Annotated in this window: 71 protein-coding genes (2 of these 71 only partly in view); 31 read left to right on the top strand and 40 right to left on the bottom strand. The window is 58.1% G+C overall.

Annotated elements, in window-relative coordinates:
- The 3 genes from BM400_RS11950 to BM400_RS11940 all read right to left on the bottom strand — a co-directional run.
- Positions 1–894: the 5' portion of a ParB/RepB/Spo0J family partition protein gene (locus BM400_RS11950; protein WP_245781839.1), read on the bottom strand. The gene continues 156 nt to the left of window position 1, outside the view; only the first 894 of its 1050 coding nucleotides appear in the window; the start codon lies at positions 892–894; its stop codon lies off the left edge, out of view.
- Between the two features lie 474 nt (positions 895–1368).
- Positions 1369–2202, bottom strand: a complete 834-nt coding sequence (locus BM400_RS11945) for an isocitrate lyase/PEP mutase family protein (protein ID WP_089839371.1) — start codon at positions 2200–2202, stop codon at positions 1369–1371.
- A gap of 63 nt (positions 2203–2265) precedes the next feature.
- A complete protein-coding gene (locus BM400_RS11940; RefSeq protein ID WP_089839370.1) occupies positions 2266–2751 on the bottom strand; it encodes a PaaI family thioesterase in 486 nt (161 codons plus the stop codon).
- Between the two features lie 113 nt (positions 2752–2864).
- Between BM400_RS11940 and BM400_RS11935 the strand changes: the two genes are divergently transcribed.
- Together BM400_RS11935 and BM400_RS22065 are read left to right on the top strand one after the other, a co-directional pair.
- Positions 2865–4202 carry an aminotransferase-like domain-containing protein gene (locus tag BM400_RS11935; protein ID WP_089839369.1) on the top strand — a complete coding sequence of 446 codons (1338 nt, stop codon included), beginning with the start codon at positions 2865–2867 and terminating at the stop codon, positions 4200–4202.
- A 117-nt stretch (positions 4203–4319) separates the two neighbouring features.
- A complete protein-coding gene (locus BM400_RS22065; protein WP_175529003.1) occupies positions 4320–4499 on the top strand; it encodes a hypothetical protein in 180 nt (59 codons plus the stop codon).
- Between the two features lie 239 nt (positions 4500–4738).
- Here BM400_RS22065 and aceE read toward each other — a convergent pair whose 3' ends face one another.
- Complete coding sequence (gene aceE / locus BM400_RS11925) at positions 4739–7444, bottom strand: pyruvate dehydrogenase (acetyl-transferring), homodimeric type (RefSeq protein WP_089839367.1); 2706 nt, start codon at positions 7442–7444, stop codon at positions 4739–4741.
- 107 nt (positions 7445–7551) lie between these two features.
- Here aceE and BM400_RS11920 point away from each other — a divergent pair, with 107 nt between their 5' ends.
- Positions 7552–8106 (top strand): helix-turn-helix domain-containing protein, encoded by a 555-nt coding sequence (locus tag BM400_RS11920; protein WP_089839366.1) that lies wholly within the window; start codon positions 7552–7554, stop codon positions 8104–8106.
- 591 nt (positions 8107–8697) lie between these two features.
- Positions 8698–9809, top strand: a protein-coding gene (locus BM400_RS11915) for an IS3 family transposase (RefSeq protein WP_425432391.1) whose coding sequence is annotated in 2 segments (ribosomal slippage) — positions 8698–8944 and positions 8944–9809 — 1113 coding nt in all. Because the reading frame shifts where the segments join, the coding sequence is not laid out codon by codon here.
- 68 nt (positions 9810–9877) lie between these two features.
- Here BM400_RS11915 and BM400_RS11910 read toward each other — a convergent pair.
- Both BM400_RS11910 and BM400_RS11905 read right to left on the bottom strand, forming a co-directional pair.
- A complete protein-coding gene (locus tag BM400_RS11910; RefSeq protein ID WP_175529001.1) occupies positions 9878–10498 on the bottom strand; it encodes a PIG-L family deacetylase in 621 nt (206 codons plus the stop codon).
- 166 nt (positions 10499–10664) lie between these two features.
- The gene (locus tag BM400_RS11905) at positions 10665–11618 is read right to left on the bottom strand and encodes a rhodanese-like domain-containing protein (RefSeq protein WP_089839363.1); all 954 of its coding nucleotides are present in this window, start codon (positions 11616–11618) and stop codon (positions 10665–10667) included.
- A 479-nt stretch (positions 11619–12097) separates the two neighbouring features.
- Between BM400_RS11905 and BM400_RS11900 the strand changes: the two genes are divergently transcribed.
- The 4 genes from BM400_RS11900 (at position 12098) to BM400_RS11885 (ending at position 17356) form a co-directional block, all read left to right on the top strand.
- On the top strand, positions 12098–13411 hold the full coding sequence (locus BM400_RS11900; RefSeq protein WP_089839362.1) for a TlpA disulfide reductase family protein: 1314 nt from the start codon (positions 12098–12100) through the stop codon (positions 13409–13411).
- Positions 13412–13893: 482 nt separating this feature from the next.
- Positions 13894–15222 carry a lanthionine synthetase LanC family protein gene (locus tag BM400_RS11895; protein ID WP_175529000.1) on the top strand — a complete coding sequence of 443 codons (1329 nt, stop codon included), beginning with the start codon at positions 13894–13896 and terminating at the stop codon, positions 15220–15222.
- A 19-nt stretch (positions 15223–15241) separates the two neighbouring features.
- Positions 15242–16132 carry a PhzF family phenazine biosynthesis protein gene (locus tag BM400_RS11890; protein ID WP_089839360.1) on the top strand — a complete coding sequence of 297 codons (891 nt, stop codon included), beginning with the start codon at positions 15242–15244 and terminating at the stop codon, positions 16130–16132.
- Between the two features lie 114 nt (positions 16133–16246).
- Positions 16247–17356 (top strand): pyridoxal phosphate-dependent aminotransferase, encoded by a 1110-nt coding sequence (locus tag BM400_RS11885; RefSeq protein ID WP_217644110.1) that lies wholly within the window; start codon positions 16247–16249, stop codon positions 17354–17356.
- Positions 17357–17371: 15 nt separating this feature from the next.
- Here BM400_RS11885 and BM400_RS11880 read toward each other — a convergent pair whose 3' ends face one another.
- The 19 genes from BM400_RS11880 to BM400_RS11790 all read right to left on the bottom strand — a co-directional run bounded on the left by BM400_RS11880 (position 17372) and on the right by BM400_RS11790 (position 47821).
- Complete coding sequence (locus tag BM400_RS11880) at positions 17372–18853, bottom strand: sulfatase (RefSeq protein WP_089839359.1); 1482 nt, start codon at positions 18851–18853, stop codon at positions 17372–17374.
- A gap of 59 nt (positions 18854–18912) precedes the next feature.
- Positions 18913–22206 carry a TonB-dependent receptor gene (locus BM400_RS11875; RefSeq protein ID WP_175528999.1) on the bottom strand — a complete coding sequence of 1098 codons (3294 nt, stop codon included), beginning with the start codon at positions 22204–22206 and terminating at the stop codon, positions 18913–18915.
- A 188-nt stretch (positions 22207–22394) separates the two neighbouring features.
- Positions 22395–23792 (bottom strand): arylsulfatase, encoded by a 1398-nt coding sequence (locus BM400_RS11870; RefSeq protein WP_245781838.1) that lies wholly within the window; start codon positions 23790–23792, stop codon positions 22395–22397.
- A 242-nt stretch (positions 23793–24034) separates the two neighbouring features.
- A complete protein-coding gene (locus BM400_RS11865) occupies positions 24035–25225 on the bottom strand; it encodes a threonine synthase (RefSeq protein ID WP_089841827.1) in 1191 nt (396 codons plus the stop codon).
- Between the two features lie 32 nt (positions 25226–25257).
- Positions 25258–26481: a YncE family protein gene (locus BM400_RS11860; RefSeq protein WP_175528998.1), complete on the bottom strand. Its 1224-nt coding sequence runs from the start codon at positions 26479–26481 to the stop codon at positions 25258–25260.
- A gap of 41 nt (positions 26482–26522) precedes the next feature.
- Positions 26523–28193: a M28 family peptidase gene (locus BM400_RS11855; RefSeq protein WP_089839355.1), complete on the bottom strand. Its 1671-nt coding sequence runs from the start codon at positions 28191–28193 to the stop codon at positions 26523–26525.
- Positions 28194–28246: 53 nt separating this feature from the next.
- The gene (locus BM400_RS11850) at positions 28247–30106 is read right to left on the bottom strand and encodes a S9 family peptidase (protein WP_175528997.1); all 1860 of its coding nucleotides are present in this window, start codon (positions 30104–30106) and stop codon (positions 28247–28249) included.
- 68 nt (positions 30107–30174) lie between these two features.
- Complete coding sequence (locus BM400_RS11845; protein ID WP_089839353.1) at positions 30175–33582, bottom strand: TonB-dependent receptor; 3408 nt, start codon at positions 33580–33582, stop codon at positions 30175–30177.
- A 489-nt stretch (positions 33583–34071) separates the two neighbouring features.
- The gene (locus BM400_RS11840) at positions 34072–35472 is read right to left on the bottom strand and encodes a TlpA family protein disulfide reductase (protein WP_175528996.1); all 1401 of its coding nucleotides are present in this window, start codon (positions 35470–35472) and stop codon (positions 34072–34074) included.
- A gap of 38 nt (positions 35473–35510) precedes the next feature.
- Positions 35511–36968 (bottom strand): hypothetical protein, encoded by a 1458-nt coding sequence (locus tag BM400_RS21695; RefSeq protein WP_141223905.1) that lies wholly within the window; start codon positions 36966–36968, stop codon positions 35511–35513.
- Positions 36969–37391: 423 nt separating this feature from the next.
- A complete protein-coding gene (locus BM400_RS11830) occupies positions 37392–37925 on the bottom strand; it encodes a protein-disulfide reductase DsbD domain-containing protein (RefSeq protein WP_175528995.1) in 534 nt (177 codons plus the stop codon).
- On the bottom strand, positions 37922–38368 hold the full coding sequence (locus BM400_RS11825; RefSeq protein WP_089839349.1) for a c-type cytochrome: 447 nt from the start codon (positions 38366–38368) through the stop codon (positions 37922–37924). The genes BM400_RS11830 and BM400_RS11825 overlap by 4 nt, the downstream gene beginning before the upstream one ends.
- An 85-nt stretch (positions 38369–38453) precedes the next feature.
- Positions 38454–38897, bottom strand: coding sequence for a CHRD domain-containing protein (locus BM400_RS11820; protein WP_245781837.1), 444 nt, complete (start codon positions 38895–38897; stop codon positions 38454–38456).
- Positions 38898–38964: 67 nt separating this feature from the next.
- Complete coding sequence (locus tag BM400_RS11815; RefSeq protein ID WP_175528994.1) at positions 38965–40443, bottom strand: lanthionine synthetase LanC family protein; 1479 nt, start codon at positions 40441–40443, stop codon at positions 38965–38967.
- Between the two features lie 495 nt (positions 40444–40938).
- Positions 40939–42318 (bottom strand): peroxiredoxin family protein, encoded by a 1380-nt coding sequence (locus BM400_RS11810; protein ID WP_175528993.1) that lies wholly within the window; start codon positions 42316–42318, stop codon positions 40939–40941.
- 534 nt (positions 42319–42852) lie between these two features.
- Positions 42853–44367 carry a MetQ/NlpA family ABC transporter substrate-binding protein gene (locus tag BM400_RS11805; RefSeq protein WP_089839345.1) on the bottom strand — a complete coding sequence of 505 codons (1515 nt, stop codon included), beginning with the start codon at positions 44365–44367 and terminating at the stop codon, positions 42853–42855.
- Complete coding sequence (locus BM400_RS11800) at positions 44364–45452, bottom strand: methionine ABC transporter ATP-binding protein (protein WP_089839344.1); 1089 nt, start codon at positions 45450–45452, stop codon at positions 44364–44366. The genes BM400_RS11805 and BM400_RS11800 overlap by 4 nt, the downstream gene beginning before the upstream one ends.
- Positions 45453–45777: 325 nt before the next feature.
- On the bottom strand, positions 45778–46827 hold the full coding sequence (locus tag BM400_RS11795) for an LLM class flavin-dependent oxidoreductase (protein WP_245781836.1): 1050 nt from the start codon (positions 46825–46827) through the stop codon (positions 45778–45780).
- Entirely contained in the window at positions 46817–47821 is a 1005-nt protein-coding gene (locus BM400_RS11790; protein WP_245781835.1) for an ATP-grasp domain-containing protein, read from the bottom strand. The genes BM400_RS11795 and BM400_RS11790 overlap by 11 nt, the downstream gene beginning before the upstream one ends.
- 465 nt (positions 47822–48286) lie before the next feature.
- On the opposite strand from BM400_RS11790, the gene BM400_RS11785 reads away from it, so the two are divergent.
- The gene (locus BM400_RS11785; protein ID WP_245781834.1) at positions 48287–49213 is read left to right on the top strand and encodes a dimethylarginine dimethylaminohydrolase family protein; all 927 of its coding nucleotides are present in this window, start codon (positions 48287–48289) and stop codon (positions 49211–49213) included.
- A gap of 93 nt (positions 49214–49306) precedes the next feature.
- Here BM400_RS11785 and BM400_RS11780 read toward each other — a convergent pair whose 3' ends face one another.
- Both BM400_RS11780 and BM400_RS11775 read right to left on the bottom strand, forming a co-directional pair.
- The gene (locus BM400_RS11780) at positions 49307–51193 is read right to left on the bottom strand and encodes a family 2A encapsulin nanocompartment cargo protein cysteine desulfurase (protein WP_089839342.1); all 1887 of its coding nucleotides are present in this window, start codon (positions 51191–51193) and stop codon (positions 49307–49309) included.
- Positions 51180–52097 (bottom strand): family 2A encapsulin nanocompartment shell protein, encoded by a 918-nt coding sequence (locus tag BM400_RS11775; RefSeq protein ID WP_089839341.1) that lies wholly within the window; start codon positions 52095–52097, stop codon positions 51180–51182. The genes BM400_RS11780 and BM400_RS11775 overlap by 14 nt, the downstream gene beginning before the upstream one ends.
- A 234-nt stretch (positions 52098–52331) precedes the next feature.
- Here BM400_RS11775 and BM400_RS11770 point away from each other — a divergent pair, with 234 nt between their 5' ends.
- Positions 52332–52838 carry an Lrp/AsnC family transcriptional regulator gene (locus tag BM400_RS11770; protein ID WP_089839340.1) on the top strand — a complete coding sequence of 169 codons (507 nt, stop codon included), beginning with the start codon at positions 52332–52334 and terminating at the stop codon, positions 52836–52838.
- A 68-nt stretch (positions 52839–52906) separates the two neighbouring features.
- Here BM400_RS11770 and BM400_RS11765 read toward each other — a convergent pair whose 3' ends face one another.
- The 3 genes from BM400_RS11765 to BM400_RS11755 are packed head-to-tail and all read right to left on the bottom strand — an operon-like array spanning position 52907 to position 57902.
- Positions 52907–56488 carry a TonB-dependent receptor gene (locus tag BM400_RS11765; protein WP_245781833.1) on the bottom strand — a complete coding sequence of 1194 codons (3582 nt, stop codon included), beginning with the start codon at positions 56486–56488 and terminating at the stop codon, positions 52907–52909.
- Complete coding sequence (locus tag BM400_RS11760) at positions 56485–56961, bottom strand: hypothetical protein (protein ID WP_089839339.1); 477 nt, start codon at positions 56959–56961, stop codon at positions 56485–56487. The genes BM400_RS11765 and BM400_RS11760 overlap by 4 nt, the downstream gene beginning before the upstream one ends.
- A 38-nt stretch (positions 56962–56999) precedes the next feature.
- Entirely contained in the window at positions 57000–57902 is a 903-nt protein-coding gene (locus BM400_RS11755) for a hypothetical protein (protein ID WP_141223904.1), read from the bottom strand.
- A gap of 551 nt (positions 57903–58453) precedes the next feature.
- Here BM400_RS11755 and BM400_RS11750 point away from each other — a divergent pair.
- The 4 genes from BM400_RS11750 (at position 58454) to BM400_RS11735 (ending at position 63884) form a co-directional block, all read left to right on the top strand.
- Positions 58454–58885, top strand: a complete 432-nt coding sequence (locus tag BM400_RS11750; protein ID WP_141223903.1) for a DUF6152 family protein — start codon at positions 58454–58456, stop codon at positions 58883–58885.
- A gap of 123 nt (positions 58886–59008) precedes the next feature.
- On the top strand, positions 59009–59446 hold the full coding sequence (locus BM400_RS11745; RefSeq protein ID WP_141223902.1) for a DUF6644 family protein: 438 nt from the start codon (positions 59009–59011) through the stop codon (positions 59444–59446).
- Between the two features lie 25 nt (positions 59447–59471).
- Positions 59472–59948: a DUF6644 family protein gene (locus tag BM400_RS11740; RefSeq protein WP_089839335.1), complete on the top strand. Its 477-nt coding sequence runs from the start codon at positions 59472–59474 to the stop codon at positions 59946–59948.
- Between the two features lie 738 nt (positions 59949–60686).
- A complete protein-coding gene (locus tag BM400_RS11735) occupies positions 60687–63884 on the top strand; it encodes a TonB-dependent receptor (RefSeq protein WP_245781832.1) in 3198 nt (1065 codons plus the stop codon).
- Between the two features lie 139 nt (positions 63885–64023).
- Here BM400_RS11735 and BM400_RS11730 read toward each other — a convergent pair whose 3' ends face one another.
- Positions 64024–64830 (bottom strand): sulfite exporter TauE/SafE family protein, encoded by an 807-nt coding sequence (locus BM400_RS11730; protein WP_089839333.1) that lies wholly within the window; start codon positions 64828–64830, stop codon positions 64024–64026.
- Between the two features lie 1033 nt (positions 64831–65863).
- On the opposite strand from BM400_RS11730, the gene BM400_RS11725 reads away from it, so the two are divergent.
- From BM400_RS11725 to BM400_RS11715, 3 genes are all read left to right on the top strand, one after another.
- Entirely contained in the window at positions 65864–67423 is a 1560-nt protein-coding gene (locus tag BM400_RS11725; RefSeq protein WP_089839332.1) for a hypothetical protein, read from the top strand.
- A gap of 206 nt (positions 67424–67629) precedes the next feature.
- The gene (locus BM400_RS11720) at positions 67630–67920 is read left to right on the top strand and encodes a PqqD family protein (RefSeq protein ID WP_089839331.1); all 291 of its coding nucleotides are present in this window, start codon (positions 67630–67632) and stop codon (positions 67918–67920) included.
- Entirely contained in the window at positions 67917–69980 is a 2064-nt protein-coding gene (locus BM400_RS11715) for an outer membrane beta-barrel protein (protein ID WP_089839330.1), read from the top strand. The genes BM400_RS11720 and BM400_RS11715 overlap by 4 nt, the downstream gene beginning before the upstream one ends.
- A 102-nt stretch (positions 69981–70082) precedes the next feature.
- Here BM400_RS11715 and BM400_RS11710 read toward each other — a convergent pair whose 3' ends face one another.
- Positions 70083–71315, bottom strand: coding sequence for a hypothetical protein (locus BM400_RS11710; protein WP_141223900.1), 1233 nt, complete (start codon positions 71313–71315; stop codon positions 70083–70085).
- Between the two features lie 422 nt (positions 71316–71737).
- Here BM400_RS11710 and BM400_RS11705 point away from each other — a divergent pair, with 422 nt between their 5' ends.
- Together BM400_RS11705 and BM400_RS11700 are read left to right on the top strand one after the other, a co-directional pair.
- Complete coding sequence (locus BM400_RS11705) at positions 71738–74026, top strand: glycoside hydrolase family 31 protein (RefSeq protein ID WP_089841815.1); 2289 nt, start codon at positions 71738–71740, stop codon at positions 74024–74026.
- 103 nt (positions 74027–74129) lie between these two features.
- Positions 74130–77723, top strand: coding sequence for a carboxypeptidase-like regulatory domain-containing protein (locus BM400_RS11700; protein WP_089839328.1), 3594 nt, complete (start codon positions 74130–74132; stop codon positions 77721–77723).
- Positions 77724–78024: 301 nt separating this feature from the next.
- Here the strand turns inward: BM400_RS11700 and BM400_RS11695 are convergent, their stop codons facing one another.
- Complete coding sequence (locus tag BM400_RS11695) at positions 78025–79212, bottom strand: phosphoserine transaminase (RefSeq protein ID WP_089839327.1); 1188 nt, start codon at positions 79210–79212, stop codon at positions 78025–78027.
- A 379-nt stretch (positions 79213–79591) separates the two neighbouring features.
- Between BM400_RS11695 and BM400_RS11690 the strand changes: the two genes are divergently transcribed.
- The 6 genes from BM400_RS11690 (at position 79592) to BM400_RS11665 (ending at position 90260) form a co-directional block, all read left to right on the top strand.
- Entirely contained in the window at positions 79592–81937 is a 2346-nt protein-coding gene (locus BM400_RS11690; protein ID WP_089839326.1) for a glycoside hydrolase family 2 protein, read from the top strand.
- Between the two features lie 247 nt (positions 81938–82184).
- A complete protein-coding gene (locus BM400_RS11685; protein ID WP_175528991.1) occupies positions 82185–83078 on the top strand; it encodes a sugar phosphate isomerase/epimerase family protein in 894 nt (297 codons plus the stop codon).
- The gene (locus tag BM400_RS11680; protein WP_175528990.1) at positions 83075–84259 is read left to right on the top strand and encodes a Gfo/Idh/MocA family protein; all 1185 of its coding nucleotides are present in this window, start codon (positions 83075–83077) and stop codon (positions 84257–84259) included. Before BM400_RS11685 ends, BM400_RS11680 begins: the two co-directional genes overlap by 4 nt.
- Before the next feature lie 18 nt (positions 84260–84277).
- Positions 84278–85420 (top strand): FMNH2-dependent alkanesulfonate monooxygenase, encoded by a 1143-nt coding sequence (ssuD, locus tag BM400_RS11675; protein ID WP_089839323.1) that lies wholly within the window; start codon positions 84278–84280, stop codon positions 85418–85420.
- 35 nt (positions 85421–85455) lie between these two features.
- On the top strand, positions 85456–86721 hold the full coding sequence (locus BM400_RS11670; protein WP_175528989.1) for an MFS transporter: 1266 nt from the start codon (positions 85456–85458) through the stop codon (positions 86719–86721).
- A gap of 332 nt (positions 86722–87053) precedes the next feature.
- Entirely contained in the window at positions 87054–90260 is a 3207-nt protein-coding gene (locus BM400_RS11665) for a TonB-dependent receptor (protein ID WP_089839321.1), read from the top strand.
- A gap of 83 nt (positions 90261–90343) precedes the next feature.
- Here the strand turns inward: BM400_RS11665 and pabB are convergent, their stop codons facing one another.
- The 5 genes from pabB to BM400_RS11640 form a co-directional block, all read right to left on the bottom strand.
- Positions 90344–92152, bottom strand: a complete 1809-nt coding sequence (pabB, locus tag BM400_RS11660; protein WP_175528988.1) for an aminodeoxychorismate synthase component I — start codon at positions 92150–92152, stop codon at positions 90344–90346.
- A gap of 299 nt (positions 92153–92451) precedes the next feature.
- Positions 92452–94644, bottom strand: a complete 2193-nt coding sequence (locus tag BM400_RS11655) for a tetratricopeptide repeat protein (protein ID WP_245781831.1) — start codon at positions 94642–94644, stop codon at positions 92452–92454.
- Positions 94645–94703: 59 nt separating this feature from the next.
- On the bottom strand, positions 94704–96569 hold the full coding sequence (locus BM400_RS11650) for a CRTAC1 family protein (protein ID WP_089839319.1): 1866 nt from the start codon (positions 96567–96569) through the stop codon (positions 94704–94706).
- Between the two features lie 2 nt (positions 96570–96571).
- Positions 96572–98305, bottom strand: coding sequence for a CRTAC1 family protein (locus BM400_RS11645; RefSeq protein ID WP_245781830.1), 1734 nt, complete (start codon positions 98303–98305; stop codon positions 96572–96574).
- Between the two features lie 138 nt (positions 98306–98443).
- Entirely contained in the window at positions 98444–99448 is a 1005-nt protein-coding gene (locus BM400_RS11640; RefSeq protein WP_089839318.1) for a LacI family DNA-binding transcriptional regulator, read from the bottom strand.
- Positions 99449–99973: 525 nt separating this feature from the next.
- On the opposite strand from BM400_RS11640, the gene BM400_RS11635 reads away from it, so the two are divergent.
- From BM400_RS11635 to BM400_RS11610, 6 genes are all read left to right on the top strand, one after another.
- Positions 99974–103486, top strand: coding sequence for a TonB-dependent receptor (locus tag BM400_RS11635; protein WP_245781829.1), 3513 nt, complete (start codon positions 99974–99976; stop codon positions 103484–103486).
- 58 nt (positions 103487–103544) lie between these two features.
- Positions 103545–104966 carry a tetratricopeptide repeat protein gene (locus BM400_RS11630; RefSeq protein WP_089839316.1) on the top strand — a complete coding sequence of 474 codons (1422 nt, stop codon included), beginning with the start codon at positions 103545–103547 and terminating at the stop codon, positions 104964–104966.
- A 125-nt stretch (positions 104967–105091) separates the two neighbouring features.
- Positions 105092–106099, top strand: coding sequence for an alkaline phosphatase family protein (locus BM400_RS11625; protein ID WP_245781828.1), 1008 nt, complete (start codon positions 105092–105094; stop codon positions 106097–106099).
- Between the two features lies 1 nt (position 106100).
- Complete coding sequence (locus tag BM400_RS11620; RefSeq protein WP_089839315.1) at positions 106101–107261, top strand: hypothetical protein; 1161 nt, start codon at positions 106101–106103, stop codon at positions 107259–107261.
- Positions 107262–107275: 14 nt separating this feature from the next.
- On the top strand, positions 107276–109399 hold the full coding sequence (locus BM400_RS11615) for a beta-galactosidase (protein ID WP_245781827.1): 2124 nt from the start codon (positions 107276–107278) through the stop codon (positions 109397–109399).
- 2 nt (positions 109400–109401) lie between these two features.
- On the top strand, positions 109402–110544 hold the full coding sequence (locus BM400_RS11610) for an acyltransferase family protein (protein ID WP_089839314.1): 1143 nt from the start codon (positions 109402–109404) through the stop codon (positions 110542–110544).
- A gap of 506 nt (positions 110545–111050) precedes the next feature.
- On the opposite strand, the gene BM400_RS11600 is transcribed toward BM400_RS11610, so the two are convergent.
- Together BM400_RS11600 and BM400_RS11595 are read right to left on the bottom strand one after the other, a co-directional pair.
- A complete protein-coding gene (locus tag BM400_RS11600; RefSeq protein ID WP_217644109.1) occupies positions 111051–112814 on the bottom strand; it encodes a glycoside hydrolase family 35 protein in 1764 nt (587 codons plus the stop codon).
- A 227-nt stretch (positions 112815–113041) separates the two neighbouring features.
- A protein-coding gene (locus tag BM400_RS11595) for an efflux RND transporter permease subunit (protein ID WP_089839311.1) crosses the window boundary here: on the bottom strand, positions 113042–115343 show its 3' portion. Its footprint extends 857 nt past the window's final position; 2302 of the gene's 3159 nt are visible here — the last part of the coding sequence; its start codon lies off the right edge, out of view — the gene reads right to left on this strand; the stop codon is at positions 113042–113044.

Here is a 115343-nt window from a genome sequence, read left to right as displayed (position 1 = left end):
TCCAACGTCGCTGCCTTCCGTGATGATGGCCTCAGTGGTGAACTTGCACACCTTGAACTCGGGCCGCTTTGCATCGTCTTTCAATTTCGGCTTATCGTCCCGAATGGCCGTGTACTTGTTGCGTGGCAATACAGCGCTCCTATCTTTCGGTGCGCCATAGGCGGTGCTGATCTGTACCAACTCCGGCTTCGCGGCGACGGTCTGCGCGACGCGCGCTGAAACTTTGGCACCGTAGCAATTGGGGTCGGTGCATCTGTCACCCTGTCTTCCGAGGTCATCGTCAAACAGCAGCTTGTTATGTCCTGTCCTCTTCGGGTAGTCGGCACAACTGCCAGCAGCGGGGACAAGCTGCGCATCCCGCTTTTTGAACGGCGCATCTTTCAGGATCAATAGGATATTGCTATCAATCCAGAATTGCAGGTTGCGGACGGGCAGTAGGATACGGGTGGGCTTGTCTCCACCGTTGTAGACCTCCTTGAAACATGCCTGGAGCGCGAGTCCCTGTTGGTCGGCGGGCAGCTTCGCCAGCAAGAGCGCGTGCCCCACGCCAATCTCATCGCGATAGAAGGCCTCGACCACGATTGGAACGAGGTCAATCAACTTGAGACGCGACGCGACGTAAGCGGGATTCTTTCCGGTACGCGCGGCCAACTGTTCGATGGAGTACTTCGGCTCGTCCAGCGCCAGCAGCCGGGCGAAGCCGGTTGCTTCTTCCATCGGATGCACGTCGGCTCGAATCAGGTTCTCGACGAGAGCAGCTTCCACCGCTTCGGCATCGGTTAGATGGACAATGCGGACGGGCACGGTCGGGACTTCGGCCATCTGCGCGGCGCGGTAACGCCGTGCTCCGGCGATGATCTCGAAGCCGTTCTCGGTCAGTGGCCGAACCAGCAAGGGCGAGAGTAAGCTGTCTAGCGGCGGAGACGCTCGTCTGTCTCTTCAATCACCCCTTCGTTTAGGGGACCTTCATGTCCACATTGCGAACAATGAAAAACACCGGCAGCATCCGGTGTCCCATCCGGTTCTTCGCGCCGCGATGCGCGGCCACAAGCAGGGCAGATGTGAGCGTGAACTAATCGAAATGATCCCCGGTTGTCATTCTTGTCCCTCACAATGTGACCCTCTCGAGACAGTCAGGGAATGCGCGACCGATCGATAGCCTCATCCGCCATCGAGCGGTTTTACTTACCTCCGAGTAACAGTGCACTCTTCAGTGAACTAGCATTGCGCTCGAATCTTCGAATGCCCTACTGTTGTGCCTCGACTTGAACCAAGTGGTTGTGGAGCGCACCAGATTGGCACTCCCCTTCGGGTGTCGGATCAAAAAACAACTGGTCTTCCCGGAATCGTTTCTCGCAAGAGTTCTTCTCACCCAAAGAACTCCCTAATCTGTTCGCTAGTTGCCGCCCGCAATTGATACGTTGTGGTGCCTTGGTCGCGAAGTTCGGTAGCAGCCCGGAGAAACTCACCTATGGCTGCCTTCGCCAGAGAACCTCCCACGCTGATTCTCTTTACGCCGAGTAAGTCCAGATCCTTCACGGAGAGAGAAACCCCCTCAGATCCGAGCAGCACATTGACCGGTCGATCCAAGGAGCGTACAACCTCCGCGACTTCCTTAGCGTCGCGGAGCCCAGGCGCGTAAAGCACATCCGCACCCGCCTCCTGATACGCCTGAAGCCGTGCGATGGTGTCAGCGAGATTCGTTCGGCCAACCACGTAGTTCTCAGCACGGGCCGTGAGCGTAAATGGGAATGATAAGCTTCCCGCCGCCGCTGCCGCTGCTCGGATGCGTTCAGACGCGAGATCGATGGGATAGACAGGCTCGTCGCCCCGCCCCGTGCTGTCTTCAATCGATCCGCCCACAACTCCGGTCTCTGCTGCAAGCAGAATGGCCCGGCCTACCGCGTGCGGCGAGTCCCCAAATCCGTTTCCTAGATCTGCGGTTATGGGTAAGTTCGTGCCCTCCGCCATCTCCGTCAGGTGTTCGAACACAATATCAATCGGAACGGAGTTATCCCGCAAGCCGTGGCTACAGGCCAGGCCGAGACTCGTGCTGGCAAGAGCCTTGAATCCAAGATGCTCAAGGAGCCGTGCCGTCCCTAAGTCCCAGGGATTTGGGATCACGAACGCGCCCTTTCCGTCGTGGAGAGAACGAAAGGCTTCAGCCTTTGCTAACTGGGTTAAGCTGTTGGACCGTCTCATTGAGAACCCCTTTTGCTAGGTTGTTCGGGCAGAGTCGTGCAGGTTCCACAGGAGTGACCACATTCATCGTCCCTCCGCTCGTTCGCCGCGCAAGGTCATTACCGCGCTCGAAATGCTGGCCACTACCTTGCCGTCTTCTCGCTCAATTTCGCATAGGTAGTGGCTGATGGTTCGTCCTTTGTGCGTAGCTCGCGCGTGAGCGCGCAAGCGAGATTGCCACACGGGCCGGAGGAATGCTGCTTTCAAATCGATGGTAGTGAATGTCTCGCCAGTATCCATCAGGGTGGAATGCGCTGTGCCGATGGCCGCGTCCGCCAACTCACACAGAAGCCCCCCATGCACAGTTCCTTGCTGGTTTCCATGAATCGTTGCATCGGCGTCTAGCTCGACAACCGCCATAGCCTCCGCCACTTCGACTATCCGAAACGCTAACAAGCGGGAGATGGCAGTGGGGTAAAGCATGTGGGTGGCATCTTCAGGGGACAATCGTCCGTCCACTTGGCGTGTCAGGTATTCGAGTACAGGTAAAGGGTGGTTCGTACCGGTCATAGTGGCGACTGTCCTGCTTTCATCTTGCAAACCCGCAGCGAAACGGTACCGTTTCAAGCCAAATCATATTAGGCTATGCTAGGACAATCCAACTATTGTCCTAGGTACATTCAATGACGGCTTCGCGGACTTCCTCTCTGGCTGATGCGCTTGCTGAAAGAATTCGCAGCGGACAGCTTGCTCCCGGCACATTACTGCCGACGCATCGCAAATTTGCGGCCACTCATAAGATTGCACTGGCTACCGCAAGCCGAGTCTACGCAGAGCTCAAGGTCACGGGATTAATCGTGGGGGAGACAGGTCGCGGCTCATTTGTGCGGGAGCGTCCGCTTCAGAGGGAGTGGGATTCGGGCGATGAGGCCCGGCTCAACCGTCAGGCAGCGGATCTTTCCTTCAACCATCCCAATGTTGATGGCCAAGCCCAATTGATGAGGTCGACGCTGCGCTCGATGGCGTCGTCAGGAGACGTTGCCGCTCTCATGCATCAACAGCCCTCGGGCGGTCGCAGACATGAACGGGATATCGTCTGTCGTTACCTCGCTGCGCGCGGTATCGTTGTCGAGAATGAGCAAGTCTTCCTTGTCAATGGAGCCCAGCATGGGCTCGACGTCGCGGTTAGAGCGAAATTGCACACCGGAGATCGTGTGGCAGTAGACGCGTTGACCTATCCAGGCTTCAAGATGATCGCTGCGTCTGACGGGATAGAGTTGATTCCAGTGGCTGCATGTGGCTCTGGCCCGGACCTCGATGTTCTGGAACGGGCTTGTCGCAACCGCAATCTACGTGCCATATACAGCATGCCGACGGTGCAGAATCCGTTGGGTTGGGTGCTCGATAATGAGCAACGCGACCGTTTGGTCAACATCGCTCGACGGCACGACTGTCTGCTCATTGAAGATGCGACATATTCCTTTTTGGCACATAAGGCGCCACCCGCACTCGTCTCCATGGCGCCTGAGCGCACCATCTATGTATCGAGTCTCTCCAAGAGTGTCGCAACCGGGCTGCGTTTTGGGTTTATGGTGGTGCCCAAGCCATTCATCAGTGCCATAAAGGCCCAAGTGCGAGCCAATTTCTGGAGCATGCCCAGCCTGATAACGTCCATGGCGACACGCTGGATTGCCGATGGAACCGTGGACAGATTGGAACGACGTGGACGCCAAGAGGCTAAGATTCGTCAGGCTCTAGCGCGTCAAGCGTTCTCCGGGTTAGATTTGGTCGCCAATCCGATCTCGCTTTTTGCCTGGCTGAAACTTCCGCCCGAACTTCGCATGGATCGCGTCACCGCTGCCTTGGCTGAGCGGAATATAGCTGTCTCTACGGCACAGGCGTATGCCACTACGAAGCATGTCCCGCATGCATTGCGTGTTGGATTGAGCTCGCTTCCCATCGATGGTTTGAAGGAGGCATTACAGAAAGTACGAAAGGTGATCGACGAGTATCCCATCTGACAAGCGAAATTCCAGAAGCCTTGGGACCGCGATCTCAGCCCGCTACAAGAGTGACCTTTGACAGCCCCGCACACACTTCACCTAGCGGTCTCCTGCATATACTTTCGAACATCCCGGATGGACGACTTCACCACTCCCATCTCAAACTGGCAAGCCGGCACCACGGCTAAGCATCGCCAGCACGTCGCATCCTTCAACACGCCGGACGCGCAAGGTCATTTTGCAGGTCTATGGTTAGGCATGTCTGAAGTATTACGGCTGCTTCGTTCTCGCTTTCAGAAGCGTAGCTTCCCCTAACTGAGCCATGTACGCCTCAACATCCTGCTTCGTGAGGCGGCCGGCGGTCTCCTGCTTCATCACGTCTGACGCATTGAGTCCATACTTGCGCAGCCACTTGCGAACAAGCGGTGATCGCCGCCTATAGTTGCTTTCGCGGTGTATTGAAGTCTCCGCATTGAACCAAACGCGGGATCGGAATATTTTCATGTACTCTCCTTCTTTGCGATAAACCCACGTCTAGCTATACAAAATCATCCTTACGCGCGAGCAGCATCAGGTTTATTCGGATCAACACCAAGATCGGCCATAGCGTCCGCGACCATCTCAAGAGGCACTTTTTGTATTCTGGCGAGAGAACTAATGGCCGCGACGGTAATACTCTCAGCATCCACCTCGAAGTGACGGCGAAGGTACTCCCGGTTTTCGCTCCGCCCGAATCCATCCGTGCCGAGAGCGGTAATGCGACCAGGAAGCCAGGGTGCGAGCCCATCAACCATAATCTTCATGTAGTCGCTGGCCGCCACAATCGGGCCATCATGCCCCTCGAGAACTTGAAGCAGGTACGGCGTTCTCGATGGACCCGCCGGATGCAGGCGATTCCAACGCTCACAAGCAAGCGCATCGCGGCGAAGTTCACTGTAACTGGTGGCACTCCATACATCCGCATCGATGCTGTATTTCGCTTTCAGTATGTGCTGCGCTCTCACGGCTTCATTAAGGATGGGTCCAGAGCCGAACAGGTGAACGATAGCCTCCGCTGTTTCAGCGGATTTGAATCGGTACAAGCCCTTGAGTATGCCCGGCTCGACGTCGTTTGGCATCGGAGGTTGCACATAATTTTCGTTGTAAACCGTGAGGTAATAAAATAAATCTTCCTTCGCCTCATACATACGGCGAAGGCCATCCTGGATGATGACGGCGATCTCATACGCGTAGGCAGGATCGTAGGCAGCGCAAGTCGGAATGGTGCTGGCAAGGACATGGCTGTGACCGTCCTCATGCTGAAGGCCCTCGCCGAGTAGCGTCGTACGCCCAGCGGTCCCGCCGACCATAAAGCCTTTCCCCCTGGCATCTGCAAATGCCCATGCAAGATCACCCACTCTCTGGAAGCCGAACATCGAGTAATAAACAAAGAATGGAATCATAGGCATGCCGAAGTTGGCGTATGCGGTGCCAGCCGCCGTAAAGGTCGCCATCGAGCCCGCCTCCGTGATGCCTTCTTCGATGAGCTGCCCATCCTGGGATTCCCGATAGTAGAGAAATTGATTGCTGTCCACAGGCGTATAAAGCTGACCGTGGGAAGCGTAAATCCCGATCTGCCGAAACAATGCCTCCATGCCGAAGGTCCGGCCTTCATCGGGAATAATCGGAACGATGTATTTCGCAAGTTCCTTTTGCTTCAGCAATGCATTCAGTACGGCGTTGAAACCGGACGTGGTCGAGGCAGCACGCCCCTTCGTCCCCTCAAGCACGTCTTTGAAGATGTCTAAGGCTGGCGCGGCAAAAGCGAGTTCCTTGTGTGAATTGCGGGACGGCAGATAACCGCCAAGCTCCTCCCGCCGCTGCTTGAGGTACTTGATTTCATCGCTCTCAGGACCAGGATGATGTAGCTCAAGATGGTCGATCTTTTCTTCAGGTACGTCCATTTCAAAGCGTTTGACGATATAAGCGAGTTGCTCATCTTTGAGCTTCTTGGTGTTGTGTGCGAAGTTTCTACCTTCGGCGGCATCGCCCAGGCCATAGCCTTTGATCGTCTTCGCCAGAATGACGGTTGGAGCGCCTTGGTGTTCCGTTGCTCGTTTGTAGGCGTTATAGATTTTCACCGGATCATGCCCGCCCCGGCTGAGGGTCGCTAGATCGTCGTCCGACATGCCCTCGACCGATTTCAGCAGCTCAGGATATTTGCCGAAAAAGTGTTCCCGAAGGTAAGCACCTCCGAGTGCCTTGAACGCCTGATATTCTCCATCGACGCATTCGGACATGCGGCGGAGCAGTAGACCGCTAGTATCGCGTGCCAACAGGTCATCCCAATTGCTTCCCCAGAGGCACTTGATGACATTCCAACCTGCGCCGAGGAAGTTGGCTTCGAGTTCCTGAATGATCCTGCCGTTCCCACGAACTGGACCGTCAAGGCGCTGGAGATTGCAGTTGATGACAAAGATCAGATTGTCCAGTCCTTCGCGGGTCGCAACGGTGAGGGCACCACGCGACTCCGGTTCATCCTGTTCTCCATCGCCGAGAAACGCCCATACCTTACGGTCTGAGACGGGCACCATCCCGCGATTTTCCAGGTATTTGATGAATCGAGCCTGATAGATAGCATTGATGGGGCCGAGTCCCATCGAAACAGTAGGAAATTGCCAAAACTCCGGCATAAGCCACGGATGAGGATATGACGAAAGGCCGGGTTGCTCGCGGAGTTCGTGCCGAAAGTTGAATAGATGCTGTTGGGTGAGGCGGCCTTCGAGGTAAGCGCGGGCATAGATTCCTGGGGAGGAATGGCCCTGAAAATAAATCAGGTCGCCCGCCAGATCTCCAATGGACCCGCGAAAGAAATGGTTGAATCCAACCTCAAGGAGCGTGGCGAGCGAGGCGAACGAAGACATATGTCCGCCAATGTTTTCGTCGTATTTATTTGCGCGAGCGACCATCGCTAGAGCGTTAGATCGAATGAGGCTTTCGATACGCTGTTCAAGTACCCTGTCCCCAGGAAAGGCCACCTGCTGATCAGGAGGGATGGTATTGATATACGGCGTATTGTGTTGGAGCGGTGTGGCTACACCAGCCTGCGCGGCTCGATTCAAGAGCGCCAGCAAGAGCTGCGAGGCTTCCTGGGGGCCGTCTGCATCGATGACTTGATCCAGAGCCTCAAGCCACTCGGCGGTTTGACCGTCATTTGCGGCGGGATACGTAACTTCGTTTTTGACGCTTTTCAGATCGGCGGGATAGGCATGGCTGGACATTAGACCTCCTGCAGCATCGCCCTCCGTTTGGGAGGCTGCGAAGTTCCAACAATAGCGCTTGAGACAACAAGTTGTCCAGTTAGCGTTTCGTTGTCCTGAGAGGCAAGATGAGCCATACTGGAATGATGTCGGTGCCAGCTCGTATTCGTGCTCTTAGGAAGAAAAAAGGTTTGACGGTCGAAGCGCTTGCCGCTTCGGTTGGCGTCCATAAGGGACATCTATCCCGTATCGAACGAGGAGAGAAAGCGCCGTCTCTCGCCACGTTGGAGGCCATTGCGCGTTCCCTAAAGGTCGGGATGGCCCAACTCTTTGGAGAGAAAACCAATGAGGATGATGTAATCGTGGTTCGGAAGACCGAACGAGCCGTCAGTGGAGACAGTGAGACCTATCTCATAGAAGCTCTGCTCGCCGGGTCAGCGATGAGACCTCTCGCAGCATATATCGTGTCTCCCGGTCGGGAGTTCTTGGAGCACGATGTGCCAGATCATGTCGGCCAGGAATTTTTGTTCGTGCTCCAGGGAAAGATAGAGGTTGCCGTCGCCGATCAACTATTGGCTTTGGGTGCCGGAGACTGCGCAACCTACGATGCTGGACTTCATCACAAAGTCCGTCGGAGAAGTTCGACGGTCGCGAGGGTTCTCGTTCTTCTAGGAAGGAACTAAATACAGCGTCCCATCAGTTGTGGAGGAAGAATGATATGGCATGGCATTACTCGTTATTGCAGGATCATTGGAGCTTGTCCGTGCAATATTGAAAACTCCTCTTGGATACGGTCATGGCGCAGCACATTGTCGCTGTATCGAGCACTGTTATGAATCTTTCTTCGATCTCAGGCGCCGAAGACGTTGTCGGTTGGAATCACCTACCGATTTTGGTGGGCATCGACCCGATTGGCGTAGCGTTAGAGGGCATGGTGTCGTACGAAAGATCGTTTCGCCAATGCGTGTGCTCTTTACCGCGTTGATCTGTATCGGCACCATTGGATTGAAGTCAACTTCCATGTAGGCAAGAGACCTGGGTGACCGATTGTTGACGACACTAACCCGCAGAGCATCTGATCCTCTTCGGAAGAGTCCCGGATGCTCTTCCATTCCGACTGTAGAGCGCTCCACGGTGTCCGGGCACCCGGGACCCTCGTATCCTATTTCTTCGACAGCCCTTGAGTTCGTGGCAGATTGATCGGCCTCGGTATTTCTGTACCAGTTGAGATGTTAGTCTTCGACCAAATCTGACCTGGATAAGGGAGGTATTGGATGAAGAAGAAGCGTTTTTCTGTGGAGCAGATCGTTGGCGTGTTGAAGCAGGCGCAGGTGGGTGTTCCTGTGGCGGAGGTGATCCGGAAGGCTGGGATCAGCGAACAGACGTTCTACCGGTGGAAGGCGAAGTACGCGGGCCTGGAGGTGGACGAGGTTCGGAAGATGGCGCAGTTGCAAGAAGAGAACATGCGCCTGAAGCAGTTGGTGGCGGAGCTGACGCTGGACAAGACGATCTTGCAGGATGTGCTCTCAAAAAAATGGTGAAGCCTTCGCGTCGTGGACCGATGGTCGATCGGCTGATGAGCAGCTATGGCGCGAGTGAGCGGCATGCCTGCCGTGTTCTGTGTGTGACACGCGGAACGTATCGCTACCGGAGCTGCCTCGATCCACGAACTGAACTGCGGATGCGTATCCGTGAGATCGCTCAAGCACGAGTGCGCTACGGATACCGCAAGATCCGCGTTCTGTTGAATCGCGAAGGCTGGGATGTAGGCAAGTATCTGGTGTACCGGTTGTGCAAGGAAGAAGGCCTGATGCTGAAGCGTATGAAGCCGGCAGGCAAGCGCAAGGCCGCTCGTCTGCGCGAAGAAAAGGTCAAACCCACCGCACCGGATGAGGCATGGAGCATGGACTTCGTCTCGGACCAGCTGCAGGACGGAACGCGCTTCCGGTCGCTGACCATCGTCGATGTCTACACGAGAGAGTCGGTGGTGATCGAGGTGGGCCAGAGCTTGAAGGGAGACGGTGTGGTGCGCACGCTGAATAAGCTAAAGCTCGAACGCGGTGTTCCGAAGGTGTTGTTTTGCGACAACGGCAGCGAGTTCACCAGTCATGCGATGGACCTGTGGGCTTACCAGAATGGAACGAAGATCGACTTCTCCCGTCCGGGCAAGCCGACCGACAACGCCTTCGTGGAAAGCTTCAACGGAACCTTCCGCGCCGAGTGCCTGAACACGCACTGGTTCATGAACCTGAAGGAGGCAAAGCACCTGATCGAAGCCTGGAGGCGAGAATATAATGAGAGTCGTCCTCACGCATCTCTCGCGGACAGGACGCCAAGCGAGTTCGCCAGCCAGTACGCGGCCAGCCGCGTACTGGCTGGAACCTAAACCGGTCGAAGACTAACTCTGACCTTGGTATAGAAATGCTAGGCCCTTCACAGCTGCGCTACACTAACTCATCCAACGGCACAAAAGATCGGGCACTCCACTGCGAACGCGGTTGCCGCCTGGTGATGTCCGTGGGTCGTAGGGCGAGGCAGAATTGCAAAGACATACTGATAATGTTGACCTCTGATGAGGTCAGAGATCGTTTGTTGAATGTATCCAGAGTCCCAAAGGTGCTTGAGCCCTGAGTCACGGTCGGTTGTAAAGACCTGGTCTTTCTGTTCAAGGAAGAAATGATCCCGGATGCCGAGTATCTTTCCTGCTCGCAACGTTTCTCCTCGACGGATCGCCGGGAGTTCCCTCCGCCCTGTCTCTTCTGTTGTCAATGTCTTTCCGTACAATGGCTCCGCCAACGTGGAATAGTGAAACCCCGCTTCTCCGTTCGTGATGACCAGCTCATCCACGGTGCCTCCCAGTTGCACCGCCATTCTGTACACCGTTGCAGCGAAGTAATATTCGTCGTCCGGATGTGCGACAACAAGGAGCGTCTTGCCTGGCGGTTGTGCATAGAGCAAAACCGGCAAGACAAGAGCAATGAGTACGGCGAGCGGGACGATTCCCCGCCCTCTTGCACGAATCCCGCAACCTGGGCACCTCTTTCTGTTGACACCAAGCATCGTTGCCTTCGTCATGAATGCGTTCCCTTCCTGCTGAACTTGCGTGGGGACAGCACCGCGAGTAGTCGCGACGACAGGACCCATGTGGCAATCAGCGCTGTAAACAGAAAGCGCATGCAAAGGCTCCGTGGGGTATAGCTCGGTGGAATCCCGAACGGGACAGTTGTTGAGGGATTGATCTTCATCCAAACGGTGCGTTTGCGAGACCTGCCGCGCACCAAGCATGAAATCCGCCAACTACGTCCGTCGCGCGCCATAGACCAAGATCTTGCAGAGCCGCAGCCGCGAGGCTTGATGTATAGCCCTCAGAGCAGAACAAGATCACCTCCAGATCGTGATCGACAGCGATTGCCAGCCGCGCTTCGGATGTGGGATCGAATCTCCACTCGAGCACATTCCGCTCGACAACGAATGCGCCAGGAATGATTCCTTCGGCTGTGCGCTGGGCCTCTGGACGGATATCGACGAGTACCGCATTCCTTTTGGCCAAGGCTTCATAGGCGGCCTCAGGAGTCAACCGTCTGAGGCGAGCACGTGCCGACGCCAGCATCTGATCGATGCTTGAAGAACCTGACCAATTAGCCGACTTGAAATTCTGCGCACTCCCTTCGTGATCGCGTCTCGAGGTCTGCTCAGACTCATGGTCGCGCCGAACCAGATCGGTGCCATCCAACTCATACTCGTTCATCTCGCTCAGCGGAGGCGAATAGGCATGAATGCTAACCGCCGGCGCAAGGGACGAATTCCGAACATCATGTGTGTACTCGAAGCCAAAGCCGCGAGGCTGGCCGGGATAGATTGCATGACTCCGCTTTCCGGGAAGGTGCTCCTCGAGAACACCCGTGGTCACAACGAACGCCCCTGCGGATTCTCCGTGATCATGAAAGCCCGTGGCTTGCCCAGGCATCCAGCTGATCACCCAAATGTCATAGTCCGCTCCGAGATGCAACCGCTCATACCAGCGATGTTCCGTACGTAAGCGCACACGATCTAACCATCCCTCCGATGCGGCAAACCGCGAGACGATATCAACGAGCTGTTCCGGAGTCCTCGAGTGCGGCGCCAATTGGTTCTTCGCAACGGTAGTCGCGCTACCGTCGCCAAGGGTAAAAACTTCTTCTATTACAAGGGGCATAGGATCTCTCCAGAGCCGATCCGCAAAGAACACGTGCAAATGCACGCGAGACGATCTCGGCAGCAGCTTCGAATAAGCGATGGAGGATATGGATGAGTGTTATAGCGGCGCTTCGGGGATCTCTGAAGATGTCGCAGCTCACCCAACGAAGGGCTGGAGGCGGCGACAACAATGGAACAGAGAAAGCGTCATGCCTCGAAGCTAGCATGGGCCGGAGAATTCGGTCAATGAAACCGGAGCGCGAGTGCGACGACCTGGGCACCAAAGATTGAGCCTGGATTTTACCGTGCAACTTGACCTGCCGGTGCGGTTCAGGCTACGCTCTGACTTATGCAGACCATTTCAAGACTGGGTTGTTGTTGCCGCGCTTCGCTGGCCACCTCCGTCTTTTGTGCTGCTCGATAACCAGCACGATCCGGCCTTCCAGGTCTGATTCCCTTTCTCACCCATACCCATCGTCCTAAGAACGGAGCTTTCTCATGAAGCTTTCTGCCAGCGTCCTTGCGCTGTCTTTCGGTGCGTGCTTCGGTGCGCTTGTTGTTCCTTCCAGCGTGGCCCAGACGGCCGCGCAGGCCGCGGGTGTTTGGCAGGGCTTCGCCACAGCGCGCGGCAATCAGCAAGTCCCGATCACCATTCGTATCTCGGGCAGCGGAACGAAGCTGAAGGCGGCATTCCTTAACGGACCCGCGGCACATCCCGATGAAACGATCGCGACCACCGCGACGCTGGATGGTAGCCATCTTGTCGCCTCATTCGATTACTTCGCTCGCACACTCGACGCGACCGTTAGCGGCAATACGTTGTCTGGCACCTACGGACCGGCACACCCAAGCGCGAAGTCTGCACCGCCGACTCCGTTTACTTTGACCCGCATTGCCAAAGAAACTGATCCGGAGGCAGCGCCGCATGCTCCGGATATCTCCGGATCGTGGGAGATTGCCACCAAGAGCAACAAGGGTGAAGGAGCATGGGAGTTTCGCGTTGATCCACCTTTGGGGAAATCGCCCGTGATCAAGGCCGTGATTCAACGCATCGATGGCGACACTGGAGGACTGTGGGGAACGTGGAACGGGACCAGTTTCAATGTCAGTCACTTCACGGCAGCGGGCCCGGCTATCTACTCCGTCACTCCTCAACCCGATGGCACACTGGTGATCAAGAGCCTACTTGGGCCGGTTCACGATTCCTCGCCGAATCTCGTCGCACGCAGGACAGTCGATGCTCGCAAGCTGAACCTCCCGACGCCCACCGATCCAACACAGCAAACGACCCTGAAAGATCCCACGGTGCCGTTGGCTTTCAGCTTCCCCGATCTGAACGGAAAGATTGTGTCGAATACGGATCCTCAGTTTCAGGGCAAGGTCGTCATCGTGGCGATCGGCGGCTCCTGGTGCCCCAACTGCCATGATGAGGCTCCTTTTCTTGTGAGCTTGTACAAGAAGTTCCATTCCAAGGGTCTCGAGATCGTGAACCTCGACTTTGAGCAAGGTGACCCCGACACCGACACAGCTCGACTCAAGGCCTTCATCGCGCATTACGGCATCACGTATCCGGTGCTCGTCAGCGGAACCACGGATCAGCTTGCGGAGAAGATTCCCCAGGGAGTCAATCTAAATTGCTGGCCGACTTCGTTCTTCGTAGGCCGTGACGGGTTAGTCAAGGAGACTCACGCAGGCTTCGCGGGTCCGGGCAATACGGCGGGACATATTGCGCTCGAACACGATGTGACTGCTTTGATCGAGAAGCTCCTTTCCGAGCGCCCAACGCATCAGGCTGTACATCAAGGCAACTGATCCAAGCGCCGGAGGTGCCGTGGCCAGCACGCTCCTCCGGCGCATGGCCCTGCTATGAAGGAAAGAGTTTAGACCCTATGCTGATGAGTCTCACACGTTGTTGTTGCGGCCACTTCCACACGGCCCAAACCCGGGTGCGCTTCGCATAGCCGCGCACCTTCCAGAGCGGACCTCTCTTACGAGTGGCGCCTGTCTGCTGACACTGCATGTGACAACTCTAACTGCATGACCTCTTCATCCATTTCGATGTGAGCTTTTCCCTTCGCTCTATGGGAACGATCGCACGACGTATGGCCTGGATCTTCCAATCTGGGACGTCCACCTGCCGGAAGCGGATGAGAAGTCCAAATCGCCTTCACTCGAAGGGGTCCACGATGCCGTCTCATTCGACTACAACACGACGACTTTCGCGACGCCGGTTTCTCCAGGCAGGAGCGTTGGGCGCGGTCGCTGCTCTGCCGCTCGCCGGATACGCAAAGCGTTTGAATCCTCGGCGAGATTGGCTCACCTCCGGCCCGAATTTTCTCGAAGGCGCACTGAAAGCAGTCCAATGGATACGTTCAGCCCAGATGGATACGGCCCAGGGACGTTACTGGCTTTCGGAACCAGATCATCCGGGTAAGAAAACTTCTGCCTGTGAGCTGACCGGCATCTGTGGCGGGGGTGCGGGGATTGTCCTGTTTTTCCTGCAAATGGCGCACGCTACGGGCGAGGCCAGCTACCTCGATGATGCACGTCGCGGTGCAGATTATCTCACCGCCGTATGGCCGAATCTGCTCGGTAAGAGCGTTGAACCTTCACGCGCCAACCTCTCGTTTTATGAGGGCATCGCGGGAATCGCCTTTGCTCTTTCCGAGACAAGTAAAGCGATGAAGGAACCGCGCTATCAACAGGCTGCACTCGCTGCCACGGACGCTGTGGCGCAACCGATGGGAACCGAAACCGGATGGACGGATCCGGCACACACTGCGGATCTTGTGCTTTATCTGCTGTACGCAGCGCGAACATTTCATGTTGAGACATACCGTGCGCTCGCCATGGAAGCCGGCCTGCGCCTCGTCGCGATGGGAAAGCCTCATGAATGCGGAGGAATGAGTTGGCAGAACGCCGGAGTTACCTCCGCTGGCCAACCCTCTCTCGCCGCCGAAGACGAAACGGCGCATGTGTCTTTCACGCTCGCACGTCTCTTTGAAGAGGTGCAAGATTCAACTTTTCTCAATACATCGCTCGAAGGCGCTGCACACGTCCAGAGCGTCGTAACAGGCTCGGGGGCTCTCATCTCGTACACCTCCGCCAGCTTTCTCAGTGCATCTCATCCTGAGTTTGGCCCTGCGATCACCGGCAGAGCGCGGTTGTTCTACCAGCTCTACAAGGTAACCGGAACAGACTGCTACCGCGAACAAGCTGAGGCGCTTGCCAATGCGGCAATCCGGGCCGAGGAGTCCGTCCGCCACACACCCAACTCTTGGGAAACGGTACGCCAATCCAGCGGCGCGGCGAGTCTACTCGACCTGCTCCTCGATCTCTCCGCGGCCCTTGGGAATCTGGAATATGTCGAAATCGCCGCTTCCCTGGCGTCTCGCATTGTGGAACAGAATACCGATTTTGATGGCAAGAGCTATGTCTGGGATCAGAGATTCCCTTGGATTGTCCCCAGCGCCCTCTCTGCCCAGACGGGGTATCTCACCGGTGCTGCTGGAATTGGCGCAGCGCTTGTTCATGTCGCGCTTGCACAACGGGGAGACCTGCGACCGATTGTGTTTCCCGATAGTCCATTCTCAGACTCATGCAAACAGTTCACGATTTCCTGACGATCCTAGAAGAGGCTTCATGCGCGTACCGTTTTATTTTGTCGACGTCTTTGCTGATCAACCGCTGACTGGAAATCCGCTTGCAATCGTACCCAATGCCGAAGGCTTTGACGACGTCGTGATGCGACGGATTGCCGCCGAACTCAACCAGGCCGAGACAACTTTCATCTTGCCCTCCAGCAATGGTTCAGCACACTGGCGTCTGCGTTCCTTCACCGCTCCTGGTCACGAAGTTTTTGGCGCGGGGCACAACTCACTGGGTGCATGGTGGTGGCTGGCTGAATCAGGAGCACTGAAACTGAGTGATGGAGCAAACCAATTCACTCAAGAGATTGGAGCCGATCTCTTGCCCGTCGAGATACGATGCCGTGGATCGCAGCTCGTCTCCGTGGTCTTAACACAATCACCACCGGAGTTTGGCAACACCTGCGAGGATCTTCAGGGGTTGGCTGAAGCACTGGGGCTGAAGAGAGAGGACTTTTCCAAGCTGTTGCCCGCGCAAGTTGTCTCTACTGGCGCCGGGCATCTTCTGGTAGCAGTTCGAAACCGGGCTGCCGTTGCACAGGCTCAGCCCAACTCTCAACAGCTTGCAAAAATCTTGAAGGAGGTGGGGGGCGAGGGATGCTACCTGTATTGCCTGGATCCGGTCTCACCTTCGTCCGTGGCCCACACCAGGTTCTTCAATCCGACCATGGGCATCGTGGAAGACTCTGCGACCGGAACTGCTGCCGGCCCTCTCGCCTGCCAACTGGTGGAATACGGGATCGTCAGCGACGGTGCGACGATCATCATCGAACAGGGATATGAAATGAAGCGTCCAAGCCTTCTGAGCGTCGAGGTCAACGACAAGCTCGTAAAGCTTGCCGGACGCGGAGTGCAGGTCATCGAAGGAACCATACGCATTCAATAGACATCACACGTACCTTGATAGACGGCGCTTTCTGGGGTTCTTCCTTGGATGGCGTACCTTTGCAAGAAAGGGCTCGCCGGCACCATGGGAACCCTTCGAAACAAGGAGGAAACCTTGAGCTCGATATCTCGTCGCTCTCTTCTGAAGCAATGCGGCATTGCCGCCGCAGCCAATCTTCCTGTCATGAGCTTTGCCGCACCGGCTTCACATATTCCGGCGACGATACACGTCAATCTCAATGAGAACGCCTTCGGCCCTTCTCCCACAGTTGTTCCCGCAATCACGAGGGAGCTTCCTCGTCTCGCGCGATATGCCACGGCAGATCTTGCAAACGAGTTCACGGCGCAGATCGCGGCCTATGAGCGTGTGCCACCGGAGCAAGTTGTGCTTGGGGAGATCCTTGGTGGGCTTGGGTTGTACCTTGGAAGCCAAGGCGCACCCGGAGGAGAGTTTCTCTACTCGGTGCCTGGTTATCTTGCCTTGATTAATGCGGCCTCCCACGTAGGAGGGGTAGGGGTTCCGGTGCCCTTGAACTCGCATTTCGAAAATGATCTGCCGGCGTTGCGAGAGAAGGTGAGCCCACGCACCCGCGCTATCTACCTTATCAATCCGCACAATCCGACCGGCACCGCAAGTGATCCTGTGGCCTTCCGCGCTTTTCTCGAAGAGGCTTCACGGCAGGCGCCCGTGATCGTGGATGAAGCGTATCTGGAATACACCAGGGACTTTGAAGCACGCTCTGCCGTATCGCTCGTCCGTGACGGGGCAAACATTCTGGTTTTCCGTACCTTCGACAAGATTCATGGTTTGGCCGGGATGCCGATCGGATATACGCTAGCGCCGGCGAAGCTCGCTGCAATACTCCGTCGCAATGGATTAGGCGATGCCGAGGGGCTCGGCCGCCTCAACCTCGTCGCAGCGGCCGCGGCCTTAAACGACCAGGAACATGTCGGTAGAGTTCGCGACACCGTTTCGAGAGAACGCGCGATCTGGCTCCAGGTGCTGGACGAATTGAAATTGCGGCATACGCGAAGCGAGACGAACTTCATCTTCTTCGATACCGGCGCGCCTCAAGCGAATCTCGCAGGGAGCTTGGGGGAGCGAGGCATCGAGATCGCGAGAGCTTTTCCTCCTTATGACACCTGGGCTCGCATCACAATTGGACTACCGTCAGAGAATCGCCGCGTTCGACAGGCGCTGAGAGAGATATTCAGTCACCGTTAGCTCCACTGAATTGCACTATGAGTTCTGTTTGATGTATTTCCTCGCCAGAGTGGAAAGTTCGGCGCACCTTGCGGCATGCTTTGGATCTTCGGCTAGATTGCTCATCTCCAGAGGGTCTGACTGCTCGTTGAAGAGCATGCGGCCGTTAACGCCATCGGGGCCGTACTCGGCGTAGCGCCAGTGGTCCTTGCGGACCGCGATGCCGTGGATGGTTTTTCCATCTTCGCTCCAAATGCTATAAGCGGCACGATCCCATGGTGCGTGCGGTCGCCTGAGGAGCGGGGTGAGGCTCTCGCCCTGGAGGCCTGAAGCAGGCGGCTTGAGATGGCATAGATCTACCAGAGTAGAGTAGATGTCGATGGATTGGACGAGGCGAACGGATGCCGTTCCATTCCCTTGCGCGCGAGGGTCGTGGATGATGAGCGGTACGCGTGTGCCCATCTCGAAGAGAGATCCGGCCTTGGACCACTTCCCTTTCTCACCCAACTGGTAGCCATGGTCGGCGACGAATACAACGATGGTGTTGTCGCGAAGTCCAAGGACATCGAGCTCTCTCAGGACACGGCCAATGTTCCAGTCGGCCCATGAGATCGATGCGAGATACGCGCGAATAACCTCCTGCGCTTCCGTGGGGCTGGCCCCGCGACCGATGAAGAGATCGGCGTTGCGCATACGGATAGCGGCCTTGGGGAAGCCGTCCGGCACGGTGGGCCAGGCGGCAAAGTCCGGTGTCAACTCGAGCTTTTTCGGATCGTATAAATCAAAGAAGCGCTGCGGTGCCGTAGGTGGGCTGTGCGGCTTGGAAAAACCGCATCCGATGAAAAATGGTTTGTCGCGATAGGTGCGTAGATATTCGATCGCGGTTTCAGCGACGAGGTTTTCCGGATGGCCTTCGCCGTTGCCCTCGAGGACAAGGATCTGGTCAGAGTGTGCAGCCTGCTGATTATCCTGCGGCAGCGGTGGGACGATGCCGGAGGGCGGTGGCGGGACGGGTGGCCGAGGAATGACTTTTTTATGTTCCAGGCCTGCTGCAGGCTGTTGGAGCTTGGTTCCACCACCGACCGTCCACGCGATCTCATCGTCGTAGATGTCGTGGAAGATCTTGCCGGTTCGCGCGGTGACGTAGCCGTGCTGCTTGAAGAGTTGCGGAAGGCTGGTGAGGTCGGGCCGCGTGTCGCGGAAGTTGGTGCGATTGCCAAGGACCTGGGTGCGCAGAGGCGTCTGTCCGGTGAGCAACGAGGACCGCGATGGGTTGCACAGGGGAAACTGGCAGAAGTTGCGATCGAAGCGCACGCCACGGCTTGCGAGTGCATCCAGGTTAGGGGTTTGCGCACGGAAGCGGCTGCCGTAGCAGCCCAGTTCAACGCGCATGTCGTCGGACATGAGAAAGAGAACATTGGGTGGACGGATGGCAGCACTCGCCGAACGCGGAAGAGCAGCGACAGCGGCAGCCGATGTGGCCTGTGCAAGGAATTGGCGGCGGTTCGCTTTGGTCATAGGTCTACTCTCTTTTCATCGGAGACGTGGGTACCTTCACCGGTACCCACGTCCCATGGTTAGAAGACGATTCGTGCACCGATCTGAAGCTGGCGTGCTGCATAGGATGAGGTAATGGTACCGAAGGTAGAGCTTCCGTAGGCCGCCGATGGCGTGGTGAGATTCGTGTGGTTGAGAGCGTTGAAGACTTCACCGCGAAGCTGGAGGTAGCGGCCTTCTCCAAAACTGACGGCACGAATCAGGGAGAAATCTGCCGTGGCGAAGCCAGGTCCACGCAGGCTGTTGCGGCGTTGGGTGCCGAAGGTGTAGATCGCCGGCTGCGCGAAGGATGCCGCGTTGAGCCAGAGCTGCGATGGTCCACGCTGAGCGGCCGGGATGTAGGGATCGCCAACGATGTTGGCACGCTGATTGCCGGATGAGAATGCGTTGGTGTTGTTGGTGTTCGTCGTGACCGTGAAGGGCGCGCCGGAGTAGGCGCGGGTGACATTGCCGATGGTCCAGCCACCGACAGCGTATGCGAGGATGCCGTGGTTCAGGAAGGCACGATGTGGTCCGAATGGGAGCTCGTAGACGCTGGAGAAGACGAGCTGATGACGGATGTCGTTCGAGGAAGGACCATAGTCGGAGGCGCGGTCGTAGTAGTTCGCGTAGGTGCCGCCGTCGCTGCCGAAGGAAGAGCCGCCGGCGAAGGAATTGTCCAGGAACTTGGCGAAGGTGTAGGTCGCGTTGAGGTTGAAGCCGTTGTGGAAGCGGCGGCTGATGCGCGTCATCGACGCGAAGTAGTTGGAGTCGCTGTTGGTGGGGACGACGACGCTGACGTTGCCGAACTGCGGAAAGGGACGATCCTTCTGTGCGCTATGCGCGGCACTGAGGATAGAGGGATTGATCTGGTTGATCTGTTGCGTAGACCCGGCAAGCTTATGCGCTACGCTCCCGATGCCCGAGAGCTCAAGAACAAACTGGCCGGGAAGACGCTGTTCGATATCCAGGTTGAACTGAGTGGTGTAGCCGGTGCGCTTCTTCGGGTCGAAGTAGCTGACGGCTGTGGTGGCGGCGGATCCAACCGTGACGGCACCGAAGGCGTCGGTCAATGGCGCTCCGGCATTTGAAACATTGGGGACACCATTGCGCAGGAGGAAGGGTGCGGTGATGCCGTTGTCAGGAGTGGAGAGAGATTCGGAGAGGCTGAAGCCAGAGGTTGCGGCGTTGGGCTGCCCGGAGTCGAATGGGTGGGCATAGAAGATGCCTGCACCGCCACGGACAACGGTCGTCCCCAAGCCGAAGGGCTGGTAGGAGAAACCAAAGCGTGGCGCAAAGTTGTTGTAGTCGCCATTGTAGGGCGTGGTGCGGTATCCGTTGACGCCGAGGAATTTGACGACACCCGGCGTCCCTGAGACGGGGTTGATCGCAGCCGCGTCGAAGCTGTTCATGCGATTGTTCTCATCCTTGATCGGCGTGTCGGTCTCCCAGCGAAGGCCAAGGTTAAGCGTGAGCCGCGAGGTGATGTTCCAGTCATCCTGGAGGAAGCCTGCGAGATACCAACTCACGCGGGTGACGGGCTCCGTGCTTGCGGCACTGAAGGCAGTCGGGAAACCGACGAGGAGCGATGCGAGGCCGTTGCCGGTAGTGGTGTTGCCGGGGAGGGCCGTGGCCTGCGTGGCGAAGGTAAACGCACCGGACGCGGTAGAGAGGCTGACCTCGTGGTCCATCGAGCGGCGTACTTCCGCGCCGTACTTGATGGTATGGCGGCCAAGGCTTTGCGAGAGGTTGTCGACCAGTTGATAGACCGTGACCGGGTACTGCTGACGCTCTTGCGAGTTGCTGCCGAGCGCGCTGAAACCGGCAGGCGCGAAGTAGGGGAACGCGTTGGTCGAGACACCGTTGAGACCGAGCGATGAGGGGAAGGCTCCGACGCCATCGGCGTATTGGTGATAGACGCGTACGTCGTAGAGGAAGCGGAGATCGTTGACGACGGTCGGGGAGAACGTGTGGGTAAACTGCGCGTATCCGATATCGTCGGTCGATGTGCTGTTGGTCGTGGGGTCCGCAGCGCGATTGGGGTAAACCGAGTTGTTCGTCGTGACGCCGCTGGTGTGAATGTAACGGAGGGCCACGCGATCCTTCGGGGTGAGCACATGATCCAGACGAGCAAGGTAGAACTGCGTGTTATTGCCGCCGACATCGTTTGCGCGGAAGTTGTTTGCGCCGGCTAGATTATCCGGGGTACGGTTGGGCAGAGGATAGAACTGCAGGAGCGCGGCGGCAACCGGATCGATGGTGGTGATCTTGTTGCCGGCGAACTGAGTTCGAGTCGTGACACCATTCACTGTTCTGGTGGTCGATGGGTCATAGATTGGGATGAGTTTGCCAGCAGCGGTAAAGGTCTGGGAGAAATCACCTGCACGCTGGAGGAGAGTGGGAACAGTGAGCGTGACGGTCGATCCGGTGCGCTGGCGAGCACCCTCATACCCGAAAAAGAAGAACGTACGATCGCGGCGGATGGGTCCACCGATCGTGCCGCCGTAGATGTTGTAACGGAGTTCCGGCTTGATCTTGGCACCGTTCGAGATGCCTGCAAAATAACCGGGCGCGTCGAACGCATCGTTGCGGAGAAACTCATAGAGAGAGCCGTGAAAGCCGTTGGTGCCCGACTTGGTGTTTTGAATGACGATGCCGCCTGCGGAACCGCCAAACTCCGCGCCGTAGTTGTTGCTGATGACACCGATCTCCTGCACGGTATCCACCGGAGGCGAGACCTCCGCGGTGCCAATGCCGATGCGGATGTTCTGGCCGGAACCACCATCGAGCCAGGTCATCGAGCTCTTGGTCCGGCCGCCGGAGAGGCTATAGTTCGCGGAATCGATGAAGACGGCTCCGCCTGTGAGGGCAACAATGTTCATCGAGGTGCGGTTGCCCAGGGGAAGTTCAGAGACGCTCTTCGCTTCGATGGTCTGTCCAATCGACGAGGTGCGCGTTTCAAGCTCGGGCGCGCTGCTGGTGATCGTGACATTCTGATCGACCGTGCCACTCTTGAGTTGTGCGTCGACACCGAGTACCTGGTCGGTCGAGAGCGTGAGTCCGGCGCGTGTGTAGCGGCCGAAGCCCTTCTCATCGACAGAGACCGTGTAGGTGCCGATGTTCAACGCTGGAACGTTGTATTTACCGGCTTCGTTGGTGGTTGTGTGCACGGTGACGCCCGTGGCTTCGTTGGTTACATCAACCGAAGCGTGCGCGATGACGGCCCCGGCTTGATCGGTAATGACACCGTTGATCGTTCCCTGGGTGGACTGGGCACGGGCAGCGGGAAATGCCAGGATCAGAATGAACAGAGCGAAGAAAACTCGGAGGCCCAAAGATGGGGAGAAGAATTTCACGGTAGTTCCTTTCAATGAGACATACGTCGATAGGCGCGTTCTTGGACGCGTTAGGGTTTGCAAGTTTGAGGAAGGCAGGCAGTTAGAAACGACAGCGATAACATGGACAGAGCAGATGGTCCGTTCTATGGCGCACCGGGTTGGGAAGTGAGCTTGTCATAGGTTGTTTACACGGGGTCCGGATACTCTGTGGACGCGGCATGATTGGCACGGATATGCTGCTCGATACGCGCCACCACGTCAGGGTGTTGTGCAGCGATGTCGGTCTTCTCCGCTGGATCAAGGGTGAGGTCGTAGAGTTCCAGAGGCCCTCTGCGACCGTGACGAACTGCCTTCCATTTGCCCCACCTAACCGCCTGCTCGAAGCTTGGCTCGTAGAACTCCCAATAAAGGAGACGGTCAGGGACTTTCAAGTCAGGGTGAAGAAGATAGGGCCTAAGGCTGATGCCGTCGGTGCGCTCGGCCGGTACGCCCGCGAGATCGAGCACAGTGGGGACAAAGTCGGGAAAGAAGGTCGGAACATCCGTGGTGCGGTCTGCGGGAATGTGACCGGGCCAACGGACGATGAGCGGATCGCGGATGCCACCTTCATACATATCGCGCTTGTATCCGTGGAGCGGGCCGTTGGAATCGAAGAAGTCGATCACCTTGGTCTGTTCGGGGGTGGGTTCTGAGCGAGGGCCGTTGTCGGAGGCGAAGAAGATGATCGTCTCCTGGTCGATACCGGCAGCCTTCACGGTCTCGACGATACGCCCGATCCCCTTGTCGAGATATTCGATCATGGCAGCATAGGTCTTCTCATCGTCCTCCCATGGCTCGTTCGCATAGGAGGCGAAGTCCGGCGCGAGATATGGGCTGTGCGGAGCGTCGTAGGCGACGTAGAGGAAGAAGGGTTGCGCCGCATGTTGCTTGATATAGGCGACTGAGTCTTCTGTAACGATATTTGTCCCATATCGCCCCTGCTTGCCGTTGGCATTCTCAGGAAGATCGATGAGACGTTCATTGTCGTAACGCTGTGCCGGGAAGTAACCTTGCGTGCTTCCGGTCTGGGTCAGCCACCCCTTGAAGGTGCCGAAACCGTGGCGTGTAGGAATGGCCGCGGGATCGTACCCGTCGAGATGCCACTTCCCCATCAGGCCGGTCGCGTAGCCGCTCTTCGAGAGGTAGTCCGCGATGGTGTGGTCTTCCGGAGTGAGACTGGCACGCCGAATCTCCTCCTTGCCCTTGTAACCCATGTGACCACCAGCGAGAGCGAAGTTGTCCCGAACCCGTGTGTGGCCGCCGTGGAGACCCGTCATCAGCGTGCTGCGGGATGGAGCGCACACTGGCGCTCCCGCATAGGCCTGGGTGAAGCGAAGCCCCTCGGCGGCAAGACGATCGATGTTCGGCGTGCGGAACTTTTTCTGGCCATAGACGCTGGGGTCCCCATAACCCATGTCATCGGCGAGGATGAAGATGATATTCGGACGGCGGCTCGAGGCCTTCAGCCTGGATGCACCAAGCGCGACTCCAGAGGTGGCGGCGAGCGATGTCCAAATAAAGTTCCTGCGAGTCTGATTCTGCAAGCGTAACTCCATGTTGTTGAGGGAGGATCGGACGCTTGCAAAAAGAAACGCCCACGGGGAGTGGGCGGGTAAGGAGAAACTCAGGACCGATTGATTTCGGTTAAGCCGAGAAGACGCCTGCCGCACCACGGGACTGCATCGCAGAGCGACAACAGAAACGAGCAGCGGGCTGATAGAAATAATTCATCGGTTGAATTCAACGATCTCACGGGTCCGGCCACTCGTCAAGCTGCGAGCGACTATCAAGGTCGCACCAATCCCATCGCGTTCGAGGTCACATCGGTGTACTTCAGCCCAGAACCTGTGTTGAATAGCACGACCTTATCCTCAGGACTGAGAACGCCGTTTGCAATGAGTTGGTCGTAGGCTGCTGTTACAGACGCTCCTTCCGGAGAGAGAAAGATCCCCTCGTACTTCGCCCAATCCAGGATTGAGTTCAAAATGTCTTCGTCACTCACAGACAGTGCGATTCCATCGGAAGCTCTAAGGATGTCGAGTATGATGTGGTCCCCATAGGGCTTGGGCACACGCAAACCGGAAGCGAACGTTGCAGCATTCTGCCACATCTGGCTGGCATTGTCGTTCTGCTCGTAGGCACGAGTCACTGGCGCGCAACCCGCGGCCTGCACCGCGATCATTCGCGGACGTTTCCCGGGTTTTACCCAACCTAATTGTTCCATCTCTTCGAAGGCCTTCCACATGCCGATAAGCCCTACGCCGCCACCGGTTGGATAGAAGACAGCTTCGGGATATTCCCAGCCGAGTTGCTCAACCAGTTCGTATCCCATGGTCTTCTTGCCTTCCACGCGAAACGGCTCCTTCAAAGTTGAGATATCGAACCAGCCTTCCTCCTCCCTTCGTTCGGCTACGATCCGGGCGCAGTCAGAGATCAGACCGTCCACGAGAGTGACTTTTGCGCCATAGGCTATCGCTTCAACGTAGTTGGCAAACGGCACATCTCGGGGCATAAAGATATGCGCTTCTATGTCCGCCGCGGCAGCATAAGCCGCGAGCGCACCGGCGGCATTGCCTGCGGACGGAACCGCAAGCTTACGTAGTCCGTACTGCTTTGCCATGCTCACTGCCAGCGATAGACCACGCGCTTTGAATGTGCCCGTAGGATTGGTGCCTTCTTCCTTGAGATAAGCGTTCGTTAAGCGCTTGCTATGCAGCATCGGGGTCCACCCCTCGCCCAGAGTAACGGGTTTAACGTCGGGCAAGACGGCGCTATACCGCCACATGCCACGCCAAGGTGCACCCGCGGTGCTTGCAATCACCTCGTCAGGGTTCGTGCCTTCGAGTGTGGTGAGATCGTAACGAACATACAAGGATCCAGGTGGCTGAACCGGGCAACCAGCATGAACGGTTTGTGGCTTTTCAGCAGAGATTTGGGCGTGGCAACGGACACATTCCAGGTATGCGATCTGAGGCATGTTTTCTTGAAACTCCAATCGGAGGGATGCTCCTACTGAGCGATCCCTTTGCTATCTATAACCTGCAAGGTCCGCGAGGTGTAGTTAGTCAGGTAAAGAATGCCTGCATCGTGGGCGAGGCCGATGTTTCTCGGGAAGGTTCCGGCGGACACAAGCAAAGGCTTGGCTGAGGGAGCACGCAGCTTGAGAAACGCAAGCGTACCGTCCACATCCGAGAATCGGTTGGAGTTTGCGACCGCCAGCCATTGATCGTGCTGAAAGAGACGAAGACCGACTGGAGCGTGCCCACCGGTTGCCATCGTTTGCCGAAATGCATTGACAGGATTCGATTCCAGCTTCTTCACGTCGAATTCCAGTACTGCGTTGTCGCCGCGAGCACTGACATAGAGAGAAGACATATCGTTTGATTCGGCGATCCGCACCGGGGAGCAGCCGGAAGCGACGCGAGACAGAATCGCTTCGACTGTTGGATGACTGATCGCACGACCCACGTCGATTACAGAGATAAAGCCATTACCGTGCGCAGCTGTTCCCTTCTTCTGCACGCAGTCTTGCTTCGCTAAAGCGGGGTTGTCCGCTCCAGCTACAGTGACCGTCCGATGTGCGGGCAGCAGTTCGGTTGCCACGTAAAGCCGGGACCCGTCAGGCGAAATGGTGATGCTGGGAACAACATCTCCCATCGCAATCCGGCCAACCGCTTTTGGCTCATGAACACGTCCCGAAACATCAATGTTAGTCGCGATCACACCGACACTTCCGCGTTGTTCATCCACAACGCCGTACTCATTCGCCGAAAAAACGTATCGTCCGTCCCTACTGGCGACAACATCAAAGACGCCTGCTTCCGCTCCTTGACTGACGAAGATTGGCACTCCCCTGCCACGAATTGCATCATGTACATCGAGAAACGCGACTCCCGCATCTCCTGCTCCGACGACCAGTGTCTTACTCCCGGGAAGCAGAACCAACCCGTTGGCCCCCTTGCCTCCTACACGCACGAAGGTCTCGGGCAAAAGCCGACCTTTCTTCACGCGAAAGACTTGGATCCCGGACACGACATCGCTCCGGCTCCCTGCGGCCGCATCCGGTCCCTTGAAATTCGCAGCGCCGACGTTCGTAACCGAGACAAAAACGAATCTACCATCGAATGTCGCCAGCGCTGTCGTAGGGTTTCCCAGGGTGGGGTATGCCTTGGTTACAACGCGTTGAGACTGGGCAAGATGAACCCACGAGGCAAGAGCAAAGAATAAGAACATACGCTGGGCGGAGACCGTAAGCAAATGAAAATATCGCAACACTAAGACCTCGGAATCGTGCTGAAGAAGCTCTCTGGGTACCATGCCGGCTTCGTCGGCGCATTGGCAACACGGAGTGCAAGAGCGAGCAGCACACGATCGAAATGGACTGCCGCCGCCTTATCAATCGGTTGCTTGAGATCGTCGTCCGCATGGTGATAGCGAGTCTTGATCCATTCGTTGAAAGCCTTCTGTTCAGGTGTATCAGGAAGCCATCCGAACTTGAACGCCAGCGCTGGGATGCCATACTTGACGAAGCTCGCCTGGTCCGAACGGATGAAGCGATTCTCATCCGGCTGCTTATCGAACTGGACCTCGATGTCGTTACGCTGGGCGGCAGCGCGCGCGTCGTTTCCTAGTGTCGACTCACCGAGGCCCTGCACTTCCAGGAACCGGAGAGGGAAGAGCGGCAGATACATATCCATGTTGAGATCAGCGATGATCTTGCTTCGCATCACCGTTGGATATCGCGCATAAAATTGCGATCCCAGCTCGCCTTCTTCTTCTCCAGTCAGGGCGAGAAAGATGACAGAACGCTTCGGACGCGGACCTTTCGCGAGAGACTTGGCCGTCTCAACCAAGGAGGCGATGCCTGCGGCATTGTCCATTGCGCCGTTGTAAATGGAGTCTCCGTTGACCGCGCGTCCCACGCCGAGATGATCGAGATGAGCACTGAGCACGAGGAACTCATGTTTGAGCTTCGGATCGCTGCCCTCAAGCAAGGCGACTACGTTTGGAGATTCTACGTTTGCGACTTCATGAACAATCGTCGCCGCATGTATCGAAACAGTGAGGGGAAATCTGGGAAGCGGCGTCCCTTCTTCAGCAAGCGAGAATAGCTCCTGAATCGAATGCCCAGAACCTTCGAAGAGTTCTTGAGCGTGCTCGGAGGTAAGAGTCGCGCTGAGATGCAACCCAAGCAGCGAATCCACGCCTGGATCCGAGAGCACGACTTGCGGTCCTGCTTCGAAGGCGGCCCTCGGGGCCGCTCCTGCATTGCCATTCAATCGGCGCGGCTCAGAGATGGTGATGATTCCAACCGCACCCGCGGCCTTTAGGCCCTTCCAACGCTCCGCCGCCGTGCGATAGTAGGCTTTCAGCGGACCATGTATGGACGGTGGAGAACCTGCAAGAACGACAGCGATCTTGCCGCGGAGGTCCAAGCCTTTCAAATCGTCGAAGCCAAGCGCTGGCACTGCGAAGCCATAACCGGCAAAGACTGCTGCGGCAGCAACAGGAGTTGCCCCTTCGACATGTGGACTTAGTGTCACGTCGCTTCCTGGCTTCAAGACCTTGCTCGGACCATTGGCTGGAAAGAGTTCAAACGTGGAGTGCTCGTTGTCGGCCGCAATCGTGCGGAAGCCAACGGATTGTCTGAATCCCTCCGTTCCAGCCGGCTTCAAACCAATAGCCTTAAACCGAGACTCAACGTATTCCACCGCGCGAAGAAACTCGGGCGTCCCTGTTCTGCGCCCCTGCAAATCATCGCTTGCAAGTACCTGCAGATGCGCGAGCCACGCGTCCTCGGCTGCTTGCTCCTGGAGTTTTGACTCCGCTGTCTCTGCGCGTATTCCGGGGTCATAGCTAGCTCCAACCGGATGCTGCGCCGATCCTGCCAAAGTTGTCGCGAAGACGCACGCTGAGGCGCACGCTAAAAATTGAATGCGTTGCATAAGAACTCCTGTTGCGGTCCGGGTCTCATCGTCCAAATCCTGGACCGCATCCGTTATTGTGCTGAATTTGGCATCAGGTACCTGTTCAAGAACGCAAGCTCACGTTCGTCGGCATCCCTGCGATGTTCCAGTTGCTGAAAGCCATGTCCTTCGTTTGGGTAGGTCGTATAGCTGAAGGTCTTCCCGGCTTGCTTCAGCGCAGCCGTAAACTCCTGCGACTCCTGCGGAGGCACTTGCGGATCTTCCTCACCATGCAGAATCAATAAGGGAGCCTTGATGTGTGCCACGTCCGGCAGTACGTTCGCCTTCCGATATACGGCAGGCTTCTTGTCCGGTGGTCCGCCCATCTTGGTCTCCCATCGGATGGCGGAATTGCGGTTGGTATAGCGCAGAAAGAGAGCGCGGTCGACCACTCCGAACTTCTCAATACCGACGGCGAAAGTATCGGGCAGTTTGGCTACAGCGTTCGCAACGACCGTGCCTCCGTGGCTTCCACCGGAGATGCCTACTCGCTTGGCATCAGCCAGGCCCGTGTCGACCAGATACTTCACAGACGCGGCAATGTCATCGATCTCTCCGCCGCCGGAGTCTTCCACATTTGCGTTGCGGAAGCGCTCGCCATATCCCGTGCTCCCCCGGAAGTTCGGCTCCAGCACAACATACCCCTGGTCGGCCAGATAAAGGGACCACGCCGCGACGCTTAACATAACCTGACCTTCGGGACCGCCATGCGCCAGAATCACCGCAGGATAACGAACGTCATTCTTATACCCCGCGGGTTTATAGAGAATGCCGGCGATCGCAAGTCCATCCTTGCTCTTGTAGTGAACTACCTCCGGGGTGATGCCGATGTTCTCGAACTTCGAGTGCCTCACCTCGCCGGCGAGTTGCGGAGCTTGCTTGCCTTCTACCGATGCAACATAGTGAGCGGTCGCTCCCAGCGTGGTGCGCTGTGTGAACGTGATGCTCTTGCTGTCGGTAGACCATTGCGGCTCCGCTTCGATACCGTCAAGGTTGGTAAGGCGATGAGGCTCGCCACCGCCCGCAGGCACGAGCCAGACATGGCGTTGCTCGGCGAGACCACGATTGGATTCAAAGGCGATCCAGCGCCCGTCGGGTGAGTAGATGGGCTGTTCGTCCTCTCCTGTCCCAAAGGTCAACTCCTTCGGTTTGCCGCCCTTGGATGGGATGAGCCAGATTTTGTCCCAGTGCGTCTCCTGCAGGACGACTGCCAGCGTGCTGCTGTCAGGCGACCATGCCGCAGTGTTGATGGCCCATGCGCCACCGGGGTCGTTTTTGGCGACATAGAGATCCAGGGCTTCACCCGCAGCGGCGCCCTTCTGCTGATCGAACGGGAGGACCTTGAGCTTGCCCGAAAAGTGCTCGCGCGAGCGCTCTGTATAGGAGATTCTTGTTCCGTCCGGCGACCACAGAGGATGTGGGTCGAAGCGATCCGAAGAGACTGCATCGCCTCTATCCTGCGCTACGTTGACCGCGATCGCATCGGCGCCGTGATAGATCTCCGTCGCAGCGATGAGGGTGCGGGCCGTACCGTCTTCGCTCACGGCATAGAGCTCGTTGTAGCCCTTTGAGCCGGACTCGTACAGGATCCATTTCCCATTCGGGTTCCACTGTGGGTGATGATCCGTTGCGCCACGTGGATCACCTGGGCCCTTGGCGTCATGCGTAATCTGGACGGCGTCACCTCCGGAGAGCGAGGATACCCATACGTTGCCTTGGTTAATGTATGCGATATGCTTTCCATCCGGTGAGCGGAGAGATTCCGCTCCGTTGCCCCGGCGTCCGCCACCTGCGGCGGCAGGGCTAAGAATATCGTCCAGTGTGAGCGTGGTTGTCTGACCGGCCAACAGGGCCGGCGATAGAAACAGGAAGGCGATAAAAAGTTTTTTCATGATGTGTCTCCCATCCATCGGGCTGGGTTCGCCGCCACGCATACACGCGTGACGGCGAACGGAGAAGGTCAGAAGATGAACTTGCCGAAGACCACAAGCACGCGTCCTGAAACGATTGCACCCTGTCCCGTGCCATAGATGCTGGTTGGTACGCTCACATCGGAAGCGATGGTGCCGAAGGTGCTTCCCTTGTTTACGTCGGAGACTGGCACCGCGAAGTTAACATGGTTGAAGAGGTTGTAGGCATCCGCACCCAGCTCGAAGTAGCTGTGCTCGGTCACGTTGATATCCTTGGCGAGTTGGGTGGCCACCGAGAAGAATCCAGGTCCACGGAAGCTGTTCGGCTTGGTATTTCCAAAGCCGCTCTGTGCAGCCGCGGTTGCGAAGCTCGCTGTCGTGAGGCAGGCCGTGCGAACCGCCGCGGAACCGCAGTGTGTGCCGATCGCCCCGGGATTGGTGGTATCGGCGAGGATCGTTCCACTGAAGGTGCTCGACAGTCCGTGCGTGCTCCCGTTGATGCCGGTGTCTGTCACGGTGAACGGACGTCCGCTATAGAGATAAAGCTTGCTGCCCGTCTTCCATCCGCCCACGGTGCGATTCAACAGATGGTTGCTGAACTTCGGTGTGGAGTACACAAGATCGGCAGAGAGGTTATGACGAGTGTCGAAGTTCGTCGGTCCATAGTTGTCCGTTACGCTGCCAGTTGGCGTCAGCGTTCCAACCGAGTATGCGGTTGGGTTGTAGATGGTGGTTAGCGCAAGCGCCTTGCTCCAGGTGTAGCTGATCTGTCCCTGGAAGTGATAGCGGAAGGCATGCCGCTCCAGCAGGGTCAGACCGTTGTACCAGGAGTATCCGGTGTCATAGATCTGCGAAACCGTCGAAAAGCGAGGATCGGGATTGGTCTTGGCCAGCCCACCGAAACCGCTTGTAGAAGAGCCGTTGGCGGCGGAGTTAGTCAGCGGCTCGTTGTAGCCGTGTGTGCCGCTGTACGTGGCTGAAACAACGTCGTGAGTTGTCAGCGGATGTTCGATCTCCAGGCTCCACTCAAGCACCTTGATCGTATGGAACTTGTTTGGATTGACGTAGAGCGTAGGCTGTGAAAAGTTGGGAACAGCCGCCGAGAGCTGAGCAAATGTGCTGCCATTGGCGAACCCGTTCTGAAACGCATTGGCCGATGCAATAGCATTTGCCTGGGAGCTACCTGCATTGGAGCTCAGGCCTACCGAGCCCGTCGTCACCTTCGGAGTGAACTTATAGGGGGCGTTGCCGAAGACACTCGCTGTAATGCTGGCAGCAATCGTATTGGCGAAGAGTCCGATGCCTCCGCGTACAACCGTCTTCCCTTTGCCGAATGGGGAGTAGGCGAAGCCGAACCGAGGTTCTGTGATCACACCCTCAAACTGCTGAAAATCTTTGTTGATGCCGGTCTGCAGAGTCGCATTATAAGGTGTCGCGGCACTATTGGAATATCCGCTACCGAGGAATACTGTGTTCGCACGCGAATAGCAGTTCTCCTTGCACGACGGATTGCCCTGGTACTCGAAACGTGCACCAAAGGTCACGCTCAGATTGTCGCGAAGCTTCCACTCATCTTGGCCATAGAAGCCAAGTGAATCCACCCGGATATGCACGGAAGGAAGCACAGGGAAACCCTGCGTGAAGCTGTTCAGGTTCTTCGAATCGACGATGCTGCCGCTGGCAAAATCGGCAAGGCTACCAAAGGCATACGTTCCGATCACGGACCCGCTCTTGTTCGCCGTGCTGCTGATGCGGTTATTACGGTTGTTCACCCCGAACTGAAGCGTATGGCGTCCACGCTCCCACGAGAAGTCATCGATAATGCCAAGCTGCTGGCCGAGACGACCGTTGGGTACTGATGTCGATGCCGTCTGCAAGCCGTTGTTCCCGGCGCCGCCGTCGGAGAAGGAGAACGCGAGCGGAAGCAAGGTCTGAGCTGCCGCGAAGTCTGTCGGCCCGGTCACAGCGGAGTAGTAATTGCCATTCAAGATGAAGTTGTTCACAATCTTCGGCGTAATCACGTAGGTGTAGTTCACCTGCGGAATCACCCAGGGTTGCGGACTCACCTGATTGAAGACGGGATTCAGAGGACTGGTGCTGCTCGCCTGTACACCGTAGTCACGGCTGATGTGGAAGTAGAGCTTGTGCTTCGTATTGATGTTCCAGTCCACACGTCCATCGACGTAATACTCGGTATTAAGGCTGGAGGCTGTAGTTCTAAACGCGACAGCGCAAGGCAGACCGGTAGTACCACCGAAGATCGCGCCACTTCCGCCCGGGACAACCGTTCCAGAGAAGCCTTTATTGCCGCATCCCTGGTTGCCGGTACCATCCTGCAGTTGGCCGCTACCATTCGTCACATTCACAGCACGGCTCAGGCCGGGCGCCCCGTTATAGACCTTGAAGAGCTGCTGATAGTAAGGCAGAGCAGAGGCAGGAACATTCGCGAGCACATACTGCTGAAAGGCTGTCGTAGGCAACGAGACGACGCCGGTGGTTGGCAGAGCGTAGCGCAGCCCTTCCGTGTTGACGAAGAACGTCAGCTTGTCGCGCAGGTCGACCCAGTGCGGAATATAGACAGGTCCACCCAATGACGCGGCATACTGGTTCGCGACCGCGCGTCCGCGCGGCGTTCCGGACTGATTGTTGAAATAGTCATTGGCATTGAAGATCTGGCTGTTGTAGTTCTCGACGAGATTGCCATGGAACTGGTTTGCGCCGGATTTGCTGATGTAGTTCACCTGCGCACCCGCCTCGCGGCCATACTGCGCACTGTAGGCGTTCGTGATCACCGATGCCTCGGATACATCGTTGGCGCCAAGCGTGTTGTTGCTTGAGCCCGACTTGTTGTTCAGGTTATAAGGCTCGACAATATCCGCGCCATTCACGGTGAACAGCACCGAGCTGAACGGCAGTCCGTTGACATTGAAGTTCGTATTGCCCCCGCCTACATTGAGACGAATGCCCGGTGTGCTGAACGCGATGTTGGTGATATCGCCGCCATTGACCGGCGTGTTTTCGACATACTCTTTGCTGTAGGAGGTGACATTGTTCGCGTTCTCCGTTTGCAGGAGAGTCGCCGTGTCGGTCACTTCAACCGACTGCTGCACGGAAGATATCCCCAGCCTCAGCGTCACCGAACGTTCTTGTCCCACAGCGAGTTGGAGTCGCACAGGCTTGGCGCTCAGCGAATCAGATTCCGCGGTGAGCAGATAGCTCCCGGGATTAAGAAACGGGAAGCGGTACTCGCCCGCGCCGTTAGAAGTTGTCGTATTCACGGCACCGGTTTCCGTCTGAGTTGCCTTGACCGAAGCCTTCGGCACGAGCGCTCCGCTCGTATCCGTAACGATGCCGGTGATCGTCGCGCTGGTGAGTGTTTGAGCGAGAGCGGGCCATGCGCCTACCCCCACAAGAAAGAGAAGCAGCAGCAGAACTCGGGATAAATTCAGTCGTTTCATTCCATCCTCAAAACCGCAAAGCGTGCGGCGGGCAGGGGCGTAGCGGTCCGTTCAACGCGCATAGAAAGCCGTTGGCGCAAGGCATGAAGCCTGCGAGCGGACTGCGAGCAAAAAGAAGGATGACTTGATTTCAGAATGAATTGCAGGCAGCGCGACGCGAGTTCGCGAACACCCGTGCACTATGCCACAAGCGGGCCAGCTGCAACTGCTTTCAGGATCAAATCAGATGGGGAAGAAAGTTAGGCGCAACAACAACAGCGAGTTCCTGCTGACACGAATCTGCCATGGATCTCAAGCGTCGTTCTATGAATATTGCCCATGAGTGAGATATATCACATATAAGAGAGCGCTCCAACGAAAATTTTGGACGTTCATCAAATGTTTGTGATCCTAACTTGGATCTCAATGGGCAGAATGCGACACAAAGAATTTGCCCGCCGCGAGATGCCTCGCGGCGGGTAGAAGCATTCCGATCATGTGCTCGCTTGATCACTCTCCAGGCTTGTTCGATCCATCTAAGCTAGACGCGACGTGCTGGCTGGCCTTCTCCGCGAGAAGCTGTTCAATCTTCGCGGTGAAGTCCTTCTGCAACTGCTGATTGAACTCGCCGCTTGCCGGAGAAGCAAACCCGGAGTGAATCCCCTTCACCAGTCCATCGCGACCGACGAAGATCGTAGCGGGCCATGTGTTGAGGTTGACTGCTTGAGGAACTTTTTCCCACATCTCGGCCGGTGCGCCCGCGATGAGGTAGGTGTACTCCACCCCGTACTGCTTCACAAATGCACGCTCCCGCTCCAGACTTCCCTGCTGCTCGGGCTCTTCAAAATCGAGAGCAACGATGGCGAGGCCCTTGTCGCGATACTTCTTGTCCAACTGGACAAGATATTGCGCCTCATCGTGGCAGTTCGGGCACCATGTGCCAGTCACAATGGCGAGCACAACCTTGTCCTTGAAGCGAGGATCATCGCTTGAGACCAGCTTCCCGTTTACATCGGGAAAGTTGAAAGCGAACTTCTCCTTCGGGTCGCGAACAGTGGTATGCGTGTCGTAGTTCTCCGGCTGGGGAAGACCCTTGGCCAGCGCCACGTCGGCCCGGAACGCGACAAGCTTCGACGTGTACCGGCTGTCCACCGTCTCTTCACCGTAGCTTTTGTTATTGCTGCTGGCGCTCACAGTCTGGTACGCGCCAGCGCCTGCAGTGGCCTGCTCTGCCGGCTTCTTCGCGCGTGCCGCATTCTGCAGCACCTCAAGCGTTCCGTCCTTCGTGAGCGAGACCTCAATCACTCCGGGCCGCGATCCATCAAAATGGCTCAGCACCCATCGGCCATCTTTATACGTGCCGCTGTATGCCCCCGTGTCTCCATCAACACGCAGAATGGAGGCCGCGACCTCAGCACCACGTTGTTCGACGATAAACCGGAATGCCTTCTCGCCCTTCGATGTCGGAGCATCCAGCGGGATAATCCAGGATCCAGCGATCGAAGGAACGTTGGCGGCTGACGAGACTGTATCCACATGCCGCGTCGCCTGGAAGTCATACTCGGCGGCTGGTCCTCGCGATTGCGTATTGATGTTCCCCGTAAACTGCCCGTCCTTCAGTGTTGCCGTGATTGTGGTGAGGTAGTGCTCGATATTCAGGACGAGCTTGCCATCCTGGAAAGTCGCGTTGGTGGTGCCGTCGAAAGGAACAAACCCGTTATAGAACGTCCCCTTCAAGGATGCACCAGATCCGGAGATGTCGAGCCGGAATGGAATGATCGTTCCGTGGTTGTTGAGGCTGGCATCCCAGCGGCCATCGATGGCAGGATTCGTTGCTTGAGCGAAGGCCGCCGATGCGCCAACGCTTGCAAACATCAGTAGAAGTCCCGAAGCTCTCGAGATGGATTTCATGGTCGTGTTCCCTTTCCGGTTGGCTTTCATTGAGTGGCTCATCCTTGTGTGTGAGCACGAGAATGCTTCCCCGCTATCTGAACGCGGATGTGGTTGGATCTTGCATAGGCCTGCCATTCCTCCGGCAGGCCCTTCTTGGTAGCAAGCAAAATCTCAAGAATGGCGCGGCGATTCTCTGCCGACAGCTTCGCGAAGTCGGGACTCTGGTCTTGACCGCTCAAGACCTCCAGGAGCCGGTGATAGACATATCCCCTGGCAGGCTCCGGCAGGCTGTCGAACGACTCGGAATAGATCAGGTAGCTGCATGGGTACCGGAAGATCCTCGTATGGAGATCGAAGTCTCGCAACGAACGCCCATGGCCATCTCGTACGCCTCGTGCCGCAAAGTCCTTTGCAAAGCTCGAGGAGCCAGCGATCGGTTCGCCTCCCGCTTCAGAGAGAGGCGCTTCGTTTGCGAATAACAGATAGCGCACCAACTGCTCTGCAGGCTTCTCAAACTGTCGCCGTATATTCTCCGGCAACGCCACATCGTCCGATATACCGTCACGCTTATTCTGATTCGCCTGCGTGTAGAGTGCGATTCTCGTCTTATAGTTCGTAAGCGTAATGAGGTTGTGCATCTGCGTCTGATGAGCCAGCACAAGATGCGCCACCACGTCACTATCAGGCGCCAGGTACGTGGAGGCATCGAATGGCCGGGAGAGCGCGATGAGTTGGGCAACCGAAGCGTGATCCTCCGGCGCAGAGACCTGCTTGCTCTCGGAAGCAACAATCGCATTGCCCATCTGCGGCTGACCGCCTAGCTTGCCGGTGACATACCATCCGCCCCAACGCTCCTTGAGAGGGCTCTCCTGGTCCGTAATGAACGACTTGCTGCTGGGTGCCTGAGTTCCGGCCTCTGTCGGATAGATCGATCGAAGGAGAACACCGGGAACTCCCCGTGTTCCCGCAGCGATGTGGCATTGTGTGCAATCCAACTCCGCTCTCTGAAAAACAGGCTTCTCTGCCTTGTTCTCATCGAGCAGATAAAAGATAGCTCCCTGCTTTGGATCGAACGAAACGATCTCAATCGCCTTGCCCTCGTGAACCGAACCGACGTAGACGTCGTCGTTGAAGTAGAGCGCACGCGGATGCTCGGGGGAGATCTTCTTGTACTGAAAGCTCGTCTTGGAAAAGACGAGGGTCTGCGAATCGATCGGCACATGGAGTAGATCGAGAACGGATCGGAGATAGCCGTGCTCCGGCTCGTACCGTAAAGTCGCCGCACCTTGATTCAACTGCTGTTGGAGCTTGGCAACGGGATCGCTGAGATCTTCGGATCGATAGTTGATGGGAGCATCGCTGAAAGGCACATATCCCTGGTTACGCACCGCGATCTGCCCGTGTGTGCCCACCGCAAACCAGCCAAGCGTTGTACCCGCCAACACGACCATCGAAAGACTGATCGTATTGACATGGAGATACTTGTCCTTCCAGAGTTTCCCCGCGGCCTTCAAGACGCGACCTCGCTGCCGCCGAAAGTAAGTGCGACTAAGTCGCGAGGTTTGATTGGCAGTTATATTTTGTATCTTGATTTTCAAGACAAACCATCCCGTATGTGAAAGGAGAACGATCCGGGATCGGGTTTTAACAAACAAGAATGCCCGTCCCGTTGAGGGGCTGGCTTCACTGAGCACATCGGTCGCAGACGATCGATAGCAACAGAAAACCCGCTCCAGTAGGGCTGGCAAGCGGGTCATCGATAATCAAAGGGATCGTTGTCGATCACGCAATGATTATGAAGAGTACATGATTCCCCAGTCGCCAGCGACGATCCGCGGCGAACAACAATTCAAACTGGTGAGGAATAGCATAGCTTCGAATTTATCCTTGCATTGAATATTTGTCAACGGGATATCTTATCTTCTCAATCCCCAACACTAGTTGCCAGCGACGACCTCCACTGGAACCGGAACATGGACAGTCTTCGGTGGCAGGCAAGTACGATCGCTGCAAGCTTGAAACCGCACCGCCACAGATACATCCTGCTTACCCGATGCCGAATGCTCCTTAACCTGCACAGGCACGCGAAGAGTGAACACTCCGGTGTAAGACTCGATATCGAGATCGAATGCTGCATCGTGTTTCTTAACCGGGGCCGTACCCGAAATTGCTCCTGCACCCAGGAGAACCGGATTGTCGTCGATCGCGATCTTCAAAGGAATTGGCCCCCCGGGCGATTCGGTGAAGCCATACACATGCCAGCCGGTTTGCACGCTAGCCGAAAGCTCGATCGACAGTTTACCGCCCCGTGCGACCGTGCCCGCGGGCTTCGTCGCAGCCGACCATTGGACCGGCTGAACCGGGCCCTGCGCCTGAGCTACCGTGACACATGCGGGTGCCCCTATGGCAGCCCCGATGAGTATCCGTAGTATGGTTGCCTTCCTGGGCTTCATGGTCGTCTTTGTGATCATCGTTGCTCCTTCGGCTGGAACGTCGGAGGGTCGACTTGACCCTGATGGCAGTTGCCGCATGTAAGCGGCTCCGCATAGCGCCGGTCGCCCAGTTGCCCGAGATATTTTGTATTGATGTCTTCGTTCATCTTGATCATGAAGCGAGCCGTCTCTTTGATGGGATTCTCGTCCGACGCGTAGTTGATCTGCTTCGTCTCGGGATTCTCTTCGTGGCAATAACCACAGGGAACGCCAAGATCCTCCTTGAACCGATGCATCAGCTTATCCAGATCCTCGCCTGAGATCGTCTTAGACAACACCTTAAGATTGGTTGGCCTCGGATAAGCGGCCTTTGCGTCCTCGTGTTTCGCACTTGTGCTCCCTGGCCCCTGCGTAGCTGCAAATGCGGCCACACCAAAGGTGACGCAACCTAGGAGCAGCGCTACACCATAGCGTCCATTCATGCGATTTCTTCCTCGTTTCCATGCCCGGTTTCGAACACGGCGTGCGGCAGAAATTCTTGCTTACCGCACACCGCATTGCGACCCACTACTCCGATTTCGTAACCTGCCCACGTATCTCACCACCCGGATTGGCGGTAGTGTGCAAGTTGAAGTACCACTTGCCATCCGCGAGGTCTTTGGCCTGCTCCGGAGTCAACGTAGCCTTACCCTCAAGCGGGCTGGCAAGCGGTGTGGTCTTGATCGGCAACTGGGGCTTCGCGTTCGCTCCCTCGGCGGCTGGTCCGTGAAAATGCGCGGCCACAGCGGGTCCGGTCAATCCGTTGAACTCAACGTGATACTTGAATTCGTTGGTGTCCGTGTCCAATGTCCCCGTCAAGGTGCCTGTGCCAGCGCTATCTTTCGCCGGAACCTCTGAAGATGCCTTTAGATCCGCCTTAAGGTGAAGCGTGGTAGCGTGTGCGGCAAGCGAGACAAGACCAAGTGCGGATGCGACGATGAAGTTACGGAACAAGCTGTTTGCGTTTTTCAATTGCCTTCTCCTAATGACTGCTGGTTGAAGTTTCGCCATGGTAGTAACCGGACCAGTGATGCCGGACTTACGGTCCAAAACGATCCGTATCGTGCAAGTCGGCCGTTACCGACTGAGCCTCAACGCCGCTCAAGCGACGATTGGGAAAAGGGCTATCCGGTAGAGCGATGGTGTCAAATCGCCCTGCCTGCGCAAGATACGAGTGAAGAAGCGCTGTGCCGACTCCTGCCGCGCCAATTGAGTATCCGGTTTCGGCCGTGACGTCCCATGGCTTCACGCGAGTCCATGCCTGATACCAGCGGTAGCCCTTGCCGTCGAAGTTCGAGTGACGACTCAAGGTTTGCCCGGCCAGATGATTGGCAAAGGCGTAGTACTCTGTGTTGCCCGTTGCCGCCCAGAGGCCGAGAAAGAACTCTGTAATCCCCGCGGACCCGCAGCATTGGCAAACGACATTCCAGTATCCAGGTGTCTGACTTGCGGGGATATCGCTATTGATAACGCCGCGTGCCAGCCTCTCCGTCCAGTCCAGGTACGACTTATCTCCCGTGACCTTGTAGAGCTGATAAAAGAGCCTCGCGGTGCCTGCCGGACCATGGCAGAAGCCCAGATAGTGGACATCCTGAAGATCGGGATAGCGATATGGGATCAGCGCTCCTGTACCGCTCGTGGTCGCGATCTGCTGAAGATGAGCCGCGCCTCGTTTTGCAGCTTCAAGGAATTGACCGTCACCCGTCTCCTCATGCAAACGAGCGAGAACGTAGGCGACACCTGCGGTGCCCAATTCAAAGTTAGGAAAGTAAGTCTCCTCGGGAAGACCGAGCAAGGTTGGCTGTACGCCCTTCCAGCGAACACCATCCGTTCCTTGACGTTCCGCAAGGACGAGTAAGTGTTTGCCGCCGGCTACCGCAATATCCCGATACTGTTTGCGATCGAATACGCGCGATGCATAGAGCAGATACAGGATCACTCCGCCATCCGCAACGATCCCAGGCGATGTGGACCACGTCACGCCATTCGTAGAGGGCTTGGCTGCATCGGCAATCGCTTGTGTTGCCGACAACGCGGCATGGTGGTACCGCTCGTCGCCTGTCTCCTTCCAGATCTCCGCCAGAACAAAGGCCACGCCGGAAAGCCCGTTGTAGAACGACAGATTCGATCCAGGAATACGCTCCTTGCCCTTCAGGACATCGGACCAGGTGAGAACGAGATAGTCCGCACCTCGTTTGGCCTCTTCAAGGAGATTCGTATCAGCGGTTTCCTTTGCCAGTTGCAACAGGAAAAGCACAATCCCGGCGCTCCCGCTATAGATACCCTGCACCGGGGACACGGTGGTGACTTTCTCAGCATGGTCTGGGTCCGGCAGCCAATATCGCCCCTCGGGTGAATCCTTTTGCGCTGCATGGATCCAGCGCCCTGCTTCGACCGCGCCATGGAGAAACTCTTCTTTACCTCTCGGAATCGGTCGCTTTTCATCGATGGTGGTTTCGCCCCATGCGATGAGCGGTGTTGCGACCGCCGCACTCAGAGCGCTCGTCTGAAGAAACATGCGTCTTGAAACTTTGATTGGCTTTCCATGCAAATTTACGGACATCTCAATTCCCCTTGTGTGCAGGGGCCGCAGGCCCCGTTACGCTGACGTTCGAACGGACGAAGGGCAGAAGGCACAGGGACAACACGCAAGGATGCGCAATGGGATATACGAGTCGATCAACGAAAAAATGAAATGACGCACAGAAACCCCTATTCGGAGGATGCTTACAATTCACGGACTGAGCGTGTGCTTCGGATAGACCGGTTCATCGTTGTCACTGAAACAAGACAACGGCCGACTGACTAGTCCCGGGCGGGACAACAGAGGCAAAGCCGCGTTGGAAGGTTGGTCAACATCGCGTCTCCCTGACGATAGCGCAACAAGCCAAAATGTGCAATGAACCCTGACTGCTTCAATCTCACCCATACGGATTCCGTCCAACAGGAATGCCCAGTGGATTGCTCTACTGAGCATCCCCATTGAAATGAATCTATCCGCTTGGGGCCGCTGTCAATGCTTCAACGAAGGTGCCTCGACAGCGGCGTTCTGCGTCGTAGCATGTTCAGCGAGAAGCTTTTCGATCTTCGCCGTGAACTCCTGCTGAAGCTGGCTGTTGAACTCCCCGCTTGCCTGCGAGGCGAAGCCCGAGTGAATGCCCTTGACGAGCCCATCACGACCGACAAAGATCGTGGCCGGCCATGTATTCAGATTCACCGCCTGAGGAACCTTCTCCCACATCTCGGAAGGCGCTCCCGCGATCAGGTAGGTGTAATTGACCCCATACTCCTTCACGAAGGCACGCTCGCGCGTCAGGGTTCCCTGCTCCTCGGGTTCTTCGAAGTCCAGTGCCACGATGGCGAGACCTTTATCGCGATACTTTTTGTCGAGCTGCACCAGGAAGCGCGCTTCATCGTGGCAGTTCGGGCACCAGGTACCGGTCACAACCGCGACAACGACCTTGCCCTTGAAGCGTGGATCGTCGCTCGAGATGAGCTTCCCATTGGCATCGGGAAAGTTGAACGTGAACTTTTCATTCGCATTGCGAACCGTGGTGTGGGTATTGAAGTTGTCAGGCTCTGGCAAGCCCTTGGCGCGAGCTACCTCCGGACGATAGGCGATGAGCCTGTCGCCGGTGACAGCCTCCACGGGAGCTCCGCCATAGCCACCGTTCGCGGCAGTCTTGGTCTCAGGGCTGTCTCCTTCGATCGCCTTCTTCAAGGCCTCGTTATGCTGAATCACGTCCAGCGTGCCATCGCTCTTCGCGGCCACTTCAATCACGCCAGGACGCGAGCCATCAAAGTGACTCAGTACCCACCTGCCATCCTTATACGTGCCGCTATAAGCGCCCGTATCGCCGTCGATCCTCAGAATGGAGGCTTCGGCGTCCGCCCCGTTTTGGCGCACGATGAGATGGAATGACTTCTCTCCCTTCGCACTGGGAGACTCAAGCGGAAGCTCCCACACACCTGCGATGGATGGCACGTTCTCTGCCTTCGTCGCTGCGTCCTGATGCCGTTTGGCCTCAAAGCCATATTTGATGTGGAAGTTCGGCCCCTGCAGAAGAACATCGCCGGCAAGCTTGTCGTCTTTGAGTGAAGCGGTGATGGTGGTGAGATAGTGCTCGGCCTTCAGCGTCAGTACGCCATTCTGGTACGTCGCACTGGTGGTCCCTTCGTAAGGCTTGAAGCCATCATAGAAAGTGCCCTTCAGCGTCGGACCAGATCCGTCTATGTCGAGACGGAACGGGACTGCGGGGCCGTTGTTCACAAGGCTCGCATCCCAACGGCCGTCGATGGGAAGCGATGCGTGATTGGACTGGGCAACGGACGCGGATGTACTGAGCGCCGCAAACACAAAGGCAAGAGCTGTACTGCGCGAAGCAATTCTCACGGGGTGAATTCCTTTCTGGTGGGTGATGGTGAACTGCTGCCCGTATGATCTCTGTGTGACGCAGTGGTTCATCCCGTTGGCGACCCGGTTTCAGCAGGCGCGCCTGCTCCTGTGAATGGAATTCCATCCATGGAGTACAAGGTCGCCTGATGAGCACGAATCGCGAACAGTTCACGAACACAGGACCGATCGGAGCGCTAGCGGGAATTGCCCAGAGACTGTATCCGTAGTGCGGGATAGATCCTGAATCTCTTGACGACGGGGAATGAGATTCCAGATCGACTTAAACAGAAAACCCGCTCCAGAAGAGTCACTGGGCGGGCATGTCAACCACGGTATGGATCAATGCGATCACATAGAAATTGGTCGAACACGATCTTCCCGTTCTCCAGCGGAGATGCAGGAGGAACAACAATATGTTCTAGGAATGAATCGCATAAACGCAAGCTACTACTGTACCGATATGTTGTCAACTCTTTGTTCCATCTTGCAAGAGTAAGAAGCAACGTAGTCTTTCACGGCTTGGGGCGGTAACTAGAACGCGGGTAGAACTGCTCCTTGATATCGCTGCAAGATGAACTGCCGCGCAGCTGGACTTTGTAAGGCTCTCTCCAAGGCAAGAATGCGCGGATCGTTTGCTTTCCCAGGCACGGTGGACAGCACATTGGCATAAGGCGAAGCTGAGTTCTCCAGGAACATCGCATCCTTCAGCGGATTCAACTTTGCCGCCAAAGCATAGTTGGTATTGATCACCGCTGCATCGACATCGCGAAGCGAACGAGGCAACTGCGCCGCCTCCAGCTCACTGATCTTGATATGCTTTGAGTTCTCCGATACATCCTCGAGCGTGGTCTGGGTATTCGTACCAGTACGCAACTTGATCAGCCCCGCAGCCTGCAATAGGAGCAGACCTCGCCCCGAATTAACCGGATCATTCGGAATCGCAATCACGGCTCCATCAGGCAGTGCACTGAGTATCTTTGTGCGTCCAGGATAAAGACCGAGCGGTTCAATATGAACCTTGGCCACGGCGATGATATTCGTCCCATGATCATGATTGAAACGGTCCATGAACGGAACGTGCTGGAAGAGATTTGCGTCGATATCTCCTGATGCCAACGCCAGATTCGGCTGGATGTAATCGCTGAAATAGATGATCTGCACATGCACGCCTTCCTTCTCCAGGATCGGCATCACCTCTCGGAGTATCTCTCCATGCGGAATAGGATTGACGCCAATCCGCAGAGGCTTGTGAAGCGACGCGGAACGCACATGAAGTATCGCCACGACCACACCAATGAGCAGGAAACCGATGGTTCCCCAACGCACGGTCGGGGCAAAGCGCGGAGCCACTCTCCACCAGCTTTGCCGCTGCAGCGTTCCGATCGTGCCGGCATTCCCGGTCCGTTCGAAGTACCGCGCCAAAAGGTCACCCGACAGTTGAATCCCCTGAATCATCACGATGAGCACAATGACCGTGGCCACCATCACGTCGAGGCGAAATCCCTGATAGCCATATCGGATTGCAAGGTCACCCAGACCTCCGCCACCCACCGTTCCAGCCATGGCCGAGTAGCTGACCAGCGTGACCGTTACCACGGTGAACGAGCGGATTAGTGCGGGAACTGCTTCTGGCAGATAGGCCTTGCGGATCACCTGCCACGGAGTGGCACCCATGGTAAGAACGGCTTCAATCACACCGCGATTCACACCTCGCAGCGCACCTTCCACCAGCCGTCCGACATAGGGGATTGCGCCAACCACCAGAGGTACCATCGCCGCTGCGGTCCCAATCGATGTCCCTACGACCCAACGCGTGAAAGGAATGATCGCAACCATCAGGATGATGAAGGGAATGCTGCGGCCGACGTTGGTCATCATGTTGAGGAAGCGGTTTAGCCATGGCGCAGGCAACACGCCACCATCCTCGGTGACAACCAGCAACACGCCAAGTGCAGTTCCCACGAGGCCGCTGATCAATGCAGAGACCACAACCATCGCGATGGTCTGCAAGGTCGGCTCCCAAAGAAGCTGCAGTAGCTCTTTCACGCCGGCCTCCCGTTTGCTTCCGCTTCCGTCCAGGGATCAATGCGCGTCACGGACGCTCCATGCGCTTCAAGAAAGTGAATGCTCTGCTCCAGCGTTCCGGTCTCACCTCCAAGTTCGACAAGAAGAAAGCCATAGGCGGACCGGTTCAGTTCCCCGATATCGGCGCGCAGAATGTTCAGAGTGACATCGAAGGTCCGGATCAGACCTGAGAGAACGTGGCTGGTTCCGCTCTGTCCAAGAAATTGCAGTTCCAGAAAGAGCGACCCCGCATGCAGGTCTCTTTCACCCAGATGCGCAGCCAGATGTTCAGCGCCGAAGCTGCGTCCCAGAAGACGCTGCGTCGTCCTGCTTGCAGGGCGCAGCAACACCTCTTCGACCGGCCCCTCCTCGACGATGGCACCTTGATCGAGCACCGCAACGCGATCGCAAATAGCGCGAACTGCACTGAGTTCGTGTGTGATTAGAAGAACCGTCACTCCCAGCTCATCCCGCACCCTGCGTAGTAGCGACAGCACGGACGCCGTCGTCTCCGGATCAAGCGCAGAGGTCGGTTCGTCGCTCAGGAGCACAGCAGGTTTCGTCGCTAACGCACGAGCGATGGCGACCCGCTGCTGTTGTCCACCCGAAAGCTGCGAAGGATACTGGTCTGCTTTTGCTTCCAGACCAAACCACGCGAGCAACTCCGTCACTCGCTCGTGGATGGCCTCTGGCGCGAGTTCCGCAAGTTCGAGAGGCAGGGCGACATTCTCCGCCACGGTACGCGATCGAAGCAGGTGAAGTTGCTGGAACACCACACCCAGGCGGCGTCGTGCAGACCGAAGCTCCTCACCATTCATATGCGCAAGGTCGGCTCCATCGATCAGCACTCTCCCTTCATCGGGAAGCTCGAGCCGGCTGATGCATCGCAGCAGCGTAGTCTTGCCTGCACCGCTGAAACCGATGATGCCCTGGATCGTCCCTTTGGAAACGCTCAGGCTGATACGAGTAATCGCGTTCGACCAACCGTTCCCCTGCCGGTATCGCTTCGTAATGTTCTCCAGCAACACGGCCGGAGGTGTCGGGGCAACGCTTTGGTCATCAGACATATACTTCGTCCTCGTCGTTTTCAGGCAAAGATGCCACAAAGCTTGGTTTAGAAGGTAGATCGGCAGGCTGGTTCAAGGACGAGCGATAGAATTCAGCAACAAATGCCGATTGATCGTGGTCTGTGGCAGCGAATGCGGAGGAGCAGGCTGCTTGTTCTCTTCTCTGCTACCGCTCAGGGGCAACAGCGGGACGCGGGACGACAACGATGGTAGGTCGCCGGAGAAAGTATCCAGATTGGCTGGGAAGCCCGCATAGGAGCAATTGTAACCTGCGTTTCACCCGAGGCGAAACGCAGGCATGACACTCATGGTGCGGCCGGAGAAGCTATGCTGCAGTGCCCAGTCGAATCACGCTTTCACTGAAGCGCTCCATCTCCTCAAGCTGAGGGCTGAACTGAAGAAGTAGAAGATTGACTCCAGCTTCTGCGAACCTGCCAACCTGCTCCTGGATCTGTCCGGGCGTTCCAATCAATCCCGACCGCAACCCTCGGTTCGAGACCGAATATTCCTGAATCGACATCCTCTGCTCCAGTTGCGTCCCCTGAAGCCACTGCTGATAGTTCTCGTAGCCTTTGGCATTCTGCTTTACATCGGTGATGCGGTCAATCTCCCGCTTCACTTCATCTTCCGAATCCCGAGTAAAGGCATAACCGGCCAAACCAAATTGCATCGGTGGAAGCCCAAACCGATCCCTGCGCTCACGCATATCGGCGATCTTCGCTGCAACATGCTCCGGCGAATCGCCGTGCATCACATACGCGTCGCATCGCTGCGCGATCAGGTTCTTCGCGGCCTCAGACTCTCCGCCTGCGTAGATCGTCGGCCGCGGCGTCCGAACCGGCTTGGGCTCGAGCACCGTGTTCTCGGTCTTGTAGTAGCGACCATCATGGCTATAAACCTTCTCCGTCCATGCGCCATTCACGACCTCCAGCCACTCCGCCGTACGTCCGTAACGATCATCATGCCGCTCGAACTCCACGCCATACATGCGTGCCTCCTGCTCCCACCAGGAAGAGACGACATTGAGGGCAAGTCTGCCGTTACTGATGCGGTCGATATTGGCCGCCTGCTTCGCGAAAAGAGCAGGCGAATGAAAGGTGGGCCGAACCGCCACCATCAACTCCAGCGTCGAGGTCACCGCCGCGAGTGCGGCCGAAGTAGACCATGCATCGAGACTCGGTGCCTCCACTCCCTTGATGTCGTTGAGGTTGAGTTCCGCAATCAAGGAAAGATCAAACCCAAGTTCCTCGCTCCGCAGCGCGAGCCTGCGCGTGTACTCCCAGCTCGCCTCCATCTGCTCATCTTCAACGTTGCGCAGCCACCCGCCAAAGACAGGCATCCAGTAACCAAAGCGAATTCCCTGCTTAGCTGTCACGCCGCACCTCTTCTTCCAGAAAGTCTGCGAGACGCGTGAATGGATCGAATCCGATGACCCGCGGAGCATCCGCCACGAAATTGGATAAGGCATTGATGTCGTAGTAGTAGATCTCACCGTCGCGATCGTCAACGATGTATTCAATGCCGCCTACGTCGATGCCTGCAGCTTGCACGATGCGTTCGATGTTTTGAATCACCTCCGCAGGCGGAGTGTACCCTTCCACCTTCAGGCCAGCCTTCGAGGCCTCGATGACACATGCATTGTTGAGGCTTTCTCCTCGCGAAGTCTGGCAAATATCCGCTGGGCAAAGGTCGAAGGTCTGTCCACTCAGATAGACCTGAATCCCATACAGGTACGTGCCCCCAAGTGTCTCCACGCGCGTGATCGTTCCGCCTCTGGCTGGCACGAATTCCTGTACCAACGCAATGCTGTCATAGCCGAGGTCGATCTCCTCCGCGTTCACAGCCGCTTCCAGTTGTTCCTTCGTGTCGTAACGGACAATTCCCTTTCCACTGCCGCCAATGTTTGCTTTGACCACGATGGGATACCGCAACCCCTCCGCTGCGGCAACTGCCTGATTTGCACGATGGATCACACGAGAAGGAAGAAACCGGATTCCAAGCGACTGCAACAGAGAGTGCTGGGCCGCCTTGGAAATCTCATAACGAAAAGCCTTGACTCCATTCAGAACCCGAATGCCATTAAGCTCCAAATGCTCAAGGTAGGCAAGCGTATGAAAGATTCCGGAGCCATGATCGCGGCTGTTCGCAGACGGGCTCATGCGATTGAAGAGAACCTTGAACGCCGGCCTTCCCTGGCCTATCCCATAGAAATGATCGGGAATGAAAATCTTATCGAACGCAACACCGCGCCGTTCCAGCTCCGCAAAGATCGGGTTGAACCACTGTGGATGTTCATACAGAAAGGCCAGAGGCGCACCGGGAGCGAGAGAAGTCCTCTCGGGAATTGAAGTTTCCATCTGATATGTCACGAATACATCCTCCACACTGTGTTGTATTGGATGCTCGGGTTTCTCGCAAGTTTCGTTCCGATACCGACACAGAAAGGAGCGGCTTCGAGACCTTGACCATAACCGGTTGATCGGATTATCGTGTGCCTATGAGCAAGTTTCACCAGATCGGTTGTTGCTGCTGCCCACTTCCGGCGTGTGTCCACGATCTTCTTTGCTCCGCCTAGTCGCGGCTTTTCTTAGCTCAGACGGCCAAAGCTCCCCTTCAACGATTCCGCATCTCCAGGACTGAGCCGCCGCTACGGCGCGTTTAGGCCTTTGAATAGGTTCCCATGCTTCAAACGTTTCTTCTCCCCTCGATCCACTTCCGCATACACGCGGAGGCATCATCCTTTGGCTGTTGTTCACATTGATCTTCGCGATCGGCGCTGCCTCCCGCAGCGATCCTCAACTCAATGATGAAATCAAGTCAAAAGGAATCGACCAGTGCAAACCTTTAGCACCCAAATTGAGATTCAATTGCCTAACAACTCCGATGAGACACAGACCACGACACAATTCACTCGTCCGACCTTCCTCATGTGCGCTCCCGGCTGGTACGAATTGAAGTACGTCATCAACCCATGGATGGCAGGAAACATAGCAAAATCGGTGCGCGACACCGCGTTCCAGCAATGGAATCGCCTTTACGAAGCATTGAGGAGTCTCGGAGATGTCAGACTGCTTCGAGCCAAAGAAGGCTCACCCGACATGACCTTTGTAGCGCATGGCGCTGTCGTCAACTACGGTGTCGCAGCTCTCTCCTCCTTTGCTCACTACCAGCGAACCGCCGAGGAAGACTACCTTGAGGCATGGTTCGAGGACGCTGGCTTTATCGTTTGGAAGTCGGAGGGGCTTCCTCTCGAAGGCGAAGGCGATGCTCTGTTCTCACCGGACGGTAACCACCTATGGGCTGCACATGGCTCCAGGACTTCTCTACAGAGTCACCGCCGTCTTGGCAACATATGGCACGTCGACGTCACATCGCTTCATCTGGTTGACCCACGTTTCTACCATCTCGATCTCTGCTTCACTCCTCTCAGCGGTGGGCACGTTCTCTATTATCCTGGAGCCTTCGATCGCAGGTCGCTAAGAAAGATTGAAGACGCCTATAGTCCCAACAATCGCATCGCACTATCCGAAGTGGAAGCCGTACAGTTCGCATGCAATGTCATCAACGTCGGAGATCAGGTCCTGATGCACACTGCTGGAAGCGCTGCCAGTCGAATCCGCTCCGCTGGCTATGAGGTCTCGGAGTTTCCCCTCGGCGAATTCGTAAAAGGCGGAGGCGCCGCGAAGAGCTTAGCGCTTCGCTTGAGCGATGTCTCTGTCACGCACCGTCATCCTTCGCAGCGGGCTCTCGTAATCCGCTAGCGCAAAGCTGGGTTCGATTCCAACAACACAAACGGAAAACCGGAACAGAAGGAATTCTTCTGTTCCGGTTCGTTGCGTTTCACGCTGGCAGGTCTACGCGCCGATATTCTTCAGCTTGCGCAGAACCGCAATCAAAGCATCAACGTCTCCGTAGGTGTTATAAAGCGCCAGCGAAGGACGCACCGAGGTCTCAACCCCAAACCGACGCAGAGCAGGCTGCGCGCAATGGTGTCCGGAACGTACAGCGATTCCTTCCTTGTTCAATGCCGCACCCACCTCTTCGGTCTTGTAACCATCGAGAACGAACGACATCACACTCGCCTTCTCCTTCGCAGTTCCAATCAGGCGCAGACCCGGAATCGTCTGCAACCACTTCGTCGCATAGATCAACAAGTCATGCTCATGGCGAGCGATGTTCTCCATCCCAAGCTGCTCGACATAGTCGATAGCGGCACCAAGTCCAACCGCATCGGCGATGTTGCCAGTTCCCGCTTCAAAGCGTGCCGGCGGTGCATGATAGATCGTCTTCTCGAACGTCACATCGACGATCATGTTGCCACCACCCTGCCACGGAGGTGAGTCCGCCAGCGCATCCGGCTTGCCGTACAGGACACCGATGCCCGTCGGCCCGAAGACCTTGTGTCCGGAGAACACGAAGAAGTCGCAATCGAGCACCTGAACATCCGTGCTCATGTGCGAGACCGACTGCGCGCCGTCCACAAGAACCTTGGCTCCATAGCGATGAGCCATCTGGACGATCTGACGAGTCGGCGTAATCGTGCCAAGAGCATTCGAGACCTGTGTCACCGATACAAGGCGTGTCCTCGGATTCAGCAGCTTCTCAAACTCATCCAGCAGAATCTGCCCATCGTCGTCCACGGGAGCCACACGCAGACGCGCACCCGTCTCCGCGGCGAGCATCTGCCAGGGAACGATGTTCGCGTGGTGCTCGATCCAACTGATGACGATCTCGTCGTCCTTACCGATGTGACGCTTGCCCCAGCTCTTCGCGACCAGGTTAATGGCTTCGGTCGCGCCACGCACGAAGATAACTTCGTTTACGGAAGGCGCATTGAGGAAGCGAGCGACCTTCTGGCGTGCGCCCTCATACGCGTCGGTGGCCCTGGCTGCAAGCTCGTGGGCGGCGCGATGAATGTTCGAGTTCTCATGCTCGTAAAAATACGAGATGCGATCGATCACGCTCCTGGGCTTCTGCGTCGTTGCTGCGTTGTCCAGCCAGATGAGTGGCTTGCCATTCACCCGCTCCTGTAGGATCGGAAAGTCACGCCGTACCGCGCCCACATCAAACTGCTTCCGGCTCAATTGCAGATCCGGCAGCAAAGCGGGAGAGATGCCCGCTGCAGTCGGCGGTGAGGGTTTGGCTGCAGCCGGCCTGGAAAGTGCTCCGGCATTTTCCAGGAAGTAAAGCGAAGACACCGAATTCAAAGCTGCGTTCACATCCTCTTCCGTCGGCAACGCATCCATGCGTGGAATCGCAGGGAGCGCCGCTTCGAAGGATGGGAACGGAAGATCGAACGACGGCATCGGCAGTGAGAATGGAGATGCACCGTATTCGGCGGGAGCGCTCTGCCCTTCATGCTGCGGGAAGCCGGCACCCGAGTAGGGAGCAGGATTCGCAGACACGGGAGATGCTGAGAGCTCGGGCTGGAACGACGAAGGCATCTGCTGCACGTTTGCTTCGCTCGGAAGCCTGTCCGTGTACGGCGCGGCGGTCATCGAGGCAGGAGTGGCTCCGAACTGCGGAGCCATGCTGGGCAATGTCACCGCGGACTGCGCCCCACTGAACTGCCCCGTCTGGCCAGGCAGCGCACGAAAGAACTCGTTCGCCATCTGGGCCAGTGCGGCAACGTCAGGAGCGCCCGCCGGCGCCGAAGGCAGCGCGCCACGTGCATCTTCTGCGACGTCCGCGATCATCTGCGGCGAGAAGCTCCCCGCCTTATCCTGATCACTTGTAGTCATAATAGTTGCCGACCTCAACGTTCTCGAGCACGCCCAGGGCATCCTCGGTGAGCACAGCCGCCGAGCAATAGAGCGAGATCAGGTACGATGCGAGCGAGTTGCGATCGATGCCCATGAAGCGCACCGAAAGACCAGGCGTCTGTTCTCCCGGAAGGCCAGGCTGGAACAACCCAACCACACCCTGCTTCTTCTCGCCTGTGCGCAGCAAAAGGATGTTCGTTTTGCCGGTCGCGTCGATGCCCAACTTGTCCGAAGGCACCAAGGGCAGACCGCGCCACGTCAGGAAGGATGAGCCAAACATCGTGGTGGTCGGAGGAGGTACGCCGCGGCGCGTGCACTCACGACCAAAAGCCGCAATCGCCGTAGGATGTGCCAGGAAGAACGCGGGCTCTTTCCAGACCTTTGCAATGAGCTCATCCAAATCATCAGGTGTGGGCGGTCCCTTGCGCGTCGAAACCTTGAAGGACGGATCGACATTCCGCAGTAAACCGTAGTCAGCATTGTTAATCAGCTCGCTCTCCTGCCGCTCCTTGACCTTCTCGACCGTCAGCCGCAACTGCTCACGAATCTGGTCATGCGGATGGCTGTAGAGATCGGACACGCGGGTGTGCACATCCACCACGGTTGAGATCGCGCTCAGCGTGTATTCGCGGGGCTTCTCTTCGTAATCAACGTAAGTGTCCGGCAACCTGCGCTCATCACGCGAACCACATACGACTTCAATATCCGCGTCGTTCTTAACCTTGTTGACGCGATAGGTGCCGGACTCAACCGGAACCCAGGAGAGCAACTGTACAAGCCAGCGCGGAGTGATCGCGCTGAGTTGAGGGGCGGTCTTGGTGGTATTCGCTAGCTGGCGTGCTGCTGCGTCACCAACTGCACGGCGGTTTTCGTTTGTGGCCACGAGTCTTGCTCCTTCTTGGTTCTGCGTAAATGTTTGCCGATTCTGTCGAGTGGCGATTGAACCCCACGCATGACATCCTCTGTCAATTCAAATGATAGTCAGGGGCCATCCGGCGGTGAATGGCTCATGTGTTGTATTTTGGACAAGGTGCCATACAAAAACAGGCAAAGCCTAATCCTCACCTCATAATATGAAGAGCCCGGCGAAAGATCCTGCCGGCGAGATGGAGACCTCATGATTCATCCTCCGGAATCCGCCATCGACAGCATCGACCGCGAGATCCTTGCGGAACTGCAAACCAATGCCCGCATCGCATTTGCGGAATTAGGCAGGCGTGTAGGACTGTCAACACCGGCCGTTATCGAACGGGTCAAGCGCCTCGAAGAAAACCGCATCATTCTCGGATACCGTGCCATGGTAGATCCGGCAAAGGTCGGTCTTCCCGTTCGCGCGTTCGTTAAGGTCACCATTGCCGGTGACAAACTGACAAAATTTGCCACTCTGACCCAAAGAATACCGGAGGTTCTTGAATGCCACCGCGTCACCGGAGCCGAGTCCTTCGTGGTGCAGGTCGCCGTCCGTGATGTGGGGCACATGGAAGAGGTCATCGACGCCATGATGCCTTACGTCGCTACCAATACCTCGATGATTCTCGCCTCTCCAGTGCCTTGGAACAGCATCCTCCCTTCGCACCGCAACGATAAACAGCCCCGCAAGCGTAGACCCTCGCAAACTTCATAGCCGCCCAACCCTAGCCTGATCACCAATTGATGTCATGTTCGTAGACAAGCTCGTTCACTTGGATCGTTTCAGAAAGAAAACTTTATCGCCAACTGAACCAGTCTTGGAGCTGCGGCGCTCTGAATCTGACCAAAGTTGGGATCTCCTCTTTGCCCATTCACGGTGGCCGGTCCGTAGAACTGGGGATGGTTGAAGACATTAAAGGCCTCCACCCGAAACTCCAACGAGTGAAATTCAGAGAAGCGAAGTTCCTTCTGGAGCGTCATGTCCAAATTATCGATCCCAGGACCATAGAACATCCGTCGCTTGGCGTTGCCCAGCTGGCCAAGAGTCTCTTCGGGGAATAATGCCGTGTCGAAGGCCGGACGTCGATTACGCCCATCCAAATTGACCCTGAGCGCGCCCGGAATATATCGCGGCGTGTCGAGGAGGTAATTGTTGGCACCGTTGCCCAAGGTGCCAAGCAGAGAGTTGTCAGAGTTATCGAACAAGGTCACTGGGAGACCAGTCGTAAAACGAGCTGTACCTGAAAGGCTCCACTGTTCGGTCAGACGAGTCTTCTTGCCCAAAACGTCCGCGACAGGGATCGCAAGTGTGTAGCTCCCGACAAACGCATGCTTCATATCCCACGCCGAGATGGTTCGGCTCTGTCGTGGATTGATAGGGTTCAGTTGCTCACCAAGGTTCGACCCCTGATCGATCGATTTTCCATAGGTGTAGCTCAGCAGGAACTGTGAGCCGCGATGCTGGTACCGCAAAGTCGTCTCGAGCGCATTGTAGTTCGAGTTGGCGATGGATCGGTCGGCCGTATTCTCTCCGTAGTCGGCCCCTTGCCCCCCCCGGGTCCCCCGCACCATCTTACCGTTGCTGTCCGTATAGGGGGAATCTTCACCGAAGGGGCCACATCCAGGAAGGCTCATGCAAAGAGCAGGGTCGCCGGGGTTGGCAGAGACCAGTGTGAGAATGTGATGTCCTTGGTTTCCAACATAGCTCAAGGTCAACAGTGTTTCCCGTGTGATCTCACGCTGGATCGATAGCATGTAGTTGCCGCTATAGGCAGCACGATTACGGGAGTCGAAGAAAGGATCGGCAGCGAGCGGAAGGAAGTTGTCCCAGTCGACCCCGGTATCTGGATTCTTCGCGGAGACATTGTGCGAAGGAAAGGGGAAAGGGAATCTCTGTCCGTTATCGATGCCCGTGGCCGCCGTAATAAACGGCTTTGCCAGCAGGGGTGGCCCAGGAGAAAGATAGTTGAAACCAAATGGCGGAACGGCGTACATGATGCCTGCCGACAATCCTGGAAAGGCCGTATAGAAGATGCCGTAGCTGGCCCGTATGCTGCTTTGCCCGTTGCTGCCAAATATCCAGCTCAGGAGCCCGTGCTCGAGCCGCGGTGAGTAGGCAAAGCCAACCCTCGGCGCAAAGTTCTTGTAACCAATCGAAGCGAGCGTCCTCGGAACTCCTGGATCGCCCGCAACCACAAGCCCTTGTGGTGCTCCCGGATAGAGGGTTGATTGTTGTCCAGCGATATAGGTCTGCAGTTGATTGAACTTCTCCCACCAGGGCACGATAACATCCCACCGCAGGCCAACGTTCAACGTCAAGTTGCTGCGCGCCCGCCAACTGTTCTGGGCATACAGCCCGAAGTAGCGGTTCCGCAGATAGAACGGCTGACCTGAAGACTGCGTGAAATTGCTCGGGGTGCCTAACAGGAAATCAGCATAAGGATTCCCGGTCTCGGTGCCATTGATATTGAAGGTGCCATTGAAGGTGGCGTTGGGATGTTCGTTAACCTCATCCGCGTGGAATTGTCCGCCGAATTTCAAGGAGTGGGAACCGGCGCCTCGCGATAAACCGTCGCTGACGTACCATGTGTTGTTCACCTGGGTAAGATTGGTGATAGGCACACCCATCACGAATGTGGGAAACGTTATGTTCTCTACCCCCTCAAACTGAGGAGCCTGAACATAGATGCCATCCGGACCGGTGCTAAAACCCTGCGTCGCGAGGCTGATGCCAAGGCCACCCTTCGGTTGCCCGATGATATTCGCATTGCGCAAGTAACCGACGTGAAACTCATTGACTGTGTTTGCTCCAATCACCTTCGTGTCGCCCAGCGAGTACAGCTGTGCTCTTCCAATCGTGAGCGCATCGAAGCCCGGAATGCTCGCTCCCGCGACCGAGCCGGGGTAGGGATTGTCCAGCCGATAGTCGTCCAGAAAGTAATAGGCAGATAGCTCACCCAGCCGACTCTCAAGATCGAGGCGCACTGATCCTTTGTCGTCGCTAACTTTCTGCGAATAGGCCGAGGTTGAAAACTGACTGGTACCGGAGTTCGGGGAAGGGATGAAGTGCAGGAGATTTTTCGCGGGTGCGGCCCACGCACTCTGCGGGATGACTCCGCCCGGGAAGACGGTGGCGTACAGCTCACCCGCGGTTACCAGATAGCCAAGCTGTTGCGTCAAGAGTGTCGCAAGATAGGGGCCGCTTACACTCCCCGTCAGCGCAGTCAAACCACTTGTGGGATTCAGAAAATCTCCGCCACGCTGCGCCACGGTGGGCACGGAGATGTTGCCCGTGGACACACCTTGCGTCGTGCGTGTCCCCTGGTAGTCCGTGAAGAAGAAAAGCTTAGTCCTTTTGATCGGACCGCCTAGAGCCCCGCCAAACTGGTTCTGGTTGAACGCGGACCGCGCTGGATCGAAATAGCCTCTTGCATCCAGTTCCGTGTTGCGGAAGAACTCAAACGCCCGACCGTGGAACTGGCTCGTCCCCGCCTTGCTGACGACCGTAATGATTCCCCCGTCGTAGTTGCCGTACTCAGGATCAAAGTTAGACGTCAGCACGCGGAACTGCTCGATCGAATCAAGATCCGGAATAATCGACGTACCACCATTCATTTGCTCATGCACATCAATCCCGTTGACCATGAATCCATTGGCGGATTCGCGCTGCCCGTTGATGGACAGATTGCCTGGATTGAGATCGCCGGACGGAGAGATGCCGCCTGTCACGCCGGCCATGATGACGGAGCTTGGCAACAGCGTAGATAAGGGCGCCACGCCAGGCTGGATGGCGAGCAAGTCTGTGTAGCTTCGACCGTTCAGGGGCAGCGCTGCCATCTGCGCCCCTGAAACCACTTCGCCTAAGTGAGTCGCGCTTGTCTCAATGTGCGTGCCCGTCTCGCTCGTCACCGTGACTGTGTCGATTCTACCTCTCACTCCCAGCACAAAGTCCAACCGGCTGGCGGAATCAGTATCGACGGAGAGTCCGGTCTTCCTTTGCGTAGTAAACCCATTTGCTGTGATGATGAGGTCATAGCGGCCCACAGGCAGATTGGGAAAGGAATAAAGCCCTTGCCGATTCGAGATCGCATGCCAGGTGGTCCGCTGATCCGTATTAACAAGCTGCAGCTCTGCTCCCGCAACCAGGGAGCTGGTGGAGTCGCTAACGGTCCCAGAGATACTCCCGCCGCTGGCGGCGAACAAGGAGGGCACGAAAAGCAAAAGGAAAACCAGAACGAGGTGGGCAAAACTTACTCGCTGGAATCCATGAGCCTCGCCTCGGAGTCGTAAGCAGGTGCAATAGTCACCGGTGGGACGGATTGCCGTCCTCCTGCGTCGATCCATCCCTTCCGTCACTGTGATCATTCTGTAGAGTCGAGCTTGACGACATGAATTGGCAGATCCCAATGGTTCGTCGTCAGTTCCCATCGGCGATTCTCATCGCGTGTGAAAGCGGCTTGGTCCGGAAAGAGCTGTTTCGCAACTTCCCCCTCCGATTGCCCTGGAGGAGCATCTTGCGAAGAGCGAACGATAATAATGCGGTAGTCCCATCGAGCGTCCTCGCTCGTATGGAGGCTAGGGGCATAAACCGTGTACTCCTTCACAAAACCAAGCTGTTTCTGACGTTCGAGAATGGCGAGCTGGTACTTCTTGAAGATCCGGAACCACTCATCTTTGTAACCATACTTCGTGCGATAGACCCACTCGTAGATAACGGGCTTCGCGGTCGCGGCACTCTTTGGCTGTTGTGCGACTCCTGCTTGTGACGCTCCGACGAGCGTCACAAGCAGGATGACAGTGAACGATAGCAGACGGTTCAAACCCTTTGCGAATTTCATAAACGCTCCTTTGCGGCTACGACGAAGCATCTCTTTTCCTAGTCGGGAATCGAAGTGACAGCCGGATGATCTTTAGTCGGAGGAGGAGGCAGCGGAGCTACCTTGTCGTATCCACGCTGTCCATCGGCACCAATGCGGCCAGGTCCAGGTCCAAGGTGTGGTGCGTCCACATTGTCTTCGGAGCAGGAATATTCATGCACCTCATCTCCAGGCTTGCCCAGCAGCCAGGTGCGCTGATAATGAATAGGCTCGGTATAGAACTTGGGGTCAGTAACCGTCATCTCCAAATGAATGTGACCCAGGTCCGGCCGCGTCCAACGCTCCACAACGTGTTGCTGATCGCTATGCGGATTGGCGTTCTCATCGGCCCATGTTCTCTGCTCCTTGAAGCCGATCGAATCGATGACAAAGGTATCTCCTTCCCATGAACCGATCTCTTCTCCGAAAAACGACGGCTCTGGATCTTCCGTGTGCTTATTGCCATTGAAGGGCACAAGGCGATACGTGGTGTACCAGTACAGAAACACCGCATGATCCCTGCCCTGTAGCAGTTGGAAGGGCAACCCACTCGCATTGTGCCTCGGCAGACCACCAACAATGCATAGTGCTTCGGGATCGACCGTATGCTCAAGGTTGTACTTCAACGCCGCAGCGCCTGCTGGCGTGAAGGGCAACTTGTATTGCGGAAAATCCTTGCCAATATTGCCGCCTGGTCTATCTTTCGGAGCATGCGATGGAACCCAATATCCGGAGAGATCGGGGTGACCTTCGAGACGCGGGGCAGGTCCCTTCGGAAGGTCTTTCTCGTTGCGTGCGAAAGGTGAACCGCCTCCTCGCCCCGAAGGATCCGGAGCCTTGTTGGCTTGCGCAAAGAGCGATGCAACGAGTGAAAAGCCAACTACGGCAAACAAACAATTACGGTGAAGCGCACGAGTCTTCAAAGAAGATCTCCTCTCGATGAACATAGGAACTGCAGGATGGAGTGCCACACACGAACGGTGGAGCTATCCGGGGATCGAGATAATACCGAACACACAGACAACTCAAGCTAGCGATCGCAAGGGACTAAGCCAGGTGTAGGAAGGGTGAAGTGATGTGAAGCAGCAACCCAGGTTCGCACACGCACTCAGCCAAGACGGCGAGTACAACAACAGCGCGAACAAAGCAGTGTGGATCTCTGGGGCATTGGCATAACATAGCGGATGAGGATCGCTCCGTCAAGGACTATTGCTTGACACGAAAAGCTATACACCTTAGAGTTCACTCATGTTCCAGATCGCCTCATCGCTGTGTTGTTGCCCTTCCAACATTCTTTGATTGGACGGCAAATCGACGCGCATGAGCCATGATGACCTTGCTGAGCACTTCCCTCGAGTGCATGGAAGCGAACTTCATCGACAGCATCATTCGAATCTCGAAGACCCGCTCTGATCTGGAGCGGGTCTTCTCTTGGTTGGACAAAACCCTCAAATCCCATGACAAAGGAATTTCCATGAAAAGCAGAGCCGCAACCGTCCTCCTCTTGGCTGCATCCGTCCTTGGCGCTATCCCCGCCTACGCCCATCACTCATTCGCAGCGGAGTTCGATGGCAACAAGCCCACACGTCTGGTCGGCAAGATTACCCGCGTGGAATGGACGAATCCGCACTCTTACTTTTACGTCGACGTCACGGATGCCAAGGGAGTCACCACGAATTGGGGATGCGAGGGAGCAGGCCCAGGTGCACTCAGCCGCCGCGGCTGGAAGAAGGGCGACCTCAAACTCGGCGACACCATTGTTGTTGATGGCTATCGCGCGAAGGATGGCTCGCATCTCGTCGATGCACGGCGCGTGACCTTCCCCGATGGTCGAACCGTATACGGAGGAAGCCCCGGCGACGGTGGTCCTGGCGATAACGGTACGGATCAAGGCGCGAAGCAGTAGATACTCCCTTTCTTCATCCTGCCGGTGTTGCTTGAAAATGACACCGGCACCTGAACCTCTGGACCCATCATGCCCCTGCTACAACATCTCTGTCAGCTTCTCTACGACTCCCACATCGGCACCATGATCCGCGAGTCGGACTATGCTTTTTCGGTGATTGAATCCGTTCATGTGCTCGCAGTCACGCTGCTCGTCGGGACGATAGCAATCTTGGATCTGCGCATGCTGGGGCTCGTACTTCGCTCCATCTCAATCACTCGAATTGCTCGTAGCGTCTTTCCGCTCACATGGTCAGGCTTCGTCGTGATGTTCCTCAGCGGCTTTCTTCTCTTCTGGGCGGAGGCAGCAAAAAACTATACGAACCCCGCTTTTCGCATCAAGCTGATTTTGCTTGCACTCGTCGGTCTCAACCCACTCATCTTTCACACCACAGTCTACCGCCGCGTCCATGAGTGGGAGGTGCTAGCGATCTCCCCTTGGCGTGCCCGGATCGCAGCAATTGCGTCGCTTACACTTTGGAGCGGTGTGATCATCGCTGGGCGTGCCATCGCTTACTTTTGACAGCCGTCCGAAAGGTATTCGCACCATGTCGCCGAAGCTCTGGTTCGTGGCACTTGCCCACTCCCATCTGGGTCAAATCATGCAAACATCCAAGTGGGACTTCGCTCTCGTCGAGACCGTGCACCTTCTTGCCTTGGCAACCCTGGGAGGATCAGTCCTCATCATCGATTTGCGCCTGCTTGGACTTGTTCTCAAGGGAGAGTCCGCACGAACAATCGGTAAAGACCTGGGCCGCATACTCCTCGGCAGTCTTGTCCTCATGATCGTCTCGGGCGTTATGCTTCTCTCTGAGGAGGCGCTGAAGTGCTACTACAGCCCTGCCTTCCGCTGGAAGATGACTCTGCTCCTCTTAGCCGTGGTGTTCTACTTCACACTACATCGCAAGGCTCTCCAGCGCACAGGCAAGGAAGCCCCCACGATCTGGTCCCGTGCGGTGGCCATCATCTCCATCACGCTATGGTTGGGGGTAGGCATCGCGGGCCGCGCGATTGGACTCATCTAGCCGTTCGCGGATTGCCCGACCGACCGACGCATCCAACCCCTTGCGGACACCCAGGTTCGAGCAAAGAAGCTTTTGCCGCACGTATCTTCCGGCACCCGAAGACTAACTTGTTTATCCAGCGATCCGGCACATATGAGCCCGATGCTACGCTCAATTTATAGAGGAGCTTTTCTGGGCGACAGTATCTTGCTCCTGTCATGAAAAGGTTGACAGACACACGAGACCAAACGATACTCTTGCTATGACTCTTATCTATACAGCACGCTGTTGCTAGCCTCGTGTTCTCGCCGGGCTTGATAGAGTTCTCCTCACTGAAAACAGGATTATAAGCATCTTCAAGAAGATGCCGTATTGCGTCGTTTGTGCGTAGTTGCTGAATTGAGCGACTGCGTTACCGGACGGCCTTACGACCCTGCCGGATGAAAACTATGAGCCAACACGGCGAAGACGTCTCCTCAACCATCCGATAAATCGTTTCGTGTCATCGGTTATCTTGGCGCTCGCAGAGCCACATGAGCGTACAGAGCAGGATGCATACGGAGCATTTCTCACAAATCGCAGACACTCGAACATCTTGGATCACCGCATCCGCGCTGACAACACCTCGCGGAATATTCATAACGCGATATCCGAAGGGATTCGTCTTCATCCGTAACATTTCAGGAGGTAGTAGAAATGGCCTTTCCTTCTCGATCAACCTGGCTTTCACTGGTCGCAATTGCGATCTTGATATCGTCCATGCTCGCGGGCGCACAGACGTTCCGTGGCACGCTCACCGGAACAGTGGTGGATACCTCCGGCGCCGCCATCGCGAATGCGGCTGTCCGGTTGACCAATCCCGCGACGAACGATGTCTCGAACAGCAAGACCAACGGCGCTGGAAGCTTCAGCTTCCCTGAGCTGCCGGTGGGCAACTACAAACTGTTCGTGACTGCCCCCGGTTTCTCGGCGCAGGCAGTGGACAACATCGCTATCGAAGTCTCCAAGATCCGCGATCAGAAGGTTCAGCTCTCTATCGGTGCCGAGTCCACGGTTGTAGACGTGCAAGCATCGGGTCTCCAGCTTGATACGACAAACAGTCAGCTCGTATCCATCGTCGATCAGAAGTCGGTGCAGCAGATTCCTTTGAATGGCCGTAGCTTTATGCAGTTGGTGAAACTTGCTCCCGGTATCAATCCCTATCTCGGCCAGAACACCGTGAATGGCTCACGTACGGCTGGCATTAACTATCAAATTGACGGCGCGGACAACAATGATCCGTGGTCCAACGCCGTGGCTTCGAATCAGGGCGGTATTGCTGGTATCGCGGGGGGCCTTATCCCCATCGAGGCGATCGATCAGTTCTCGCTCCAGGCAGCCGGTGAAGCCGACCAGGGTCGTAACGGCGGCGCGAACAGCAACATGGTGCTCCGCACCGGCACCAACAAGCTGCACGGCGACGTGTTCTACTTCGACCGCAACGAACTCTTCGCATGGCTCAGCCCGTCGGTGGCCGTAGGCAGCCGCATCCCCGAAATCAGGAACCACCAGGGAGGCTTTACCCTCGGCGGACCGATCTTCAAAAACAAGACATTCTTCTTCCTCGCAGGCGAAGTGCAGATTGCCAACGCCAACAACAGCCTTTCGGACACGGTGGTGAACGACACCTGGATCACTGCCGCTAAGAGCCTGCTCGCCAGCCGCGGCATCGCACAGAACCAGGTTGCGCTGAACATGTACACCCTGCTCTTTCCAGCGGCGGCGCGTACGTCGACCGGCTACTCGAATCAGTACACATCCAACGGGCGGAATACGTATAGCAGCTATAACGGCATCATCAAGCTGGACCATAACTTCAACGACAAGTACAGCATCTCGGCGCACTACCTGGGCACAACGGGTGCGCAGTCGGCCGACGTAGGCTCGCACTTCGCGGACTACTTTGAAACGGCTCCGATGCATATTCATAACTTCCAGATCGCTCAAAACAGTGCGTTCAACAGCAAAATTGTCAACCAGATCACGGTCGCCGCACAGTCGTTCCTGCAGGTGTTCAACGATCGCAACACAAGCTTCGATGTGCAGGCTGCTGGTCTAAACCTAGGGCTAACTGGTCAATTGGCGAAGGGTGCCCCACAGTTCTATATCGGGTCGTTCGATTACACTGGCGCAACGCCGCCGCTGGGACGCCAGGACGTCACCGGCCACATCGACGATACCCTCCACTACTCGATCGGCCATCACGAACTCAAGTTCGGCGGTGAGTATCGCCACGCAAACTTGAACGTCGCGTACTTCGTAAACGGCCGCGGCACCTTCAACTTCGATGGCACGCGCTACACCAACAACGGCGCAAACCCCGTAACCGCGGCAGAGTGCGCCGCCGCCGGTCTGGACCCGACAAACGTTGGAGCGAACAAGTGCTCCACCGGAATCCAGGTGGCAGATTTCGTGGCCGGCCAGACGCGCAACAATGCTTCAGGTGCGACCATTCTTCGGAACAACCCGCAGCGCGTCTACATCGTGAACACCTTCGACCTATTCGCAGCCGACGACTTTAAGGTAAGCAATCACCTGACGTTTAACTATGGTGTGCGTTGGAGCTATCCGGGGGCCGTCAGCGACGATCGCAACTCCATCTACAACTTCACGCCGGAACGCGGCTACTTCAAGGCCCCAATCTACGCCCGAAACCTTGGGAACGTCGCACCGCGCGTCGGCTTTGCCTTCACGCCGTTCAAAGACCCCACCACCGTCATTCGCGGCGGCTTCGGATGGTTCTACGATCAGCCTACGGTTGGCCAGTTCGTCTACAACAGCGTAGGTAACGGTGCCAGCGCCGGCATCTTCGGAAGCCCGGGCGATGCGAACGCTGCAATCACGGTGAATGGCGGAGCGGCCTTTACGCTTGGCCAGACGCAGTTCCCGACCGGTGTGCAGTTCGGAACGAACGGGCAGCCGACGACCTCGCTGGGTATCCTGGCCATCAATCCCAACTACCGCGCTGCGTTCATGCAGAACTACAACGTCAACGTGGAGCAACTGCTCGCGCGGAACACGCTATTGACGATCACCTATGCAGGCAGCGTCGGTCGCCGCTTGGCCTACGTGGCCGATCTGAATCAGCTTCCCATCACGACGAATGCAGCAGCACGCATCCGTCCATACGCAACCCAGTACCCCTACCTGACGGCAATCAACCAGGTAAACAGTGGCGCAACCTCAAACTACAACTCGCTCCAGGTGTCTCTGGTACAGAGTCAATGGAAAGGTCTTTCCGCCAAGGTGTACTACACGTGGTCGAAGTCGCTGGACGACTCGTCAAGCGCCACAACACCGCAGAACTCCTTCAGGCTGCGCGACGACTACGGCCTGTCAACCTTTGACGTGAGGAATAACTTTACCGGTTCTGCTCGGTACGTTGTGCCGAAGTTTACCAGTCATGCCCCCCGTCTGACCAAGGGATATGAGGTGAATGCGCTCTACGTCTTCGCAGGTGGCACACCGATCAACATTCTGGTCGGAACCAACACCAGCGGATCGGGCGAGGCAAGCCGCGATCGACCGAACCGTGTTGCAGGCGTCAACGCACGTATAGATCGTGTCACCACCGCAACCAGCACGTCCCGTACTTACTCCTACCTGAACAAGAGCGCGTGGACCGCTCCGGTCGCAGGCACGTTGGGCAACGAACGTCGTGACAGCGTCATCGGGCCTGGCTTCGGTGACGTCGATCTTTCGTTCGTAAAGATAACGCCCGTTACTGAGAGGATAAGCACAGAGCTCCGTGCGGAAGTCTTCAACATTTGGAACCAGGCTAACTTCGCAAACCCGAGTGGCACGCTGAGCAGTTCCAGCTTCGGCGTGCTATCCGCAACTCGTTACTCTTCTCTTGCTCCCGGCCTTGGCCAAGGTGAACCGCGCAACATTCAATTTGCTTTCAAGGTTAGCTTCTAGAACCTTCTGAGCCACAGACAGCGAGGGTCGAAAGCAAAGCTTCCGACCCTCGCTCTTTGTGGCGTATCGATCATCAAACGGCTCACGCGACGCGCGTCCTGATAGCGTTGCAATAGCGAGAACGCAAACGCTACATCGACTAAAGAGGGTTAGCTCCCGACGAGCGGGGTTGGGTCTGCACTGAATGTCTACCTAGCAAGTCCACAAGCAAAGCCTTCAGGCCCAATGCCCAAACAGCGGTTAGAAAGACACGGCGAATCCATTTGTCAGCGAGGCGAGCGACGACTTTCATCCCCAAAGCCGCGCCGAGAAACATCGTCAGGGCAAGGATCGATCCGAGCCTGTAATCCACGAGACCCTTCCACATGAAGATTGCCGTTGCGAGAGACGACGAGAAGACGTTGAGAACCTTCGTCGTGGCAATAGCTTCTCGAAAAGACGATTGGAAAGTCGCCACGAAGAGAGCCGTCAAGAGAGTGACGTATCCGCCACTGAAGAAACCGCCATAAATTCCCAAAATGAGCGTGAGTCCGTACCCGATCCTCTCCAACCGAGGGTTGGCCGGAAGCTGCACATCGCCGCCTGCTTTGCGATAAACCGTCGAAAACAGAGCAACACCGATCATGGCGAAGGGCACGATGAGGCTTAGTGAACGTGCGGGAAGAAAAAGCAACAGGACCGCCCCGACTATCGAGCCAAGCGAGGTTAACAGAGCGAGGATGGGAAGGCGACGCCTATCAATCAGGGCGTTCCCTCTCGAAGGCAATGACGCGCCAAGGCTGAGAAACGTGAGCGCGAACATATTCGTAGCAAGTGCAGTGCGGGGTGCTACGCCGAAGTAGAGCATTGCCGGAACTGTGATCAGCGAGGTGCTTCCCGTGACGACGCTGATCGCGCTGGTCATGAAGAAGATCACTACTAGAACGACGAGCTGAGTACCGTGCATCTTTGAATTCTAGCTCGCAACGCTGGAACACAGGCGCGGCCTACCTTCTCTCTCTCAACTTTTAGATGTCGGTAGGCACCGCTTTCATAACAGCCTCGGAACGTGTCTACCGCGCAGCCGGCGACCGGGGACCAAGCGGGATGAGAGTCCGGGTACGACTTGAGTCGTTTGAATGATTGTTCAACACGGGAGGATTCGTGGAGCTGAACCTGCGGTTCCGTCCGCAGTAGGCTATCGAAATCGGCGCCGCTGGCAACGGTGCTGGCTCTATGACAGGGGCCGGGTTATCGGCTTCCTGCTTGGCAAGACGGGCGACGGTGGCAGGGTCATGTACCGGGCAGTGGTCATCGGTGCAAACAGTGATGGTCTGTCCGGCGTCGCGTCCAAAGACGATCAATGCGGATTTGGTGTTGGTACCTGAATGCCGAACGCCTCCTGGCGAAGCCGGGGCGGCAAGGCGCAACGAGGAGGGGTATCGCCCACCCGAGGGGTAAGCGCAGCGCAGTGACTTTTACGAAAGAAAAATTATGGGAGACCTCTTGCACCGCGCCAGGGCAGCGCCCTTAGTAGGTACCGAGGACATGGTTTACACGCAAGACCGGAGACAGGATTTACCGATACGGGATGAGGGACTCTTCCATGGTGGGCCGAACGCGGGGAGATCCGTCCTTCTGCGTGCTGGGGTCAAGGCCAAATCGATGGATCCATGTGCCAGATCGCATGCATAGGAAAGCTCCCATACACGCGAGCTATGGCGTCATCGGAAAGAAGTATTGGACCGCGCCTTCGATTCCTTCGAATCTGGTGGAGAGAGTGTCCCGCTTTTTCGTCGTGAATCGCTCGGGAATGAGGGCACTCCATCCTTCGCTCCTGAATCCACTGCAACCTATGACACGCCTGCCATCATCCGTGACCGAAACATTCCCTCGACGCGTCTCCGTCCGGCCACGGCAGGCGGGCGGCGCGGGACGCTATCGGTCAACGTCCGGCAAACACGAGCACCTCCATCCAGCATGGATCGCGAGGTGACGCCATGGGTCACCGCGAGGCCGCCGCGCTTCTCACCCAGCTCCAGCATCTCTTTGGCTACTCCGGAAGCGCGATGGCAACTCGGAGCCGTGAGTTGGGAGAAGCGTACGCGCTCAACCCGAACTTCATCGCGAACATTCGCCATAAGGGCGTCATCCCCAACCTCAAGCACCTGCGGGCCATCAGCGAGATCTTCCAACTCACGCTGGGAAGCACCTTCGCGCTCTTCGGGTTCGACCTCGATGGCCTTGTACTGACAGAGCTCGATCTGAACACGGAACGAACCCGACTCATCGAACACACACTCTTCGGTCCTGGGAAGGTCTCAGTGCCCTCACATCTGGGTGCGGATCTCGCTTCCGGACGAACTGCCTTCCTTTCCCAACTGATTGAGCGTTGGCACGAGGTGCCGATCGAGAGAATCTGGGGCTCACAGTGGCGTGCGTCGCGATGCCTCTACGGAAAGCTCGGCATCTTCGATAGCGACGCAGCTCCCGAGATTCCTCCCGGAGCCTACGTCCAGATTGTGCGCCCGCCGGAGGGTTCTCTCTACCCGCTGTCGCCGGAGAGAATCTATTTCGTCCAGCATCCGCAGGGATACACGGCCTGCCATTGCGGCATCGAGAATGGGACGCTGGTGCTGTACCCTCGCGATCCGACGTTCTCCAATCCGCGCCGATGGAGACTTCATAGCGAGGCGATCGTTCTGGGTGTCGTCACGGCCTTCGCGGCGACGCTCCCGACCGAGGGCTATCGACGATCTGTCCCCAAGAAGATGCCGCGCCGTCCTCCCGCAGCTCTGGCGCCATGGGACCATCGTTCTCTCCAGGGTCTCTTTCACGCGAACTGCCAGCGATTTGGCCTGCGCCGCATGGACATCGATCGGTGTAACGCCAAGCTGCTTTCGCTGCACGGCATTCGCGTGAGCGGAAAGTATGCCTTGAGTCTCCATCGCGCTCAGCGCTTTCCGCATACCTCCTCCGCGCTCGCGATGTCCGTCATCGCCTCGTTACGTCTGCGCGACGTCTTCCGCAGTTGCGGATTCACGATGGATGATCGCAATAAGTATCCGCTCAGCGATCTCCTGGGAGATCGATCAGGTCTTATGCCACTTTCTACTCCACCACCCATCGAAGCACCCGAGCCACAGGAACTCTGGGCGGCGTTCCTGAAGGATTGGAGGGAGTGGCCCGCGCTTCTGCGACGCGTCTCCCCGTCCCCAGCGCAGCGTGCCCACGAGGTGCTTCGTCTCAACCAAACCACTCACTTCAGAGGTCTGGAGCGCCTCCTGCGGGCGGGATCGATCCTGCACATCGACCCCAAGTCCGTTCCTGTCGGCAGCCTCAACCGCGACGCCACCGCCTCAGACTGGGCACGGAGACTTTACGTCATCGAGGTTGGACGTGCCTCCCCGGCGCTCTTGTGCGGTTATCTGCTGGCGGAGGGCCGTGATGTGATTTTGACCTCACATCCGGCTGCGCGATCGAATGAGTCGATCAAGTTTCGCCGCGCGGAGATCCAGATCCTGGGCCAGGTCACGGGGATCCTCGCGCGGGTGGTCTGAGTCTGGGCCCGTCACCATACGGTTTCGTTTTAATTGTCGGTCCGTCGATCGACATCCGTACCCTTCCAACACGGCGTTTTGTCCTTCTCTTGCAACGCGACGATTACTTGTCGGCCATTCCTCACATTCCTGCGTCCCCGCGCCCGATCGGGCCTAAGCTCCGTCTCACTGGGCTCCAGGAAGCATCAAGCCTGAGAGGAACGATCATGCAGGAAATTCGATCCGATGTGCGCTGTGTGCAGGACCAGGACGGAGCCCTCATACTGGACATCCGGGCGGACCGGTTCTTCAGTCTCAATCCGACGGCGACGTTGATCTGGAACCGTCTCGCGGCCGGAGCATCTGTTACGGAGATCGCTCACACGCTCTCACGCGAGACCGGGATCGACGAAGAGACGGCACTCACCGATACGAGAGAGTGCGTCGCGGCGCTCACGGACCACTGTCTCCTCATGACGGACGCCAAGACGCCGGACCTTGCTCCGAGGTTCCGATGAATACGGTCGATCCCAACACCTGCAAACCCGTCATCCTTGATCCGGCCAGCCATCGGATCTTCAGCGTGCGAGACAACACGGGAGTCCATCTTCCGACTGTGCATCTCGATCCCGGTGTCCGTCAGGCGCGAGGGTTCCAGAAGGCTCTGTCCCAGCGTTATAGACTTGAGACCCTGCAACTTGCCGAACTTCCGTCCACTGAAGGGGCGATCCGCTACTCCGTTCATGAGCAGCTGAAACCAAGCTCGGAGCCAGGCTTAGATCACCTATTCCTCCCTCTCGCCGAGATTGGCAGTGACGAGTTGCCAGCCCCTCAACGATCGGCGATCACGGCGCTTCTGCACGGTGAAACCCAGGACTTGGGCCGATTTGCGCGGTTGGGATGGATCGAGGAGCTACGAAGCCGACTCGGAGCGAAAGAACTCCACGACATCCGCCAGGTGAACTGCGGCATCGACTTCTGCCTTCTCTCGATGCGATATGAGGCCGAAAGGGTCTGGTTCAAAGCAGTCGGAGAACCCAATACCCGCGAGTTCGCTTTGACCTTGACGCTCTCCCGAAAGTTTCGAGACTACCTCCCGTCCATCCTGATGGCGATCCCGGAGTGGAATGGATGGATCGCCGAAGACGTCGATGGAATCCCTTTGAACCAGACGTCCGATCCGGCTGCCTGGGAGGTTGCCTTCACGGCGCTCGCTACCATGCAGGACGAGTGGCAGCTCTCGAGGTCGTTTACGCTTTCTCCAGGTCTGCGTTGGGAGGTTAGTCCGCCTCCACACGGTGCAGGCACTGAGAATGCCTACACGTTGGCCGGCAGCATCGCTCTCCCCGCCACGCTCTCGTTGGCCCCCAGAGGTACCCCACTATGGCATACAGAACTATTTAATTTCGCTCCTCGACTCGGAGCAGTGTGGGCCGTGGATAACATGCCGGGCCAAGAGCTTCTGATACGGGCAGGCGCCGGTGTCTTCTTTGGGACAGCCAACCGTCCTGCTGCAGAGGCCTTTAACGCACTTGGGTTTTCGGCGACGAATCATCAGACCAACGTTCCGGTTCCCGTTACTCCCACGCAACTCAATATCTCGACTGCTGTTTCCGCTCCCTACACGAACACAACGGTCTTCGCGTTTCCTCAACATCTTCAGCTTCCTTACACAATTCAATGGAATGTTGCCATGGAAAAGTCTGTGGGCATAGGTCAGACACTGAGCTTGTCTTGGCTAGGCACGGACAGTCGGCGCCTGCTGCAGAAACGCCGGACGGATGTCAGGAACGAGAACCCCGAATTTGGAGAGGTGAACTATTTCCCAGGCCAACTCTCCTCAAGCTACCAAGCTCTTCAGATCAGGTTCCAACGCTCTCTCTCGCACGGCCTGCAGATTCTCGGATCTTATGGCTGGGCTCATGCCATTGATTACGGGTCTACCAATCCAGCCTTCGCCTTCACTCGTGCCAATTCAGATCTGGATGTAAGGCACAATCTGCAGGCGGCATTCACCTGGGACGAGCCGCTCCATATGTTTGGAAGATCGATGAAGAACTTCGCGAGAGGCTGGGGCATTGATGGAAGACTGACCGCCAGGACTTCGTTTCCGGTCACGCCACTTGGAAATATCTTTTCCGATCCGGCGACCGGTGATCGGTATTACAGCGGGGTGGACTTGATTCCGGGCAAGCCTAGATACCTGCGTGGGCCGTTCCTGCCCGGCGGAAGAATGTTCAACGGTGGGCCCACTGTCGACGACCCCGCCTTCGCGCTGCCTAACGGCGATCAAGCAGGGAATGCTCCACGGAACACTCTCCGGGGATTCGGGGCCTATCAGTTCAATGTGGCGGTTCGAAAGGAACTTTCTATCCGTGGCCAGACGAGCTTGGAAATCCGCCTCGACATATTCAATGTCTTCAATCACCCGAACTTCGGATATCTCGACCCAGGCCTCACGGATGCCCAGTTTGGCCAGCCAACGCGCATGCTCAATCAAAGTTTTGGAGCGACAGGTTCGCTCTATGAGCCTGGAGGACCGCGTTCCATTCAGCTCTCTCTTAGGCTTCACTTCTGATGACTTCGAGACATCTTCCTCGGCTCTGGACGCCATACACTGAAACCGGTGCAGGTGGGTTTCAAAGTGCAGAGAGTCCCTCGCGAAATGCCTCAGACTTTCCTACCAGACGTATGTTGCAATGATCGACGTGGAGACTGGCTTGAAGTCGATCACTTTGATGCGGAGGACCATCTGGAAGTTTTGCTTTTGCCAGTCCCCGCCTAGACTACGGCTCAATTCATCCAGACTCTTCGGTTGGCATATGAAATCGGTAGCGGCCAGAGTTCCGTACTGCCCCATGCCGGCCACAATGATCATCGGCTCGACCTCATCGTGGCGCAAAATCCTGGTGACTATCGCGTAGTCTTCCGTATCGTGTGAGTCGGTGGAGGCATGGAGCTCCCATACCTTGCCGGGCTGATTTCGATCTTCGATCCGGTTCCGCGCAGCCAGGACAAATCGGAGGTTACGGCTCAGCTCCCGGGTCATAGAGTTGTTGAACCCCCCGATGAGCACCGTTGGATTGCTACGCACTTCCGCGAATGAAATATCGTTGGGGAATCTCTCTTGGAACGTCTTGCTAAAGTGCGCGAGTGTGGCGACCACCTCAGACACGGTCGCGACATCGCCGAGGGCGACGAAGCTGTTCTCGGCAGGTTGCAATCCAGTTGAGCCGTAGGTCTGAGTGGAGGAGAAGTGGGGGAAAAACTCCATCCCGGAGTTCTCAAGATGGTTCTCCCGGCTATACTCATCGGCCTTATCGTCCGAGACGCGGTAGACAGCGTTGCTTCCTATCGAGATGAGAATCGGCTTCGGGCTATCCAATAACGGCCCCCAAACAGCACGAAGCATGCGATCGTTCTTCCCGTGAAGAAAAAGTGCCACTGAGAGGGCAGCCAGCAGAAACAGCACAGCGATGGCGATCGGAACAATCGTCAGGTGGACCTTTCGGTCCAATCGTGGGGCGCTTTCAAGCGGATGGACCGCGGCAACTTCCGAAGTCGACGCGGTGGCAGGAGGGGCAGCAGCCAATTGGAGTTCCTGCCCCGCGAGTGCGGAAACCGCCGTCTCGACTTCACTTTCCTTCCAGATGAAGTTAGCCCGATAGGATCCGGATGGTACGTCGATCCGCACGTCCGGCGTAGAGCTCAGCGATTGGTAGTAGAGGGCAAGGCGCTTGCGAAGATCGGCGGCCCGAATCCTGACCACGGGATCCTCTCCGGGCTCGTAGTCCGGCCTCCTCCCGAATACCTCCTTGCCAATCACCCGCTCGCGCAAAAGAGACGTCTCGCCCGAAAGCGTGTGCTCGACGATGTACTGCAGCAGCGTCTGGCACTGGAGAGTCGTGCGCATGGGACCGCTCTGCATCACCTCGTCCAATGCGCGCATAACACGCTCACGCTGGACCGGGGAGAGCCCAGGCGACTGCTCTTCTCCGTGCAAATGCTTCGTGTGTGTTTGTTCCACGGCCACTTTGAGGTATGTTACCTACCCTTTCCTTCTACTCTCTATCAGCAATATCAATAACTTACCGAGGTATCCCGCTCTGAACACTGTAACGAACCTTGTAAGTCGTTTCTTCGAACACGTGTAGTGCTCAAGTCAATCGAAGCCCATTTTATCCGTCTGCAAACTTCGTGGCCAACAGCAACACTCCTTCGAGAGTGACACAGGAAAGAGGAGAATTGAAAAAGAAGCATCCCTTGCACGAACGGTTTGGCCTTCGGGCTTGCCTCTGCCTCGGCCTATGTGCCCCCGCTTTCGCACCTGCCCAGATGGTTCTGCATCGTGGAGCCGCCACGGTAGTCGTCGAACCCTACGCAGAAAATGTCGTTCGGGTAACATTGAGCCTCTCAGACCCCGACGCGAAGAGTGCCCCCGGCTTCGGCATCACCGCAAAGAGCTCCACCTCCGGATGGACCACGACTTCCACCGCCGGCACCGACGAGATGCACTCGTCCCAACTGGCGGTCTCTGTCGCCGCCTCCGGCCCCCAGCGACCCGCGACCGGAACCCAGGGCGATATCGCCAAATTCTTCAACGGCTCCGCGCCCTGGGTGGGTCTCCGGATCACAGCCGCCGACGGCAAGCGGCTCATCGACCTCGAAAGCTGGGGCATGGCCGTTCCCAACTTCAAAGACGGAACCGCCTGGCTCAACAACGATCGACGCCCCCAGGACGATAAGTTCTACACCGTAAGCGCCAGCTTCTCCGCCGCCGATGACGAACACGACTACGGTATGGGCCAGAACCAGGAGGGATACCTCGACCACCGTGGCCGCGTCCTCCACTGCCAACACGACTACAACGCCCCTGGCGGCCAAAGCGTCTGTGTACCCTTCCTCGTCACCAATAAGGGCTACGGCCTCGTCTGGGACAATCCCTCCAAGACCACCGCCGCCTTTGGATTCAACGGCCAGAACACCTTCTCCAGCGAAGTCGGCCAGCGCGTCAGCTTCTTTGTCATCGCTGGCGACTACGACGCCATCTACCGCGGCTACCGCCTTCTCACGGGCGACACCCCCATCCCCCCGAAGTCCGCCTTCGGCTACATCCAGAGCAAGCAGCGCTACACCTCACAGGCTGAGCTGCTCGCCGTAGCCCACGGATACCGCGACCGACACCTCCCCATCGACGATCTCGTCATCGACTGGTTCCACTACACCCACATGGGCGAAATGGACATGGACCCCGCCAAGTGGCCGGACCCAATCGCGATGAACAAAGAACTTCATGCGCTGCACTTTCACACGATGATCAGTGTGTGGCCGCGCTTTGTGCCCGAGGATCGCTTCTTCGCGACCGTGCAGAAGAACGGCTGGTTTATGCACCAGGCCGACGGCACACCCACCAATGGCCTTCCCTACGACCGCGCCGGCGCGGACATCGACACCACCAACCCTGCCGCCGCCAAGTGGTACTGGGACATCATCCGCGACAACTACGTCGCCAAAGGCTTCGACGCCTTCTGGGCCGACGAAACCGAACCCGACCTTCCTCCTAATGGCAGCTTCTTCCACGTCGGCCCCGGCACCCAGTTCTTCAACATTTATCCCCTCTTCCATACCGCGGCCTTCTATAACGGTATGCGCCGCGACATGAACCAGCGCGCCGTCATCCTCGCGCGCGACAGCTATCTCGGGGCCCAGCACAACGGAGCCATCTTCTGGTCGTCCGACATCTCCCCCACCTGGGATGTCCTCAAGCGCCAGGTACCCACCGGCCTGAACTTCGTCGCCAGCGGGATGCCCTTCTGGTCCACCGACATCGGCGGATGGCAGTACCTCCCCGGCTCCCACACCCCAGCGCACCCACCCCTCCTCGACCCCTCCGACGTCCGCGACAACGTAGGGGCGTACGACGACTACCCCGAGCTCTACACGCGCTGGTTCCAGTACGCCACCTTCCAACCCAACTTCCGCGCCCACGGCTCCCGCAAGCAGAACGAAGTCTGGAGCTACGGCAAACAGGCCGAGCCGATCCTGGAGAAGTATCTCCGCCTCCGCTACGAGCTCATGCCCTATATCTACTCGCTCGGCTACACCGCCAACCAAACCGGCGCGCCCTTCATGCGCGCGCTCTTCCTCGATTTCGGCAGCGATCCCCAGACCGCTCCCATCGGCGACGAGTACATGTTCGGGCCCGCGCTTCTGGTAGCTCCCGTCACCGAACAGGGAGCTACCACCCGCAGTGTCTACCTCCCCGCAGGCTCGGACTGGTACAACTTCTGGACCAACGAGCGTCTGCACGGCGGACAGCGCATCACCGCCTCCGCCCCCATCGACACGATCCCCCTCTTTGTCCGCGCCGGCTCCATCCTTCCGCTCGGCAGCAGGATCGAGAGCACGGACGAAGTCCAGACCATCGCGAAAGTCCGCGTCTACGCCGGTGCGAATGGAGCCTTCACCCTCTTCGACGATGACGGCCACACCTACGCCTATGAGCGTGGCCAGAGAAAGCTCACCGAGCTCACCTGGGACGACGCCACGCAAACGCTCAGGCACACCGGATCCCAGGCATGGACCGCCCCCGACACCAGCATCGTCGAGGTGATTGGCCGATGAGCTTCCTCCCCACACTTCCCCCATAGAACACCACGCGTGTCCAAATCCCTATCGACGAACGATCAACCAACACCGCTGCACTCCATTTGAAAGAGGCCGTTTCATGAAACTCATAAAAATATTCCCCATCCTGCGGCGCATCGCTCCTCTGGTTGCCCTGCTTGCCATGGTCCACACGGCGTTCGCACAAACCACTGCCAGCCTCTCCGGCAAGGTGCAGGATACGACCGGCGCCCTCGTCTCCAGTGCCCACGTCGTCCTCACCAACAACGCCTCGAAGGACAAGCGGGAACTCGATAGCAACTCCGCGGGCTTTTTCACCTTCGCCGGCCTTATCCCCGGCACATACACCATTGAGATCTCCGCGACCGGCTTCCGCAGTCTGAGGCGCGGCGAGATCGCCGTCAACCCCGGCGACGTCCGCGACCTCACCGATCTGGCGCTCGAAGTAGGTACCGCCAACGAGACCGTCACTGTTCAGAGCAGCGCCAACTACATCGCCCCGCAGGATTCCGGCGAGCGCTCCGCACTGCTCTCCACGGCGGACATCGAGCGCCTTCCGATCCAGAGCCGCAACATGTCCGAACTCCTCAAGATCCTTCCTGGCGTCACCACCACCGCCAGCGGAACCGGCAACGGCACCGGCTTCGACTTTACCGATACCGGCTCATCCGGCTCCGCAGTTGGCGTCGGTCTTAACACCAACGGCGCACCCTACCGCGGCGGCACCGCCTATCTCCTCGATGGCGCAAGCATCATCGATCCAGGCTGCGCTTGCTGGTCCATCGCATCCGTCAACCCCGACATGACCCAGGAGGTCAAAGTTCAAAGCTCCAACTTCGGCGCCGACTCGCCCCAGGGCCCCGTCGTCATCAACGTCATCAGCCGCTCCGGAAGTGCAGACTTCCACGGTCAGGCCTACTTCTACGCACGCAACGGTATTCTCAACGCCAACACCTGGCAGGACAAGCACAGCAGCACTCCCACTGCGCGTCCTGACGCCTCGTACTACTATCCCGGCGGAAGCGTCGGCGGTCCTATCCTTATCCCGGGCACCAACTTCAACCACAACCGCAAGCTCATCTTCTGGGCCGGCTTCGAAGCCTTCCGCCAGAACCTTCCTGCGTCCTCACCGCTCACCTCCTACGTTCCTACCCCAGCCATGCGTGCCGGCAACTTCTCGCTCTCCGATCCCGCCAACGCAGCGCTCTGCGCCAAGAGCACCGGGAACGACTTCTGCCAGCCTCTCACCGGCGGCTTCGCCCCTGATGGGACCGCGCTCGCCGGAACCCAGATCCCCACGCAGTACATGGACCCCGGTGCCCTCGCGCTCCTCAAGCTCTTCCCCGCTGCCAACGTCGATCCTTCCACCAACGCATCCGGCTACAACTACTTCCTCCAGCCCAGCAACTCCCACAACGGCTACATCTACCGCGGCCGCGTCGATTACAACATCAGCGACAAGAACAAATTCTTCGTCAGCTACCAGTACGGCAGCGACTCCGAGACCAGCGTCGCCCACATCTATTACAACCCGGCCAACGCCGTAGCCTTCCCCGGCGGACCGCTCATCAGCCCAGTCCACTCGCACGTCCTCAGCGGAAGCTACATCCACATCTTCTCGTCCTCGGCGACCAACGAAGTCCGCGTCTCCGACGGCTGGCTTGATAACCCATACTCCGCAGCCAACCTCAAGGCCGAGTACAACAGCGCCATCGGCTATCCCTACGGAACGGTCTACAGCACTGCGTCCCTGATGGCTCCGTCGATCAACTCGCCCGGAGCGAGAACCCTGCCCGATATCTCACAACCCGATCTCTTCCAGCAGGGCGGCACCTACAACTCCATCAAGAAGGCACCCTCCGTCTCCGACGACTTCACCTTCGTCTATAAGTCCCACACCTTCAAGGTCGGCGGCTTTTGGAGCCGCGGCGGCAACAAGCAGGGCACCTATGGATACACCAATGGCTCCCTCTCCTACGCCAGCGGCGTGAAGACCGATCAGATCACCGGTCTCAAGATCGGAACAGTCAACCCCCTCGCCAACTTCCTCCTCGGCATTACCAGCGGATTCAGCCAGAACAACACCAACCCCATCGACGACATGTACTACAACACCGGCGCCGGTTATGTGCTGGACAACTGGAAGATCAAATCGAACCTCACCCTCAACCTCGGCCTTCGCCTCGAACACCTCGGCCGGTGGCAGGATGCAAGCGGGACCGGCCTCGCCGTCTGGGAGCCCAGCCGTTACGCGGCAGACGTGGCCGCCAAAAAGGTCTACCCCGGCGTCTACTGGCACGCCATCGACTCCAGCGTTCCCATCGGCGGTTCCCCCGTCCAGAGCATCTTCTTCGAGCCGCGTCTCGGTCTGGCCTACGACGTCCATGGCAACGGCAGTACCGTCATTCGTGGCGGCTGGGCAGCCTACCGCTGGAACGATCAGTACAACGACTTCGCCGGGCCTCTCACCACCGCACTCGGCGTCAAGACCTACAACTCCAACGGCAATCAGGCCATCACTCTCAAGGAGATCAGCAACCTGGGTGCGAACGCCTCAAGCCTCGGCTCGCTTCCCTCGAGCGTCTATGCAGCCGACCAGCAGGACGACAAAACCGGCGTGACTTACGCTTATAACCTGACCATCTCGCAGCGACTCACACGCGCCATGCTCTTCGAGGCCGCGTACGTCGGCAACCAGACTCAGAACATCCTCCTCGGCGGACAGAGCAATGGCTCCGGCGTGGGCGGCTCCGCTCTCGTCAACCAGAATAAAATCCCCTTCGGCGGCCTCTTCAAGGCCGATCCCGTCACCGGAGCACCCGCTCCCACCGATCCTGAAAACGTCGCCAATATCGCCGACTACTACCCCTACTACGCCGGCTACGGCACGAACGCGATCTCGGTCAACACGCACGCAGGATACGCCAACTACAACGGGCTCCAGTTCAGCCTCGTTCGTCAGACCGGACGCATCACCTTCAACGCCAATTACACCTACTCGAAGTCCCTCGGCATCGTCAGCAGCACGCTCGACGCCTTCAACGTGCGCAACAACTACGGCGTGCTCAACATCGATCGCCCCCACGTCATCAACACCTCCTATGCGTTCGATCTCGGTAACCCGATCCACGGCAACAAGCTTGCTGCGGGAGCCGTCAACGGATGGACGCTCACCGGAACCACCACTTGGCAGGCCGGTGGCAACCTCCAGGCGAACACCAACCAGAACATGGGCCTCACCATCCAGAACACGACGCTCGGCCACACCATCGGCTCGGCAACGTACTATGGAACGAACGCCAACACCGTTCTCCCCATCCTCACCTGCAACCCCAACTCGAACCTGAAGGCCTACCAGCACGTCAATCTCGACTGCTTCACCGCTCCGCAGCTTGGTCAGGTCGGCATCCGTCAGGCTCCCTACCTCAGCACGCCTGCCTACTTCGATTCGGACCTTGGCATCTACAAGAGTTTCCACGTCACCGAACACCAGTCCCTCGAGCTGCGCGGCACAGCGTTCAACTTCCTCAACCATCCTCTACCGGGCTTCAGCACCAGCGACCTTGTGTCGGTAAAGCTGCAGACCGCCGACAACAAGACCTTCACCTCGCAGGTCTCCAACACCAACCGCGGCATCACGGACGCCAAGTACACGCAACGCTCCATCTTGCTGGCAGTGAAGTACAAGTTCTAAATGGTTTGATTTTCAATAAATTGGGTCCGCTTCCATCTGGAGGCGGACCCAATTTGCTGTCTCCAATAGCTCTACAAATCTGGGATGCAGTCGAAGCATCCGCAGGCCCAAGTCCAAAGGTCGAGTGTTCGTAGTGGCTAAAATTTAGTTCTGAGGTCAGGATCGAACATAGTTTGTGTCACAGAGAACGTCTTTCTCTGTGACACAAACTCAATCGACGCAGCAACCCACAACAGAGTCACCAACGAACCGTACCGCCCACGTTGGCACGCATGGCGGGGTACACCCTCGCGAGGCCGGTTTAGACCGCCGACTGCGAATCGGACATGCTGCTCTTCGTCGTGATGAAAGCATAGTCGAGCCACTCGAGGAGACATGCGATGTCGCTCGTCTCGACCGTGGCACCACCCCAGATTCGCAGGCCCAATGGAGCATCGCGGTAGGAAGCAATGTCGAACCCGGCGCCTTCCTTTTCAACCAAGCCGGTCATGGACTTAAGAAATGCGGCCTGCTTCTTGCTGTCCCATTGCAGGAAGTCGGGGTCCTTGATCGCCAGGCAGATCGAGGTCGAGGATCGTGTTGCGGGATCCGTTGCAAGGAATGCAACCCAGGAGCTTGCCTGCTGCCAGTCGGAGATCGCCTTGAGGTTTCCTTTCGATCGTGCGATCAGTTGGTCGAGCCCGCCAATCGATTTAGCCCAGCGCAAACCATCAAGAGCATCTTCGACAGCCAGCATCGATGGCGTGTTGATCGTCTCACCGCTGAAGATGCCTTCGATCAGTTCACTTCCCTTCGCCAGGCGAAAGATCTTCGGCAGCGGCCGGGGCGGCTTGTAGGAAGTCAATCGTTCGACGGCGCGCGGGCTGAGAACAATCATGCCATGCGCCCCTTCTCCTCCAAGCACCTTTTGCCACGACCACGTAGTGACATCCAGCAGCTTCCATGGCATGTCCATCGCGAACACGGCAGAGGTGGCGTCGCAGAAGGTCAGGCCCTCGCGTGCTTCGGAGATCCAGTCGCCGTTCGGGACGCGGACACCCGAGGTCGTCCCATTCCAGGTGAAAACGATGTCTCTGGCCGCATCCGCCTGATCCAGCTTCGGGAGTTCACCATAGGCTGCCTCAAAGACACGCACATCCTCAAGCTTAAGCTGCTTGGTGATATCGGTGACCCACTCCTTGCCGAAGCTCTCCCATGCCAGCACATCGACACCGCGCGCTCCAAGCATCGACCAGAGCGCCATTTCGATCGCGCCCGTATCCGAGCCGGGGACGATGCCGATCCGGTAATCGCTCGGAATCCCGAGAATCTCACGCGAGAGTTCGATCACCTCTTCCAGCTTCGCCTTCCCTCGCTTCGAGCGATGCGAGCGTCCAACCAGAGCGTCATGCAAAGAAGACAGCGACCACCCTGGCCGTTTGGCACATGGCCCTGACGAGAAGTGCGGGTTGATCGGTAGGTGTGCGGGTCGAGTAGCTTGCTCTTTCAATTCAGTTCATCCCCAAATCTGTCGCGAAGACTCCGGCGACGTATCTAGGATAGACGATGCCCCCGCCTGTTGGCGTGTTCCCCGTCCTCTTTACTCCACGCGGACTTCCGCTGCGAGGCCTCCTCCCCGGCTTGACCGAAGCAGAAGCTTCGAGATAGCCTCTCGTTCATGCAGATCGCCTCAAAACTGTGTTGTTGCCGCCGCTCTCCGCTGGCCCACACAGCGATTCGTGCAGCAAAAGAAAGCCTTTAGTTAGGGCTTGCCTCATTCCAACCCAAACGCGTCGTCCCAAGCCCCATCGTGTGCTTCTCCAATTGCCTGGGTGCCTCTGCTTCCTCGTTCACACGCCCCTTGAAAGCAACCGCAATGGCAACTTCTTATGCCCATGAATAGACGCTCCTTTACGCTAGGCAGTGCGGCCACGATGGCGGCTTTTGCAACATGGCCGCAGTCCGGCAGCGCAGAGGTCAAGCGCTCTTCCGCGATCCGATCGGACGCAGTCGCTCTGAGTGACGGATGGTCGCTTCATCGCGAGGGAGCCACACCCCAGAGCCCCATCAGGCTTCCTCATTGCGTCGCAGCCCTCTCCTGGCACGCGTGGCAGGCGGAGTCCTGGCAGCACGTCTGGAGCTACAGCAAGAGCTTTACCATCCCGGCGAGCTTTCAAGGCAAACGCCTCTTCCTTTCCTGTGAACGCGCCATGTCGAGGACGAAGGTGATCTTCAATGGCCACGCATTTCCTGTGCATGAAGGCGGCTTCCTTCCCTTCGAGGTTGATGTGACGGAGTGGCAGCGCGCAGGTGACAACGAGCTTATCCTCGAGGTGGACGCGCGCTGGATCGATGTTCCTCCGGCGGGCTCCCCCAAGGGGCCTTCGGCGGTGGACTACTACCTCCCCGGCGGCATTTCGGGCTGTGTGCAACTGCGTGCCATTCCCAGAATCGCGATTCGTAACCTGATAGCTTCTCCAGTTGATGTACTCGCATCCCACCCCAAGATCAACATCGCGTTCGACCTCGATGCGGATGTCGAGCAAGAGCTAGAGATCGTTGCGACACTCCTCGACGGGACCCGTGTCGTCACTAGACAGTCGTTGAAAACAGCGGCCATCCCCGGCAAGGCTCCTGTCGAAATGGTGTTGGACGAGCTCACCGGTATCGTTCTTTGGGATGTCGACAACCCGAAACTGTATCGTGTGCAGATTGCGATCTTTCATGGTCAGCAGCAGGTCGATACCCAGTCTTTGCGCATCGGCTTTCGGGATGCTCAATTCAAGCTGGATGGCTTCTATCTGAATGGACGCAAGCTCAGGCTCTTCGGTCTGAATCGCCATGAACTCTTCCCCTATGTGGGCTTCGCAGCATCCGAACGCGCGATGCGTTTCGATGCGCACTCCCTGCGTCACAGCTTGAACTGCAATATCGTGCGGTGTTCTCACTATCCGCAGTCGACAGCCTTCTTGGATGCATGCGATGAGCTTGGCCTGCTCGTATGGGAAGAGATTCCAGGATGGCAATATATCGGCGACCAAAGTTGGCAGGACATCGCGGTACACAACACGGAGGAGATGATTCGCCGCGATCGGCATCATCCATCGATCGTCATCTGGGGCACACGCATCAACGAGTCCGCGAACGACCCTGCGCTGTACACGCGTACCCGCGAGGCGGCAAAGAGACTCGATCCGGGACGTCAGACATCAGGCAGCATGACGCCTGCGTCGCGAAAGGATTGGCAGCAACATTGGCATGAAGATGTCTTTGCCTTCGATGACTATCACGCGGAGCCGGACGGCAGCGTGGGGATCGACCCGGCTCTCGACGGCGTGCCCTACATGATCGCCGAAGCGGTTGGCCAGTATGCCTATGGCACCGCGAAAAACTTCTTGCGCAGGTATCGTCGTGTGGGCAAACCCGAGGACCAGCGTGCGCAGGCTTTGCTGCACGCCCAGGCGCACAACCGGGCCGCTAAGGATCCTCGGAATGCCGGTGTCATTGCGTGGTGCGCCTTCGATTATGCGAGCCCGATGAATGCGTACAACGGGGTGAAGTGTCCTGGTGTCGTCGACACCTTCCGGATACCCAAGCTTGGTGCCGCGTTCTATCTCTCCCAGGTCAGCCCATCCATCAGACCCGTGATTGAGCCGAGCTTCTACTGGGATGCCACGTCACAAAGCGGTGACGATAAACCGGTGATCTTCTCAAACTGCGAACAGTTGAACCTGTTTCTCGACGATCAGTTTGCGGGTTCCTTTCATCCGGACCGGGAGGGCTACCTTCATCTCGCGTATCCACCGTTCATCCTCGACCTGCCATGGACAAGCGCCGCATCGTCCACCCTTCGTATCGAGGGGCTCATCCACGGCAAAGTTGTCATGACTCGCAGCATGGCAGGCCGGCGTAACGAAGATCGGCTTTGGCTGAAGGCCGATGACGCCGTGCTGATCGCCAATGGATCCGATTCGACGCGTGTCTCCTTTGGAGTAGAAGATCCCTTCGGCAACACGCGCCCGTCGGCCCCAGGGAGCATTACGGTGCAACTCTCCGGCGCAGCCAGTCTTATCGGAGACAGCGTCTTCGACCTTCGTGAGACAGGTGCCGTAGGCGCGATCTGGGTGCGTAGCCTACCTACAAGTACGGGCAATGTAGTCGTCCATATACGCCATCCATACTACGGAGAAAAGTCCCTCCAGGTCCGCACGGTGCGCCGAACGACAGCGTCGTAAGTTGACTCGAATGAGCGGATGTCTTATCGTTCTTCCTATGGACGTTGCTGTCAAAACATACGCGTCGAACCAAGTGGCCGCTCCCCGCCGCCATTGTTGTTGTTGCGCTTAGCCTCCCCGGCTACGTCATCGATCGCGTTGTGTCCTGAACGTGCATCCCCAGCAAGTCCCCCCTTTTCACACTGAATACGAACAACTGCCGCACGGCTTTTCGTCGCGGAACCAGTTGTTCTGGAGATCGATGTTTATGCATTCTCTTTCGCGACGCGGCGTTCTCCGCTCGCTTGCCAGCGTAGGTTTCTCTGCGCTTGCCGCTCATGCAAGCAATCTCACGAAGGTCGCTCTCCCTGCTGAATCGAATGCGATCCGTCTCGCCGCGCAGACGAATGCCTTCCCCATCGATCCACGCAACTTCGATAGCTTCCTTGCAGCACTCGGTGACCTGAAAAGCGTCGGGTATGCGGGGTTCGAAACGGGATTCATCAACCTTCGCAGCCAGGCGAAGTCCACTGCAGAGGCGCGCACGCGGATCGAAGCGAAGGGGCTGGTGTTCACAGGCGTCCATATCTTCCTGCCCGAATACGATCCCCAGACGAGCATCGCGCCGCAGGCGCTCTACGAGTCGGTCGCGAGACTCGGTGCGGAGCTTGGAGCGCAGCGTCTGATCCTCAGCGGATCACCGGCTGTCACGCCCGACGAGATCAAGCGGAAGGCCGATGCGCTCAATCGTGCAGGGCAGTTCGCGAAGTCGCAGGGACTCATTCTCGCGTATCACAATCACTGGCCGGAGTATAAATACGATGGCCGCGAGATCCTGCAAGTCTACGCAGATACCGATCCCGCGTCCGTGTCATTCCTGCTCGACGCAGGACATGCCTATCGAACGGGCTTCGACATTCCCCGATTTGTATACGAACATGCTGCGCGCCTCACAGGCATTCACTTCCGCGACTTCCGTGAAGGCAAACAGGTCCCACTGGGCCAGGGCACATTCCCCCTTCGCCAGGTAGCATCATCTCTCGAACGAGCGAAGTGGTCGGGATGGGTCATCAACGAAGAGGAGCGAGAAGACGGCACCAAGTCTGGTCTTGTCGTTCTGCAACCTGCGTATACCGCTCTGAAAGGAGCCTTCGGAGCATGAATCGTCGAGAGTTTCTGCAAGCCGCTGCAACTGTCTCAGCAAGCACCATGACCGCGCGATCGTACTCTCAGATTGTGGGCGCGAACAACAAGGTAGGGCTTGGCATCGTGGGCGTTGGTCGCCGAGGCCGCATCGTGGGTGCAGCGTTCCTAAAGGACAAGCGGCTGCGGCTCGCGGCCATCGCCGACACCTATGAGGCAACCCGCCTTCGCGTCGCAGCGCAGTTGCCGCCCGAGATCGGAGAGCCGGCAACCTACAACGCGCATCAGGACCTGCTCGCTCACAAGAATGTCGACGCCGTTCTCATCGCCGCACCCGATCACCTCCACGTACCAATCGCACATGATGCACTCGCTGCCGGCAAGCACGTCTACCTGGAGAAGCCGACCCTGCATCGCTGGCATGAACGAGACACGCTGGTCGCCTCCGCGCACAAGGCGCAGCGCGTACTGCAATGCGGCATGCAGCAGAGGAGCGGCGCCCACTATCAGCAGGTGAAGGAAGAATATTTCGACGGTGGCAAGCTCGGCGATGTCGTGCAGGTTCGTGCAGTCTGGCATGACTTCCCATGGCAGCGCCGTGAGATTCCAGATGCGCCGAAGCCTGCCGGGCTGGACTGGGAGCGCTTTCTTGGTGGTGCTCCCAAGGTCCCTTATGAGACCGTCCGTTACGATTCGTGGCGCTACTTCCACGAGTACGGCAACGGCCTGCTGGCCGACATCCTCACGCACTGGGCCGACGTCGCGCAGTGGTTTCAGAACGACTCCACGCCGCTCTCCGCATACGCGACCGGAGGGATCTACAAGCTGCATGATCAGCGCAACAACCCCGACACAGTCAGCGCGGTGGTGAAGTACGCGAATTGGAACCTCAACTTCGAGAGCTCTGTCCTTCCTCTTCGCGACGAACGCCCTTCGGTGGTCTTCGAGGGGACAAAAGGCTTGCTCGATATCGCGCGTGATGGCTACATCTTCACGCCCTATCAGGGCCAGCCCGTGCGTGTCGATTCCAGAAACGATCTGGAGTTGGCGCACACAAAGAACTTCCTCGACGCCATCACGACAGGCGCGAAACCGAACGCACCACTTGAGGCGGGCATCCAGGCATCCATACCGGTCCTTCTGGCGGTGCAGTCATATTGGACCAAACTCCCTGCAACATCACTCGATAAAAGCTCATAGGCCGAAATAAAAAAACGTATGCAAATATCCTGGTTCATCCCAACAACAGGCGACGGTCGTTATCTCAGCTCCGCTCATGGCTCGCGGCTTACCGATCTGCCGTATCTCCGCCAGATCGCGCAGGCTGTCGATCAGCTTGGCTTCTACTCTGTGCTCCTCCCCACGGGAAACTCCTGCGAAGACTCATGGGTCGTGGCCTCCGCGCTCATGCCATTTACCGAGAGGCTTCGCTTCCTCGTGGCGATCCGCCCCGGCATCATGTCGCCCGTCGTCGCTGCACGCATGGCGTCTACCTTCGACCGCCTGTCGAACGGCCGGCTTCTCATCAATGTCGTGACGGGCGGAGATCCGCGAGAGGCCGCTGCCGACGGCGTCTTCCTCCCACACGATGAGCGCTATGCCGTCACGGGTGAGTTCCTCAAGATATGGCGCGGCGTCATGGCCGGCGAAACGAAGACTTTCGAAGGCAAGTACCTGCATGTCGAAGGTGCCAGGGTTTACTATCCCGCGCTGCAGAACCCTCATCCTCCGCTCTACTTCGGTGGTTCGTCCACGGCGGGCATCGAACTCGCAGCCGAGCAGGTGGATGTCTATCTCACCTGGGGAGAGCCACCGGCACTCGTCGCCGAGAAGATCGCTCGTGTGCGTGAAGCCGCCGCGAAACAAGGCCGCACGCTTCGCTTCGGAATACGCCTGCACGTCATCGTCCGCGAGACCAACGACGCCGCATGGCGAGCGGCAAACGATCTCATCCGTTATGTCGATCGGGACGTTGTCGCCAAGGCTCAGGCAGGGCTTGCGAAATTTGATTCGGAAGGCCAGCGGCGCATGGCGGAGATCGTTCGCAGCAGCCCCGAGACATTGGAGGTCAGCCCGAATCTATGGACGGGCATCGGCCTCGTTCGCAGCGGAGCAGGCACCGCTCTGGTCGGTGATGCCGAGACGGTCGCCAAACGCATCCTCGAATATGCCGACCTCGGCATTGACAGCTTCATCCTCTCCGGCTATCCACACCTGGAAGAGGCGTACCGCGTCAAGGAACTGCTCTTCCCGCTTTTGCCTCTTCAACACGACGACATCAAGAGCACAGAACAGCGCCGTTCGCATGAGTTCGTAGGGAATGAGTTTCGTCCCATCGCCGCGGATAAGGGGACAGTCTGACAGCTCTATCCCAATCCGAAAAGGCGAAACCGCCGGTGCGCGCCGCGACGAGTGGCAGAAGACGATGGTTCATTCTCGCGCTGCTGTTCTCCATCACGGTGATCAATTTCATCGATCGCCAGACCGTGTCCGTGCTGGCACCCATCCTGAAGCAGACGCTGCACCTCACCAATACGCAGTACGGCAGGATCGTGGCGGCGTTCCAGTTTGGCATGATGAGCGGCGAGCTTCCCGTGGGAGCCCTGATGGATCGCTTCGGCGTTCGTATCAGCCTTGTTGGCGCTGTTCTCTGGTGGTCCTTTGCAACCGGCGCGCAATCGCTTGTGCGCACCGGCTCGCAGCTCGGCCTCACGCGCTTCTGGATGGGAACAGGAGAATGCGGCAACTACTCCGGTGGCGTGAAGGTCACGTCTCTGCTCTTCAAAAAGGAAGAGCGCACACTCGCCATTGGCATCTTCAACAGCGGAAGCATGATCGGTGCGACCATTGCGACACCTCTCATCGTCTACCTGCAACATCGTTTCGGCTTCCGCGCGGCCTTCCTCGTATCGGCATCGCTGGGCCTGTTGTGGGCGCCGTTGTGGTGGTTTCTGTACCGCGATCCCAAGCCCGCATCCGTCGATCTCGACGAGACGCTTGAATCGACGCTAACCTCATCGAAGCCGGCAACAGGAGTCCGTGAGTTGCTGCGGCAACCTTCCCTTGCGGCGATCATGCTGTGCCGTTTCTTCGTCGGTCCAGTCATGCAGTTCTACTGGTACTGGATTCCGAGCTACCTGTTCAGCGCACGTCACCTCTCCATGAGCCAGATTGGACTCATCGGATGGATTCCTTTCCTGCTCGGCGATGCCGGTGGGTTCGCTGGCGGGTGGTCTGCCGGATGGCTCCAGAGCAAGGGTCTCGAGATCATGAAGGTGCGCAAGATCACAATGTATGGCGGAAGCATCCTTTGCATCGCAAGCCTGCTGGTGCCAGTCACGCGCTCCATCGGAGGAGCCTTCTTCCTCATCGGCATCGCCATGTTTGCGGACAACTTCCTCTCCGCCAACATGTTCGCCAGCATGACCGATCTCTTCGATGAGCACGAGGTCGGACGCGTCACAGGTTTCAGTGGCGTGGCCAGCGGTCTCAGCGGACTCCTCTTCCCGCTCCTTACAGGGATACTCGTCGATCGCTTTTCGTATGCCCCGGTCTTTTACCTGGTCGCCTTGATGCCGCTGGTCGGCACCATCGCACTCTTCAGCCTGGGGAGCAAAGGTTACCGGACACGTTCGAGTATCAACGAGGCACCCGCCTTATGAGATCCCTCTTCTTATTCCATCGATGTTGTGCGTCATCACTGATGCTCTTCGAACCAACCAACCAGCTCCATGCAACACAAGGTATTGCACCGCGATGAAGATGTCCGCTCACATATCGAGTCAGCAACAGCGATCGAAGGCACCGCTCCCGCGCGTGCTGATGGCTGCTGTGACATCTGCCGCAGGTTGTTGTCCCCTTCCCGTTTCGCTCTAAGAACAACTTCGAAGTAATCGCAGTCCACGATCCGGCCGCGTAGCGGACGTGCGTTGCCACCTTCGGTCTTCCCCTCAACCCCCATGACACGACACATTGTTTGGCTTTGGAGGCCTGTATGTCTGCACCACGCTCCCTTCTCCTGTCCCTTCTTCTCCTGTTTGCTGTGCTGCTACCTCATGACGCTCACGCTCAGGCAACGGGCACCATCCGCGGTTCCGTACTGGATAGCAGTGGCGCGCTCATCCCCGGCGCAAGCGTCACCGTCACCAATGCCGAGACCGCGCTCGAACGCAAGGCGGACACCAATGCGCAAGGCATCTTCGTCTTTCCGAATATTCCAATCGGGACCTATGCCGTGACCATCGGCAAGGCCGGTTATAGAACGGAGGAGCGTAGCGACCTATCCCTCCTCACGGGTCAGGTCATCGATCTCCAGCTTCCTCTCGCCATCGGAGAATCGACCGAGACCGTCAACGTAACCTCTGCTTCGACGCTCATCCAAACGGCATCATCCACCGTGTCGACCACGATCAACCGCGAGCAGATCCAGGATCTCCCCCTCAACGGACGCAACCCGCTGCAACTCACGACACTCACGCCCGGCGCAGCACTGACCGCAACCGGTACGGAGTCCGGCCAGCAGGACAACACAGGCCTCACCGTGAATGGTCTGCGCCCCACCGAGAACACCTACGAGCTTGATAACGCCGTCTACAACAATCGCTTCTTCGATTCCGTTCCCATCCTGCCCAACCCTGACGCCCTGCAGGAGTTCACCATTCAATCCTCCAACTACAGCGCTCAGTTCTCCGGTGCCGGAGCCCTGGTGCAGCTTTCAACGCGTTCCGGAACCAATGCCTTTCACGGATCCGCATACGAATACCTTCGCAACACGGTGCTGAACTCCTACAACCACTTTCCTGCGAAGACAAGCGCGGGCACTCCCATCAAGCCGCCCTTCAAGCTCAATCAGTTTGGCGGCACCATCGGAGGCCCCATCTTCCGCGACCGCACATTCTTTTTCGGAGCCGCGGAAGATCTCGAGCAGCGCTCCTCCGCCAATCCCGTCACCTTCTTCATCCCCACAGCCGCGCAGATGAGCGGAAACTTCAGCTCGGTCGCGACCCAGTTGCACGATCCCGTAACGAACGTCAACTACACCAACAACCAGATCACGCGCGCGGCAAGCCCGCTCTCACAGGCTCTCTACAAGACCTACCTCGCGCCCCTCAGTGCTACGGCAGCCGGACAGGTCACGCTCAGTCCGAACAGCAACGTCAGCAGCACGCAGTACCTCGTCAAAATCGACCACAAGATCAGCGCCTCCAATCAAGTCAGCGGACGCTACTTCTACAACCAGAACAACTTCCAGCGCACCTTCACCGCTCCCACTGGCTTCTTCGCATCGAACCTCTTCCGCAACCAGTCTCTCGCTCTCAGCGATACCCACATCTTCAGCTCCACGCTCACAGGCACGGTCACCGTTTCAGCCGGCCGCTTCGCCCGCACCCAGATCCCGGTTGCGCCCGGTCTCCAGTCGCTCCAAAGCCTCGGCCAGAACGTTCCCCTCGGCACCCAGGTACCCATCTTCCCGGGCATCCGCGCAAACATCTCGGGCTTCGTCAACATCTTCTCGGGTGGCGCTCTCACGCAGGCCTCCACCACCTTCGATGAGCGCGTCAACTTCATCAAGCTTCTTCATCGTCACACCATCAGCTTCGGAGGAGAGTTTGAGCGTTCGCGCATCAATGCGAACGACTACTCCTACGTCCCGGGCGATAACCAGTTCTCAGGAGCCCGCACCGGCAACGCCGCCGCCGACTTCTATCTCGGTTACGAGTCCACATTCACGCAGGACAATGGCCGCACCTTCTATCTCCGCGAAAACCGTCCTTCCCTCTTCATCCAGGATGACTTCAAGGTCACGCGCGATCTCACGATCAATGCAGGCATCCGTTGGGAGCCATGGCTTCCGCCCACCGACCTCAACCAGTCTCTGGTTGGATTCCAGGCTGGATATCGCTCGACCGTAGCACCCAACGCACCGGCGGGCCTTCAGTTCCTCGGCGACCCGGGGGTACAGTCCTCCATCTTCAAGAACAACTGGAAAACCTTCGGTCCTCGTCTCGGATTCGCCTACAACGTCGGTGGCAGCAACCGCTTCGTCATCCGTGGCGCGTACGGCCTCTTCTATGGCTTCCCCGAAGGTCTGCTCTACCAGAGGACGAACCAGACGCAGCCGCGTAATTTCGCGCTCTCCATCGCCAACCCCGCCAATGCATGGGACAACATCTTCGCCGGCACGACATCGCCCTTCCCGCGCGCTCACACCCCGGTCAGCCAGTTCGCGACCTATCAGTTCACGCTTCCGGTTGCGGGTGGCGTACTCGACTCAAACTCGAAGGTTGCCACCATTCAGGATCGCAATATCACCTTCGAAGCCCAGATCAACCGCACGACCGCCGTCTCCATTGCCTACGTTGGCAACCACGCACAACACATCATGGGTTCACGTCAGCTCAACCCGGGTGTCTACGCCGCGGGTGCGACGCTCGCCAACATTCAGTCACGCCGTCTCTATCAAGGGCTCGGCGCAGTGGAGGTGGCAAGCTCGTACGAGTACGCGGACTACAACGGTCTTCAGGTCAACGTCACGCGCCGCGTATCGCAAGGCCTTCATGTGCTGACCAATCTCACCTACGGCAAAGTCATCGATAACAACTCCAGCGCGATCGAAGGCAATGCTGGTCCTCCGAATCCCTTCAACCTGAACAGCTCGCGCGGCCCCGCGGACTACGACGTCCGCCTCCGCTATAACCTGTCCGCTCTCTACGACCTGCCGAAGTTCAACACCAACCGGACACTCGGTGCCATCATCAACGGCTGGCAGGTAAACACCATCCTCTCCGCCGCCAGCGGAACGCCCATCACCGTCACCAGCGGCACAGACCGCTCCCTCTCAGGAGTAGGCAACGACTATGCCGATCTCATCGGCAATCCTGCACGTGTCTCCGGGGCGAGCTATCTGAACGCATACTTCAACACCGCGGCCTTCCAGCAGGCGGCGACCGGAACGTTCGGCAACAGCAGCCGCGGCATCCTTCGTGGGCCTGGTTCGCTCAACGTAGATGCTTCTGGCTTCAAGGTCTTCCCCATCGCAGAACGATTCAAGCTCCAGTTCCGGGCAGAGGCGTTCAACGTCATCAACCGCAGCAACTACAGCAATCCCGGAAGCACGGTCGCTTCAACCTCAACCTTCGGTCGCATCACCGCGGCTGGATCTCCCCGTGTCCTCCAGTTCGCTCTTCGTGCAAACTTCTAGAGGACAACTGGATCTTTCCACGCTGAACAGGGCTGGCCGCAAAGGCCAGCCCTTTCTTTTGCCTGGAGAAAATCACGAAGCGGTTACTTCTTCGTCCAAAGAACGCTGCCGTCGTCCGCTTCAACGGAAACGACCACACGCACACCCCGCAGCGCGTTGCAGACATAGACAGACTCGGCCCCTGCAAGATCTTCAAGCCGAAGCGTACGCTCTTCCACATGCTGTACGTGTTCCAGCATCTGTGCGCGCTGAATTCCGGGAAGCACTCCACACTGAAGACTCGGAGTCATCCACTGCTCGCCAACCTGGAGAAACAGATTGCTGATCGCGCCCTCCGTCAGTTCGCCCTGCTTGTTCAGGAAAATTACCTCATCGAATCCCCTCGCGTGAGCCTCCGCAAGACTCCGTTCATACAGATCGCGACAAGTCGTCTTATGATGCAGCGATACGTCCGTCGCGCACGTGCGTGCCTCTGCCAGCAGCAGACGTCCGCTCCAAGCCATCTGCTCCAGGGGGGACACAGAGATCGTCCAGTCACCGGTCTGGTGCAGCATAAGACGTACCTTGCTCTCGACACACGCGCCGTCCCGCGCCATGGAGACCAGTTCCCTCCACAACGCACTCTCGTCATACAGCATCCCAAAGTATCTCGCGGACACCGACAGCCGTTGCATGTGCCTTGGCAGCAGTGGGATCTCCCCGTCCATCCCACGCATGGTCTCAATCAACGAAAAAGAAGGCTGTCTCCTGGTAAGAAACTCAGCCTTCAGTCGACACTCTGCAAACTCCTCCTCAGCCTTCGAATCAGCGGTAATGCCGCCGCCAACCCCCATGGACAGACGTCTGCCTTCCAGCTTCACCGTGCGGATCGCAACATTGAAGCACGCCTCCCCATCGGGCCCGAAGAAGCCGATGCAACCGCTATACACTCCGCGAGGACGGCGTTCCAGCTCCCGGATGATCTCCATCGATCTCCGCTTTGGAGCGCCTGTAATCGATCCGCACGGAAACAGATTCACGAGCACCTCAGAGGGCGACACCCCATCGCGCAGTTGGCCGGAACAGGTAGAGGTCATCTGCAGAAGCGTGTTGTAGCGTTCAACATGGAAGAGTTCATCGACGTGCACCGAACCATACCTGCAGATGCGTCCAAGATCATTCCGCAGCAGGTCCACGATCATCACATGTTCGCTTCGGTTCTTCTCATCATGCCGCAACTGCCGCTGAGCTTTCTCATCCTCGGTAAAATTCACGCCACGTCGCCACGTCCCCTTCATGGGACGCACACAGATTCGCCGTTGCGTCGTCCGAAAAAATAACTCAGGAGAGAAAGAAAGAATCGTCCCGAACGGACTGTCGATGTACGCGGCGAAGGGGACCGGCTGTTGCCGCAGCAAAGTCTGGTAAACCGTCAAGGCATCCGAGTCTGTCTCGCCCTCAATCCTGTCCGTAAAGTTCACCTGGTAGGTGTCGCCGGCCTGCAGATAGCCATGGATGCTCGCGATGGCCGCATCGTAGTCCTCTCGCGCGATCTGCAAGCCATCCGTATGAATCGTGGCAGCCATATCCCCATCGTGGCTCGCCGCGCGCATCTCAGGAAGCACACCCCGGATGACACCGCTGCGATGATCGAACTCGATGGGAGCTCCGAACACCCCCAACCAGGCCAGAGGCTCGACCCCATCGCGTCTCGGTGCCAGCCCGATGAAGTGATCGCCACACTCATAGCCAAAGAATCCAGCCAAAAACGCTCCATCCGATACGAGCCGGTCAACCTCTGTCAGGAGTTCATCCATCTCCGCAGCGGTCCATGCAATCAACTCGCCGCGAGGATCGAGAAAAAGCAGGCTCTTGTCACCATCGCCATCCTGCTTTGCGGTCTCAAGGAGCACGGACCGGGGGGTTTCCGCCGCCAGTACTCGGAACGCTGCCGGAAGTGCATGCCACGCAGAGCTCGACCGATGCCCGTCGCTCGCAAGCTCGCGAGCGACCGCATCAAGCGGATGTCTTTGCAAAACGTCCGTATCCTCTGCCGGCATTGCGTCGATCAAGCACCCTCACCGATTGCGATTCGATCCGGCACCGCACAGAGACAACACCACTATGGGCACTCCAGCTCCGAAGCCCTTGAAAGGGCTCTTCGACAAGTGTAACGAGTACCGCCGAATTATGCGCTGATCGAAAGACAACCTCAGGGCGCGCTGTCGGAGTGCGTATGCCAGGGGGTGCTCTCCTGCGACAACTCCGAATGGCTCCGCAAGTAGTCGAAAGCAAACGCACTGGCCGCCGGATCGTCTTTCTGATCGTTGAACCGCGCCGCTTCGATGGCCGCCTTCTCCTTCATGCCCAGACGACGATAGATCAACGAGAGGTTGTAATGCGCGGCAAGGTCATCCGGGTCGATGGCCTGAAGACGCTCATACTCATCCTTAGCAAGGTCGTAGTGATGTTGCTGATAGTACGAGAACCCAAGCTCACGATGCGCATCCCGTGAGTCCGGAAACTTCTCGACCACCTTCTTCAGGTCGTCGACGGCAGCATCCAGGTTGCCCTCGTTGCGCTCGATGAGCGAGAGGTAATACAAGGCCCGAGCATTGCCTGGGCTGAGCCTAAGCGCCTGCTTCAGCGCCGCGCGTGAGTCGTCGTAGTGCTGCCACTGAAAATCCGCAAGAGCGATATTCGTGAACGCATCCGCGTAATCGGGGCGTATCGCCGCAACCTTCGCGAAGGCAGCTGCGGACTCCGCATACTGCTGCGCGTCGAGCAGTGCAATGCCGTAGTTGTTCCAACGCATCCACGCAGGGTTGTCGATCGGCTTCACATCCGCCGCAGGCTTGGCATCGGGAGGTGTAGTGCCGATCGCGATCGTGCGCGTTCGTGCCGCCATGGTCACCATGGGCTCGTCGACATGCACCCCATCCTTCGTGCTCATGGCCCAGTCGATAAAATGCTGGTTGAAGCGGTGATACTTCACCTCCGCCGTCATGCTCAGCGGGCTCTTCGCCGTCTCGGGAACACGAAACTGGTAGCGTACACTCTGCGATCGCCCGGATTGAATTGTGTTGTTATACGCGACGATCCGGTTGGTCCAGACCTGATGTTTGTCATTGAGTGTTCCCTGCGCATTGATCAGGCGATTGGTGAAACTATGGGCACGCTCGTCCAGTTCACCATCGGGCTTCAGATAGCCGCTATGCGTCAGCACCATGCCGGCCGCGTCCATCACCTTGAACTCCACCCACGACTCATACATGTCGCGCTGTTCCGGTACATGCGAGTGCGCGGCCCCCTTGTTCTGGATGACGACCGTAGCGGTCAACAGATCTCCCGGAGCAACCGACACAGGCACATCGCCCAGTGGAGCCGCAGTCGGCTTCCCCTTGACCTCAAGACTGAACAGGTCGACATTGAAGACACCCGCGGCAAGAAACGCCTTGGTCTTCGCCAACTGCACATCATACTTGTAGAAGCTGGGGATCAGCGTGTTTGCACCAATCCAGCGATGCGAGGCCAACTCGCCATGTTTCGCTCCAGGATCCCGTGCATCCGGCCCCGCAGCACTCAACGACTCACGGCTCATATGGCACGTCTGGCACGTCGACACGGAGTCCTTGACGTAGAACGGCAAAGGAGAACGTTTCGCGAACGAGGACATCTGCCACTCGTCATAGACGAACAACGCACGTTGCCACTTGTAGTCGTTCAACGTCTTAGGCAGCGCAGCTTTGTGGCACGAAGCACAGAACTCCGGGCTCTTCATGAACGGCTGCATCACGGCAGCGGAGTGACGGTCCAGATGCGCAAGAATCTCAGCGTCCGTCACCTTCCCATAGATAGGTTTGCCCTCCTCATCCATCAACACCGCCGGCTGCGAAAGCACGTAGCTGCCCGTGCCGCGTGTATCCCCTTGCCGGATGGAGTGGCACACCGCACAGGTCACGCCGTCTTCATCGCCAGCACGTTTCTGCTCAGTCCCTGGCGTCATCGATCCGGACGTCAGTGCCACGGGGTTGTGACAGCCCTCGCAATGCCGCGCATACTCCACGCCCTTCGTGTCCATCAGCAGCTTCACGTTCTTCTGATACCACGGCGTCCGGAAGGCATTGGCATGCGCCGACTGCCGCCATTGCTTGTGCGATTCCTGGTGGCAATGTCCGCAGTAAGCCGCCGTCGGAACAGACTTCGGATCGATGAACTCTCCGGTATCCGTGGTCGCGTTCGAAGGCAGAAAGGGTGCAGCATCATCGAAATGAGCAAAGTACTTCGAGGCGATACGACGGTGATAGGCCTTGCGGGCCGCAACCCCGTCCTCACTGGCATGGGCCGCGGGCACATGCAGCATCCGCATCGCGAGCACCCCGGCCGCAACGAGGATCAGCAGCATCGCAACGATGCGAAGTGTGCGTGGATCATGCTGACGAAATGGGAGGTTCCTCGTCATCTCTAGTTCGAGCCCTGCTTGACAGCGTTCGAAACAACCGCCGTGCCCTTCCCTTCCGTAATCGTGACGATGCGGTCGATCCCCGGAACCGTGACATGCTCCACAAGCCCACTCGGCCAGCGCACCTCAATCTCGTCCACCGCCGTCGCACCTCCCAGCCCAAAGTGAAGACGCTGGTCCGGCGACGACGCGAAGCTTCCTCCACTGATCACATCCGACCGCTGACGAAAGCCATTCGCCTTCACATACACCGTCGCACCCACAGCATCGCGCGGGCTCTTCGGCCCGCCGATCAGCTTCAGGCCAAGCCAGTGATTGGCCCCCACGGACACATTGCGAAACAGCGATGGCGTCCCATCGAGATTGTTGATCACCGTGTCGATCTTGCCATCATTGAAGAGATCCCCATACGCAAGCCCACGCGCGACCGCGACCTTCGCAAGCGCTGTTCCTTCCACTGCAGGAACGAGTTCAAGCTTACCCCCATGATTGTGAAAGAGAACGGCACGCTGCTTCCAGCTCGTGCCCCAGTCTTGACGATCGACCTCCGGATACACATGCCCGTTCACGAACATCAGATCCAGCCAGCCGTCGTTGTCATAGTCGAAGAAACTCGCACCCCATCCAAGGAACGGGATCGTCGGCTCCGCAATACGGAACTGGTAGCTCACATCGGTGAAGTTGCCTCCGCCATCGTTGCGATACAGCGGTTTGTAATCGTCGGAGAACGTCGTATTGAACAGGTCGACAAGGCCGTTATGCATCATGTCGCCCGCCGCAATCCCCATCGATGCCGTCTCGCGACCGCTCTCATTCAGCGCATACCCTGAGGCGAAGCTCGCATCCTCGAACGTGCCGTCGCCCTTGTTCAGGTAGAGATAGTTCGGGGTGGAATCGTCCGCCACCAGAAGGTCCGCCTTGCCATCGTTGTTCACATCGATGAAGAGCGACGCGAGGCCATAGTACGTCATCGTATCGGCCACCCCCGCCTTCACGCTGACATCCGTAAAGGTGCCATTGCCATTGTTATGGAAAAGGTGGTCCGACTCTCCGGCAAGACCCCGCGGCCCGCACATCACGGCAACTCCACGGAACTGGCAGAAGTTCGAAGCTCCACCGGACGTCTTCTTCGAAGGTGGTTGCGCAAGATCGTAATGCACATATCCCGGCACGAACAGGTCCAGCTTCCCGTCGCCATCGTAGTCGCCCCAGGTGGCGCCGGTCGACCAATTGCCAAGCGTGACACCGGCCTTCTCGGCAACATCGGTAAAGGTGCCATCGTGATTATTGTGAAACAGACGGTTCTTGCCGAAGTTCGAGACATACAGATCCGGCCAGCCGTCGTTGTCATAGTCCGCAACGGCCACACCGAAGCCCCAGCGATCGTTGGTCACACCCGCCTTCGCCGCCACATCGGTAAAGGTGCCGTCATGGTTGTTGTGAAAGAGTGCGGCATGCGGCGCCGTGGCCTTGCCGGACTCTGCAGCGACCGTCGAACCATTGACGAGATAGATATCCAGCCAGCCATCGTTGTCGTAGTCCAGCAGCCCCACACCGGAACCAACCGTATCGATGATGTCTGGCTTGGCCGGGTCTCCCATCGTATGGCGCCATTTGCTCAGTCCGGACTTGTCGCTGATATCTTCAAACACCACGGTGCCGCTCTTCACAAAACCGCCGGCGGTGATCGGCCTGTGTTGCTCGTCGAGAATAGCCGCGCGCGGCGCACCCGCGCTGCTTCCGCCCATGGGGCTGGGTTGCTGCGCGCCTTCGTTCGGCTTCTGCGCAGCGGCGTCGGCACTCGACTGCGCCAGAACAGGGCCGCCCGGAAGCAGGCAGAGACAGAGACAGATGAGGCAACGGTACATAGTCAATTCGCTTTCCTTGTCGTCGATGGAGCTGGTGCTTCGCTCGGCTCATCGACCTTCAAAATCTGATCCGCGGCAACATCCTTGAGGGTCTGCCGAATGCCCGAAGGCCAAAGTATCTCGAGACTCGCCGTCGTATCCGCGCCCAGCCCGAAGTGGAGGCGCTTATCGCTCGCCGACAGATAGCTGCTCGCCGTCGAAACCGTCTCCCACTGCGGGCCTCGCGTGGTCACAAGCTTGACCTCGGCACCAATCGCATCGCGGTTGCTGCGATGGCCAACCAGATTCAATCCAAGCCAATGGTTTCCATGGACGGTCTCGTTCCGAAGGATATGGGCGGGCCCATCGTTGGTGGAAACCACCGCGTCGACATGGCCATCGTTATAAAGATCGCCAAGCGCCATCCCCCGCCCAACCCACGCCTGTTTGAAGACCTCTCCCGAATGCTCGGAGACATCCACAAAGCCATGTCCCGTGTTCCGCGCAAGCATCATCGGCTCGCGATAGTGTATCGCCGAGAAGTTCAACTCAACCGTATCCAGGTCATGCCCCTGCGCGACCAGCAGGTCTTTCAGTCCATCGTTGTCGTAGTCCATGAAGCGGATGCCCCATCCCGAATGCAGTTGCGTCATCCCCGCGAGTCCCGTGCTGTAGCTCGCATAGCTGAAGCTTCCATCTCCGTTGTTCGCATACATGGCATACTTCTGGCTCGCAAGATTCGTAATCACCAGGTCCGGTAAGCCGTCGTTGTTATAGTCGGCGAAGTCCACACCCATCCCCGCATAGGTGCGGCCATCGCCATCCACCGCAATCTCGGCAGTCATGCCAACCTCTTCGAAGGTCCCGTTGCCCTTGTTGCGATAGAGATGCTCGAGCATCGAGTCGTTCGCAATCACTATGTCCGGGTAACCATCGCGATCATAGTCCGCAATGGCGATGCCCAGCCCCTTGGCTGGAACGGAGATCCCGGAAGCCGCCCCGATCTCGGTAAAGTGGGTCACACCATTCCTCACGCCATCGTTGTGATACACCAGGGGCGCGATCGCCGGAAAGATATCGGGATGACAGTAAGCGCGGTATCCGTCACGATGCTCCCCGCACCAGATATCGTCGAAGTCCCACTGCACGTACCGCAGCACAACAAGATCCAGCCGTCCGTCGTGATCCAGGTCGATCCAAGCGGCGCTTGTCGAAAAGCCTCCTCCCGCAACGCCAGCCGGCGCGGTGACATCGGTGAAGGTGCCATTCCCGTTGTTGTGGTACAGATGGCTCCCGCCATACCCCGTCACGAGCAGATCCTCGAAGCCGTCGTTGTCGTAGTCCCCGACCGCCACTCCCAGGGCATAGCCCATCCCCTGCAAGCCCGCCTTCTCCGTCACATCTTCAAAGGTCCCATCCGCTTTCTGGTGATAGAGACGATTCCAGTCACGCGGACCGCTCTTCTGAGGAATCGTGCCCTTGGGCGTCGGACTACTCAGCGGAGCACCGTTCGCAAAGAAGAGATCAAGCCTTCCATCGTTGTCATAGTCGAACATCGCCACGCCCGATCCCATCGTCTCCAAAAGATACTTCTTGGCCGTGTGCGAGGCGACGTGTTGAAAAGAGACGCCACTGGCAGCCGTCACCTCCACGAACGTGCCGGGAGAAGAAGTCTTCGCAGGGGTCTGGGCGATGGCATCGGCAGAAACCGTCAGCAGCAGCGCAAGCAGCAATCGGGGAGAGACAACGCACTTCATAAGATTGAGCACCACACTTGCACGGCATACACGTCGCATGGCTTCCCATCCAGGCAAAACCGGCACGATCTGAGAAGACTGATAGTCCAGCTAATGTACGCGCATCGCTGAATTGCTGGCAAGACACATCATCCGGAACTACCGCGCCACCGGTCCCGTCGATCCCCGGACCACAAGAAAGGGATGGATTACATTTTCAGACGGGGATGCCTTCTTCGTCTTCTCGTAACTCTGAAACAGCGCATGGAACGCCATCGTCGCCACCACATCTCTCGGAAGCCGCAGCGTCGTCAACGGAGGCTGCGTGAAGGCGCTGAGCTGTATATCGTCGAAGCCGATGATGGAAAGGTCTCCCGGAACATGAAGACCCCTCTCGTGAATCGCTCCGATCGCTCCAATCGCCGTCAAATCGTTCGACGCAATCACCGCCGTCGGTCGGCGCTTCGCAGCCAGAATACTCAACATCGCGTCATGCCCACCGCCCACCCGGTAGTCTCCCTCCCTCATCCACGCCGGGTTCACGGCGATCTTGTGCTCTGCCATGCTGCTCAGAAACGCATCGGTACGCGCCTTCGCGGGCGCCAGCCTGCTCGGCCCGCCGATGAAAGCAATATGGCGATGCCCAAGATCCGTCAGGTGCTGCACCGCGCAGTCGATACCGGCTTTATAGTCGACCACGATGTTGCTCACATTCTTCAAAGGACGCCCGTTGTCCAGAAAGACCATCGGAATCCCCCTCTTGCTGAAGGAGGTCAGGAACGCCTCGTCCATCTCCGAAGTCATGATCGCCACGCCGTCCACCTTGCGCTGCAACATCCTGCGAACGCAATGCTCCATCCTCACCGGGTCGTAGTTCGTATTCGTCACCAGAACCTCTTGGCCATGCTCGACCGCGATGTCCTCAAACGCCTTCACCAGCTCCGGAAAGAAGGGATTCGTAATATCCGAGATGATCAGTCCAAACATGTGGCTTCGGCCCGTACCCAACGCTCGGGCATTCGTGTTCGGATAAAAATTCAGCGCCTCGATCGCCTTCCTCACCCGGGCAGCCGTAGCCGGACTTACCTTGTCCGAACCATTGATTGTTCTGGATACCGTGGCCGTCGAAACCTTCGCTCTGCGCGCAACCGACTCAAGATTCATACAACCTCAGGGAGAAAAATCCGCGCTTCAAAAACCACGCTATGGCGCTTCGTACGGGTACCATGCCCGTCGCGTAAATCACCGGTCGCAGGCGTTGCCGTCTCTTCCAACAGCTTAGGCTAAGACCGGAAATTTGAGAAAAAAGTGGTCAGACCGGAGCGCCGCGGTCGGTGGAGAAGTAACAGATTTGCTTCGTTTTAGGCCATTTCCGCCCCTCTGACCGCCAGATACCGTCCCCTCGCCAAACGGTTGACAAGCCTCTCCATCAAAAGATGGAAAGAATGCATAAAAAATCTTGACAGACATACGTTCGTTGCCTAACTTTGCAAGCGCTTACATTGATACCGCATGCGCGTTCTGAATTCAAGGCAAAGGGAGACATCCGCCCTCGCCGATGCGGAGATCAGTTGAGTAAACGTTGTCAGCGACTCACAACAGAATAGGAAAACACCTATGAAGCTAGTACCCAGCAGCAAACAACTCGAGAGGCTTTTACGCACAGCGCAGACCATATCCCTGGTCTGCATGATGATCCTTTCCTTCGGAGCATCCAGGGCGCTTGCCCAGGCCGATCAGGGTGCCATCACCGGCCTCATTCAGGACGCGACCGGTGCCGTCGTCCCCAACGCAGACGTCACACTCAAGAGCATCGATACCGGCCTCGTCGTCCACACCCGCAGCGACGATAGCGGCAACTACGTCTTCTCGCCCATCAAGATCGGCAACTACAGCGTTACGGCTTCGGCCACTGGCTTCAGCTCTACCGTGCAGGAGAACATTCAACTCCACGTCCAGGATCGCGTGGCCGTGAATCTGCAGCTCAAGCCCGGCACCGAAAACCAGACCGTCACCGTCACCGCGGCGCCTCCTCTCCTCCAGTCCCAGGAAGGTTCCACCGGACAGGTCATCGAGTCGCAGACCATCAACCAGACTCCGCTCAACGGACGCAACTGGGTCTTCATCGCACAACTCACCGCAGGCGTCGCCCCGGCAAACGGTGCACGCGGCCAGAAAGGCGGAGACTTCAACGCCAACGGTCAGCGCGCCGAGCAGAACAACTACATCATGGATGGCGTCGACAACAACGTAAACGTCGTCGACTTCTTCAACGGTGCAAGCTACGTCGTGCGTCCTCCGCCCGACGCGCTCGCCGAGTTCAAGGTCCAAACCGGCTCCTATAGCTCCGAGTTCGGCCACTCCGCCGGCGCCGTCGTCAACGCCAGCATCAAAAGCGGCACCAACCAGATTCACGGCTCTCTCTGGGAGTACGTCCGCAACGACGCCTTTGACGTGCGCGAATACTTCCAGGGCACCTCGCCCATCGCCAAGTATCGACAGAACCAGTTCGGCGCCACCCTCGGCTTCCCCATCATCAAGGACAAGCTCTTCTTCTTCGGCGACGTCGAAGCAAACCGTATCGTCTTCGGCGAAACCCACTCCGGACTGACTGTTCCTACCGTCAAACAACGGACAGGCGACTTCAGTGAACTGTTGAGTGCAAACACCGCGTTGAATGCCAATGTCGTAAAACTCTACCTGCCGAATCTGGCCGCCAACGGCACCACACCGATCGCGAACAATCGACTCGACCAGTCCGGCGTCACGCTCGATCCCGTCGCCCTGAAGCTTCTCAGCCTCTTTCCGCTGCCCAACATCGGAGGAGTCGGCAAGACCTTCAGCAACTTTACCTCCCAGACCGACACGCTCGACAACACCTTTCAGTGGGACGTGCGTGCCGACTACAACATGAGCTCGAAGGACCAGATGTTCGGCCGCTTCAGCTATAACCATGAGCCTTCGACGCATCCCGCGCCGCTTGGCCCAATCCTCGATGGTGGTGGTTTCGGCGATACAGGACAGCTCGTCTCTCTCGGTGAGAACTTCGCCGGAAGCGAAACGCACATCTTTACGCCCTCCCTCACCAACGAGTTCCGTTTCGGATACAACTACGGTCACTACGCTGGTCTGCACGAAAACGCGAACAACAGCACGCTCGCCTCGAGCCTCGGCCTTGGTGGCGTTCCCTTCGCACAAAACAACGGCGGACTGCCTTACTTCAGCGTATCCGGCCTCTCCAGCTTCGGTTCGCCGCAGTTCTATGCGACGAACGAATATGAGAACGTCTACCAGATCCTCGACAACGTCACGAAGGTCGTGGGCAACCACACCCTCAAGGGTGGCGTAACGATCCAACGCATCCGGTTCTCCACCTCGCAGCCCACGCAACCGCGCGGAACCTACAACTACACCGGTGTCTACACGGGGCAGACGGGCACCGCGAATACGGGCTTTGGCGTGGCGGATTTCTTGACCAACAACATGAACAGCGCCGCGATCTCGAACGTCTTCACCTCGGATGACGTCCGTTTCAATCGTGCCTTTTATGTGCAGGATGACTGGAAGGCGAGCCAGAGGCTCACCCTCAACTACGGCATTCGCTACGACTACTCCACGCCCTACTTGGAGCGTCACGACAACCAGGCAGCCTTCGTGCCCACCAGCGGCTTTACGGCCAGCTCCAGCACCGGGCTCTACCTCATTCCCAAGAGCAAGCAGAACGTCGTGATCCCCGCAAAGTTCCTTCAGTTGCTGACGGAAGATCACATCACGCTCACCTACACGGACAATCGTTACCTTGTGAATCCGCAGAAAACCAATGTGGCGCCGCGTGTCGGTTTTGCCTTCAAAGCGACCGACAAAGCCGTCATTCATGGCGGGTACGGTATCTTCTTCGGTGGCCTCGAAAGCACGGGCTACTACCCAAACTTCGGCGAAAACTTCCCGTTTGAGTTCGATTCCTCCTACTCAGCAACAGGCAGTTGCGTCGCGGGCGGTGCCTGCCCCACCAATGGATACACACTCGAGAGTGGTCTTCCTCAGAAAATCACGGCGCCCAGCCAACCCACGCTGCGTGGTGGTGAGGGGAACGTCCGCACCCCCTACAGCGAGCAGTTCAACCTGACCGTCGAGTACGGAATCAGCAACAGCATGGTCGCCTCCATCGGCTATGTGGGAGCTGTTGCGCGCCACCTCCAGTTCTTCCCCAACCCCAACGGCCAGACGGCTCTCACACCGAGCGGCTTCAGTGGTTACACCGATGCCAACGGCGACAAGACGAACCCCTTCCAACCCTTCCCTCACTTCAACGGCTTCTCCTACACCGCGTATGACGCAGCCTCCAACTACAACTCGCTGCAGGCCAAGCTCGAGAAGCGGATGACCCACGGCTTCAGCTTCCTGACCACCTACACCTATGGGAAGTCGATGGACAATGCGAACACACCGCTGGGCAGTTCGAACGACCAGGGTACGCGCAGCGTCAACATCCTTGGACTCGGAGCGGACTACGGCCCATCCGGATTCGATGTGAAACAGCGCTTCACGATCAATGGCAACTACCAGTTGCCATTCGGCAAGGGACAGAAGTACCTGAGCCAAGGCGGCATTCTGGATTACCTCGTGGGCGGCTGGTCGGACAGCTTCGTCTTCCGCGCGCAGACCGGTCAGCCTTTGACCATCGGCACGAACGGTATCACCAACCCCGGCGGGGCAGCCTACAACGCAATCCTCGTCGGCGATCCCTTCGCGCCGGGTGGCACGCCTAACTCCAGCAACCCTGGCATCACCTGCGCCACCACCACCAGGACCCCAACCAACTGGTATAACCCATGCGCCTTTGCCAACCCCAAAGCCGACAACATCGGCTACTCCACGGCAAGGTATCCCGATGGGTCCTTCATCCCCAACTCCGTCTCCGGCCAGGCAGCCTATGCTTACGTCGGCAGCAACCGTGGTCAGACGCGTGGCCCCGGCTACGAACGCATCGACACCTCGTTGTTCAAGTCCTTCCATACCTTCCGGGAACAGGCACTCCAGTTCCGGGCGGATGTCTTCAACCTCCTCAATACCCCGGCCTATGGAGATCCCAGCACCAGGAACATCTCCTCAACCGGCGGCAACATCACCAACGCACGCACCTTCCAAAGCAACACGCCTGACTCGCGTTTCTTCCAATTCGCGTTGAAGTACACGTTCTAAAACCAACACAGAGGCGGATGCGTTCCAGACATGGAACGCATCCGCTACTATCGTGCTGATGTCTCTTCCCTTCCATCCCGCGGTCTCCCCTCGAACAGCATCGCTTCTCCTCGCCATCGTGTTCTGCGCCGTCTCGCCATCATCCGCCCAGGGCCCCTCCGCGAAACCCATGTCCCCCGCGGACCGCACCGCCCTCCAAGCCGCCCTGCAAAACTACGATCAGGGCAAGACACAAGCGGCCGAGCCCGCACTCCTCACGCTCGCCACGCGCTACCCCAGAAACTACGAGGCCAACGAAGCCCTGGGCAGCCTCTACACCGAGACCGGCAACCTCCCGCAGGCGCTCATCTATCTCCGCCGCGCCTGCAACATCGCACCCGGCCAGGCCCTCGCCCACGCCAATCTCGGCGCTCTCTATCTCAAAACAACCCAGCCCCCAGAAGCCATCCACGAACTGGAGATCGCCGCCAGGCTCGATCCGCACAACGCCCCCAACCAGGACAACCTCGGCCAGGCCCTCATGCTCGCGAAGCAGCCCAAAGCCGCAGCCAAAGCATTCGCCGCAGCCGCCGCACTCTCCCCCGAGAACGCCGACTACACCTACAACGAAGCGCTCGCTCTCTACGAAGCGGGTTCGTACCAGGAGGCCGCCAGCGTGCTCGAGGCCATTCCCGCAACGTCGATGACCCCGGAGCTCCACGCCCTCGCCGCGGATGTGGAAGAGCACGCCGGTGCCTTCGCCCCGGCACTCAAACACTTCCAGGCAGCCGCCAGCGCAAACCCCTCCGACCAGAATCTCTACGCACTCATCGTCGAGTTGCTCCGTCACTGGAACTGGGAAGAGGCCATCCAGGTCGCGAGCTTCGGCACGTCGCGCTTCCCCGCGAGCAACCACTTCCGCACCGCCGCCGGCATTGCCTTCTATGCCAAGGGAAACTACGCCGCGGCCGTCGATACCTTCTCCACGCTCCTCCAGCAGGACCCCGAAAACACCATGGCCGCCGATCTCCTCGGCCGCAGTTGCAGTGCGCTCGGCGACGGCGTCAACGATGGCTGCGCGGTCGTCGGCGACTTCGCCACACGGCATCCTGGCAATGCCGTGATGACTACCTACGCCGCCATCGCCATCCTCCACGCCCAACAGGCCGACCAGCATCTCGATCAGGCCGCAAGCCTCCTCAAGGAAGCCATCGCCGCCGATCCCAACTACGCCGAAGCCTATCTCCGCATGGGTGTCCTCGAGCAGATGCGCCAGCACTGGGCCGACAGCACGCCCTATCTCGAGCGCTGCGTCACCCTCAACCCCACCGGCGCCGAAGCCCACTATCGCCTCTCCCGGGCGTATGCTCATCTCGGACGAAGCGCCGATGCCCAGCAACAGATTGCGCTCCACCAGCGCTACTCCAGGCAGAGCAAGGACTCGCTCGATTCCAGGATGCAGGAGGTCATGCGATTTATCCTCAGTCCAAATGGAGCGTAACCCTGCGCGACTTTGCCGCGAAGCAATCGCTCGACCGCCGCAACTTCCTGAAGGCCGTCTCAGGGGCCGCAGCCGCCAGCGCCTTCACTCACGCGCGCGCCCTGCAGAGTCCGCGCAAGCCCAAGGTGGTCGTCGTCACCTTCGGCGGCGGCGCTCGCGATGAAGAGACCTTCGCCCCCGAAGGCCAGGAAAACATCCCCCACATGCTCACCGAGCTCATTCCGCAGGGCTCGTTCTACACGCAGGTCATCAACCACGGCATCCTCGGCCACTACGTCGCCACCGCCTCCCTCGCCACCGGCGTCTACGAAACCCTCAACAACTTCGCCTCCACCCCACCCGACAACCCCACCGTCTTCGAGTACTATCGCCGCGCCCACCAGCGTCCCGCCGAAGACGCCTGGGTCATCGCCCCCAGCAACGGCTTCAACCGCATCGGCGGCAGCAGCCATCGCAACTTCGGTCCCGCGTTCGGCGCGGAGGTCGTCCTGCCCAAGCAGCTCCTCGCCGCGTCCATGGGCAACGGATCCGAACAGGACTACCTCCATCTCCTCCGCGACAACTACGAGACGCCCCTCTTCGCCCCGCCCATCGCCTCCGAAGAGGCCAGCCTCCATCGCACCGCCAACCTCCTTCGCCTCTCCCTCACCGACTTCAAAACCCACGCAGCCAGCCTGGCCAGCCCCGACGAGCTCTCCGTCTTCATCGCCCGACGCCTCATGGCCGAGCTCGCCCCCTCGCTCATCTGGCTCACCCTCCACGACATCGACATCGCCCACTCCGGAGCCTTTTCCCTCTATCTCGACGGCATCCGCCGCTCTGACCGCCTCTGCGGCGAGATCTGGACCGCCATCCAGTCCCTCCCCGAGTACAAAGACCAGACCACGATGTTCATCCTCCCCGACTTCGGCCGCGACGCCGACACAAACCCCGCCGGCAACGGCTTCCAGCATCACCGCACCGGCGACGCCCTCTCACGCACCACCTGGATGCTCGTCCTTGGACCCAACGTCCGGCACAACGCCGTCATCGACCGCCCCGTCGACTCCCTCGACCTCGTCCCCACCCTCGGACGCCTCATGAACTTCACGCCCTCCTCCGCCCAGGGCCGTCCCCTCATCGAGGTCCTCTAGCATGCAGCCCGCGGACCTCACCCCCAAATCCTTCGCCGCCTATCCCCCCGCCGGCGCCGCCCTCTGCCGCGCCAAACTCACCCTACTCCAGACCCTCCCCCTTGTCCTCCTCCCCATCCTGCTCCGCGACCTCATCGTCCTCGACTGGAAGCTCCCCGCCGAACGCCGCGCTGTCGAAACCCAGCTCACCTATCTGGAATCGGCCCACGCCCCCTTCCGCACCTTCACGCCTCCCCCTGACCTCACCCACATGGACTGGGTCAACAACCCCGGTGGCTTCATCGAGCGCCTCACCGCATGGCTCTGGAGCACCCACCAGATGGACTCCTTCCGCACCCAGGCCGAGATCTACAACACCGCCGTCACCACCGCCTTCCCCGACCCCCCTCCCACCCTTCCCCGCCTCGGCATCGTCATCCTCGCCACCGGCCCTGCCTTCACCTATCCCCTCTTCCGCAAACTCAAACCCCACGGCCTCACCTTCACTCATATCCAGCCCGCCGAAGGCCTCTCCACCATCCTCGCCGAAGCCTCGCGCCGCGCCACCAGCCAGGATCCCTTCCGCCACTGGTACATCGACGGCGCCCCCACCCACCCCACACCACACCTCACCCCCGTCTCCTACGCAAACCTCGAGCGCCCAAGAGCCACCCTCCTCCAGCGCATCCAGACCTCCATCGCCACCGGCAGCATGGGCCCCGAGGAGCTCCGCACCCTCCTCGCCCGCCTCAAGCCCTCCGACATCGGCCTCGACGACACCCCCCTCAGCCACTTCCAGATGAGCCTCCTCACCGAAGGTGCCGGCACCCAGATCTTCGCCACCACCTTCGTCCAGTGGGCCGCCCGCGAGTGCGTCCGCCGCGCCCAGCCCGAGACCCTCGTCGTCCGCTACACCCCACGCCAGCAGGCCCAGACCATGAACGCCATGCTCACCGGCGCAGCCCCCAGCGGCATCGACCCCCAGGGCTCCCTTATCGACGCCGACATGGGCGCCTTCTACACCTGGCTCAGCCTTCGCCGTCTCAGCGGAGCCGACAACCTCCGCTTCCTCGTTTGGCACGAAGACCACGCCCAGGCCCTCGCCATCGGTCCCGGCCTCCCCAGCGGCACCTCGTCCGACTCCCCCCTTACCCTGAAAGCCCTGCTCGGACTCGTAACTTAATTGAGGAAACCCCGTTGATCAAACACATCGCTCTTGCCGCCGCCCTCCTCACCGCGCCCGTTCACGCGCAACAAGCCCAGCCCACCATCCTCTACGGAGCCGCCTACTACAACGAGTACATGCCGTCCGACCTCCAGCCCGGACGCCTCGAAAAGGACGTCGCCCTCATGAAGGACGCAGGCATCACCGTCGTCCGCATGGGCGAGTCCACCTGGAGCCTCTGGGAGCCCGCCGACGGCCACTTCGAGTACGCCTGGATGGATCGCGTCGTCGACGCCATGGGCAAGGCCGGCATCAAGGTCATCATGGGAACCCCAACCTACTCCATCCCCACCTGGATGGCCAAGGCCCATCCCGAGATCCTCGCGCGCCCCCTCGGCGGAGCCTCCGTCGGCTACGGCATGCGCCAGAACATGGACTTCGACAACCCCAAATTCCGCTTCTACGCCGAACGCGTCATCACCAACATGGTCAGCCATTACAAGGACAACCCCGCCGTCATCGGCTGGCAGATCGACAACGAAACCGGCGCCAACGGTGCCTCCAACCCCGACGTCTTCGCCGGCTTCGTCGACCACCTCAAGAAGAAGTTCGGCACAACCGACGCTCTCAACAAGGCATGGTTCCTCAACTACTGGGGCGAAGACGTCAACGACTGGGCCGACATGCCCACCCGCGACAACGCCACCAGCACCAGCTACAAACTCGAGTGGACGCGCTGGCAGCAAATCCGCGTCACCAACTACCTCGCCTGGCAGGCCGCCCTCGTCCGCAAGCATCGCCGCCCCGATCAGTTCGTCACCCAGGACTACGGCAGCATGATGAAGTCCGACGTCAACGAGCTCGCCGTCGCCGCATCCCTCGATGTCGTCGCCAACAACCCCTACCACGGCACGCAGGACCACCTCGATGGCGCATGGCAGGCCCTCCAGGGCGACTACTCCCGCTCCCTCAAGCACACCAACTTCCTCGTCACCGAGACCAACGCACAGACCCTCGGCTGGGACTCCACCGGACAGTTCCCGCCCTACGACGGCCAGATGCGCCTCGACGTCTACACCGACGTCTCCAGCGGAGCCAACATGGTCGAGTACTGGCACTGGCACTCCATCCACGCCGGACAGGAGACCTACTGGAAGGGCGTCCTCAGCCACGACCTCGAACCCAACCGCGCCTATGCCGAGGTCACCCGTATTGCGCACGAACTCAAGAAGGTCGGCCCCCAACTCGCCGACATGAAGATCAAGAACGACGTCGCCATCCTCTACAGCGTGGACTCCGCCAACGCCATCAGCTTCATGCCCTATGAGAACCAGGGCAACCTGCAGTGGGTTCCCGGCAAAGCCTCCGGCAGCTACAACGCCCTGCTCAGCCAGTTCCATCGCGCCCTCTACGACGCCAACGTCGGCACGGACTTCGTCTTCCCCACCGTCACCGCAGCCGAGCTCTCCCACTACAAGCTCCTCATCGTCCCCGCCCTCTATAGTGCCGACGATGCCCTGCTCCAGAAGATCTCCGACTTCGTCCACAACGGCGGCCACGTCCTCATGACCTTCAAGAGCGGCTTCACCAACGAGAACTCCGCCGTCCGCTGGCAGCGCGCCCCCGGCCCACTGCGCGAGGCCGCTGGCTTCACCTACCAGGAGTTCTCCAACCTCGAGAAGCCTCTCGCCCTCAAAGGCGATCCCTTCCACGCCGGCAGCGAGAACCAGGTCGGCACATGGGCTGAGTTCCTCCAGCTTGAAACCGCCAAACCTCTCGCCGTCTACGACCATCCCTTCTTCGGAAGATGGCCCGCCATCACCACCAACCACTTCGGCACCGGCACGCTCGTCTATGAAGGCACTAAGGTCTCAGACACCCTGCAAAGCGCCATCGTCCTCAACGCCCTCAAGGAGACAGGCCTCACCGGTCCCGACCAGCAGGCCCCGGCATCGGTCCGCGTGAAGCACGGCATCGCCCGCGACGGCCACAAGCTCCACTACTACCTCAACTACGCGAGCACATCGGCAACCGTAACCTATCCCTACCAGCGCGGCAGCGACCTCCTCACCGGCAACACAATCGCGGCCAAGCAGAAGGTCACGATCGCCCCCTGGGACCTCATCATCGTCAAGGAAGACGCGGGAGCCAACTGAGCATGACCAAGTCCACCCCGTATCTGCCCACCAAGCATCACTACGAGATCCTCGACGGCCTCCGCGGCGTCGCGGCCCTCATGGTCGTCATCTTCCACACCTTCGAGGCCTACGCCAACGACAACCGCTTCACCCAGCTCATCAACCACGGTTACCTCGCCGTCGACTTCTTCTTCCTGCTCTCCGGCTTCGTCGTCGCCTACGCCTACGACGATCGCTGGGGCAAGATGAGCCAGTGGGACTTCTACAAGCGCCGCCTCGTCCGCCTGCAACCCATGGTCATCATGGGCAGCATCATCGGCGCCGCCCTCTTCTATCTCCAGTTCTGCCCCATGTTCTCGCTCGTCGCAACCACGCCTGTCTGGAAGACGCTTCTCTTCATGGTCATCGGCTTCACCCTCATCCCTGTGCTGCCCTCCATGGACATCCGCGGCTGGCAGGAGATGCACCCCCTCGACGGCCCCGCCTGGTCCCTCTTCTTCGAGTACATCGCCAACATCCTCTACGCCATCGGCTTCCGCAAGCTCTCGAACAAGGCCATGGGAGTCCTCGTCCTCCTCTCCGCCGGCCTGCTCATCCAACTCACCGTCTTCGGCCCGCGCGGCGACGTCATCGGCGGCTGGTCCGTCGACCCAACCCAGCTCCACATCGGCTTCGCCCGCCTCCTCTACCCCTTCTTCGCCGGCATCCTGCTCATGCGTCTCGGCAAACGCATCCACATCAAAAACGCCTTCGCGATCTGCAGCGTCCTCATCGTCATCCTCCTGGCGTTCCCCAGAATCGGAGGCCCCCAGCATCTCTGGATGAATGGCCTCTACGAAGCGCTCTGCATCATCGTCGTCTTCCCGCTCATCGTAGCCATGGGCGCAGGAGACAGCGTGACCGGAGGCTTCCCGATGCGCCTCTGCAAGTTCTTCGGCGAACTCTCCTACCCCCTCTACATCACCCACTACCCTTTGATCTACTGGTACACCGCCTGGGTCACCCGCGATAAGGTCCCTGCCCGAATCGGCGCCCCGGTCGGAGTCCTCCTCCTCATCGTCGCTGTAACCATCGCCTACGCCTGCCTCAAGCTCTACGACGAACCGGTAAGAGCATGGCTGAAGCGCCGCTTCCTGGACGCCCCCATGTCCACCACAACCTAGTCCCCTCACTGCCACCCGGTCTTTGCCCTTGCCCTCTTGGTTGTCACCCCGAAGGGAATCTGCTGTTGCCGTTGCCCGTTACCCTTGCCCTTAGCCTTAGAGGGGAGCTTTAGCCACACGTCAACGGCGAAAAAAAAGAAGGGGCTCAAGCCCCGGGCCGTTGCTTTTGCTTTTGCATGCAAGCTCCGGGAATACGATCTCCTCGCATCCCCGCCGTCGTCTGTCCTGATCCGTCTTTCATCCCCCGATCTTTGTTGTGAATCCCCCCACTGCGCGGTAATCGAATCCAAAACAGACCACTTTCCGAAAACGCGCATTTACGGTTCAATGTCCACATTTTCCGCGCAAAAACCCATCGTTTACCATCCAAAAGCTGCATGGTGAAACCTTGAGTTTTTCGCATCGCCCACCCGCAACTCCTTTAGATCGCCACGATACGGGCAAAATAAAAAGTGCACCGAAACCGGTGCACTTTCATACCACGTTCAACCCCGGTGGTCGGACCTCTATTGGCTCTCCCGGTCATGCGTCACCGCCCCAAAGATCGGCTCTGTCGCCGTGCTGACCTTCTCCGTCGCATCCCCCATCAGGTCGAAGAACCGCAGCGTCGTCGTCCCTTGCTTCAGCCACGGACCCGGCGTGAACAACGCAAACTGCGGCCCAATCGACCAGAACCGCCCCAGGTTATGCTCGCCAACCCACATCTGCCCCTTATGCAAGTGACGCGTATCGAGATACGTATCCGCCGGCGTCTCCGTCTGCATCGCCACCGAGTAAAAACACGGCCCCGAGCAAGGCAGCGGACGCATCGGCATCTGCGGAACGTCCTTCATCTCCAGCGAAAAGTTCTCCCACTCCTTCGGCTTCTTCCCATCGAGCGTCACCTCACCCGTCAGCCCCGCCCGCTCGCCGCGAATCGCATGCGAGTAGTTCACGCGCCCTGTATTCTCCACCAGAATATCCAGCGTTGCGGCAGCCGAAACACGCGGCAACTCTAGGGTTTCATTGCCAAGCCGGCGATCCAGCGTCCCCACCAGCCGCCTGTCCACATACACCTGGGCATAGTCGTGCAGCCCGCCCAGCACCAGCTTCCCGCCATCCCCCGGCTTCAGCGCCGTCCGATACAGCACATACCCATAGTTCTGGTCCAGGTCTTCAAACGTCAGCGGCACGGTCGAGTGAACCGGCTTGGGCAGGCTCTCCCACAACGAAGCCGAGAGCATCTTCTCCGCTACCGGAAAGACCGCCCGCTTCGTCATCGGAGGCAATCCCGCCGGCCGGGTGTGGGTCACATCCGCAATCGCCTGCTGCAAAAGCGCGTATTTATACGTAGGATTCCCCGCCTCATCGAGCGGCGCGTCGTAGTCGTAGCTGCTCGTATCCGGGTGATAATCCGTCCCCGTATGCGAGTCCGCCCCATTCATCCACCCAAACGTCGAGCCCCCGTGGAACATATAGATCGAGACAGAATCTCCACGCTCCAGCATCGAGCGGAACTCCGCCGCCTCCCGCTTCCCATCCGTCTGGTGGTGCTCCTCGCCCCATTTATCGAACCACCCCGCCCAGTACTCGCCCACCATCTGCGGTCCATCCGGCCGAAACTCCTTCAGCATCCGCAGGCTCTTCTCCGCGTTCCCGCTGCCGAAGTTCACCACCGCCGGAAGCTCCGGCAACGATCCCTTCGCCAGGTCCGGCCCCTGGTTCGACGTAAACAGAACCGTATCTCCAAGCCCCACATGGATCAATTCGTCCTTCAGTTGCTCCAGGTACTCCTTGTCGTCCCCGAACGCACCGTACTCGTTCTCCACCTGGATTGCGATGATCGGCCCGCCATTCTTCAGCAGCAGAGGCTTGATCTCCTTCGCCAGCCGCTCAAACCACCGGTTCACCGCCGCCCTGTACTTCGGATCGTTCGACCGCAGCACCAGACTGCGATCCTTCAACAGCCACGAAGGATACCCGCCCAGCTCCCACTCCGCGCACACATAAGGCCCCGGCCGCAGGATGACGTTCAACCCCTCCTGCTGCGCCTCGCGAAGATACTCCGCCAGGTCGTTCTGACCGGAAAAGTCGTACACCCCAGGCCGCGGCTCATGCACGTTCCAGAACGCGTACGTCGTCAGCGTATTGAGCCCCATCGCCTTCATCGCATGCAGACGTTCCCGCCAGTACGCCCGCGGAACCCGCACCGAATGCATGTCCCCCGCAATGATCTGGTAGGGATTCCCGTCCATCAAAAACCGCCCGCCATCCACCGCAAACCGCCCCACAGGTCGGACCTCTTGCGCACCACCCACACCAGACACAAAGCAAACAGCCAAAGCCCCCCCCACCACCAGGCGACGAGATATGGGAATACGAAACATGGGGTGAAATCCTCTCTCAACGACAGTCAAACTATCCTTGCCACTCTAATTGATTCACTCCTATGGAGGGAAAGATCGGGAGTTAAGGTGTCGAGTGTTCGCTCCAGAGAGATGTGCGGCTGCATGCTGGCTCAGAGTGAACGGTTCCGGTATGCCAGAAGAAACCCCGCCGGAACCAGAAAGACTGTGAGCAACACTGAGAGAGTGAGACCCCCAATGAGCGCCTGCGCAAGCGGAGCGTACGACTCGCTTCCCTCGCCCAGCTTCAACGCCATGGGAAGCAGGCCGATCACGGTTGCCAGCGACGTCATCAGGATGGGCCGTAGGCGTACCCGGCACGACGTGATGATGGCATCGCGAACTCCTCTTCCTTCCTCCAGCAGGTGTTTGGCGAACTCTACGATCAGGATGCTGTTCGAGACCGCGATACCAGCCAGCATGACGACTCCCATCAGCGACATGACATTGAGCGTCGTGCCCCACAGGGGAAGGACGATGAGTACGCCCGCTATCCCGGGAGGAAGAGCGAGAAGGATGATGAAGGGGTCCATGAACGAACGGAACTGGGCGACGAGGATCAGGTAAAGCAGCAGAACCGACAGCGTGAGGCCGATGGCAAAGCTCTGGAAGGACGAGTTCATCGATGCGACGCTTCCAGTCAGCGCGACGTTGATGCCGTGAGGCGGATTAGACTCGTCGACGATCTTCTGAATCTCTTTGGCGATGCGGCCAAGATCTTCCGCCTGCGGGCGGACGTAGATGTCGAGCACCCTGCGAATCTGGGTGTGATCCATCTCGGTCGGCGCGTTGAACTGCTCGATCTTTGCAACCATATCCAGTCGTGTGGCGTTGGCAATGTGAGCGCCATGCAGGGGAATTGCCTTGAGGTCTTCGAGCGACTTGACCTGACCCTCTTTGTACATCACGGTCAGGAAGTAGTTGTTTCCGCTGTTGGGATCAATCCAGATACTTGGCGCAATCATCTGGTTCGATGTGAGTGCCGTAATGATGTTCGATACCGTCTCTTTTTCGGTCAGGCCAAGTTCACTTGCGCGGGTGCGATCGATAGTGATGCGGAGCGATGGGTAGTCGAGGTCCTGCGGAATGTATACATCCGCTACGCCGCGCACATCCTTGATCTTTCCGGCTATCTTCTGAGCCAGCGCGTAATCCGCGGTCACGTCGTTGCCAGCCACTCGCACATCAATGGGAGCAGGCGAGCCCATGTTCAATACACCGTCGACGAGGCTGCCGCTCGAATAGAACGTCTGGAGCTCCGGCAACTCCTTCGTGATGGTCTTCTTCACCTCGTCGATATAGGTAAAGCTGCTTGTCTTGTGATCTTCCGAGAGCGCCACCTGCGTGAAGCCGGTGTGCATCGCGGCGTTGGGAGAGAATAGAGCGGAGAAGCCAGGATCGACGCCGATGTTGGTGACCGTCATGTCCATATCGTGTTTCGACACGACGCGACGTACGATGCCCTCGACCTTCGCGGCTTCTTCTTCGGTAGCCTCCAGCTTCGTTCCGGAGGGTGCCTTGAAGCTGATGACGAACTGTCCCGCATCGGTGCGGGGAAAGAACGATAGCCCCATCAAGGGAAACAGCGAAAGGCTCAGTAGGAAGAAGCCTCCGAAGCCCAGGAGCACAGCCTTCGGCTTATCCAATACCTTTGCGACCATGCCATCATAACCATGCAGGAGTCTATCGAAGCTGCGCGCGAACCAGGCGTTGAAGCGTGCCCATAGGCCATAATGATGAGAGGCAGGTTCAGCCACAATCATCTCTTCCGTCTCGGCCGACTCGTGATCGACATCGCCATGCGCAGTCTTGATGAAGCGAGCACAGAAGAGCGGAACAACCGTGAGCGCGACAAAGTAGGACGCGAAGAGTGAGATGACCACAGCGAGCGCAAGAGCCGAGAAGAGGAACTTGCTGACTCCATAGAGCATCGTTACCGGGAAGAACACAACCACCGTCGTCAATGTTGCGGCGAGTACAGGCAACGCCACTTCTTTACCGCCGCGCTCCGCCGCCACGACCGGCGATTCGCCCTCTTCCAGATGCCGAAAGATGTTCTCGAGCACGACCACCGAGTTATCGATGAGCCGTGAAAGGGCAAGAGCCAAGCCGCCCAAGACCATACTGTTGATAGAACTGCCAGTCAGCTTCAGCACGAAGAAGGTCGCCAGCAGTGAAAGCGGAATGGAGAAGAACACCGCCAGCGTCGCACGGATACTGCCGAGGAAGATCAGGATCATGAGGCAAGTAAGAAAGAGTCCGACGCCGCCCTCATGGAGCAGCGTCGTAATGGCCGTCTTCACGAAGCGCGACTGATCGAAGACCACGGTACTCCTTAACGATGACGGGACATCCACGAGGTTCTTCAGCTTCTCCTTGACTCCGTCGACAATCGCAATGGTGTTGGAATCTCCG

Source organism: Granulicella pectinivorans (genome assembly GCF_900114625.1).
In the GTDB taxonomy this organism is placed as follows: Bacteria; Acidobacteriota; Terriglobia; order Terriglobales; family Acidobacteriaceae; genus Edaphobacter; species Edaphobacter pectinivorans.
Note: the sequence above shows the minus strand (reverse complement) of the source record. Positions and strands in the feature narration are given on the sequence as shown.

Bases quoted from the DNA above. Each gene is read 5' to 3' on its own strand.
- BM400_RS11945 (WP_089839371.1), bottom strand. From the start codon at position 2,202: ATGAGACGGTCCAACAGCTTAACCCAGTTAGCAAAGGCTGAAGCCTTT.
- BM400_RS11940 (WP_089839370.1), bottom strand. From the start codon at position 2,751: ATGACCGGTACGAACCACCCTTTACCTGTACTCGAATACCTGACACGC.
- BM400_RS11935 (WP_089839369.1), top strand. From the start codon at position 2,865: ATGACGGCTTCGCGGACTTCCTCTCTGGCTGATGCGCTTGCTGAAAGA.
- BM400_RS22065 (WP_175529003.1), top strand. From the start codon at position 4,320: ATGGACGACTTCACCACTCCCATCTCAAACTGGCAAGCCGGCACCACG.
- aceE (WP_089839367.1), bottom strand. From the start codon at position 7,444: ATGTCCAGCCATGCCTATCCCGCCGATCTGAAAAGCGTCAAAAACGAA.
- BM400_RS11920 (WP_089839366.1), top strand. From the start codon at position 7,552: ATGAGCCATACTGGAATGATGTCGGTGCCAGCTCGTATTCGTGCTCTT.
- BM400_RS11910 (WP_175529001.1), bottom strand. From the start codon at position 10,498: ATGACGAAGGCAACGATGCTTGGTGTCAACAGAAAGAGGTGCCCAGGT.
- BM400_RS11905 (WP_089839363.1), bottom strand. From the start codon at position 11,618: ATGCCCCTTGTAATAGAAGAAGTTTTTACCCTTGGCGACGGTAGCGCG.
- BM400_RS11900 (WP_089839362.1), top strand. From the start codon at position 12,098: ATGAAGCTTTCTGCCAGCGTCCTTGCGCTGTCTTTCGGTGCGTGCTTC.
- BM400_RS11890 (WP_089839360.1), top strand. From the start codon at position 15,242: ATGCGCGTACCGTTTTATTTTGTCGACGTCTTTGCTGATCAACCGCTG.
- BM400_RS11880 (WP_089839359.1), bottom strand. From the start codon at position 18,853: ATGACCAAAGCGAACCGCCGCCAATTCCTTGCACAGGCCACATCGGCT.
- BM400_RS11865 (WP_089841827.1), bottom strand. From the start codon at position 25,225: ATGCCTCAGATCGCATACCTGGAATGTGTCCGTTGCCACGCCCAAATC.
- BM400_RS11860 (WP_175528998.1), bottom strand. From the start codon at position 26,481: ATGTTCTTATTCTTTGCTCTTGCCTCGTGGGTTCATCTTGCCCAGTCT.
- BM400_RS11855 (WP_089839355.1), bottom strand. From the start codon at position 28,193: ATGCAACGCATTCAATTTTTAGCGTGCGCCTCAGCGTGCGTCTTCGCG.
- BM400_RS11850 (WP_175528997.1), bottom strand. From the start codon at position 30,106: ATGAAAAAACTTTTTATCGCCTTCCTGTTTCTATCGCCGGCCCTGTTG.
- BM400_RS11845 (WP_089839353.1), bottom strand. From the start codon at position 33,582: ATGAAACGACTGAATTTATCCCGAGTTCTGCTGCTGCTTCTCTTTCTT.
- BM400_RS11840 (WP_175528996.1), bottom strand. From the start codon at position 35,472: ATGAAATCCATCTCGAGAGCTTCGGGACTTCTACTGATGTTTGCAAGC.
- BM400_RS11830 (WP_175528995.1), bottom strand. From the start codon at position 37,925: ATGATCACAAAGACGACCATGAAGCCCAGGAAGGCAACCATACTACGG.
- BM400_RS11825 (WP_089839349.1), bottom strand. From the start codon at position 38,368: ATGAATGGACGCTATGGTGTAGCGCTGCTCCTAGGTTGCGTCACCTTT.
- BM400_RS11815 (WP_175528994.1), bottom strand. From the start codon at position 40,443: ATGTTTCTTCAGACGAGCGCTCTGAGTGCGGCGGTCGCAACACCGCTC.
- BM400_RS11800 (WP_089839344.1), bottom strand. From the start codon at position 45,452: ATGTCTGATGACCAAAGCGTTGCCCCGACACCTCCGGCCGTGTTGCTG.
- BM400_RS11780 (WP_089839342.1), bottom strand. From the start codon at position 51,193: ATGACTACAAGTGATCAGGATAAGGCGGGGAGCTTCTCGCCGCAGATG.
- BM400_RS11770 (WP_089839340.1), top strand. From the start codon at position 52,332: ATGATTCATCCTCCGGAATCCGCCATCGACAGCATCGACCGCGAGATC.
- BM400_RS11765 (WP_245781833.1), bottom strand. From the start codon at position 56,488: ATGATCACAGTGACGGAAGGGATGGATCGACGCAGGAGGACGGCAATC.
- BM400_RS11760 (WP_089839339.1), bottom strand. From the start codon at position 56,961: ATGAAATTCGCAAAGGGTTTGAACCGTCTGCTATCGTTCACTGTCATC.
- BM400_RS11750 (WP_141223903.1), top strand. From the start codon at position 58,454: ATGAAAAGCAGAGCCGCAACCGTCCTCCTCTTGGCTGCATCCGTCCTT.
- BM400_RS11745 (WP_141223902.1), top strand. From the start codon at position 59,009: ATGATCCGCGAGTCGGACTATGCTTTTTCGGTGATTGAATCCGTTCAT.
- BM400_RS11740 (WP_089839335.1), top strand. From the start codon at position 59,472: ATGTCGCCGAAGCTCTGGTTCGTGGCACTTGCCCACTCCCATCTGGGT.
- BM400_RS11735 (WP_245781832.1), top strand. From the start codon at position 60,687: ATGCTCGCGGGCGCACAGACGTTCCGTGGCACGCTCACCGGAACAGTG.
- BM400_RS11730 (WP_089839333.1), bottom strand. From the start codon at position 64,830: ATGCACGGTACTCAGCTCGTCGTTCTAGTAGTGATCTTCTTCATGACC.
- BM400_RS11725 (WP_089839332.1), top strand. From the start codon at position 65,864: ATGGGTCACCGCGAGGCCGCCGCGCTTCTCACCCAGCTCCAGCATCTC.
- BM400_RS11720 (WP_089839331.1), top strand. From the start codon at position 67,630: ATGCAGGAAATTCGATCCGATGTGCGCTGTGTGCAGGACCAGGACGGA.
- BM400_RS11715 (WP_089839330.1), top strand. From the start codon at position 67,917: ATGAATACGGTCGATCCCAACACCTGCAAACCCGTCATCCTTGATCCG.
- BM400_RS11710 (WP_141223900.1), bottom strand. From the start codon at position 71,315: ATGCGCACGACTCTCCAGTGCCAGACGCTGCTGCAGTACATCGTCGAG.
- BM400_RS11705 (WP_089841815.1), top strand. From the start codon at position 71,738: ATGGTTCTGCATCGTGGAGCCGCCACGGTAGTCGTCGAACCCTACGCA.
- BM400_RS11700 (WP_089839328.1), top strand. From the start codon at position 74,130: ATGAAACTCATAAAAATATTCCCCATCCTGCGGCGCATCGCTCCTCTG.
- BM400_RS11690 (WP_089839326.1), top strand. From the start codon at position 79,592: ATGCCCATGAATAGACGCTCCTTTACGCTAGGCAGTGCGGCCACGATG.
- BM400_RS11685 (WP_175528991.1), top strand. From the start codon at position 82,185: ATGCATTCTCTTTCGCGACGCGGCGTTCTCCGCTCGCTTGCCAGCGTA.
- BM400_RS11680 (WP_175528990.1), top strand. From the start codon at position 83,075: ATGAATCGTCGAGAGTTTCTGCAAGCCGCTGCAACTGTCTCAGCAAGC.
- ssuD (WP_089839323.1), top strand. From the start codon at position 84,278: ATGCAAATATCCTGGTTCATCCCAACAACAGGCGACGGTCGTTATCTC.
- BM400_RS11665 (WP_089839321.1), top strand. From the start codon at position 87,054: ATGTCTGCACCACGCTCCCTTCTCCTGTCCCTTCTTCTCCTGTTTGCT.
- BM400_RS11655 (WP_245781831.1), bottom strand. From the start codon at position 94,644: ATGCTGCTGATCCTCGTTGCGGCCGGGGTGCTCGCGATGCGGATGCTG.
- BM400_RS11650 (WP_089839319.1), bottom strand. From the start codon at position 96,569: ATGTACCGTTGCCTCATCTGTCTCTGTCTCTGCCTGCTTCCGGGCGGC.
- BM400_RS11645 (WP_245781830.1), bottom strand. From the start codon at position 98,305: ATGAAGTGCGTTGTCTCTCCCCGATTGCTGCTTGCGCTGCTGCTGACG.
- BM400_RS11640 (WP_089839318.1), bottom strand. From the start codon at position 99,448: ATGAATCTTGAGTCGGTTGCGCGCAGAGCGAAGGTTTCGACGGCCACG.
- BM400_RS11635 (WP_245781829.1), top strand. From the start codon at position 99,974: ATGATGATCCTTTCCTTCGGAGCATCCAGGGCGCTTGCCCAGGCCGAT.
- BM400_RS11630 (WP_089839316.1), top strand. From the start codon at position 103,545: ATGTCTCTTCCCTTCCATCCCGCGGTCTCCCCTCGAACAGCATCGCTT.
- BM400_RS11620 (WP_089839315.1), top strand. From the start codon at position 106,101: ATGCAGCCCGCGGACCTCACCCCCAAATCCTTCGCCGCCTATCCCCCC.
- BM400_RS11610 (WP_089839314.1), top strand. From the start codon at position 109,402: ATGACCAAGTCCACCCCGTATCTGCCCACCAAGCATCACTACGAGATC.